At 42.8% G+C, this 114871-nt stretch carries 119 protein-coding genes, 6 pseudogenes and 1 riboswitch (1 of these 126 cut by a window edge); of the genes and pseudogenes, 80 read left to right on the plus strand and 45 right to left on the minus strand.

Features of this window, described 5'->3' with window-relative positions; genetic code table 11:
- Positions 1–27: 27 nt before the first annotated feature.
- The gene (locus tag EAE90_RS00330) at positions 28–423 is read right to left on the minus strand and encodes a VOC family protein (RefSeq protein ID WP_214051771.1); all 396 of its coding nucleotides are present in this window, start codon (positions 421–423) and stop codon (positions 28–30) included.
- A 670-nt stretch (positions 424–1093) separates the two neighbouring features.
- Between EAE90_RS00330 and EAE90_RS00335 the strand changes: the two genes are divergently transcribed.
- From EAE90_RS00335 to tehB, 4 genes are all read left to right on the plus strand, one after another.
- Positions 1094–2239: a polysaccharide export protein gene (locus EAE90_RS00335; protein ID WP_214051772.1), complete on the plus strand. Its 1146-nt coding sequence runs from the start codon at positions 1094–1096 to the stop codon at positions 2237–2239.
- A complete protein-coding gene (locus EAE90_RS00340; protein ID WP_214052019.1) occupies positions 2239–2667 on the plus strand; it encodes an arsenate reductase/protein-tyrosine-phosphatase family protein in 429 nt (142 codons plus the stop codon). The genes EAE90_RS00335 and EAE90_RS00340 overlap by 1 nt, the downstream gene beginning before the upstream one ends.
- Before the next feature lie 71 nt (positions 2668–2738).
- Complete coding sequence (locus EAE90_RS00345; RefSeq protein WP_214051773.1) at positions 2739–4886, plus strand: polysaccharide biosynthesis tyrosine autokinase; 2148 nt, start codon at positions 2739–2741, stop codon at positions 4884–4886.
- Positions 4887–5135: 249 nt separating this feature from the next.
- Positions 5136–5990: an SAM-dependent methyltransferase TehB gene (tehB, locus tag EAE90_RS00350; RefSeq protein ID WP_214051774.1), complete on the plus strand. Its 855-nt coding sequence runs from the start codon at positions 5136–5138 to the stop codon at positions 5988–5990.
- A 247-nt stretch (positions 5991–6237) separates the two neighbouring features.
- Here tehB and EAE90_RS00355 read toward each other — a convergent pair whose 3' ends face one another.
- Positions 6238–7827: an FGGY-family carbohydrate kinase gene (locus tag EAE90_RS00355; RefSeq protein WP_214052020.1), complete on the minus strand. Its 1590-nt coding sequence runs from the start codon at positions 7825–7827 to the stop codon at positions 6238–6240.
- 626 nt (positions 7828–8453) lie between these two features.
- Between EAE90_RS00355 and EAE90_RS00360 the strand changes: the two are divergent.
- Together EAE90_RS00360 and EAE90_RS00365 are read left to right on the plus strand one after the other, a co-directional pair.
- Positions 8454–8897: pseudogene (locus EAE90_RS00360) on the plus strand (alanine:cation symporter family protein); the annotation flags it as partial.
- 196 nt (positions 8898–9093) lie between these two features.
- Positions 9094–10347: a tyrosine-type recombinase/integrase gene (locus tag EAE90_RS00365; protein ID WP_214051775.1), complete on the plus strand. Its 1254-nt coding sequence runs from the start codon at positions 9094–9096 to the stop codon at positions 10345–10347.
- Here the strand turns inward: EAE90_RS00365 and EAE90_RS00370 are convergent.
- The 19 genes from EAE90_RS00370 to EAE90_RS00455 all read right to left on the minus strand — a co-directional run bounded on the left by EAE90_RS00370 (position 10304) and on the right by EAE90_RS00455 (position 21657).
- Positions 10304–10501: a helix-turn-helix transcriptional regulator gene (locus EAE90_RS00370; protein ID WP_214051776.1), complete on the minus strand. Its 198-nt coding sequence runs from the start codon at positions 10499–10501 to the stop codon at positions 10304–10306. The genes EAE90_RS00365 and EAE90_RS00370 overlap by 44 nt on opposite strands.
- Complete coding sequence (locus EAE90_RS00375) at positions 10498–11892, minus strand: DEAD/DEAH box helicase (protein WP_214051777.1); 1395 nt, start codon at positions 11890–11892, stop codon at positions 10498–10500. The genes EAE90_RS00370 and EAE90_RS00375 overlap by 4 nt, the downstream gene beginning before the upstream one ends.
- Positions 11893–12145: 253 nt before the next feature.
- Positions 12146–12340, minus strand: coding sequence for a hypothetical protein (locus EAE90_RS00380; RefSeq protein ID WP_214051778.1), 195 nt, complete (start codon positions 12338–12340; stop codon positions 12146–12148).
- Positions 12337–12735 carry a dATP/dGTP diphosphohydrolase domain-containing protein gene (locus tag EAE90_RS00385; protein ID WP_214051779.1) on the minus strand — a complete coding sequence of 133 codons (399 nt, stop codon included), beginning with the start codon at positions 12733–12735 and terminating at the stop codon, positions 12337–12339. The genes EAE90_RS00380 and EAE90_RS00385 overlap by 4 nt, the downstream gene beginning before the upstream one ends.
- On the minus strand, positions 12732–13280 hold the full coding sequence (locus tag EAE90_RS00390; protein ID WP_246550164.1) for a 3'-5' exonuclease: 549 nt from the start codon (positions 13278–13280) through the stop codon (positions 12732–12734). Before EAE90_RS00390 ends, EAE90_RS00385 begins: the two co-directional genes overlap by 4 nt.
- Complete coding sequence (locus EAE90_RS00395) at positions 13280–13549, minus strand: PDDEXK family nuclease (RefSeq protein ID WP_214051780.1); 270 nt, start codon at positions 13547–13549, stop codon at positions 13280–13282. Before EAE90_RS00395 ends, EAE90_RS00390 begins: the two co-directional genes overlap by 1 nt.
- A 4-nt stretch (positions 13550–13553) precedes the next feature.
- Positions 13554–13769: an ANR family transcriptional regulator gene (locus EAE90_RS00400; RefSeq protein WP_214051781.1), complete on the minus strand. Its 216-nt coding sequence runs from the start codon at positions 13767–13769 to the stop codon at positions 13554–13556.
- A gap of 149 nt (positions 13770–13918) precedes the next feature.
- Positions 13919–14158 carry a hypothetical protein gene (locus EAE90_RS00405; protein ID WP_214051782.1) on the minus strand — a complete coding sequence of 80 codons (240 nt, stop codon included), beginning with the start codon at positions 14156–14158 and terminating at the stop codon, positions 13919–13921.
- A 5-nt stretch (positions 14159–14163) separates the two neighbouring features.
- Positions 14164–16224: a DNA polymerase gene (locus tag EAE90_RS00410; protein WP_246550166.1), complete on the minus strand. Its 2061-nt coding sequence runs from the start codon at positions 16222–16224 to the stop codon at positions 14164–14166.
- A gap of 44 nt (positions 16225–16268) precedes the next feature.
- Positions 16269–16820: a DUF2815 family protein gene (locus EAE90_RS00415; RefSeq protein WP_214051783.1), complete on the minus strand. Its 552-nt coding sequence runs from the start codon at positions 16818–16820 to the stop codon at positions 16269–16271.
- A gap of 20 nt (positions 16821–16840) precedes the next feature.
- The gene (locus EAE90_RS00420; protein ID WP_214051784.1) at positions 16841–18115 is read right to left on the minus strand and encodes a DUF2800 domain-containing protein; all 1275 of its coding nucleotides are present in this window, start codon (positions 18113–18115) and stop codon (positions 16841–16843) included.
- A 2-nt stretch (positions 18116–18117) separates the two neighbouring features.
- Entirely contained in the window at positions 18118–18840 is a 723-nt protein-coding gene (locus tag EAE90_RS00425) for a hypothetical protein (RefSeq protein ID WP_214051785.1), read from the minus strand.
- Positions 18841–18854: 14 nt separating this feature from the next.
- A complete protein-coding gene (locus tag EAE90_RS24190) occupies positions 18855–18989 on the minus strand; it encodes a hypothetical protein (RefSeq protein WP_262499983.1) in 135 nt (44 codons plus the stop codon).
- Positions 18990–19036: 47 nt separating this feature from the next.
- Complete coding sequence (locus tag EAE90_RS00430) at positions 19037–19429, minus strand: hypothetical protein (protein ID WP_214051786.1); 393 nt, start codon at positions 19427–19429, stop codon at positions 19037–19039.
- A gap of 1 nt (position 19430) precedes the next feature.
- Positions 19431–19661, minus strand: coding sequence for a hypothetical protein (locus EAE90_RS00435; RefSeq protein WP_214051787.1), 231 nt, complete (start codon positions 19659–19661; stop codon positions 19431–19433).
- 1 nt (position 19662) lies between these two features.
- Entirely contained in the window at positions 19663–19869 is a 207-nt protein-coding gene (locus EAE90_RS00440) for a hypothetical protein (RefSeq protein WP_214051788.1), read from the minus strand.
- 108 nt (positions 19870–19977) lie between these two features.
- Positions 19978–20211, minus strand: coding sequence for a DUF551 domain-containing protein (locus tag EAE90_RS00445; protein WP_214051789.1), 234 nt, complete (start codon positions 20209–20211; stop codon positions 19978–19980).
- A 37-nt stretch (positions 20212–20248) separates the two neighbouring features.
- Positions 20249–20485 (minus strand): hypothetical protein, encoded by a 237-nt coding sequence (locus tag EAE90_RS00450; RefSeq protein WP_214051790.1) that lies wholly within the window; start codon positions 20483–20485, stop codon positions 20249–20251.
- Positions 20486–20952: 467 nt separating this feature from the next.
- Positions 20953–21657 (minus strand): XRE family transcriptional regulator, encoded by a 705-nt coding sequence (locus tag EAE90_RS00455; protein WP_214051791.1) that lies wholly within the window; start codon positions 21655–21657, stop codon positions 20953–20955.
- A gap of 115 nt (positions 21658–21772) precedes the next feature.
- Between EAE90_RS00455 and EAE90_RS00460 the strand changes: the two genes are divergently transcribed.
- From EAE90_RS00460 to EAE90_RS00495, 8 genes are all read left to right on the plus strand, one after another.
- Positions 21773–21949, plus strand: a complete 177-nt coding sequence (locus EAE90_RS00460) for a Cro/CI family transcriptional regulator (RefSeq protein WP_149617097.1) — start codon at positions 21773–21775, stop codon at positions 21947–21949.
- A 4-nt stretch (positions 21950–21953) separates the two neighbouring features.
- Positions 21954–24212 (plus strand): virulence-associated E family protein, encoded by a 2259-nt coding sequence (locus EAE90_RS00465; protein ID WP_214051792.1) that lies wholly within the window; start codon positions 21954–21956, stop codon positions 24210–24212.
- Between the two features lie 361 nt (positions 24213–24573).
- Entirely contained in the window at positions 24574–24993 is a 420-nt protein-coding gene (locus EAE90_RS00470; protein ID WP_214051793.1) for an antiterminator Q family protein, read from the plus strand.
- 384 nt (positions 24994–25377) lie between these two features.
- On the plus strand, positions 25378–25896 hold the full coding sequence (locus EAE90_RS00475) for a hypothetical protein (RefSeq protein ID WP_214051794.1): 519 nt from the start codon (positions 25378–25380) through the stop codon (positions 25894–25896).
- 160 nt (positions 25897–26056) lie between these two features.
- Positions 26057–26383: a phage holin, lambda family gene (locus EAE90_RS00480; RefSeq protein ID WP_214051795.1), complete on the plus strand. Its 327-nt coding sequence runs from the start codon at positions 26057–26059 to the stop codon at positions 26381–26383.
- The gene (locus tag EAE90_RS00485; protein ID WP_214051796.1) at positions 26380–26781 is read left to right on the plus strand and encodes a structural protein; all 402 of its coding nucleotides are present in this window, start codon (positions 26380–26382) and stop codon (positions 26779–26781) included. The genes EAE90_RS00480 and EAE90_RS00485 overlap by 4 nt, the downstream gene beginning before the upstream one ends.
- Positions 26782–26790: 9 nt before the next feature.
- On the plus strand, positions 26791–27240 hold the full coding sequence (locus EAE90_RS00490) for a lysis protein (protein ID WP_214051797.1): 450 nt from the start codon (positions 26791–26793) through the stop codon (positions 27238–27240).
- A gap of 172 nt (positions 27241–27412) precedes the next feature.
- Positions 27413–27607, plus strand: coding sequence for a hypothetical protein (locus tag EAE90_RS00495; protein ID WP_214051798.1), 195 nt, complete (start codon positions 27413–27415; stop codon positions 27605–27607).
- On the opposite strand, the gene ghoS is transcribed toward EAE90_RS00495, so the two are convergent.
- Positions 27599–27889, minus strand: a complete 291-nt coding sequence (gene ghoS / locus EAE90_RS00500) for a type V toxin-antitoxin system endoribonuclease antitoxin GhoS (RefSeq protein ID WP_214051799.1) — start codon at positions 27887–27889, stop codon at positions 27599–27601. The genes EAE90_RS00495 and ghoS overlap by 9 nt on opposite strands.
- Before the next feature lie 328 nt (positions 27890–28217).
- Between ghoS and EAE90_RS00505 the strand changes: the two genes are divergently transcribed.
- The 21 genes from EAE90_RS00505 to EAE90_RS00605 all read left to right on the plus strand — a co-directional run bounded on the left by EAE90_RS00505 (position 28218) and on the right by EAE90_RS00605 (position 44146).
- Positions 28218–28937, plus strand: coding sequence for a terminase small subunit (locus EAE90_RS00505; protein ID WP_214051800.1), 720 nt, complete (start codon positions 28218–28220; stop codon positions 28935–28937).
- Positions 28938–28945: 8 nt separating this feature from the next.
- Complete coding sequence (locus EAE90_RS00510) at positions 28946–30178, plus strand: PBSX family phage terminase large subunit (protein ID WP_214052023.1); 1233 nt, start codon at positions 28946–28948, stop codon at positions 30176–30178.
- Positions 30179–30388: 210 nt separating this feature from the next.
- Positions 30389–31858 carry a DUF1073 domain-containing protein gene (locus EAE90_RS00515; RefSeq protein WP_214051801.1) on the plus strand — a complete coding sequence of 490 codons (1470 nt, stop codon included), beginning with the start codon at positions 30389–30391 and terminating at the stop codon, positions 31856–31858.
- A gap of 76 nt (positions 31859–31934) precedes the next feature.
- Positions 31935–32468, plus strand: coding sequence for a phage head morphogenesis protein (locus EAE90_RS00520; protein ID WP_214051802.1), 534 nt, complete (start codon positions 31935–31937; stop codon positions 32466–32468).
- A 49-nt stretch (positions 32469–32517) separates the two neighbouring features.
- Entirely contained in the window at positions 32518–33777 is a 1260-nt protein-coding gene (locus EAE90_RS00525) for a DUF2213 domain-containing protein (protein ID WP_214051803.1), read from the plus strand.
- A 10-nt stretch (positions 33778–33787) separates the two neighbouring features.
- Positions 33788–34288 (plus strand): structural cement protein Gp24, encoded by a 501-nt coding sequence (locus EAE90_RS00530; protein ID WP_214051804.1) that lies wholly within the window; start codon positions 33788–33790, stop codon positions 34286–34288.
- Positions 34289–34298: 10 nt separating this feature from the next.
- Positions 34299–35246 carry a DUF2184 domain-containing protein gene (locus EAE90_RS00535; protein ID WP_214051805.1) on the plus strand — a complete coding sequence of 316 codons (948 nt, stop codon included), beginning with the start codon at positions 34299–34301 and terminating at the stop codon, positions 35244–35246.
- 15 nt (positions 35247–35261) lie between these two features.
- On the plus strand, positions 35262–35480 hold the full coding sequence (locus EAE90_RS00540; protein WP_214051806.1) for an STY1053 family phage-associated protein: 219 nt from the start codon (positions 35262–35264) through the stop codon (positions 35478–35480).
- Entirely contained in the window at positions 35449–35859 is a 411-nt protein-coding gene (locus tag EAE90_RS00545) for a DUF4054 domain-containing protein (protein ID WP_214051807.1), read from the plus strand. The genes EAE90_RS00540 and EAE90_RS00545 overlap by 32 nt, the downstream gene beginning before the upstream one ends.
- Positions 35856–36374 carry a hypothetical protein gene (locus EAE90_RS00550; protein WP_214051808.1) on the plus strand — a complete coding sequence of 173 codons (519 nt, stop codon included), beginning with the start codon at positions 35856–35858 and terminating at the stop codon, positions 36372–36374. The genes EAE90_RS00545 and EAE90_RS00550 overlap by 4 nt, the downstream gene beginning before the upstream one ends.
- On the plus strand, positions 36361–36747 hold the full coding sequence (locus tag EAE90_RS00555) for a head-tail adaptor (RefSeq protein ID WP_214051809.1): 387 nt from the start codon (positions 36361–36363) through the stop codon (positions 36745–36747). Before EAE90_RS00550 ends, EAE90_RS00555 begins: the two co-directional genes overlap by 14 nt.
- Positions 36725–37285 carry a phage neck terminator protein gene (locus tag EAE90_RS00560; protein ID WP_214052024.1) on the plus strand — a complete coding sequence of 187 codons (561 nt, stop codon included), beginning with the start codon at positions 36725–36727 and terminating at the stop codon, positions 37283–37285. The genes EAE90_RS00555 and EAE90_RS00560 overlap by 23 nt, the downstream gene beginning before the upstream one ends.
- 3 nt (positions 37286–37288) lie before the next feature.
- On the plus strand, positions 37289–38752 hold the full coding sequence (locus EAE90_RS00565) for a DUF3383 domain-containing protein (protein ID WP_214051810.1): 1464 nt from the start codon (positions 37289–37291) through the stop codon (positions 38750–38752).
- A gap of 9 nt (positions 38753–38761) precedes the next feature.
- On the plus strand, positions 38762–39202 hold the full coding sequence (locus EAE90_RS00570) for a DUF3277 family protein (RefSeq protein ID WP_214051811.1): 441 nt from the start codon (positions 38762–38764) through the stop codon (positions 39200–39202).
- A gap of 2 nt (positions 39203–39204) precedes the next feature.
- Complete coding sequence (locus tag EAE90_RS00575; RefSeq protein ID WP_214051812.1) at positions 39205–39630, plus strand: phage tail assembly chaperone; 426 nt, start codon at positions 39205–39207, stop codon at positions 39628–39630.
- Between the two features lie 35 nt (positions 39631–39665).
- On the plus strand, positions 39666–39818 hold the full coding sequence (locus EAE90_RS00580; protein WP_214051813.1) for a DUF6889 family protein: 153 nt from the start codon (positions 39666–39668) through the stop codon (positions 39816–39818).
- Positions 39808–41820 (plus strand): lytic transglycosylase catalytic, encoded by a 2013-nt coding sequence (locus EAE90_RS00585; RefSeq protein ID WP_214051814.1) that lies wholly within the window; start codon positions 39808–39810, stop codon positions 41818–41820. The genes EAE90_RS00580 and EAE90_RS00585 overlap by 11 nt, the downstream gene beginning before the upstream one ends.
- Positions 41820–42431 (plus strand): phage baseplate protein, encoded by a 612-nt coding sequence (locus EAE90_RS00590; RefSeq protein WP_214051815.1) that lies wholly within the window; start codon positions 41820–41822, stop codon positions 42429–42431. The genes EAE90_RS00585 and EAE90_RS00590 overlap by 1 nt, the downstream gene beginning before the upstream one ends.
- Complete coding sequence (locus EAE90_RS00595) at positions 42431–42736, plus strand: phage baseplate plug family protein (protein WP_214051816.1); 306 nt, start codon at positions 42431–42433, stop codon at positions 42734–42736. Before EAE90_RS00590 ends, EAE90_RS00595 begins: the two co-directional genes overlap by 1 nt.
- 4 nt (positions 42737–42740) lie before the next feature.
- On the plus strand, positions 42741–43802 hold the full coding sequence (locus tag EAE90_RS00600; RefSeq protein ID WP_214051817.1) for a baseplate hub protein: 1062 nt from the start codon (positions 42741–42743) through the stop codon (positions 43800–43802).
- Positions 43803–43804: 2 nt separating this feature from the next.
- A complete protein-coding gene (locus tag EAE90_RS00605; protein ID WP_246550169.1) occupies positions 43805–44146 on the plus strand; it encodes a hypothetical protein in 342 nt (113 codons plus the stop codon).
- Between the two features lie 29 nt (positions 44147–44175).
- On the opposite strand, the gene EAE90_RS00610 is transcribed toward EAE90_RS00605, so the two are convergent.
- On the minus strand, positions 44176–44559 hold the full coding sequence (locus tag EAE90_RS00610) for a hypothetical protein (protein WP_214051818.1): 384 nt from the start codon (positions 44557–44559) through the stop codon (positions 44176–44178).
- On the opposite strand from EAE90_RS00610, the gene EAE90_RS00615 reads away from it, so the two are divergent.
- The 11 genes and pseudogenes from EAE90_RS00615 to EAE90_RS00665 all read left to right on the plus strand — a co-directional run.
- Entirely contained in the window at positions 44540–44725 is a 186-nt protein-coding gene (locus EAE90_RS00615) for a hypothetical protein (RefSeq protein WP_214051819.1), read from the plus strand. The two genes, EAE90_RS00610 and EAE90_RS00615, sit on opposite strands and share 20 nt — an antisense overlap.
- Before the next feature lie 143 nt (positions 44726–44868).
- Entirely contained in the window at positions 44869–45129 is a 261-nt protein-coding gene (locus EAE90_RS00620) for a hypothetical protein (RefSeq protein ID WP_214051820.1), read from the plus strand.
- Positions 45126–45557, plus strand: a complete 432-nt coding sequence (locus EAE90_RS00625) for a hypothetical protein (RefSeq protein ID WP_214051821.1) — start codon at positions 45126–45128, stop codon at positions 45555–45557. The genes EAE90_RS00620 and EAE90_RS00625 overlap by 4 nt, the downstream gene beginning before the upstream one ends.
- A complete protein-coding gene (locus EAE90_RS23550) occupies positions 45550–45915 on the plus strand; it encodes a hypothetical protein (protein WP_246550171.1) in 366 nt (121 codons plus the stop codon). The genes EAE90_RS00625 and EAE90_RS23550 overlap by 8 nt, the downstream gene beginning before the upstream one ends.
- Before the next feature lie 59 nt (positions 45916–45974).
- Complete coding sequence (locus EAE90_RS00635) at positions 45975–46733, plus strand: phage baseplate assembly protein V (RefSeq protein ID WP_214051822.1); 759 nt, start codon at positions 45975–45977, stop codon at positions 46731–46733.
- A complete protein-coding gene (locus EAE90_RS00640; RefSeq protein ID WP_214051823.1) occupies positions 46730–47083 on the plus strand; it encodes a contractile injection system sheath initiator in 354 nt (117 codons plus the stop codon). The genes EAE90_RS00635 and EAE90_RS00640 overlap by 4 nt, the downstream gene beginning before the upstream one ends.
- Positions 47080–48267, plus strand: coding sequence for a baseplate J/gp47 family protein (locus tag EAE90_RS00645; RefSeq protein WP_214052027.1), 1188 nt, complete (start codon positions 47080–47082; stop codon positions 48265–48267). The genes EAE90_RS00640 and EAE90_RS00645 overlap by 4 nt, the downstream gene beginning before the upstream one ends.
- A gap of 2 nt (positions 48268–48269) precedes the next feature.
- Entirely contained in the window at positions 48270–48926 is a 657-nt protein-coding gene (locus EAE90_RS00650) for a baseplate wedge 1 family protein (RefSeq protein WP_214051824.1), read from the plus strand.
- A gap of 10 nt (positions 48927–48936) precedes the next feature.
- The gene (locus tag EAE90_RS00655) at positions 48937–50217 is read left to right on the plus strand and encodes a phage tail protein (RefSeq protein WP_214051825.1); all 1281 of its coding nucleotides are present in this window, start codon (positions 48937–48939) and stop codon (positions 50215–50217) included.
- Positions 50217–50843, plus strand: coding sequence for a tail fiber assembly protein (locus EAE90_RS00660; RefSeq protein WP_214051826.1), 627 nt, complete (start codon positions 50217–50219; stop codon positions 50841–50843). Before EAE90_RS00655 ends, EAE90_RS00660 begins: the two co-directional genes overlap by 1 nt.
- 269 nt (positions 50844–51112) lie before the next feature.
- Positions 51113–52060: pseudogene (locus tag EAE90_RS00665) on the plus strand (alanine/glycine:cation symporter family protein); the annotation flags it as partial.
- Between the two features lie 45 nt (positions 52061–52105).
- Here the strand turns inward: EAE90_RS00665 and EAE90_RS00670 are convergent.
- Both EAE90_RS00670 and EAE90_RS00675 read right to left on the minus strand, forming a co-directional pair.
- Positions 52106–53590, minus strand: coding sequence for an aldehyde dehydrogenase family protein (locus EAE90_RS00670; protein WP_036775346.1), 1485 nt, complete (start codon positions 53588–53590; stop codon positions 52106–52108).
- Between the two features lie 568 nt (positions 53591–54158).
- Positions 54159–55295: an ABC transporter substrate-binding protein gene (locus EAE90_RS00675; protein ID WP_214051827.1), complete on the minus strand. Its 1137-nt coding sequence runs from the start codon at positions 55293–55295 to the stop codon at positions 54159–54161.
- A gap of 198 nt (positions 55296–55493) precedes the next feature.
- On the opposite strand from EAE90_RS00675, the gene EAE90_RS00680 reads away from it, so the two are divergent.
- The 3 genes from EAE90_RS00680 to EAE90_RS00690 all read left to right on the plus strand — a co-directional run bounded on the left by EAE90_RS00680 (position 55494) and on the right by EAE90_RS00690 (position 57705).
- Positions 55494–55679, plus strand: a complete 186-nt coding sequence (locus EAE90_RS00680) for a hypothetical protein (RefSeq protein WP_214051828.1) — start codon at positions 55494–55496, stop codon at positions 55677–55679.
- Between the two features lie 222 nt (positions 55680–55901).
- Positions 55902–56234, plus strand: coding sequence for a DUF6694 family lipoprotein (locus tag EAE90_RS00685; RefSeq protein ID WP_036775377.1), 333 nt, complete (start codon positions 55902–55904; stop codon positions 56232–56234).
- 154 nt (positions 56235–56388) lie between these two features.
- Positions 56389–56560: riboswitch (M-box (ykoK) riboswitch) on the plus strand.
- Positions 56561–56634: 74 nt separating this feature from the next.
- Complete coding sequence (locus EAE90_RS00690; protein WP_214051829.1) at positions 56635–57705, plus strand: magnesium transporter; 1071 nt, start codon at positions 56635–56637, stop codon at positions 57703–57705.
- A 519-nt stretch (positions 57706–58224) separates the two neighbouring features.
- Here EAE90_RS00690 and EAE90_RS00695 read toward each other — a convergent pair.
- The 4 genes and pseudogenes from EAE90_RS00695 to EAE90_RS00710 form a co-directional block, all read right to left on the minus strand.
- On the minus strand, positions 58225–58890 hold the full coding sequence (locus EAE90_RS00695; RefSeq protein WP_214051830.1) for a PAS domain-containing protein: 666 nt from the start codon (positions 58888–58890) through the stop codon (positions 58225–58227).
- 389 nt (positions 58891–59279) lie between these two features.
- Positions 59280–59782, minus strand: a pseudogene (locus tag EAE90_RS00700) (Na+/H+ antiporter NhaC family protein); the annotation flags it as partial.
- Positions 59783–59922: 140 nt separating this feature from the next.
- The gene (locus EAE90_RS00705; RefSeq protein ID WP_214051831.1) at positions 59923–60924 is read right to left on the minus strand and encodes a LacI family DNA-binding transcriptional regulator; all 1002 of its coding nucleotides are present in this window, start codon (positions 60922–60924) and stop codon (positions 59923–59925) included.
- 342 nt (positions 60925–61266) lie between these two features.
- Positions 61267–61503, minus strand: a complete 237-nt coding sequence (locus tag EAE90_RS00710) for a helix-turn-helix transcriptional regulator (protein ID WP_281422285.1) — start codon at positions 61501–61503, stop codon at positions 61267–61269.
- A gap of 33 nt (positions 61504–61536) precedes the next feature.
- Here EAE90_RS00710 and EAE90_RS00715 point away from each other — a divergent pair.
- The 3 genes and pseudogenes from EAE90_RS00715 to EAE90_RS00725 all read left to right on the plus strand — a co-directional run.
- Positions 61537–62219: pseudogene (locus EAE90_RS00715) on the plus strand (Na+/H+ antiporter NhaC family protein); the annotation flags it as partial.
- Positions 62220–62449: 230 nt separating this feature from the next.
- Positions 62450–63904 carry a Na+/H+ antiporter NhaC gene (nhaC, locus tag EAE90_RS00720; RefSeq protein WP_214051833.1) on the plus strand — a complete coding sequence of 485 codons (1455 nt, stop codon included), beginning with the start codon at positions 62450–62452 and terminating at the stop codon, positions 63902–63904.
- Between the two features lie 165 nt (positions 63905–64069).
- Complete coding sequence (locus tag EAE90_RS00725) at positions 64070–64414, plus strand: aminotransferase class I/II-fold pyridoxal phosphate-dependent enzyme (RefSeq protein WP_246550175.1); 345 nt, start codon at positions 64070–64072, stop codon at positions 64412–64414.
- A 231-nt stretch (positions 64415–64645) separates the two neighbouring features.
- Here the strand turns inward: EAE90_RS00725 and EAE90_RS00730 are convergent, their stop codons facing one another.
- A complete protein-coding gene (locus EAE90_RS00730) occupies positions 64646–64858 on the minus strand; it encodes a helix-turn-helix domain-containing protein (protein ID WP_072164746.1) in 213 nt (70 codons plus the stop codon).
- Between the two features lie 687 nt (positions 64859–65545).
- Here EAE90_RS00730 and EAE90_RS00735 point away from each other — a divergent pair.
- Together EAE90_RS00735 and EAE90_RS23555 are read left to right on the plus strand one after the other, a co-directional pair.
- The gene (locus tag EAE90_RS00735; protein WP_214051834.1) at positions 65546–66226 is read left to right on the plus strand and encodes a helix-turn-helix transcriptional regulator; all 681 of its coding nucleotides are present in this window, start codon (positions 65546–65548) and stop codon (positions 66224–66226) included.
- Positions 66227–66363: 137 nt separating this feature from the next.
- A pseudogene (locus EAE90_RS23555) lies at positions 66364–66450 on the plus strand (hypothetical protein); the annotation flags it as partial.
- A 121-nt stretch (positions 66451–66571) separates the two neighbouring features.
- Here the strand turns inward: EAE90_RS23555 and EAE90_RS00740 are convergent.
- A complete protein-coding gene (locus EAE90_RS00740) occupies positions 66572–67471 on the minus strand; it encodes a LysR family transcriptional regulator (RefSeq protein WP_214051835.1) in 900 nt (299 codons plus the stop codon).
- Positions 67472–67740: 269 nt separating this feature from the next.
- On the opposite strand from EAE90_RS00740, the gene EAE90_RS00745 reads away from it, so the two are divergent.
- The 5 genes from EAE90_RS00745 to EAE90_RS00765 all read left to right on the plus strand — a co-directional run bounded on the left by EAE90_RS00745 (position 67741) and on the right by EAE90_RS00765 (position 73536).
- On the plus strand, positions 67741–69066 hold the full coding sequence (locus EAE90_RS00745; protein WP_214051836.1) for an amidohydrolase: 1326 nt from the start codon (positions 67741–67743) through the stop codon (positions 69064–69066).
- Positions 69059–70507 carry a M20 family metallopeptidase gene (locus EAE90_RS00750; RefSeq protein ID WP_214051837.1) on the plus strand — a complete coding sequence of 483 codons (1449 nt, stop codon included), beginning with the start codon at positions 69059–69061 and terminating at the stop codon, positions 70505–70507. Before EAE90_RS00745 ends, EAE90_RS00750 begins: the two co-directional genes overlap by 8 nt.
- A 100-nt stretch (positions 70508–70607) precedes the next feature.
- Complete coding sequence (abgT, locus tag EAE90_RS00755; RefSeq protein ID WP_214051838.1) at positions 70608–72134, plus strand: p-aminobenzoyl-glutamate transporter; 1527 nt, start codon at positions 70608–70610, stop codon at positions 72132–72134.
- Positions 72135–72406: 272 nt separating this feature from the next.
- Complete coding sequence (locus EAE90_RS00760; protein WP_214051839.1) at positions 72407–73084, plus strand: helix-turn-helix transcriptional regulator; 678 nt, start codon at positions 72407–72409, stop codon at positions 73082–73084.
- Positions 73085–73398: 314 nt separating this feature from the next.
- Positions 73399–73536: a PAS domain-containing protein gene (locus EAE90_RS00765; RefSeq protein WP_339920566.1), complete on the plus strand. Its 138-nt coding sequence runs from the start codon at positions 73399–73401 to the stop codon at positions 73534–73536.
- On the opposite strand, the pseudogene EAE90_RS00770 reads toward EAE90_RS00765, so the two are convergent.
- From EAE90_RS00770 to metK, 3 genes and pseudogenes are all read right to left on the minus strand, one after another.
- Positions 73534–73623: pseudogene (locus EAE90_RS00770) on the minus strand (IS1595 family transposase); the annotation flags it as partial. The gene EAE90_RS00765 and the pseudogene EAE90_RS00770 overlap by 3 nt on opposite strands.
- Positions 73624–73762: 139 nt before the next feature.
- Positions 73763–74287 carry a SprT family zinc-dependent metalloprotease gene (locus tag EAE90_RS00775; protein ID WP_214051840.1) on the minus strand — a complete coding sequence of 175 codons (525 nt, stop codon included), beginning with the start codon at positions 74285–74287 and terminating at the stop codon, positions 73763–73765.
- A gap of 143 nt (positions 74288–74430) precedes the next feature.
- Positions 74431–75603 carry a methionine adenosyltransferase gene (metK, locus tag EAE90_RS00780; protein ID WP_011147846.1) on the minus strand — a complete coding sequence of 391 codons (1173 nt, stop codon included), beginning with the start codon at positions 75601–75603 and terminating at the stop codon, positions 74431–74433.
- Positions 75604–76235: 632 nt separating this feature from the next.
- Here metK and speA point away from each other — a divergent pair.
- Positions 76236–78140: a biosynthetic arginine decarboxylase gene (speA, locus tag EAE90_RS00785; RefSeq protein ID WP_214051841.1), complete on the plus strand. Its 1905-nt coding sequence runs from the start codon at positions 76236–76238 to the stop codon at positions 78138–78140.
- 168 nt (positions 78141–78308) lie between these two features.
- Positions 78309–79232: an agmatinase gene (gene speB, locus EAE90_RS00790; protein WP_214051842.1), complete on the plus strand. Its 924-nt coding sequence runs from the start codon at positions 78309–78311 to the stop codon at positions 79230–79232.
- Between the two features lie 139 nt (positions 79233–79371).
- Here the strand turns inward: speB and EAE90_RS00795 are convergent, their stop codons facing one another.
- From EAE90_RS00795 to leuA, 8 genes are all read right to left on the minus strand, one after another.
- A complete protein-coding gene (locus EAE90_RS00795) occupies positions 79372–79563 on the minus strand; it encodes a prevent-host-death protein (protein ID WP_246550177.1) in 192 nt (63 codons plus the stop codon).
- A gap of 170 nt (positions 79564–79733) precedes the next feature.
- Positions 79734–80447, minus strand: a complete 714-nt coding sequence (locus EAE90_RS00800; RefSeq protein WP_110090843.1) for a TerC family protein — start codon at positions 80445–80447, stop codon at positions 79734–79736.
- Between the two features lie 92 nt (positions 80448–80539).
- Positions 80540–81226 (minus strand): DNA mismatch repair endonuclease MutH, encoded by a 687-nt coding sequence (gene mutH / locus EAE90_RS00805; protein ID WP_214051843.1) that lies wholly within the window; start codon positions 81224–81226, stop codon positions 80540–80542.
- A 584-nt stretch (positions 81227–81810) separates the two neighbouring features.
- Positions 81811–83472 carry an HTH-type transcriptional regulator SgrR gene (gene sgrR, locus EAE90_RS00810; RefSeq protein ID WP_214051844.1) on the minus strand — a complete coding sequence of 554 codons (1662 nt, stop codon included), beginning with the start codon at positions 83470–83472 and terminating at the stop codon, positions 81811–81813.
- 460 nt (positions 83473–83932) lie between these two features.
- The gene (leuD, locus tag EAE90_RS00815) at positions 83933–84538 is read right to left on the minus strand and encodes a 3-isopropylmalate dehydratase small subunit (RefSeq protein ID WP_072164775.1); all 606 of its coding nucleotides are present in this window, start codon (positions 84536–84538) and stop codon (positions 83933–83935) included.
- A gap of 8 nt (positions 84539–84546) precedes the next feature.
- Positions 84547–85956, minus strand: a complete 1410-nt coding sequence (leuC, locus tag EAE90_RS00820; RefSeq protein WP_214051845.1) for a 3-isopropylmalate dehydratase large subunit — start codon at positions 85954–85956, stop codon at positions 84547–84549.
- 1 nt (position 85957) lies between these two features.
- Complete coding sequence (gene leuB / locus EAE90_RS00825; protein WP_214051846.1) at positions 85958–87049, minus strand: 3-isopropylmalate dehydrogenase; 1092 nt, start codon at positions 87047–87049, stop codon at positions 85958–85960.
- A gap of 2 nt (positions 87050–87051) precedes the next feature.
- The gene (gene leuA, locus EAE90_RS00830; RefSeq protein WP_214051847.1) at positions 87052–88614 is read right to left on the minus strand and encodes a 2-isopropylmalate synthase; all 1563 of its coding nucleotides are present in this window, start codon (positions 88612–88614) and stop codon (positions 87052–87054) included.
- A gap of 956 nt (positions 88615–89570) precedes the next feature.
- Between leuA and leuO the strand changes: the two genes are divergently transcribed.
- From leuO to EAE90_RS00850, 3 genes are all read left to right on the plus strand, one after another.
- Positions 89571–90515 (plus strand): transcriptional regulator LeuO, encoded by a 945-nt coding sequence (gene leuO / locus EAE90_RS00840; protein WP_214051848.1) that lies wholly within the window; start codon positions 89571–89573, stop codon positions 90513–90515.
- Positions 90516–90751: 236 nt separating this feature from the next.
- On the plus strand, positions 90752–92551 hold the full coding sequence (locus EAE90_RS00845; protein WP_214052029.1) for an AMP-dependent synthetase/ligase: 1800 nt from the start codon (positions 90752–90754) through the stop codon (positions 92549–92551).
- A gap of 345 nt (positions 92552–92896) precedes the next feature.
- A complete protein-coding gene (locus tag EAE90_RS00850; protein WP_214051849.1) occupies positions 92897–93463 on the plus strand; it encodes an RBBP9/YdeN family alpha/beta hydrolase in 567 nt (188 codons plus the stop codon).
- Between the two features lie 154 nt (positions 93464–93617).
- On the opposite strand, the gene EAE90_RS00855 is transcribed toward EAE90_RS00850, so the two are convergent.
- The 3 genes from EAE90_RS00855 to EAE90_RS00865 all read right to left on the minus strand — a co-directional run bounded on the left by EAE90_RS00855 (position 93618) and on the right by EAE90_RS00865 (position 96009).
- Positions 93618–94244: a tetratricopeptide repeat protein gene (locus tag EAE90_RS00855; RefSeq protein ID WP_214051850.1), complete on the minus strand. Its 627-nt coding sequence runs from the start codon at positions 94242–94244 to the stop codon at positions 93618–93620.
- A gap of 9 nt (positions 94245–94253) precedes the next feature.
- Positions 94254–95519 (minus strand): hypothetical protein, encoded by a 1266-nt coding sequence (locus EAE90_RS00860; RefSeq protein ID WP_214051851.1) that lies wholly within the window; start codon positions 95517–95519, stop codon positions 94254–94256.
- A 310-nt stretch (positions 95520–95829) separates the two neighbouring features.
- A complete protein-coding gene (locus EAE90_RS00865; protein ID WP_214051852.1) occupies positions 95830–96009 on the minus strand; it encodes a cysteine peptidase family C39 domain-containing protein in 180 nt (59 codons plus the stop codon).
- A gap of 750 nt (positions 96010–96759) precedes the next feature.
- On the opposite strand from EAE90_RS00865, the gene ilvI reads away from it, so the two are divergent.
- From ilvI to ftsQ, 16 genes are all read left to right on the plus strand, one after another.
- Entirely contained in the window at positions 96760–98487 is a 1728-nt protein-coding gene (gene ilvI, locus EAE90_RS00870) for an acetolactate synthase 3 large subunit (RefSeq protein ID WP_214051853.1), read from the plus strand.
- Between the two features lie 2 nt (positions 98488–98489).
- Positions 98490–98981 (plus strand): acetolactate synthase small subunit, encoded by a 492-nt coding sequence (ilvN, locus tag EAE90_RS00875; protein ID WP_181147808.1) that lies wholly within the window; start codon positions 98490–98492, stop codon positions 98979–98981.
- Between the two features lie 86 nt (positions 98982–99067).
- A complete protein-coding gene (gene cra / locus EAE90_RS00880; protein WP_214051854.1) occupies positions 99068–100075 on the plus strand; it encodes a catabolite repressor/activator in 1008 nt (335 codons plus the stop codon).
- A gap of 596 nt (positions 100076–100671) precedes the next feature.
- A complete protein-coding gene (mraZ, locus tag EAE90_RS00885; RefSeq protein WP_118984968.1) occupies positions 100672–101130 on the plus strand; it encodes a division/cell wall cluster transcriptional repressor MraZ in 459 nt (152 codons plus the stop codon).
- Between the two features lie 2 nt (positions 101131–101132).
- Complete coding sequence (rsmH, locus tag EAE90_RS00890) at positions 101133–102077, plus strand: 16S rRNA (cytosine(1402)-N(4))-methyltransferase RsmH (RefSeq protein WP_214051855.1); 945 nt, start codon at positions 101133–101135, stop codon at positions 102075–102077.
- Positions 102074–102394, plus strand: coding sequence for a cell division protein FtsL (gene ftsL, locus EAE90_RS00895; RefSeq protein WP_036777482.1), 321 nt, complete (start codon positions 102074–102076; stop codon positions 102392–102394). The genes rsmH and ftsL overlap by 4 nt, the downstream gene beginning before the upstream one ends.
- A 27-nt stretch (positions 102395–102421) precedes the next feature.
- Entirely contained in the window at positions 102422–104188 is a 1767-nt protein-coding gene (locus EAE90_RS00900) for a peptidoglycan glycosyltransferase FtsI (protein WP_214051856.1), read from the plus strand.
- Positions 104175–105662 carry a UDP-N-acetylmuramoyl-L-alanyl-D-glutamate--2,6-diaminopimelate ligase gene (murE, locus tag EAE90_RS00905; RefSeq protein WP_214051857.1) on the plus strand — a complete coding sequence of 496 codons (1488 nt, stop codon included), beginning with the start codon at positions 104175–104177 and terminating at the stop codon, positions 105660–105662. Before EAE90_RS00900 ends, murE begins: the two co-directional genes overlap by 14 nt.
- Entirely contained in the window at positions 105659–107038 is a 1380-nt protein-coding gene (murF, locus tag EAE90_RS00910; RefSeq protein WP_214051858.1) for a UDP-N-acetylmuramoyl-tripeptide--D-alanyl-D-alanine ligase, read from the plus strand. Before murE ends, murF begins: the two co-directional genes overlap by 4 nt.
- Complete coding sequence (mraY, locus tag EAE90_RS00915) at positions 107032–108114, plus strand: phospho-N-acetylmuramoyl-pentapeptide-transferase (protein ID WP_036777487.1); 1083 nt, start codon at positions 107032–107034, stop codon at positions 108112–108114. Before murF ends, mraY begins: the two co-directional genes overlap by 7 nt.
- A gap of 2 nt (positions 108115–108116) precedes the next feature.
- The gene (murD, locus tag EAE90_RS00920) at positions 108117–109427 is read left to right on the plus strand and encodes a UDP-N-acetylmuramoyl-L-alanine--D-glutamate ligase (protein ID WP_214051859.1); all 1311 of its coding nucleotides are present in this window, start codon (positions 108117–108119) and stop codon (positions 109425–109427) included.
- Complete coding sequence (gene ftsW, locus EAE90_RS00925; protein ID WP_214051860.1) at positions 109427–110620, plus strand: cell division protein FtsW; 1194 nt, start codon at positions 109427–109429, stop codon at positions 110618–110620. The genes murD and ftsW overlap by 1 nt, the downstream gene beginning before the upstream one ends.
- The gene (gene murG, locus EAE90_RS00930) at positions 110617–111684 is read left to right on the plus strand and encodes an undecaprenyldiphospho-muramoylpentapeptide beta-N-acetylglucosaminyltransferase (RefSeq protein ID WP_214051861.1); all 1068 of its coding nucleotides are present in this window, start codon (positions 110617–110619) and stop codon (positions 111682–111684) included. The genes ftsW and murG overlap by 4 nt, the downstream gene beginning before the upstream one ends.
- A 55-nt stretch (positions 111685–111739) precedes the next feature.
- Positions 111740–113215, plus strand: a complete 1476-nt coding sequence (gene murC / locus EAE90_RS00935) for a UDP-N-acetylmuramate--L-alanine ligase (protein ID WP_214052030.1) — start codon at positions 111740–111742, stop codon at positions 113213–113215.
- A complete protein-coding gene (locus EAE90_RS00940; RefSeq protein ID WP_214051862.1) occupies positions 113208–114128 on the plus strand; it encodes a D-alanine--D-alanine ligase in 921 nt (306 codons plus the stop codon). Before murC ends, EAE90_RS00940 begins: the two co-directional genes overlap by 8 nt.
- Position 114129: 1 nt before the next feature.
- A protein-coding gene (gene ftsQ, locus EAE90_RS00945; RefSeq protein WP_214051863.1) for a cell division protein FtsQ crosses the window boundary here: on the plus strand, positions 114130–114871 show its 5' portion. 65 nt of this gene lie beyond the right edge of the window; 742 of the gene's 807 nt are visible here — the first part of the coding sequence; its start codon is at positions 114130–114132; the stop codon falls past the right edge of the window.

The raw sequence follows: 114871 nt of genomic DNA on the forward strand, positions 1-114871 counted from the left end.
GCAAGTATGCTTAAAGTCGATTAATAATCAAACAAGGAATACTGTGTTTTGTAACACAACCCGATAACCATCAATATCTTCGAATGTTTTACCATCAATATCCCAATATGGGTTGTAAGATGGGACTGCAATAAAGCCAGCGTTTTTCATTAATGATATCTGTTCTAACCATTCTGAGCGGTCTGATATATAGAAGGCCAATAAATTGTCCTGCGTGGGGGATCTTCCTACTGTTGTGCCGCGATGATGGGTAAATTCGAGATGCCAGAGATGGTTTGGATGCCCTAGAATAATACCATCAAAGTTTTCATGATCTTCGAATTGCTCTAGGATAATAAATCCTAAACCTTGGCAGTACATTTCAGCTACTTGAGTTAAGTTGTCAGTTGGTCTGGCGATTCTTAGTATGGTTGATTTTTTCATGGTAATCCCAGTTGATAAAGTTTTTGTGGAATATGCCCAATTCTCAGATCTTCTATTGCTATATAAAACAATCGATAATGGTAGTTGATAAACGAGAAAAGTACAAAGTGGTGATCTCCAAAATTAAAACAATCTAAAAATATACGATATTGCCGAGCTATTATTTATAATGTAACAAAATTTAGGTTTTTATAATTGAAGTTGTTTGATAGGTTGCTTGGCTATTTTTATTTTTTATCATCATTTCAATCACCGAAGTCGCTTATATAAAAACTGGGTTGATGTAAGCAAATTTGTGTTTTTTTCACAATGCCATCGAGAGTATGTATTCAATTTTGATAAATTCTGATAAATATCCTTGTTGTTATTTTGGAGGAAAATCTTGCTTTCTGTTTGTAATAATATCTTATAAGATATATTAAATAATAAAATAATTAATAAATTTACTACCTATTATTTAATGGTCTGAATTTTTTAAAGCTATTTAGTTGATTTCTATTGCTTTTATCAAGTGATATGACCAGTAGCCTAGTGCCTTGTGTCCTTTAAGCAAAATCTTTATATTATATTATATTTTATTATATTATAATCTAGTTTTGTTAGGGAGATTATAATTAATACTATTTTCTGTATTCTTTTTTGTTTATTGTTTTTTAAGGATAAGTTTCTGATGAATATTAAGGAATTAATTATAGTTCTGGCGTTATCCTGTTCTACGCTATTAGGTGGTTGTACTGTTGTGCCTGGGAGTGGCCTTACTGTTTATAATAAAGAAATAATCAATGATGATGATAGTAACTATGATATTAATAATTTGGTAAACGTTTATCCAGTAACACCACTGTTAATTGAAAAGTTACGAGTGAATTCTGCTATTGCACGTCCTAATCCTGAATTAGATAAAGAGTTACAACAGTATGAATACCGTATTGGTGTGGGGGATGTCATTATGGTTACTGTTTGGGATCATCCTGAATTGACGATACCAGCCGGGCAATACCGTAGTGCCAGTGATACGGGCAACTGGGTGCATTCTGATGGAACGATTTTTTATCCCTATGTTGGTAAGCTTCATGTAAAAGGGAAAACGGTCACTCAGGTGCGTACAATGATTACTGATAAGTTATCGAAGTACATCGAATCACCTCAAGTTGATGTTAATATTGCTGCTTTCCGTTCACAAAAAGCCTATATAACAGGTGAAGTTGTCAGGTCTGCTCAACAACCTATCACTAACGTTCCTTTAACCATTATTGATGCGATCAACCATGCTGGCGGCTTAACCGAAAATGCTGACTGGCGGAGGATCATTTTGACTCATAAGGGAGAAGAAACGATTATTTCTCTTCAAGATTTGATGCAGAATGGTGATCTGAAACAAAATCGTCTGCTCTATTCTGGCGATATCTTATATATCCCTCGTAATGATGATTTAAAAGTGTTTGTTATGGGGGAAGTCAAAAAACAGACGACTCTGCGTATGGATCGTAGTGGAATGACGTTGACTGAAGCATTGGGTAATGCTGAAGGTATAGATCAATTATCAAGTGATGCTAATGGCATTTTTGTCATCCGTTCATTGCGCAATGTAACTGATAATAAAGGGAAAATAGCCAATATCTATCAGCTCAATGCTAAAGATGCAACGGCGTTGGTGTTAGGAACTGAGTTTAATTTGCAGCCTTACGATATTGTCTATGTTACCAGTGCGCCAGTCGTTCGCTGGAACCGGGTTATCAATCAGTTGGTGCCAACGATATCAAGCATCAATAGCCTGACTGAAACAACTAAGTGGATTCGTAAGTGGCCGAATTAATGTTTAATTCTATTCTGGTTGTTTGTGTGGGTAATATCTGTCGATCCCCGACAGGAGAGCGTTTATTGCGGCAGATATTTCCTCAGAAAGAGATTTATTCTGCTGGAATATCTGCTTTGGCTGGTAATCCTGCAAATGAACTCTCAAGTAGGGTTGCGGCTAAGTATGGATTGTCCTTGGATGGACATACAGCACGTCAACTCACTAGTGAATTATGTCGGCATTCAAGCTTGATTTTAGTTATGGAAAAAAGACATATTGAGGCTGTAAATAGGATAAATCTAGGAGTCAGAGGGAAAACAATGCTTTTTGGCCATTGGTTAAATAAAATGGCAATACCCGATCCATATAAGTCTGATATCGAGGTTTATGAATATGTGTATCAGTTATTATTTGAGAGTGCTAATAGTTGGCTGGGGAAATTATAACTTATAAGTATTTTTGAATTCTGGGTTTTCAATTCTTCATTACTTATCAATAAAGTAATTATAGGCTTTTTATGACTACATCAGATAAATCAAGTCACACTCATACGGATAGTGATGAAATTGATTTAGGCCGTCTTCTTAGTGCCTTATTCGATTATCGCTGGGTGATTGGTGGAATCACTCTATTGTTCACCGTTATTGGCCTTTGTTATTCCTTGATTGCGACTCCGATATACAAGGCAAATGCTTTATTGCAGGTTGAAAAGAGAAGTAGTGCATTGCCTTTAATCGGCGACATGGCGGATATGCTTTCTGGAAGACCGTCAGATACATCGGCAGAATTGGAGTTATTAACTTCCCGAATGATATTGGGAAAGACAGTAAAGGATCTAAATTTGGATGTTCAGGTTACAGCGGATTATTTTCCTGTGATAGGTAAGGGCATTGCCCGTCTCCGTGGTATGCCAAAGCCAGATATTGTTATTAAACATTTTACAGTATCACCTGAATATATGAATAAAGAGATAAAAATATCTGTTGACGATTCAGAAAATTATCGGTTGCTGTTTGATGATCAGATTTTCCGCGGGCAAGTGAACAAAGTATTTGATACTGATGGCATAAATTTGCTTATCTCAAATATTTCAGCTTCGCCAGGACAAAGTTTCACGTTGGTTAAACGGGGACAATTGGGGGTTATTCGCGGGTTGCAACAAGCTTTGCGGGTAAAAGAAAAAGGTAATAGTACTGGTATTATTTCGCTTGAAATGGAAGGTGATGATCGTGCAAGAATAAAGTCAATACTGGATAGTGTTGGTAAAAATTACTTGCAACAAAATGTGACAAGAAAGACGGAAGAGGCTGAAAGTAGTCTTAATTTCTTAAAAAATCATTTACCTAAAGTTAAAATTGAGCTCAATCGTTCTGAGGAGTTGCTTAACCAATATCGTCAAGCGAATGAATCTATCGATTTATCACTTGAAGCAAAATCGGCTCTGGAGACATTGGTCCAAATTGAGAAACAGATTAATGAGTTGACTTTCAAAGAAGCTGAATTACAGCAATTGTATACCAAACAACATCCTGCTTATGTTGCGTTGCTTGATAAACGTAAGACTTTGGTTGATACCAAAAAGGAGCTGAATCAGTCAATTAAACGATTACCTAAAACACAGCAGGAAATTTTACGTTTGACCAGAGATGTTCAAGTTGGTCAAGAAATTTATGTACAGTTACTCAATAAACAGCAAGAGTTGAATATCTTGAAAGCAGGGACAGTGGGTAATGTACGTATTATTGATGAAGCTATTGTAGAAAATTCAGCGGTAAAACCGAAGAAGTCACTGATTGTTGGATCTATGATGGTATTGGGGTTTATATTATCTGCTGGATTGATTTGCATACGAGTCATGTTTCGTAAAGGAATCGAAAGCCCCGAACAATTGGAAGAAATAGGGGTTTCCGTTTATGCCACTATTCCGCTATCTGGGACTCAGATCAAACTTGAGCAACAACAGAAAAAGCGAACTCATCGTCATAAATTGCGGTTATTAGCGATTCAAGATCCCACTGATTTAGCGATTGAAGCATTACGTAGCCTTAGAACAACTCTGCATTTTTCAATGATGGAATCTGCAAACAAAATTATTCTTCTTTCAGGTTCTGCGTCTGAGCTAGGAAAATCTTTTATTTCAGTAAACCTTGCTGCTGTATTGGCATTAAGTAATAAACGTGTGCTTTTAATCGATGCAGATATGAGAAGAGGCCGTTTACATAAGGTGTTGGAAAGTCCTCAATCTCAGGGGCTTTCTGAATATTTGGCTGGTCAGCATCAGATAAAACAGATCATTACCAGAACTTATCTTACTGAGCTTGATTTTGTTAATCGAGGTGTTATTCCGCCTAATCCGTCGGAATTGCTTATGCATAACAGGCTTAAAGAATTATTGTCTTGGGCAGAAGAGCATTATGATTATGTCTTGGTAGATACTCCTCCTATTTTGGCTGTAACTGATGCCGCGATTATTGGGAGATATGCAGGAACTTCATTGTTGATTGCTCGTTATCATAAAACAAGGGTTAAAGAAGTTAATGTTGCTATTCGCCGGTTTAGACAAAATGGCATTCATATTAAAGGCGTATTGTTAAACGCGGTAGAGAAGAAATCTGGTCTCTATTATGATTATGGCGGATGTCATCAATACAGTTACAAGGAGTGATCACCTTATTCTCCGGCTTGTGGGGCCGGAGAAATTTTATCAATGAGCTCTTATTTCCTTTCATATGTTTCTTAATAGTCAGTCAATCCGTTCAATTTAAGGGAAAATGGCCCATTTTTCCTTTCATTTTGCAAGCGTAGTTATGGTGAAACCCAGAGACTTTTATTCTGGTGACTTTAATAGCTTTACAGTTGTAGAATGTCATTATAAGATGCATATGAAATGCAGTTTATGATCAGAGAACCTTCTATGAGCGACCTCATTTGTTACAAACGAATACCAATCTGGCAGAAAAATACTATTCCTGAAATGTTCACTGAAAGACATAATACTAAAGAGGGGACTTACGCTTGTCTTGAGATTTTTGAAGGTGAAATGGAATTTGTGATTTTCGATGGTGATCAGGAAGAAACCTCATATTTTAATGTGCAAAGGCAACCTCCCATTATTCAGCCACAAGTCTGGCATAAAATTAAATGGGTAAGTGATGATATTAAATGCCAGCTCTCTTTTTTATGTGAACCACAATATTTGTTTTATAAACAAAATAATTTGTCATTACCTCATTCTGAAATTAGATATCTGGCAGATATTATTTCTCCTTGTAAGACATTAGATCTGGGGGCCGGTTCTGGCCGGAATACTTTCTATCTGGCAGAAAGAGGTTATGACGTTACGGCCGTGGATATTAATCCACAATATATTAACGCAATTAATGCCATTAAAGAAAAACAGCGGATTAAAAATATTTGTACGGCTGTTTATGATATCAATTCTCACAATATCACCGAAAAATATGATTTAATTATTTCAACTGTGGTACTGATGTTTCTGCAACGGGAAAAGATCGCCGATATTATCTATAATATGCAAAAACAGACGAATAAAGGTGGTATTAATCTGATTGTTTGTCCGGTTGAAACAGATTATGCACCATATTCATTATTGCCATTCAAAAGTTTTCTCATACCAGGTGAATTAGAGAATTATTATTCTGACTGGGAAATTATTAAGTATAATGAAAACCCCGGTCATCTTCATAAAACAGATGAAAATGGTAATAGAATAAAATTAAATTTCGCTACGCTTATTGCCAGAAAATGATAAAGCACTTATACCCGTCATCTTTCAAGTTGCTTCTTTGTTGGCTGCACTCACTCACCCCAGTCACATAGTTATCTATGCTCCCGGGGATTCGCTCCCTTGCCGCCGCGATGCATCTTGAAATCCATAGGGTATAGATGGATTTTTAACGTTAGGTTAATAGTAACAGCCGGTTCAACCGGTTGTTGATTTATTTTCTAAGTTAATATCTACAATGTGTATGCCATCCTGCCATTATTATTAAAGGTTAACAGTGGGTTTGCATGATTTCGTTATATCGTTGCTGGTCCCGGTACATTTGTAGATAGACCTGATATTTGGCCTGATGAAATGAAAATGTCTCTTTTTCCGGTTTGATAATGCTGCCATCACGTACCATCGATTTCGCCGCTTGAGCGAAGTCTGCAAAGGAACCACAAGCAACGGCGCTAAGCAAAGCAGAGCCAAGATTGACAGCATCCTCTTCCTGAGTGAGATGGATTTCGCGCCCGGTAGCATTGGCATATTCACGTAACCATAGTGGGTTTTTAGTTGCGCCGCCACACATAACTAGCCTGTTTATCTTATGCCCTGCTTCTATTAGTGCATCAATAATATGGCGGGTGCCATAAGCGATAGATTGCAGCGTTGCCAAGTAATGGCGGGCCAGAGCATCACGACTATCTGCCAGCGTCATCCCGCTTACCATTCCCTTAGCATTAGGGTTTGCCCTTGGTGAACGGTTGCCGTGATGGTCACTTAAAATATGAAGTTGTGCGGTCGGGTATTTTTCTTGCTTTTCTAACTGTGCGACAGCTTCATTCAGTAGTTGGTAGTAATGATGACCAGATCCCTCGGCTTCGGCTTCTAGATCTGGCCAACTATTATGTTGACGAATTGACCACTCAACTAATGCACCAGCGGCGCTTTGCCCACCTTCGTTGAGCCAGTAACCGGGTAGCATTGCACCGAAATAGGGTCCCCAAACTCCTGGAACCATGACAGGATGAGGGCTGACAATCATATGGCAGTTTGAGGTGCCGCTAATAATGACCAGGCTGCCCTCTGGATAGGCGCCAGCCAGTGCCAATCCGCCGGCATGAGCGTCAATAATACCACCGGCGACGATAACTCCGGTGTGCAGCCCAAAATCTTTAGCCACTTCAGCGGTCAGGTAGCCTGCTTTTTCGCCAAGTCCAATGATGGTAGACGGAACTTTATTGGTTAAATCTTCTAACCCCACATCAAAAAGTAGTTTGTCGCTGAACTGTTTTTGATGAGCCAGATAGTTCCATTTACAAGTGATCGTGCAGATGCTGGCTACATCAGCGGCAGTTGCTTTCCATACCAGAAAATCAGCTAAATCAAAGAAACGCCATGTATCTTGATAACGTTGAGGAAAGTGGTTTTTTAGCCATAAGATTTTCGGAAGTTCCATTTCAGGACTGATTTCACCACCTACATAGCAGAGTGCTGGGTCATTGGTTTGATTTATCGTGCTGGCTTCCTTGATTGCACGATGATCCATCCACATGATGATATCGTGTTCAGGATTGCCATTTTCAGCAACAGAAAGAGGACATCCTTCTGTTGCTACCGCGACTAATGAACAGGTGGCATCAAAGCCGATTGATTTAACATCAATAGGATTAATATTTGCCAATGCAATAGTTTCTCTTACTGTTGCACATACTTGCGCCCAGATATCAGTAGAAGATTGTTCAACAAAATCAGCTTTTGGATGAAATTGTTGGATAGGGCGAGCAGAGAATGCGTGTCGTTTGCCGCGTTGGTCAAAAACCGCAGTACGGACACTGGCGGAGCCAACATCAACACCAATGAAAAATTGTTGTTCCACCATGAGGTTCTTCCCTTATTCATTAATCTAAGTTGATAAAATGAGTTGAGTGGAACAATAACACAATGAGGTTATTCAATTATTGTGAAGCTGCTCGAAAAAGATTTGCTGATTTTATGATGATAAAAAAATATCACCTATATTTTCTATTGCCCTTTTGATTGACGCAATAAATCCATTCCAGAATAGTGGTTTGTTTAAAACGAAAAACATGAGAGGTAGAGTGAGCAAGATATTTTCAGAAAAATCGCTGACAATTTCTACGTGATAATTTTTTCTTAAAAAAATCGATTTTAAAAATAATAGTAATTAGTTCATTAATTAACCAAAGACGGGGTGTAAAGGGTAATATTTTGTTGTTTTACTTTAATTAATTGAAAGAATCAAATGTTCAAGTAAATTATTTAGATTAAGGAAGTGATTTATATGTAAATATCTTTTAATGTATTTGGCGTGATAAATTTTTGAACATTCTAATCTTAAAATTCTATCGAGTGATATCACTCACAAGTATTAAATCTTTTTCCATTTTTACGAAATTTTTTCTCGCATATTTTCTGTAAATATTCTTTATTAAGTTGCTGCGCATATGTTGTTATTTTGTTATGAGATATCCGAGGGAATATATGGGATTAATCACAGAATGGCTGAGTGCTATTAACGGGATAGTATTGGGAGTACCGATGATGGTCGGTCTTCTGGGGGTTGGGTTGTTCATGCAGCTCCGTCTCTCTTTTCTGCCTATACGTAAATTGGGAACGGGTTTTAAATTACTATTTGAGCGTAATCATCAGCGGGGAGAAGGGCAGATATCGCCATTTAATGCATTGATGACTGCGCTTTCTGCCACTATTGGGACAGGTAATATCGCGGGTGTAGCTACCGCGGTTGTCTTGGGAGGACCAGGCGCACTGTTTTGGATGTGGATAACCGCATTAGTGGGTATGGCAACCAAATACTCAGAGGCGGTGCTGGCAGTCCGTTTCCGTGAGGTTGACAAAAACGGTCACTATGTTGGCGGCCCCATGTATTACATAAAAAACGGTTTAGGTAAAAAATGGGCTTATGTAATCATATTTAAACATTAACGGTCATTGTTAGTCATGAAAATAAATTTAATTAATTGATATTAAATAATTATTTATTTTTGCTGAGGCTGCCTTAATCAGTGATAATCATAAATGTCCATATTGTGTCATGAAAATTATGTACATGCTGGTGTACATAAATTACATTAAGGGCTGTATTATTTTTGAGGAAATTAATATGGCAATTACTGATTCATGGCTGCGTTCAGTCAGCGGCAAACCCCAAGAAAAAATGATCACTAAGTCCGATAGAGACGGTCTGTCTGTTCGCGTCACTCCCAAAGGGAAGGTTATATTTCAGTTTAGATATCGGTGGGATGGCAAAGGGGACCGAATAGATATCGGTACTTATCCAGCAACGAGCTTAAAAGATGCTCGTGACTCGGTGATTTCTTATCGCGGAGAACTGGAGCAACATCGTAATCCCAAAATAGTTAAGAGAGTTCGAAAAGAATCTGCATTGAGCGCCGTAACAGTGGAAAAGCTTATCCGGGAATGGTGGAAAACGACAATGCAAGGTTCAAAAATTAACGCTGACCAGATATTGCGTTCTTTCGAAATTCATGTTTTCCCCAAAATTGGTAAGCTACCTCATGACGAGGTAACACTGCATGTCTGGCTTACTTTAATCGAAGAAGTCGCAAAGCGGACTCCATCAATAGGAGAGCGGATATTGACATATTCTAAAACTGCGCATAGATGGGCGGTTCGGCGAGGAATGACCCACGCAACTCCTTTGTCTGATGTTATATCCAGTGATTTAGGTGGAAGAGGCACGGATACTGATGTAGCTGATATCGATACCGATATGGGAGAGAGAACGTTAAGCGAAGAGGAATTGGTAGTTTTATTTAGTATTATTGATGCCCCTAAATATAATCCACGCAACGCGTTAATAATAAAATTATGTCTGTTATTTGGGTGTCGTATTGGTGAATTACTGAAAGCTAAAGTTAATGATTTTGACTATGAGAAAAATATTTGGACTGTTCCCCCTGCAAACCATAAAACAGGAAGAAGATCCAAAAAACCGCTTATTAGACCAGTTATCTCAGAAGCCAAGAAATTAATAGAGCAGGCAAAAAAATTAAATCACGGTAGTGAATACTTATTTACTGTATTTGATGGCAAACCCTTTGCTCTGGGGTCATATCGGAATATCATTGAGAGACTTAACAAAAAGATGGCCCCCTATTTTAATCCCTATATACGTTGGTCAATTCACGATTTGCGCAGAACAATGCGCACAGGGGTTTCTGAATTAACGCCGCCTCACGTTGCTGAAACGATGATTGGTCATAAATTACCGGGGATATGGCAGGTGTACGATAAGCACACCTACCTGAATGAACAAAAGGAGGCATATGAACGCTGGTGGGCGAAGTTGACTAAAATTGTTTCCCGTTCTCCCAGTCCTCAATGTCTTTCCTAGAGAAGCTGTTTTCTTTCCCGCGAAATCTGGGTTTTGGGAAACCTTCTTTTTTCTGTTTCCCATCCCCACACCACGTTCTGATGGTGTGGGGTGTAACCCGTAACTTTTTAGCTAGCTCGCGTGTAGTAATGTATTCAGACTCTTCAACACTCATTTCTCACCTCTTTTCTTCATTGCTTCTAATAAGATATCCTGTACTTCCCGTTTTGAATTGCGCCGTTCCATGACAATTTCATCCATCGTGCCGCTTGCAATAATATGATGTATCCAAACGGGACGGTTGTAACCGGCTTGTGCCTGGCGGGTTGGCCCGATGCGCTCGATGATTTGCTGGTATTGCTCCAGATCCCACCAGTGCGAAAAGAACACTAGAATGTTGCCGCCATCCTGTAAATTGAGTCCGTGCCCTGCGCTGGCCGGATGAGCAAACAAAACTGGGATCTTTCCAGCGTTCCAGTCTCTTAAAGTTTTAGGATCGTCATCAAGATGGCGCCCACGCGGAAATGCTTTGAGTAACCGGGTTAAATCGTGCTTAAAGTGATACGCCACTAAAACAGGCGTTCCACAGGATTCATTGATAACGCTGTCAAGTGCCTGTAATTTAGCGTCGTGCAGTTCTGACCAATTACCGGTGTCGTCGGTATAGATAGCGCCACTCGCGATTTGTAAACATTTCATGGTCTTGGCGGCGACATTCGGCGCTTCTACGTCGGTACCTCCAATCTCTAAAAACATTTCCTTTTCCATTGCTTTATATTGCTTGAAGGCTTTATCAGGCATTGCCACACGAATTACGTTATGTATCGGCTCTTTGATATCGAACCAATCAGAGGCGTCTAGTGAGATTGTCAGGTCGCATAACGCGGCTTGCATTTGTTCTTGCGCATAGGGCCGGGCTTCAATTCTGTTGATACCCGTACTACCGATTGGAATACTGTTAAACCATCGGCTTGTAAACGCACCGAACGTGCGACCTAAGCGCTCGCCCTGATCGAGAAACCAGGCTTGTCCCCATAAATCGACGAGGCCGTTAGGGGATGGCGTGCCTGTCAGATTCACCCAACGGCTTACAAATTTGTGAGCGACCTTTGCCAGCGCTGCCGCACGTTTACCCCCATTGCGTAAACGGAAGGACTTAAGCCGTGTGCTCTCATCAGCAATGACGGTGCCAAACGGCCACTTGTTTCCTAGGGTCTGTACCAGCCAGACGAGGTTGTCATAGTTTGTTGTGAAGACACTGGCATTCGTGTTTTGCAAAGCAAGTGCGCGTAATTTAGCCGTGCCTGTGATTGTTTGTACTTCGATATTCCTAAAGTGGTCCCACTTATCGACTTCATCCGGCCATGTCGATTGCGCCACACGAAGTGGCGCTAAGACTAACGACGGGCGGGTTTCTGAACCCGCCATGTACAGATTTTCTAGTGCCGTTAACGTTGCTACGGTTTTTCCTGTACCCATCCCGGCCCACACATTTGAGCGCGGGATGTCGATCTCATGATTAATTATGAGGTCCTGATACTGTCGAGGAGTGAATGTTTGTTGCATATATGTAAGCCTCACAAATAAATGTGGCGGGTAAATAAAGGTAATAAAGAGAAGGGATGAGGTTTTTATTACTTTAAGAATGGGGACCGCAATGTTCGATTAATTAACAATCTTGTCAGGAATCTAAGCTTACGCCAAAAACGATAAAGAACGTTGCATTCTGTGCCTATCAAGTCATAGTCCTTTTCACACTGCGGACAAAAGAATAGATCGTGCGTTAATGACGCTTTGCAGCGACAACATTCTTCCCCGATCATTTCCTGAACGCCTTTATATCTGCGGGTATTTCCATTTCATTCAGTGGAATGACCGGAACATTGCCAACCGTTGAAAGTAACGTTAACATCATTTTGCAAAATAAATTTTTTTGATCCGATGTTAATTTAATTTGTGCTGTTTTTCCGTTAATGCGAACGAGCACAACAAAGTTTTCGATAGTACCTGTCATTTTTGCTTCTCCGTTATAAGGTTGTCTAATTCCATCAAAAACAGAAGGCAACAAGCCGCGTGTGCAAGATGAGAAAGATTGCTTTCGGGATCGTATTTTTCACCAGAGCGATAGGCGAAAATGTGCCGCATTAACGCGTCGAAATATCTAGTCAACCCATCGGGAACATATTTCCAACCATTGGACGAATATTTATTGGCGCCAAATTCCAAAACGCGCAGGGTTTCTATTACTGGTTGTAAAGGCAATAAACTAAATCGGTATTTACCGGCGTCATGTTTATCGTATGGCTTAAAAATTCGAGTGCTGCAAAAGTTACAAACTTTAATATGAGAGATTGTCTGGATTTGACTATGTTCACGTTTTTTACAAATCGGACATATTGCGTTAATCATTGTGCCAACTCCCTGTAAATGACTGAAACATATTTTGCCTGGTGAATCGCGTCATCTATAGCGTTATGCCGTTCTCCCTCAAATTGCATGTCGTTTTTCGGGTCGATACCGATTTTATGCCCCAGTTCAACTATCGTTCTGACATCTCTGTCGTTCCAAAAATGCCAGAAAATGGGAATACCGCAATTTTCATAAGCCGAGCGCAGAATAATGTTGTCGAATGTGGCACCGTTACCCCACACTTTTATGTCTGCATCCGTCTGAGTAAATTCACTGAGTTCATATAAAGCTGAGAAGAGAGTAGGCAGTTCACAACCATAAATTTCGCCTCTGGCTTCATCGCTTCGTTGTAACCACCACCTCACAGTATCCCCGTCTACAGTTCCGCCATAACTGATCGAACTCGCTAAATCAACGGGACTGTAAAATGTATCGCCAGTATCGCCAGTATTGGGATTAAAAAATACCGCTCCAATAGAGACGATAGCGGCGTTATGCCCTGTTCCCATTGTTTCTAAATCCAGCATTAAGTGTTCAAATTTCATCAGAGAATTCCTTCCAAATTTTTAGAATCGAGTACGAAGACCTCACAACCCAGTGCCCGTAGTTTGTCGTGCACGCGTAATTGGTCTGGTCGGGGTTGTTGACCGGGGGCTTTGCACTCAACAAATATGATGCGGCCTCCGGGGAGTATAACGAGTCTGTCAGGCACGGAACGCCGACCGGGTGATGCGAATTTGTAAGCGATGCCTCCGATTTGTTGCACGGCTTTGACGAGATGCTTTTCAATACGGTCTTCACGAATGTATGCCATAACATCACCTCTTTTTCTTTTTGAGTTTTTCCCTTTCAATTTGCATCAGACAAAAGTCAGCGCGGTGTTCACTCCATGTTTGATTTAATGGGTTGCGAGAAAAGCGGTTGGCTTTAGACCAGGCTTGAGCAGCCTGTCTATACTCGCCCTCTCGCTCAAGCTGAGCCGCTTCATGCGCAGCCCGTAAATAAAGCGGGCTGTCACGATATTTGAATGCCATAAAATTATCACTCGCTGATATTTAATTATTTGTATTAGTCTTTTCTGTAACGATGGGCTTTAAACCCACCGGCATTAAGCGGCAGATTTAAATCCCATTTTTGATTTGATTTTAAACCCAATAAAATAATTGGGTTTTTAGATAGAGTGCTAGCTCATTGCAGCGAGGAATATACATTCGTGGCGTGCAATTGCCTCTTCTGCATCTTCCTCGCTGCCGAATTGATTTGAGAGGTCACTCACCGCGGCATCGTGTGCTTTTTCGAGCTTGCGGATGCAACCAATCAATTTTTGAATGTTCGCCGGGGTGCAAAGCGCAGTAAATTCTGTATCTGGCTTTTCTTTAGCCAAAGCAATGTTGAACTTTTCAATGAGTTTATCGACATTCATTTATATTAATCCTTACGATAGTGATAAGCTTCGAATCCCCCCGCATTAAGTGGTAAATCCTCCGCCCAATCTGGGTTAGTTGAAAGCAGGCTACTTAAATGCTCATGGGTAAAATCTGGGGTATCTTGTGCTTCTGTTAATACTTCATCATGTACAGTCAACACTATATTGTACCCGGCTTCTTCAATGTGCGGCATGTTAGATGCAAGGACATCACGAGCCGTAGCTTGCGTCACATTCTCTACTAATTTACCGCCGTAAGTGTGGAGTCGTTGCCATTTACGAGAATAAGTGTTTACCCCCATATAACTGATCTTGCCGTCATTGTTGGGGGATGGGTAACAGACAGCACGTCCAGACGGTAGCTGAATACGTAACCAATTACCGTCACGCCTGATTTTTAGCATGCGGCACTGCAACGTAACTTTAGGCATTGCGATAGCACGCTTTACAGTTTCTTCCAGTTCATACCAAAAAGACGCTGTAGCCGGGTGCGCGTTGCGCCACATTCGCTTAAGCGAATCGCATGTAATAAAAACACGCTCAGTTAAACCGTATGTTTTGTTCTGCTCTACCGACTTCTGATACCAGCTCAACGACTCTCGTTGGACGTTAACAGGGATGTTAGCTAAAGCTGCATCTGCAAGGGCTTCTAAGTCTAAGCTATACACGGCGGCAAACGTCAGAAACGCGCCGACACCGCCACCGTAACCTAAACCCAGTTCCATGACTTTCCCGATCTGGCGTTGGTCTTTTGTAACGTCATCCGGCTGGATATTGAAGGCCCGTGCGTAGGCCAGCTTGTAAAGGTCGTGACCGCTACCTTGGTCAAAATCCCGAAACGCCTGAATTTTCCAGTCTTCACCCGCCAACCATGCCAATACGCGACCTTCGATATTAGACAAATCGCTTACAACCAGTTTTTTATTCTTGGGCGCGATAATACAACCGCGCAATGCGGAACTGGTCAGCTCCATAACGTTATCGAATAACAAATCTGCGGCACCGGCTTTTAGTGCGTCGATACCAAAATCAATAACGTCTTGCTTTAGCACAGGTCGCGGGAGGTTCTGCGGCTGGAACAATCGCCCGGCCCAACGACCTGTACGCGACGCGCCACAAAATTGCAACGTACCGCGCAAGTGTCCATCCCGGTTTACTCCATTTACCAACGTCTTATATTTACTTGTACTCGTTGTACTTGCTTGTAAACGAATTGCGAGCAGTTCGCGGAGTTCAAACGGTAAATCCGGATCGTTTACCCGACGTTGCAATGTACTGGCTTGCAGGTCGGGCAGTTCAACGCCATAACCCGTAATGATATGTCGCAACATGACATCACGCTGCGTTGCTGCTTGCACAGCATCCTCAGTTAATACTTGGGTACGTTTTGCAAGCTGCTTTTGCTCTTGATTGACGGCCGTTATCGCAGCGTTGGCAAGTGTGATATCCATCCCAACACCACGATCGTTAATGAGTTGATCAAGATGCCACAATGCCAGCTCGGTGCCTTGGTAATTCCAGACGGGTAACTTTTTATGGATTTCGCGCATGGCTTCGATGTCAAGGCCCGCGTATTCAATAAAACGTTGCCATTCGTCAGGGTGGGTTTCGCGGGTAGCGCGGCGCACTTTAGAATTCTTCGGACGCGGCTTGCAGAATAGCTGTATAAATGCTTTGCCTTCTTTATCTTTGGCTTTATCAAGCGGAACATTCAACACTTCACATAAAGCGCCTAACGCGCCGGGTAAACCGTGCGCCAGCGCTTGGGCCATCGTGTCCCGCCACCTCGAAATTTTTGGTACGATATCGGGTGGCATGGTATGTCGTAAGATAGTTCTGTCGAAGTGCGAATTGTGAGCAAAAATCAGTACGCTTTCATCTATTAACGCCGCTTGAAGAGCATCAGGCATTTGCATATCACGGGTTATATCCCACACTTGCACGGGGCTATCATTAATCGCCCAGGCAAACAACATGATCTCAGCCTGTTCAGCGTAGGCATGAACGCCGCTTTTAATGGGGGTTTCGCTGTATGTTTCCAAATCCAGCCAGAGGGTTGTCATAGTGATCCCCAAAAACCCCCGGCCCTATGCCGGGGTACGTTGGTTTAAATCAGGGCTTCGGCGTCCGCTCCGGCGCTGATATCCTCAAAATCCTCGACTGATGCGACACCGCCACCGGCGAATGCGTCCCCGTCCTTTCTGAACTGAATGCCGCCGAGTGATGCTGAAATGCCCTTGCCTTGATTGTCGTATGCGAAAATTTCAATCGAAGCGTCAACATAACAGCCTGAGTAGGGGCGTCCGTCTTGCGCTGTCAGTGGGGCGCGGTCTCTGTCAATAACAAGCGGACGTGCTTTGTTGTTGGCACTGATATACATACTGCCCTCGTACCCGTCATAGTCGGGTTTTTCATCGCCGTCGCGGAAGTTAAAACGCATTGAGTTTCCGCGAATGCTCTTGAGAACGGTATCGGCTTTCGCGCCCCATTTATTTTCAGCCACTTTTTTGATCGCGGCTTCGATGCTAGCGATTAGCACTTTGTCCGCTTTCGGGATTAAAAACGTGGCGCGGAATTTAAAATCGCCCTGGCCGTTTACTTGGGTTGCTTCAAATAAATCGGGGAATGCTAAACGAACGTTAGTTAATTTCACTTTCATGTTGAAATACCTTTTTTTATTTAGATGAGAGATTCAGCGGCTTCGATATCTTCAAAGTCGTTGAGAGGATTCACGAAAAAAGATTCTCTAGGGTCAGATTCAGGTGCTATTGTGGGTTTACCGTCCGGGCGTACAATCAACCCTTCAAGTTTTTCCCATTTTTCCGGGTTTGATTTTTTAATGATTTTTTCGGCCTGCGGTGGAGTCAGCAGCTTACGTTGATACATCTCATCCTTTTTAATTTTCAGCTTCTTAAAAAGGGCTTCTGCATCTGCTTCACTACTCCATGTCCTGTTACCAGGTTTGCCTACTACAAGTTTAAAACCGGGAATATGCAGGCCGTTCTGTAGCGTTGTAAATGCGGCATCACGTACTCCTTTGCACCAGGCTTCGACCTCATCAACAACGTGCAGCATTTCACCAAGATACTGACTGTCGGCTTTTGCAAGTTGCTGTTGCGCGATTTGTAAAGCATCAGCAACAGGCATGGGGTCATCGATGGCGTCGAAATCGTTTAACAGTGACGCTGAGACATAGGCAGCTTGGGCCGGGCATTTTCCCCGACGTTTACACCAACGGCAGGTTTTTTCACCGGGTTGGAACGCGGTAGTTGGTATACTGTCCGGGCCATCCGTTGCAGCTTGTTCTGCAAGCGCAAGGACATTCGCCGCAAGGCTTTTCACGTTTTGCCCGAACTCATTCAGATTGTCGATACTACATGCGTATTCACTGACATGATTAATTCGCGGCTGGTGAATAAACATCCTGACAGTATTAAGGTCGTACAATAAACTGAACTGATCGAGCGCACCCAGTGAGTACAACATCAGTTGCGGATTTTCAAATGCATCGACTTTTTCATAGCCGTATTTCAAATCGTGAATTTGCAGTTCACCATTTTTAATAATGATGGCATCTGCGGTACCGAATGAATTTTCGATACCTGTTACGCTTGAAAAATCAACACGCTCTTCGATGAAAAGATCGCATTCCGGTGCTAAGTTCCAGATAGTTTCGACATACTCACCGACATAATCAACCATTGTCGGATCGACTTGTGGTGTTCCCGCTTTCAGCAACGGATACGTGCCTAAGTAGTCGGCAGTGTTCAGACCGTAAGTTGCCGCTTGAAGACGGTTTCTAAGTACACATTCCGCTAATGCGTGAGCCGCAGAACCTTCTTGTGCGTTAGATGTTGTTGTATCGGGTTCAAACTGTTCTATCGCCAATGCAGCGGAGCAGTTAAGCCAGCGGTGTGCGCTGGATGGAGAGAGTTTCGCATGAAGTTCAGGCATGGCTACCCCTCCAGTGCTGCTTTTGCCAATGCTACGACTTCCGAGATATTTTTTTCCGCAACCTGGCTTAATTTTTTAGCATCAAATTTTGCTAAGATATCAACGGCTTCACTACGATACCCGTTTTTAACGAGCTGTAAAATTAGTGTTTCAGCCTCTTTAAGAAGCGTTTTGGGGTCAATTACAGGTTCTGGTTCCGGCACCTCGTCGTCCGCTTCTGGCGTGGGTTCTTCATCGTTGCCAACATCCATGTGGGCTTTTCCTTCGCTTAGCAGCTCTAAGGCGAATTCGCGGCGTTCAGTGATACCCGGGATATCATCCCAGTTAGCCAGAATTTCAATGCACAGATCGATTAAGCGGGAATTACTGAGCGCTTTTACTTCTGGTAATCCCTGCAACGCCGCATCGAGCGCGTCAACTTGCACGTTCCTTGCTTTTCCTGTCGCTTCAACAACATCTTGCGCGGTGTGAACTTTATCCGCAGTGATCGGGTGAACGTTATCTTTAAACAATACTGCGAGTGCAACGATTGTTTCGAAGCTGATAGCATCAACGTTAACGGGTGTTGCTTCCGCTATAACGGAATTTTCGCTTTTCTTTGTACGTGTCGGCTTAGTATCCGGTGTGAGTGTATTATTGCTTAGCGCGGCCAATAATTGTGTTAACAACACGTTCTGTTGTTCAAGTAACGTATTATTTTGCTGCAATGATGTTTCTAAACTCATTGTTTTTATCCTTATCAGATATAAAGAATAATGGGAAATTGAGTATTCGGATTACGAGCTAATTCCGCGCGCTTACGTAACCAGCGTAAACGGCGAACAGCATTGTTCGCCGGGAATTTTTCAATGGGAACAGGCTTGGCTTTTAGCATAGCTAAATCCTCTGTATTTTTTGTGAAAGCGGAATGAATAAAAAGAACTAAAACTCACCCTTATTTATTTTAACAAGCGCGTCAAAATGTTGGTGAGCAGCTTCTTTGGTTAAATGAAGAACACCGATTTTAAGGTAATACTCGTCAACACTATCATTATTCCATCTGTACTTTCTCACCGCGCTTAAATCAAATATGAAATACTCATCATTATGTTTTAATTCATAATCAACAGGCTTCGGAAAACTTACTTTACCGATTTTTATCATTTCTGGTTTGCGGCGATAAATAACATCTTCATACCAGCTTGGATGACTTGCTAGCGTACTAAATTTTTTACAACCTTCACCCTTAAATTCCCACAGCAGCCACGGTTCATTTGTTTTCAAAGCGTCTTGTGCATATAAAGCCATATTTTTAGCATGTATATGTGCAGTCATGTTATTTACCTTTTACTTTAATTACACTGTAACCATTGGTTTCTAAATAATTAACAATATCTTTCTCGCCAATTATTTTTAGTATATCCTCACAATCAATGTCGTTAATCATTCTTTGCAAATTTTCTTCATTTACGCGCGATACTTCAACTGATATTTCACCAGCAGATGATATAATTCTTACGTCTTTACACAATATTTCAAAACTGTAAGTGTTTCGTATGTTTGTCATATTATTTACCTTTTACTTTAATTTGAATGTTACTATCAATAAACTCGATACCGTATTCTTGAAACAACAATAAAAACCAGTTGGATAAAGCTACTATGTCAATTCTGTAGCATTGTTGCAGTTCTATGAATTGTTCATTTCTATCGCGAACAAGCGTTTTTATGATTTCATTGAATTCAGTTTGAGATAATTTTATTTCAGTTTTCACAGTTTACTCACAATAATTTAAATATTATTTCAATTAAGCCTATGAATGCCAATCCCCATAAAGTTCCTTTAGCAAATTCTTTTGAGAAGGTTTTTAAAAATAAAATCTTCATTCCTCTATCTCAGGCGGCCGTGGTATCATCCAATGTGTCACTTCTGTACCATGCTTTTCTATTATATCATTGAAATATGAAGCGCCATCACATTCTATATAATCGTGGTGTTGACGCCATTTGGATATATTTGAATCATAAAATCCATAAACCATTTCGTCGTAGTTGGTATACATCAATACGTCTTGTTCCCTTAACGGTAAGCTATCATCAACGCTAATCCATCTCATAAATATACCTTTATTAAATAGCATCCGTGCTGGTTAACTATAAATTTTTCCACTCAACAAAATTGCGGTAATCATAATCTTGCCCGAAGCATACTGAAACACACTGACAGATTGTTTCTTCTTGTCCGTTGATTACTATTAAGCCTTTGCCGATGAATTTCCCAAATAACGCTCTTTGGTCTTTCGCTAACATTTTTCCTTCCCATGTTGAAAAAATTGAACCAGTTTTTTCTAATAAGAATAGTGCTAAATTAGCGGAGTAATCTGTTTTCATAATTTAACCTTCTCATTTAATAAGGGGCTTCCTTGCCAATGCTTCCTGTTGTATTCCCCGGTTTGGCAAAATGGACTTAATAAAGCGCCTTATTTGAGACGCTTTATAAATGCACTTCGCTTTGTGATTACATGATACGTTTCTCCTGTGGTTGAATTTTTGCACGACTTATCAGCTATACCGGTGCTTCATCTGTACGAGCTTTGATCGCCACGCGAACCCGTTTGCTTTCGTTCCCATTCCAGCGCTTTTCAGCTATGAAGCTTTCCGACTTGCCTGTCGTGCGGTCCAAATTGTTAAAGAGCGGTGTTGCTTGTTAGGGGGTTAAGATAAGTATTCTTAACTTTGTCATTAAAGTTAAGCAATCTAAACATGAATTGTCAAGAAGAAAGTTAAGATAAATGAATTTATTTTTTTGAGATGAAGAAAAACCCGCTATGTAAACGGGCTTATTTAGTTGGAAAGAATTAGAGAGTAACAGTGTACCAAAACACTCTACCTATGATACGAATTTCGTTTGCTTTTTCACCTATGCACTCATCATCTGCATAGTCGCAACGATTATACGAACGAATGCGTATCCCGCCAGGAACACGATATAAAATTTTCACACGGAGCATACCGCTATGCTCTATAGCATACATGTTACCGTCTTTGATAGTTGTGTTCGTAGTGTCAATACCTACAATTGCGCCGTCTGGTAATACGGGTTCCATGCTATCACCAGTGATATAGGCACATGCTGCATGCTCTGGATCAATGCCTGCTTTGAGAAGCGCAGAGCGAGCAAATCGTAATTTATTTCCTCGGTGATCAAGTTCAACAGTACTTCCTTTTCCCGTTGATAACGATATCTCTTTGAAAAATGGCATTTCTATTTCATCCTCATTGAGTTGTGTTTCCTCGTCACTCCCACAATCAAATGCCGCGATTACACTTGCATTTGCAACGATTTCAGGGGGATTATTTACATCGGTATCCACTCCCTCAAGTAACCAATCCACTGTTACACTTAACTCTCTAGCGAGGTTAACTAGATTTTTGCCATTTGGTGCAGTTACACCGGATTCCCATTGTGAGATTGTCGCTTTTGTTACGCCTATTCGCTTTCCTAGGGCTTCTTGCGTAATTTTTTGCTTCAGTCTTGACTGACGTATTCGTTCGTTTTTCATGTCATTGCCTCATAATTAGTTTAGATAGCTTAACTTAAATGTTGTAACGTTGTCTTGACTTGTTCGTTTAGTTTTCTTAACCTTACATTTGACTAAACATTCCAAGGAAGCCGTGATGAAGAAAATAGACGCTATAGCGCTGGCGGGTAGTAAAGCCAAATTGGCGCGATTGCTAAAAGTCTCAAAAGGAGCTGTTTCACAGTGGGGAGAGGATATCCCCGAGTTAAGAGCATTACAGATCGAGAAATTACTAAAGAATAAAAAGCATTTGTTAAATCATAAAGAGGCGTAACGGCATGCAGATACGCTACTCACGGGGCATGAATGCGGTTGATGTACAGCCTCTTCCACTATCTGTACCCGATTTTGATACGTTTGAACATACCGTTCTAACGGATAAAACCGCTATTGGTGTTAACGATAGCGACGACAAAGCCATACTGATTAAGAAAAAGAAACGCTTACCGTATATCTGGCGTTATCCCATTGATAGCGCGGTCGGCAGAGTGGCAACTAACGTCGCTGAATGTTGTTACCTTTCTCTTGACTTAGATGGTACGACAACAGAAGGGTGGGAGGCAGTAAAAGCCTTTCTTATCGATTTCAGAGGCTTTGCTTACACGACTGCCAGTCATTTACATCACGCGGCGGAGGGTAAACAGCGCTGGCGGATTGTGCTAGCCGCATCTCGCGCCGTTTTACCCGATGAGCTGCTACGCGTTGGTAGTGCATTTGAAGCGCTATTGATGGACAGCTACGATTTGATTTGTGATGCACCGATTATTTGGGACCGTCGCGTTTACCAGCCTTCACAAATATTGTTTTTGCCCGATGAACGTGCAGAAAACGTAACGTTTCGGGGCGTGCCCGTTGATGTCGATACTTTACTGGCGTCAGTACCGCATGACAAAAATCATGTTATTCAACCCACTGGAGATAGCTTTGACAGGGAGGTCAAGTTACATCAGCTTAACGACCATGTTTTTGACGATTTGCGCAGCGCATTGTGGCATCCATCGGTACTTACCCATGCCGAAACTTATCCTAGCTGGGTAGACATGGGTAATCGATTAGCCTGGTTCAAATTTACAGAATACGAAGACCAGGCACGGGGTTTGTGGCTTGAATGGTCCGCTACGGCAACGAATTCAGATCCAGATTCCGCCGCGGCTAAATGGGATTCTGACGCATTACGCGCGGAGCGTACCGAGTTCACATCAATCTTTGCACTGGCGCAAAAAGCCGGCTGGAAAAACCCGGCGACAGAACGCGGGATGCCGGTTGCCGTTGGTGAGCAGGATTTCGACGTTATCGAAGCGGATGACGACGAACCCGCGCCCTTGCCCGCGCTAAAGCGTGATAAGTACGGACAGATTGAATCAACGATTGATAATGTCGCCAAAGCCGTAGCACGGCCCGATTTTTGCGGCTTACAAATTCGTTTTGACCAGTTTCGTGATGAGATCATGTTTACGCCAAGAGGGGTTGAGCAATGGCAAACTTTTAGTGATGCAGATTACTCACGATTACGCATTACCTTAGAACAGCGAAGTTTTAAGCCAGTCGGCCGGGAGTTAATCAGGGATGTCGTGCTGTTAACCGCCGATGAGCATCCTTTTGATTCCGCGATTACATGGCTGAATACATTGAAATGGGATGGTACACCCCGCGTTGAGCATTTTTACCATACCCATTTCGGCGCCGAGAATTCGCAATATACCCGGGCGGTTTCAATGTATATGTGGACCGCGCTAGCCGGGCGTGTGATGTGCGCAGGTTGCAAAGCCGACATGGTACCGATCCTTGTCGGTGCGCAGGGTTGCGGTAAATCAACTGGCGTTGCGGCGTTGTCACCCGATCCTGAATTTTTCACCGAAATAGCTTTAGGCGAAAAAGAAGATGACCTTGCGCGAAAAATGCGTGGCCGACTGGTGGGTGAAATCGGTGAATTACGCGGACTTCATACAAAAGAACTTGAAGCCATCAAAGCGTTTATTTCTCGCACGCACGAAAACTGGATACCTAAATACCGGGAGTTTGCCACCCAGTTCCCTCGCCGTATCGTGTTTATCGGTACCACGAATCAGGATGAATTTCTAGCTGACGATACGGGTAACAGGCGTTGGCTCCCCGTCAGGGTGAAGAAAGTCAATGTCGATGCAATACGCGAAGACCGATTGCAGTTGTGGGCTGAAGCGAGAGAACTGTTCAACCAGTCGGGGGTTGCTTTTCAAACCGCGGAATGCCTCGCTACCGAAGTCCACGAGCAGTACATGATTAAGGACGTATGGCTGGAAACCGTCATCCGTTGGCTGGATGAACCTGACGTAATGACAGGGGAAAAGCCTCGTGACCGGGAGTTTCTACGCGCAAGTGACGTTTTGCGAGAAGCACTGAACTTTGACACTTCGCGTATCGGTAAGCGCGAAGAGATGCGGATAAGTGGCGTTTTACAAAATTGTGGTTACAAACGTATACAACGTCGGGTTGATGGAAAAAAATGTAAGGTTTGGGAAAATATGGAACCCGCTGGAACCACCGGAACCACCTTTTAATAAAGATTTTTGTTATAGGGACGATTTTTGCGAAGAATGCTGGGGTTTATGGAACCACTTGGAACCACCTACATTTTTGAGGTGGTTCCACTATAAGGCGCATACAGTATGGATTGGAACCACCGGAACCACCGGAACCACCTTTTAGTAAAGAACCCCATTATATATATAAGTAGCTTAAAGGATAACAATAGGAAAATAGCGGGTCCGGTGGTTCCAAAGAGATAATTGCATTTAAAATCAATAAATTAAGGTGGTTCCAGGTTATTAAAGAGGTGGTTCCAATTCTGTATGCACGAACGCGAGACGATGTAAACCGCAGCAAATCGAGAAAACTACATAAAAATACAGGTGAAAAGCAATGCGAGATATTCAACAAGTACTTGAAAGATGGGGATGCTGGGCGAATAACTTCACCGGCGTGGGCTGGTCGCCTGTTGCCGCTGGCTTTAGCTGTCTGCCACGTGTTGTGCATTCACAACGAGAGCCGTCGTGCTCTGACGCAGACGGTTTAATCATTGACATGTGCATCGCCCGCCTGCGCGTGATTGACTGCGCAGACGAGCTTGACTGCATCGAGCGGTACTACATGTATGGCTGGTCAAAGCGTTCCATTGCGCGTCATTTGGATTGCAACGAACGTGAAGTCAGGCGCATGATGCAAGTCGCTGAAAGCTTTATTGCCGGGTGCATTGAGATGCTTGATATTGAACTTGACATGGACCATGAAGTTAATACGGAAAAGCCTTGTGCGGCCCGCAAAAACTGTGTTAATATGTAAAAAATGGTTTCTTGCACCCTGAATAAAGCCTCGCTCTTCCCGCGAGGCTTTTTGCATTTTGCGCTTTACTAAACGCTTAGCTGAGTGAGCGCTGCTTAAAAGTTTCATAACCACATTTAGCACATTGGTACACATCCCTTTGAACACCTAAATCTGCGAACATATGATCGGGTTCCGTCCGGTCAAGCCTGTAATTTAGTTCACCACACTTGGGGCATTTATCGCCTGGGTTAGCTTTAACATAAGCTTCAAGTTCAGCAACACGTTGCTTCAACTGTTCCATTTCGGCGGGCGTGAAATACCCGGCAACACTTCAAGGGCTGCGATCTGACGCGGCCTTTTTTGTATGTATGTCATAGTAATTTTTCATTAAAGGTGGTAATCATGCTGGTTCGTAATCAGGAATTTATGGAGAAAGGCATGTCAATTACTTATTCTGATATTCGCGCTCAACACAAACTGTTACAAGAGAAATACAAAGCCAGAAAAGAACGTCTTCAAAGCGATGCTCAGGATTTAATGAAAGAATATTATGAATCCTTAGATCTCCCTGCATCATCATGGAAAGGTAAAGAGGGTGTAGAGCAGCCATATGTACGTTCTTGCATCATAAATCAGCAAGGAGATCTTGAATATCGTCCTGCGCATGTAGTTCACTTGGATAAGGATTACAGGCTTAATTTTCAAATTGGAACGATGGTGAATGATACGCTGCGTGTAGGTGATTGGTATTATGTTTCAATATCGTTATGGTATGAAAATTCACTTTTGCATGTCAGTGTGGCAAATGATGCTCATGAGTTCACTATTCCAAAAGGCACTGTGACAGACAGGTTTTTTGAAGTGACTTCGGCAATTAAGGCAGTCATTCATATAGGATTAGATGATCCCAAGCTGGATTAATAATTTTCAGAATTATCAAGGTCGTATAAGCGGCCTTTTTCATTTCGCCGCCGCAACGTCTCAACACTCCAATCTTTGTTGCGGTTGGCGTCTTTAATTAACTACAACTCACAGGGGTAACATAGTTCACCCCACGGACGCCCATTTTATGGGGGTGGATATGAAACTCATGGACAAGCAGCCTGACATTTGGATGCAGCTATGGTTATGGCTGCTGTCAGTCAAAGAACAAGGTATAGGGGCGGCACTGGCCGGTTTAATGGCTTACCTCAGGGGTCGATATAACGGTGGTAAGTTCTGGAAGACGATTATTGACGCGATGATGTGCGCGATGATTGCATGGTTCATTCGTGACTTGCTCGTCTTTTTAAATCTGAGCACAGACCTGGCTTACATCGGCAGTGTCATTATTGGTTATCTGGGAACTGATTTTTTCGGCCAATTGATGCGTGGGACCTTGAATAACAAAGCAGGAATAAAAGAATGACTAGAGGCATTCGAAATAATAACCCTGGCAACATTCGTTGGGGTGATGACTGGCAAGGTTTAGTGCCGGAATCACAACGTACTGACAAATCTTTCTGTCAGTTTGTCAGCCCTGAATATGGTATTCGGGCAATGATTAAAATTTTGCATAATTACAATCGGAAATATGGCCTTAAGACCATAAAAGGTATCATTTCACGATGGGCCCCCCATAATGAAAATAATACTGGTGCTTATATTAACCACGTATGCAAAGACACGGAAGTGACGGGTGATCAGGTTGTTGATGTATTTAATAAAGAATTTATGACAAAGCTTATTAAGTCCGTTATTACCATGGAAAATGGTAGTCAGCCTTATAGCAATGCGGTCATTGATAAAGCTTTTTCACTTTTGTAGAGCGCTATTATGAAGTTTAACTCTCATGGTTATACTGTTATTGCACTAGCGCTTGTCTCGCTGGTGGCTTACCACTATTACGGTAAGTATACCAAACAGCTTGATACGACAGTTAAGCTACAGAGTGAGTTGCTGGAGCAGCAGAATGAAATCGTTAATCAGCAGGAGAGGATAAGGCTCCTGTCTGAACTGGATAATCAGCATACAAAGGAGCTTGCTCATGCGAAATCTGAAATTGATGTGCTTCGCAACGATGTTACTGCCGGTCGTCGCCGGTTGCGTGTCGCGGCCACCTGTCCAAAGAGTGAAGCCGGTTCCTCCTCCCGCTTGGATGATGCAGCCCCCCCACGACTTAACCCAGCAGCTGAACAAGATTATTTCGATCTCCGAAGAATGATTGTTGAGAACGAACAGCAAACGAAGTACTTGCAAGACTACATCAAGACTCAGTGTCAATAATGTTCGATATTAGTCATTTTATAAAATTCTACAAAAGGTGCTCATGAAGTGCCTTTGACAGAGTTTTATGCAGGTTTTAGATGCTGGTGGTCTCAAAATAGTGCGGGATTATATTTCAGCATGTAGCACAAAGTTCTGATTACAACTGTTTCCGGTTTAGCGAGGGTTTAAAATGAAATTTGAAGACTTAACAATTGAGTCACAAATAGCAGCACGTGAAGTATTAGCAGATATGCTGAGAATGAAATATCAACATGAACTTGGTTTAGATCCTAATGTGATTAGATTTCTAGGCCACAATGTAAGAAAAGCATTTGTGGCCTTGGAGAGTGAAGAGCCTAGAGCTGAATGTAACGAATCATTCTGAAGCGTAAAGTAAAGACGACCACTCACTGGCTTGGAATTTACAAACGAATAAAGAGGGATCTTTACTAGATAGCGGACTTGCTACTGATTTCACCTTATCTCTTATCTGACTTGGTGATAATGAAGATTTACCAAAATATGTGCCACTAGGTAAATCGTGAGACTTGCCGTCCGAATATTTAATGTACTTGTAAAAACCAATTGCCAACATTTTCTTATGTAATGTCTCATAGTCACTATAATCGGCATCATATATTTCTACTCTAACTAAGTAATTAGCCATTTTGGTTACTCCGCGTTTGACTGTGGGCCGATCAACATATCAATTTTTCTTGACTGTGGAAAGTGAGAAACCCGCGCCGCCTGAGCGGGTTAACAAAACAGGCATATCGTTAATGGTGAAGCAGTAATACCGGAAAATTAAAACATGAACGATTTTGAATTCTATTGCTGGATAACCCCGATAATCGGGGGCTTCTTGCTCATGCTGCACGGCACATGGGGTAGTTTTCTGTACGGCCTAATGTGCTGGGGTATTTCTACTGCGTGGGCATGGTGGAGAACCAGATAACAGGTCGCTTAGGCGGCCTTTTTTACTTTGAGGGAATGAAATGGCAAAAAATACTGACTGGGAGGGAATAGAGCGTGATTACCGTTCTGGCTTTCTCTCAATCAGGGAGATTGCCAAACAACACGGTATTAGTGATGCAGCGATTCGGAAGAGAGCGAAAACTGAGGGATGGGTTCGCACTATTGTTGAAAGTACGCAGTGCGAACCTGATGCGAACCAAGCGGAAAGTCAGGTAGCAAGTAACACCAGTGATATCTTGGAGTCTGAAAAGTTCGCAGAGAGTTCGCAAGGAACCGCAGGGATTCTAAAGCCGCAATACGAACAGTTTGCTCAAAACATAGCGGCGGGTATGCCGATGAAAGAGGCGGCAATTTGTGCGGGTTACTCTCCAGCCCGTGCTGATTCTCAATCATCCATATTGATACGCAGACCGGAAATAAAAGCCCGCATTCGAGAACTGAGAAACGAAGCGGCGTTGCTTGTTTCATTCAATGCTGGACACCTGGCTGAATTGTCGTTTCGTGCTGGGAAGGAAGCGTTAGCAGATAAGAAGTTCGGACAGGTTGCGCCGAACATTAAGAACGCTGCGCAACTTACCGGTATCGACATGAGCAGCAATAAAACTGAGGTCAATGTTGATCTCGCTGGCCTGAGTTATGGCAAAGTCTGTATTGTCACTCCCGCCAATTGTCCTGCTGATGTCTGGGCTTCTCACATGGAGAAATTGCGCGAGGGAAAACAGGTAGCCCAGTCATCATAGATGGTGTTCTGTACGCCTTTAGTAGTGACTGGGCGACAGAAGTTTTATATGACCGAGCATTAGGTTCTGTTCGCTGGCGTTGGACGTATGGCGGGCGTGGTGGTGGCAAATCGGTAGAGATCGCTCGTGCACTGGTATTGTTGGGTGCTATAGAACCAATGACGATTCTCTGTGCCCGTGAATTCCAGAACTCAATCAATGATTCTGTTCTTGCCCTGCTTGAGGCACAAATCATTGATCTTGGACTGTCCCACTTCTATAAGGTCAAAAACAACGAGATTGAAGGTCGGAATAGCACTCGTTTCACGTTTAAAGGTCTTCGAAACAACATTCAAAGCATCAAGTCGATGCATGGCATTAAGATCTGTTGGGTTGAAGAGGCCCAGACTGTTTCACAAGATAGTTGGGATATTCTTGGGCCAACTGTACGTGCTAATAAATCCGAAGTCTGGGTTTCTTTCAACCCTCGCGAGGAAGAGGACCCGACATACAAACTGATGACCCGGCATCATGAAGATCCCCCTGACGGCGGCGTTATTATTCGAAAAGTTAACTATTGTGATAATGCCTTTTTTCCTGACGTACTCCGGCAGGAAATGGAATATTGCAAACGCATCGACTATGAAGCGTATGAGCATATTTGGCTTGGATTACCAAAAGCACTCAGTGAAGCGGTTATTTTCTCTGGAAAATACCGGGTTGAAGCATTTTCTGATGAGCTATGGCTAGAAGCCGACCGGCTTTTCTATGGAGCTGACTTTGGTTTCGCTAATGACCCGTCCACACTGGTTCGCTGCTTCATTATTGGTACCAAACTATATATCGAATATGAAGCCTATGGGGTAGGCGTTGAATTAGATGAAATGCCCCAGTTCTATGATTCGGTGCCGCTTTCTCGTAAATGGCCCATTCATGGGGACAGTAGCCGACCGGAAACTATCAGTTACTTATCACGCCAGGGGTTCGTTATCGATGGTGCCACAAAATGGCCGGGGAGCGTTGAGGATGGGATCACTTACCTAAAAGGGTTTGAAGAAATCATTATTCATGAACGCTGTAAGCACATGATTGATGAGGCAAGACTCTATTCATACAAGACTGACCGACTGACCGGTGAAGTCCTGCCGGTGGTGCTCGACAAACATAACCATTTATGGGATGCGGTACGTTATTCGCTGGATGGTTATATCACCAGCGAGGGTGATTTGGGCGTCTGGGCGGCATTGGGAAAGCAACAATAGAAAACTGTCAAAAATAGCCGTTTGGAGCCCAAAAACGGCTATGCATTTTTACCCCTGTTTTATGCACGATTTATGCAATTAATTTTCGTCATTTTTGAATCGAAGACCCTGATAAATAAACATCTTGTTGCTATTGGGTGATGAGTGCTGATCGCGCAGTGCGCTTAAGAGCCATTATGTTGAATTTTAACAAATTTCAGTGAGGAAGCTATGACCCGTAAAAACCGCCGAAGCGGTGCAAAAAAGCCCGTTAGGAGGACTGCTGACGGGTACAATAACTTTACTGCAAAACTCGGTGGGTATACATCGAACATTCAAACCGGGGGTACATACATTCCCGGTTACATCTCGCGCAACAGAGTGCAGATCGAGTTTGGCTATCGCAGCTCCTTCTTAATCGGCGCGGGCGTTGATGCGATGGCTGATGATATGACTCGCAAAGGCATATCAATCAGCTCACGAATGAAACCGGATGCGAAAGGAAGGCTTGAGACGTTTTGGGAAGATATCGGGATTTGGGACGAACTCAATAACACGTTGAAATGGTCGCGGCTCTACGGCGGGGCTCTGCTGGTGGTACTGATTGACGGACAAGACCCGTCAACGCCTCTCAACCTTGAGACGATTGGTGAGGGGCAGTTCAAGGGCACGCTGTGTCTCGATCGGTGGATGGTTAAACCAACAGATAGTGACTTAGTAAAAGAGTACGGCCCGCACTTCGGAAAACCCCAATTCTATAACGTGGTAATTAATCAACAGGGTATTCCGCCTTGGAAGATTCACCATTCCCGCGTTATCAGAATGGAAGGCGACACGCTGCCATTTCAGCAAGCACAGACAGAAAACGGCTGGGGGATGTCAGTTGTAGAGCGCATTTTCGAGCGCGTTCAGGCTTTCGACACAGCAACTGTAGGTACGACTCAACTCATTCACAAAGCGCATTTGCGGACGTATAGCATTGACGGGCTTAGGAAAATTCTCGCAATGGGGGAGTGCTCTTTGAAAGATGGTCTCATGAAGCACTTGGACATGATCCGCGAATTCCAGACAATCGAAGGTATGACGCTCATGGACGCGTCGGACACATTTCAGACGCACAGCTACACGTTTGCCGGTATTGCAGATGTGATCCTACGGTTTGCCGAGCAAGTATCTGGCGCGACGGGTATCCCATTAGTTCGCTTATTTGGTCAATCGCCGTCTGGTTTCAGTACCGGCGACGGTGACTTAGAGAACTATTACAGTCGTGTTAATACATTGCAAGAAAGACGCCTCCGCCGCCCATTGAGATGGTTGCTGGATATCTCGCATCGGTCACTATTTTGCGAGCCGCTTCCCAATGATTTTACGTTTGAGTTCAACAAACTTTGGGAAATGTCAGACACAGACCGGGCAACAATGGCGAACAACGTAGCGTCCGCAATAGGAACGCTTGTTGACCGGCAGATTTTACCGATACATGCCGCTATGACGGATTTACGTAACATGGCGGATGTGATCGGCATCGGGGGTTCAATCACAGATGAAGACATTGAAAGCGCAAAAACGCTCTGGGAGGAGTCTGAATCTGAAACCGGCCCTCCGCCGTCGTTCGGAAATTCAATACAACAAAAGCTTACAGGCGATAGTCAGCCAAATAAATCAGATCGTCACTGGTTATTACGATGGTTCTCAAGCTAGCGCGGATACAGTATCGGGTCATCTCATCGATTACTCGCAAATCATTGATGATTGGATTACTTCTGTCGCGCATAAAATGTTCATGCAAGTAGAGGGTGAAGAATGGCACCAGTGGCGTTCTGTGTCTCAGCAAATATCAGAAGGGTTACGTGATGTTGTTGGAAATACTCCGATTGGGCAGGTCACTCAAGACATTGTTTATCGGCAAATCCAACTGATGAAGTCGTTACCGCTTGAAGCCGCTGAACGTGTTAAAGAGATTCAGGATAGAGCAATACAGGCCGTTATCAATGGCGAACGGCCAGATGAGCTTTATCAAATGATCATGGAGTCTGGGAACGTCGCGGCGGGCCGGGCGAGGATGATAGCGCGGACGGAGATTGGCAGAGCGACAACGGCGCTTACGCAGGCTCGCGCGTTATCAGTTGGCTCAGAAGGTTATTGGTGGCGTATCGAAGGGGCAGGCACTCGACCATCACATAAGAAGATGAAAGATAAATTTGTACGATGGGAAGATCCGCCCACATTGGACGGAATGACCGGCCATGCGGGGTGTCTACCCAATTGTAAATGCTGGCCGGAAGTTCACATACCCCCGCCGAGAGAATAACAGGCCGTAAATAGCGGCTTTTTTATTGCCTGAAATTAGCAGGTAACTCATGAAATATTTTTTTACAACAAAGCTTGGAGAGACACGCTATCTACAGGCCGATGGCTCTTTGCTGTGTAAAGACGTACCCATTGCCCGCACGGGCACGCAGACATACTTACCTGAAGAGATTGACTTACAACCTGACGCCAGCGGCTTAGTTACCGTCTATCGCACCGAAGATGAAGTGTTTTCACCGGAGACAATGGCGTCATTCGAGGGGGTGGTCGTCACACTAGATCATCCCGAAGATGATGAAGGGAACATTGTTTTTGTCAATCCCTCAAACTTCTCAGAACTGGCTCACGGACATATCCAAAACGTCCGGCGTGGTACAGGCGATAAGTCGGATTTGCTGGTGGCTGATGTGCTGGTTAAGCGACAAGAGGCCATCGATGCAATAAATGCAGGTATGACCGATGTCAGTTGTGGTTACGACGCGCAATACAAGCAGATAGCGCCGGGTAAGGGCAAACAATATCAGATTACAGGAAACCACCTCGCCATTGTTAAAAAAGGCAGAGCGGGTGGTCGCTGTGCAATCGGGGACTCATCCCCATTCAAATCTAAGAAGGAGAAGCCTGTTATGGCATGGCTTAAAAGATTCGCTACGGCAATCAAAACAAAAGACGACGACGCGCTAGATAAACTCATTGATGAAGCGCCGGAACTTCCCTCTGACGGCATGAATGCTATTCCCGGAGTCACTATTAATATGAATACCCCGGCTCAAGCAACATCGTTACCGCCTGCGGAGCGAACTACGACGGACACCGATCCTGACGACAAAGATAAGCAAACTAGTGATAACGATGTACCGGAATGGGCTCAAAAGTTTATGGACTCAATATCGAGTCGTCTGGATACGCTGGAAGGGAAAACGGCGGACAGTAACCCCGAAGATGACGAAGAAGATGCGAAAGTCACTGGTGATGCTGCATACCGTCGCAACATCATTGCTGACGCGGAAATTATTTGTCCCGGCTTTAAACCTGCGGGCGATAAAGGACTAAAACGCCAGGTGCTGAACCATGCAATGCGTACAGGTGACAGCTTGAAATCATTTGGCATCAGTGATTTTTCCAAGACCCCAAAGGCAACTGTCGATGCGGTATTTAACGCCGCTGTAGAAATTAACCGGCAAAAGAACCGACTCAATCCCACGGCTTTTCAAACTGTTGATGCTGCTCACTCGACATCTGGATCAAAGCACTCTACACCGGCGCAACTGAATGAGTTGTACGCCAACGTCTGGAAGCGTAACAAATAAGGTAAATACAATGGGTGGAATTTCTTATCTTGACCGGATGCCGCTAGGCATTCCGGGTTCTGTAACTCGTCCTCGTGACTTGACTATTCAGCCGGAAACCTTCGATCCCAATAAATTGTTCAGCGGATACGGGCTGGTGGGTAAATATTCAAACGGAAAATTTGTCCCGCTTGAGGAAGGCGATACGGTGGACAAAGTGAAAGGTATTCTCGTTCGCCCCTATCCTATCCAGTCACAGGCAGATCTGGCTTATCTCGGTATTAAAGTAGGGTCCGCTGCCGACAATCTGAAACGGGGTTATATCTGTGTGTCAGTGGGGGCATCGGCTGCAACAGCCGGTAAAGGTAATCCGGTTTATGTGCGCGTCGCCGGGGCGACAGCCGATAGTCCGCTAGGGTCATTTGTGCTGACACCGGATGCCACAGCGAAAAATACACCGGCATTGCCGGGTGCCGAAGTGATGGGGCCGGGCGACGCTAACGGCAACATTGAAATTGCATACAACATTTAAGGAATAATGAATGTTTACTATCGACAGAGCGACAGTTGATTCAACCGGCGCGTATCTTATTGGTGAGCTTGAGCGCAGGGACCAGACACTGAACATGCCTCTTGTGTCAGTCAAGTGGTCACGTGATATGCCGCTTCGTACCGACGTTTCTATTGCGGATGAAGTGTCTTCATACACAAATACATCGCTTGCGGCTTCTGGTGGTTCAAATCCCAACGGCAAGAACTGGATCAGCAAAACGTCAACAGCTAATGCGGGCCCAAGCCTGAATATTGAGCGTACAGCTCAAGCGCTGGAATTATGGGGAATGGAAGTTGGTTATACCGTGCCCGAATTGGCTTCAGCTATGCAGGTGGGGCGCCCCATTGACAGTCAGAAGTATGACGCAATGAAGCTAAAATACAACATGGACGTTGACGAGCAGGTATACATCGGCGATGAGGAAAAAGGCATGTGCGGATTACTGAACCTCCCTCAGGTTATCCCGCGTGCCGCCGCCGCCGCGTGGACGGCTACGACAGACCCGGACGTTATTGTTCAGGACTTTAATATCGTTCTTACGGACGCCTGGGTGTCTTCCGGTTACGCGATTTGTCCGGGTAAAGTGGGCTTAGCGCCGGAATTGTTTGGGTTATTGTCGAGCAAAAAAGTGTCGGCGGCAGGAAATATCTCCGTACTGGAATACGTGAAAATCAACTGCATTGCATTCCAGGAGAACGGCGAACCCTTAGAAATTGTCTCAATGAAATGGGCCTCTAAGCGCGGTGCGCGGGGTGCGCACAGAATGGTCGCTTACACACAAGAAGAGCAATATATCCGCTTCCCATTGGTACCCCTGTTGAACACCCCGCTGGAGTATCGCGGACTATGGCAACTGACAACTTACTACGGACGTTTGGGGCAGGTTGAAACGCCGTACGCGAATACCATTGCATATTTGGATGTTCCTGCTCAGTGATAAAGGGTGATGAAAATGAAATATCTCGTTTCAGGTAAAGCCATCTTATGTTTTGAGGATGGACGCGCCGTCACGCTTGATACCGGTATTCACGAATATACGGATGATGTTACAGGACATTGGGCTTTCCCTTCCTATGCGCAGGCATTAGACAATCCTGTGGAGCAACCGGAGCAGGACGACAAAAAGGGGAGGGCTGGCAATGGCAAAAAACAGTCTTCTTCCGACAGTTGATCAATTCCGCACCGACTTTCCCGAATTTTCCGACGAAACTTTCTACCCCAACGCAGCAATCAATTTCTATCTCAGCCAGGCAGATAAGCTACTCGACCAAGACCGACACGGTGATCAGTTCGTCTATCTGGCTGAACTCTTCACCGCGCATTATGTTGAGTTGAGGGGAAAAACTATTGCGGGTGCTTCTATCAGCGGCGGCGTGAATACGGCAGCGGGTGGCGTGGCGACATCAAAATCAGTCGATAAAGTCAGCGTCAGCTATGACGTGTCAGGCATCATTAACCCCGATGCGGGATTCTGGAATAACACGGCATATGGCCGGGAGTTCTTCTGGTGGTGGTCTATGTTCGGCGCGGGTGGGAGACAACTGTTATGAAAAGCGGTCTGACTGTCAAGGCGGACAATGCGGCGGCAATACTGGAATCCCTCAAAAAGCTATCAAATATGGACGTGCTGGTGGGTATCCCGGCCGAAAATGCTACGCGGGAAGACGGGGAAACCCTGAACAATGCTGAAATTGGCTATCTGCAATCTACGGGCGCAACAGTGAAACTGGGTGGAAAAACTATCACGCTCCATCCCCGCCCGTTTCTTGAGCTTGGTATTGATGACACTAAAGACCGCACAGCCTCGCATTTGAAAGCGGCGGCAAAGCTTGCGCTTGAAGGCAAGCAGGACGCCGCTTTCAGTGAGCTGGGGGAAGCGGGGCAAATTGCCCGTGATGGCGCAAAGAAGGTAATCGGTGACGGTGATCGACTGACCCCAATTGCTGACGCGACAAAAGAGGCGCGGCGCAGGCAGGGGATACCCGGTGATAAACCGCTGTATGCTCACGGCTACTTGCTGCGCTCAATTAATTATGTAGTGAGGAATAAAAATGCCACTTCTTGATGTCACTGATGTTTTATTTGATCCCGATTTCTGCGATACGTCGCTGAAATATACACGGCGAGTGGTCATTGTCGATGATGATGGGTTTGCGACTTCTGAAAAAACTACAAAAGGTTTTGCCGGGGTAGTGACCGTTGACAGCTCTCTTGAGGCACAGATGAGAATATCCGGGCAAGTCGTCAGCGGTAATATTCTGATTATCACAACAGCACGACTGATAGCAGGCGAAACAGATAAAACAGGCGATGTAGTTACATATCAAAACCGGGATTATTTAGTCAAATCCGTTGATCCGTATACAGCTTACGGGGCCGGGTTCGTTCAGGCGCATTGTGAGCTATTGCCATTTGATGGAGGGATACCCATTGAATGACAGCACCCAACAGGGCTGGCTTACCCCGGTGTCAGCCCCGGACTATGATCGCGAAGTGGAACGAAAGCTATCACGCTGGATAAGCGCTGTCAGTGGCTTGTCGGGGAAAATGATGTTCCCGAAATGGCAACCCAACGACGAAACGCGTGTCTTTCCTGCCAATAATACTAACTGGTGCGCATTCGGGATTTCATCGATAGTTTCAGATGATAATCCCGCTTTCGTTAATCAAACTGATGAAAGTACCGAATTGTGGCGCCATGAAAAAATCGAGTGTCTGGTTTCCTTTTACGGTCCATCAGGGCAGCACCATTGCACACAATTCCGCGACGGGATCACAGTCAGTCAGAACAACGCAGAGTTAAACCAAGTCGGTTTGTCACTCAGCAACTACAGCCGTATCTTTTCTTTACCGGAACTCATCAACAATCAGTGGGTGCGTCGTTATGACATGACGATCACCTTACGGCGAAAAGTGGTGCGTGAATACGGTGTTAAATCGTTAGTGGACGCGCCGGTTAAATTCTTTGGAGATTAAATCATGCAGGGATTACCTGTTTCAAATATCGTCAATGTCACGATAAACATGGCCCCGCGTGCCGCACAATCCCGAAACTTCGGCTCACTGTTGGTTGTGGGGGCTAGCCAGGTGATTGATACCCATGAGCGGTTACGTTTGTATTCCGATATCGATGGCGTCGGGGCCGATTTTGGACTGAGTTCACCAGAATATCAGGCCGCAGCGCTTTATTATTCCCAGTCACCTCGTCCGGTTGATTTATATATTGGTCGATGGGTAAAAGATCAAGCGTTCGCAGCCTTACGGGGCGCGATACTGACAAAGCAACAGCAAGTCATCAGCAATTTCACTGCCGTTACGGATGGTTCGTTTAAATTAGCGATTAACGGTAAGGAAGCGGTATATAGCGGCATTGATTTCAGCAAAGAGACCAATCTTAACGGCGTGGCCCAACGGGTAGCGGAAAAGCTGAAAGAGTGCACGGTGACGTGGGATACCTCCCGTTTTGTGATTTCGTTGCAAGCATCGGGCGCTATTGGCTATGTCTCATCAGCAACGACAGGGACTTATATTGGTGATTTGTTAAAACTGAATCAGGGATCGGGCGCTACCGCTATCGAACCCGCCAAAGTAGAAACCATTGCCGAGGCAGTGGCGACACTGGGTGCTACGTCAAGTGGCTGGTATGGGCTGGTTATCGCTGATGACTCGCTGACGGACGATGATGTTCTCTCTGTTGCTGATTACATCGAGTCTGCATCTGTTTCCCGCATCTATGGACATACCGTGCAGAAAACAGAGGCATTAGATGCTGACGTTGATACCGATATCGGCTCAAGATTGAAAGCGGGCAACTATCAGCGCACGCTCTGGCAATATTCATCCGGTAAATCCTGTACCGTGGCTTCTCTGTTCGGACGGATGTTTACTGTTAACTTCAACGGCAATAACACCACCATTACCCTGAAATTTAAACAGGAACCGGCCGTAACCGCCGAAAGCCTCACCGCAACCCAGGCCAATGCCTTGAAGCGGAAAAACGGCAACGTGTTTGTTCAATACAACAACGACACGGCCATTATTCAGGAAGGCGTCATGGCGAATGGGGATTTCATTGATGAGCGCCACGGTCTGGATTGGTTGCAGAACTACGTTCAGAACAATCTTTATAACCTGCTTTACACCAGTACCGGCAAAATTCCACAGACTGACGCGGGCGTTACGCGCTTACTGACCAACGTTGAGCAGTCACTTGATCAAGCCGTCACTAATGGGCTGGTGGCACCGGGTATCTGGAATAGTGGGAACATTGGACAGATTCAATCCGGCGATACATTAACGAAGGGTTATTACGTCTATGCACCGGCAATTGCGACACAGGCACAGGCTGACAGGGAAGCCCGCAAAGCGCCGGTTATTCAGTGCGCTATCAAACTGGCCGGTGCTGTCCACTATGCTGACGTCATTATTAATGTAAATAGGTAAAGGTTGAAAATGGCTACATATTCATTTATGGATGTTTCGGCATCCCTGACCGGCCCAACCGGGGTTATTGATATGGGTTACGGTTCAGCCACTTCGGAAGAAGGACTCACCATCACGATGACCGAAGCCAAGAACACCATGACTATCGGGGCTGATGGTGAAGGGATGCACTCGTTACATGCGGGTAAATCCGGCTCTATCACTGTGAACTTGCTCAAAACCTCACCCGCAAATAAAAAATTGTCACTGGCTTACAACGCGCAATCACTGTCATCCAGTACGTGGGGTAATAACGTGATTGTTATTCGAAATCATGTGTCGGGGGAAATCACGACTGCGCGAGGCTGCGCATTTCAGAAACAGCCTGATTACACGAACGCAAAAGACGGCGGCACCGTCGCATGGGTGTTTGACTGCATCAAAATCGATCAGGTATTAGGGGAGTTTTAACGATGGAATTTGAAATTAACGGTATTCAGTATCGTACAGCAAAGCTGAGCGTGTTCGATCAACTCAAAGTATCCCGTAAGTTGCTGCCCGTTCTTGCCGGGTTGGTATCAGATATTCGCGCCGTGCAGGCGATGGCCCAAGATAGAAATATGGAGGGCGCTTTAGAGAAGGCGTTGCCTAAAATTGCGCAAGCCGTTTCTGACTTAAGCGACGAAGATTGCAATGCCATTCTTTACCCCTGCCTGTCTGTTGTTTCACGCCAGCACGGTAAAGGGTGGGCTGCTGTATTCTCTCAGGGGGTATTGCATTTTGACGATATCGATTTACCAACATTGTTGCAGCTTGTCGCGAGAGTGATCGGGGATTCACTGGGAAATTTTTTGCACGCACTCCCCGACAACGAGACGCTAACCCCGCCAGCGGCTTAGTACTCGATTGCCTGCCGGACGGGGAGGATTATCTGATGCGCCCCGTTGACGCCGGCTATATCCAATACCCCGATCTCTTAAGCGGCGCGGTTGACCTTGCCGATATCGCACGTATGAATGACTGGTTAGATTTAAAAGCCGATAACGAGGCCCGCATAGCACGCTGGAGAGACACCCATGAGCGGTAATGTTGACACAATTAAAGAATTCCTTATCAGTCTGGGTTTTGATGTAGACGAAAAAGGTCGGGGTAAATTTGACTCAGTTTTGAAAGGTGTCACTGCTAACGTGCTGAAAGTGGGGGCAGCCGTTGAAGGGGCCGCACTCACCATCGTCGGGTTTACCACCAAAATTGCAGCAGGTTTGGATAAGCTCTATTGGCAGTCACAGCGTACCGGGGCCACCGTTGCAGGTATCAAAGCGCTTGGTTACGCCGTTTCACAGATGGGGGGCAGCGCAGAAGCCGCGCAGGGTGCATTGGAAAACATGGCGCGTTTCATGCGTAACAATCCCGGTGCGGAGGGCTGGCTTAATCGGCTCGGTGTGCAAACTCGCGATTCATCGGGTCAGATGCGGGATGCTGCGAGCATACTCGCGAGTGTCGGCCAGAAACTGAGTAGTATGCCATATTATCGGGCTAATCAGTACGCCCAGATGTTGGGTATTGATGAAAATACACTGATGGCGATGCGTCGTGGCTTAGCGGGTTTCACTGCTGATTATCAGATGATGTTGCAGAAAACTGGGTTCAATGCCGACAAAGCCGCACGACAAGCGAATAAATTCACTACAGCACTACGCGGCTTTAACGAACTACTGGGTATCTTACGCGATAAAATTGGCGCAAATTTGGCTGGTGGTTTAGCGAGTTCCTTCGACTCGTTACGTCAGAAAATACTGGATAATTTCCCGAAAATTGAAGCGACACTGACAAAAATTATCAAAGGCATTCTATGGTTTGCTGACGTCTTTAGCAGGATTGTTTATCGAGTCGTTCAGGGTATTGGAGATGTTATAGATTGGTGGAAGCGACTGGATGAAAGCAGCAAAATGCTGATTGCCATGTTCGGGGCTATTGTTGTTGCATGGCGTCTTCTGAACAGTGCGTTCCTGATGTCACCCATCGGCATGATCACGGTATTAATCGGGGCGCTTCTTCTGCTCTATGATGACTATAAGACCTGGAAAGAAGGTGGCAAAAGCCTGATTGACTGGAGCAAGTGGGAAAAAGATATCGACCGCGCTGTTAGTGCGTTTAAAACCATCGGAAAGTGGATTAAAAAGGGTGTTGATGCGGTCGGCGGCTGGAAAAATGCCTTTCTGATACTTGGGGGGATTGTTGCTACGACATGGGCCGTAAAGATGCTGGCGGGATTCGCGAAAGTGTCCGCTGCATTAACCCCCTTACTAGCTCGCCTCGCTCCGCTATTAGGACTAGTAGCCTATGGTGGATATTTATACAGTGACTGGGACAATATCAAACAAAGTGCTGCGTCTTCGTGGGACTATAACACCCGGCAAATTAAAAGAGGGATTGGCGATTTTGGTCAATGGCTGGGTATAAATAACGATTGGGCTAGCAAGCACCAAGGCGGCTTACCCAATCCCGTTACAGCGGATATCCCCGGCATGCCCGGTGCGCCTATGCCACCGCCATCACCCGAATATGATGAAAGGGGACTGCGTAACAACAACCCCGGTAACTTGAATTTTGCCGGGCAGCGGGGAGCGACAAGAGAAAACGGAGAAGGACGTTTTGCGAGGTTCGAGACTGCGTTTGACGGCTTGCGGGCGCTCTCACGACAGTTAACGTTGTACGCAAAGCGGGGGCTCATCACAGTCCGTGACATTATCACGAAATATGCGCCACCCGAAGAAAATGATACCGAAGGCTACATCGCTTTCCTGGCAAAGTGGCTCGGTGTTGATCCGAACGCCCGGTTAAATTTACAGGACCCGCAAATGCTGACAGCGATGATGAACGGCATCATCCATCGCGAAAATGGCCGCAACCCTTATTCTAGTGAACTTATCAATAAAGCTGCATTTGCAGGCAGTGGCAGCGTTCAGCAAACCACGAATATTACTGTGCATGGGGCCACTGATGCGAAAGCCACGGCTGATGAGATTGTCAATAAGCAAAACGGCGTAAATGCACGCTTAATACAACTTCAAAAGCAGGTGAGCTAATGGATATCCTATCAGCGATTTTTCAGCAACAAACCCGGTCGTTTGGCACTGAAAGTATGTTGCTTGTGCCGAGTGTCGTTATCGCTGAAAAGCATACTGACGCACTTGAAATTACCGAACATCCTGTAGAAATCGGGGCGGCAGTGAGTGACCATGCATACAAAAAACCCGCTGAAATCGCAATGGAGTTAGGTTTTGCTGGTGGCGGCTCGCTTCTCGATTTTGTTGATACCTCTAAAATTGGGCTGAGTATGGGCTTAAGTCCGAAAGAGACCTATCAGAAAATCCTTGATCTCCAGGAGTTGCGAGAACCCTTTAAAGTTATTACAGGTAAGCGCACTTACGAGAACATGCTAATCAAAGCGATTGAGGTCACGACAGACCAGCATAGTGAGAACGTGCTGTTATGTACGCTGACATTACGTGAAGTGATTATTTCATCTACACAGGTTGTACAAGTGGCAGAAAAGGAATCAATGAAAACTGGTGTAAGCACATCGGCTGTTGAGAATTCAGGTACAAAAGCACCGAAACCTGTCAATGAATCTGTTTTGTCAGAAATAAAAGAAGGTGCCGTTAATGCCTTTAGAAGTTATATAGGAGGCGGTTAATGCAAGTATCAGAAATCCCGCTGACGGCAAGCAATCAAATGTTTGCAATAAAGTTGGGTAATCAGAATGTGAAAATGCGTCTGATTTACCGGGATGCAGCTGGCTGGGTGATGGATATTCAAAATAATGCGGGTGTGCCCTTGCTGGTGGGTGCGCCACTCATACCCGGTATTAATCTGTTGGAACAATACCCATACCTAGGAATCAACGGAATGTTAGTCATTGTTAATGATGCAGACAGTGCTGAATACCCGACAGACACAAATCTTGGTCTCTCCAGTCATCTTTATTTTGTACAGAGGTAAAAATATGAGTCAGAATTGGTTACGTCACTTTGAATTAATGCTATTGGATGATCACGGAAAAGGGATCGTTTTATCGGATTTTAGAGTCATATTTAATATTGAGTGGTTCACGATTAGTTTCCCGCGAGTCGCGACGTTAAAGATTTACAATCTGTCAAAAGATACCAGTAATCGCATTCTTGGCAGTGAATTCTCGAAGATAAAAATTATCGTGGGCTATGACGGCATCACGCCTACCGTTCCTGAGAGTGAAGTCGGTAAAGCCCGCCCCGTGGAGCCCGGTACAACGAGACAGCGTGACGGCCAAAACTACGGTGAGATTTTCAGCGGAGATATCCGGTTTACGCTGACCGGCCGTGATAACCCCACTGATACCTATACCCAAATTCAAGCCTGCGACGGTCAAGAGGCGTTTGCTTACGCGACTATCAATCAGACTGTTGCAGCGGGCTATACCGTTGCAGATATCAACGAATTAACGATGCGCACGTTCGCCCCTTATGGGATTACTGAGGGGCATACGCCGGAGATGCCGACTACCGTATTCCCTCGCGGAAAAGTACTTTTTGGTATGTCACGGGATGTGATGGATAATATCGCCGGGCAATGTAAAGCAAGATGGCAATTCGTGGACGGCAAACGCGAGATGGTTTCAGATGAGATGTATGTGCACGACGCTATTGTCTTAAATAGTCGAACCGGACTTATTGGCATGCCGCAGCAGACAATTGGGGCTGGTGTTAACGTTAAGTGTCTGATCAATCCTAACATCAAAGTCAACGGTCTGATTAAACTTGATGAAGGCTCGGTATATAGAACGTCCCTGCCTAATTCCGACATCCAGATGTCTGGTGGCAGGCTGACGGATGAAAATGATAACGGGAACCTTTACGTCAGCGGCGTGTCTAAACCACCAGCGAGTATAGCGACGGACGGTGTATATATCGTCAGAGGCATTATGTATACTGGTGACACAAGGGGCAATGCGTGGTACCAAGAAATGATGTGTGAGGCACGCGGGGCTGCGGACTTGCTATCAAGTTCAGCTATTCAGAGAGGTGCGTGATAATGAAATGGTCGTTTATGTTGTTGATTGCTTCTACTTCGTTAGCTTGCAATGCTTCAACAGTATCTATGCAGTGTGGGAATTTCAAGTTAGATCTAATACCTGATTCCATGTTTCAAATTAATGGCGAGACTGTCACATCCCAAAAAGTAAAAATGCTTGGTGAAAACGGGATGAAAGTTGATATGGGCCTCATGCCAGCACGGAACGGCAACATGTACGGCTTTCAGTATGTTCATCCTAACGGCAGCCCTAAGAGATGGTTGAATGTTCAACTATTACAGAACGCGATGGATGCTCCTAAAATTATTGGCTCGTTTCCTTGTAAGAAAGTGGCGGATTAAACTATAAAGCCCGTAAAGGGCTTTGCGTCTTACTTTTCTGTAGGGGGCTGATGTTCCTTGTTTTCTTCCACAGCCAGCTCAATCCCCGGTTCTTGCTCTAATATTTTAGCAAGATCGGCGGATGTTAGGTTTTTGAACTCCATAGTTACACCGTTTTTCTTAATTTTGACCTTTTTCCCATGCTTGGCTTTAATCCATGCGCACAGTATCGAAGCAATCATAAGGCATGCGGGTTTTGAATGAATGATCTCGACAATAACCGCTTGCACAACTGATACGACATTAACAGAGTCACCTGTTCTGACGATAGTTGATATTCTTCTTTCTTCTTCGGGAATAAGGTTTTTTAAATCAGTAAGAATCTCATCACTAACCGCTTTGGAGAGTTTTATTGTGAATACCGGTTTAGACATAACGTTTAATGGCTCCTATGCCAGTAAATTAAGAGTGATCATTTCTTTGCTGAGAGTTATCAGCATTCTTATTTTCAATGAAAAAGCTACGCTGACTATCGAAGGGACTTTGGTAAAGCATAATGAATATACGTCAGTCAATTCTTTTGAAAATCCTGATATTTGATCAGCTATGTTGCTATGTGCGGTTTTCTTTATTGTAAGGTCACTCAGGTCAAGGATGGTGAGCCTGAAACACTTTGGTTGTTAAACGCGTTGAACTAGAGGTTCAATCGAACTATTATCACTATAGCGAGTTAGGAGGGAGCTATGATTAAATTAGCAAGAGTGATGCGTTACTTTATTGCGCCTCCTGATGAAATTCTAATGCGGATCACAAAAACCTCTGCTCACGAAACCACGGCAGATGATGGAAAGATAATTGTTGATGAGAACGGAAACTTATCATTAAACCTAAATAATAAAGAAGTTCAAGAAGCCTTTCTTGCAAATGTAAAAGCAATAAGTGGCGGATTGATCCGATGTATCAGATGTGAAACAGCAGCAAGAACACACAAGAGGTCTGAATGAGTTCAGAGAAAATAGCTTTCATTTTTCCTGCAACAAAAGATGCCAGAGATAGGGAAGAACCGATCCTTAGTTTTCGATGTCCTGCATTGCCTGTTGAGACGAAAATCCTTATTGCTGCCGCTTTTGTTGGGCTTCACCAATCTAAAGACTATCTGATTTCTATCGATATTACTGACAGCAACGGCACAACAATTCTACACGGTCGGACAGAAGATATACCCGCAAAGGTATCAGTAACCGCTGATGATCCTGAGGCAGAACCAACAGAAGTGCCGGGTTTTTTGAGTGCTTCGTTTTCGATTAGGGTAATAAATGCTGGGACTTATGTAATAAAATGTTCTATAGCCCGTGCTGATACGCCTGACGAGATTATTCATAAATCAGAAGCCCACTTTAGAATGATTTTATCGGAGGCGCATAATGGGTAGTGACAATTCTGTCATTGATGGTATGCAATTTTCTGATGGCCGGTGGTCGTCTACCGATACGCCACCAAGTAGACATTCACATGATAATGGTTCATCATTCAAACAGGGTGGTTCTGGCGGTGGAGGTGATGAGATGTTAGAAGCTCGTGTGGCGCGGCTTGAGTCAGATGTTGAACACATCAAAAAATCTATTGATGAAGTAAAAACTGATGTACGAGAAATGAAAAAAGATACACGCACAGATTTTAAGGAAATGAAAAGTGATGCGCGTACAGACTTCCGCCTGTTATTTGGTGCGATAATTGCCGTGGCGCTTGGATTAGCTGGTTTAATGGCTAAAGGATTTCACTGGATTTAATTTAACAACCCTATTATTTACTAAGCCGCTTAAGTGCGGTTTTTTTATGGAGTTTTCCCATGCCCGTATCAACAGAATCCAGAACCGGCGATTTATCCGAAACACTGAAAGCCATAAACCATTCGCTTTCTTCTCAACTTAGGGTAGCGATACCCGGCATTATTCAATCGTTTAATGCGGATGCGGTCACGTGTGTTGTTCAGCCCGCCATTAAAAGCAGCATTGTTGATTCTGAGTGGAAAACTACCTCGGTATCCTTGCCACTGTTAGTTGATGTGCCGGTTATATTCCCAAGGGGCGGTGGCGTGACGTTAACCTTCCCGGTAAAAGCCGGTGATGAATGCTTAGTCGTGTTCGCCGACCGTTGCATTGATTTCTGGTGGCAATCTGGCGGAGTACAAGAACCGGCAGATGACCGACAGCACAGCTTGTCTGATGCCTTTGCTATTATCGGCCCGCAGTCTCAGCAACAAAAAATATCGAACATCAGCACTCACACCGCGCAACTGAGAACAGATGATGGCGCGGCATATATCGAACTTAATCCCAATAGTCATAATGTCACGGTTATCACACCGGCAAAACTTATCGCCACTGCTAATGGTGGTACAGAAATCACCTCACCTGACATCATCCTGAATGGTAACGTCACCATTAACGGCAACTTATCACAGGGCATGGGCGCTGGTGGCGGAACGGCAACGATGCAAGGTCCTGTCACCGTGAGTAACGATGTGACAGCAGGTGGCATAAGCCTTAAAAACCATGTGCATAGTGGCGTGCAATCGGGCGGTAGCAAGACAGGAGGTCCCCAGTGAGATATCGACGTGATGATCCCGATGACGATTACAGTTTCGGCCAGGGAGATAATACTTTCCTGACGAACTCCCCCGAAGCTGTTGCGCTGGCAGTCAAAACCCGGCTGGCGCTATGGCGCGGTGACTGGTTTCTGGATATGAAAGAGGGGACTCCCTATGTCCAGTCAGTGCTTGGAAAACAGCGATCCGATGTTTATATCCTGGCTGTTCGTGACCGAATATTAAAGACTAAAGGCGTTAAATCCATCATTTCTTTTGATACCCGCAATGACGGTACGACGCGCCGCCTCACCTTCACCGCCACTATTGATACGCTTTACGGACAAATTACGGTAACAAGCGAGGCATAATGTTAAATCTTGACACTTTAGGGCTTGCGGCCTCAGTGACTGCGAGCGGCATCAGTGCGCCTGATTACCAGACCATTTTGAATAAAATCACTGAGTTTGCCCGTCAGATATACGGTGCTGATGCTTATTTAGAGCCCGATAGTAAAGACGGCCAGATGCTTGCGATTTATGCGCTGGCTATTCACGATGCGAATAATGCTGTGATTGCTGCTTATAACTCGTTTAGCCCGGCGTCAGCTACAGGCGCGGCGTTATCTAACAATGTCAGGATTAACGGGATAACCCGGCACAAATCCACTTATTCAACAGTTGACGTTAAGTTAGTCGGTACTGTTGGTACCGTTGTGAAAAACGGTATCGTGAGAGATATCAACGGTTATAGCTGGAGTTTGCCGGGTACCGTGTCGATTGGCATACACGGCTTTGTTATCGCTACTGCTACGTGTCAAACGAAAGGCAACGTTACCGCGTTAGTCGGGGATGTTTCGATTATCGGCACCCCCACTCAGGGTTGGCAAAGTGTCACAAATCCTTCAGCGGCAACTCCCGGTCAGCCTATTGAGTCTGATACAGCATTGAGAGACCGACAGCGGAAATCTGTTGCTCTGCCATCAAGAACCGTGCTCGATGGGATACAAGGCGCAATCAGTTTAATTCCGGGTGTCGTTCGTCGGCGTGGGTTTGAGAATGATACAAACGTGACGGACAACAACGGCATTCCTCCTCACTCTATAGCAATGATTGTTGATGGGGGGGACGCAAAGCTAATCGCTCAAGCTATCGAAACGAAAAAGGGGCCGGGCGCAGGAACTTTTGGTGATACTGAAATTAAAGTAGCCGATAACTATGGCATTCTGCATCCGATCCATTTCTCACGCCCGAAAGACGTACCTGTGTTTGTTGAGATAACCCTGACGGCATTTGAAGGTTATACAACGCTGGCGGGTGACAGAATTCGAACCGCAATTGCCAGTTATATCGATGCTCAGTTAATCGGTGATAACGTTTATTTAAGTCGTTTATTTTCTCCCGCAAACTTGCGTGATGAAGAAGGTTTAACTTATGATATTTTTGAAATACAAATCGGCAGATCCGAAGATGATGTATCGCCGAGTAATTTAATTGTGACATTTGATGAAGCGGTTACATGTAAGCCAGAGCATATTAAATTAATAGCGAGGTGAAGATGAGAGATTATTTATCCCTTATTACCACTCAGCACAGAACTGCAAATAAATTTGTTACTCACATTGATTTCATTACCCGGCCACTCTCTGACATTATTAATGCAGCACAGCTCCTGAATAGTCAGTTTTCAATTGATGAAGCCGTAGGAGTTCAATTAGATGCGGTTGGGGAATGGATTGGTCTTTCACGTTATGTCAAAACGCCTATCGTTGGCGTGTATTTTGCATTTGATACTGAGGGTGTGGGATTAGATGAAGGGAGCTGGAAACGGCAGTATGATTCCGACTCCGGCTTTACTGAATTAGACGATGAAACTTACCGAACAATATTACGTTCTAAAATTCGTGCAAATCACTGGGACGGTACAAATGAAATGCTTGCGGAAATTTATCAGGGTGTTATTCCAGATGAATCTGTATTAATATTCTTCGTTGATAACCAAGATATGAGCATGGATGTTTATGTCACCGGGGGAGTCGTGCCGGAAGTTGTTAAAGCGGTTATTCAGCAAGGATATTTAAATATTAAACCCGGAGCAGTCAGAGTTAATAATTATACCAACTCGGAAAATCGGGGGGTTATTTTTGGTTTCGATTCAGACAGTAAATATATCGCCGGATTCGATGTAGGCGGTTGGCCCATTCTATTAAATTAAGAGTAAAATAATGGCGAAGAATGAATTTCTAACCTTCGGTATAGCAGAGGGTGCTAACGTATTATCAAACGAAGAGTACGCAGCATTAGCTGCAAGAGTTAACGGATTTAGCGCCGGTGTTGCAAAGTCACGTGAATTAAATAAAGCGTGGCGTCAGTCATCTATTATTACACATATTTTGGCGGATTTTATCGCAAAAGAATCGGGTAAAGATGTTCTGGATAATGGAGATATTAACGCGCTGAAAAGTAATCTGGCATTAGCAATTAAAAATGCTTTGCCGGAAGTGCGAGATGCCACGCTCTCAGAAAAAGGCATTATTCAACTCACAGACAAAACAGGTAACAGTAATACCCTTGCAGCAACACAGAAGTTAGTTACTGATGTAAACAACAACGCCAACACTAAGCTGGCAAAAAATCAAAACGGCGCAGACATCCCCGACAAAAACGCGTTTGTGAAAAACCTCGGTTTGGTGGAGACGGTGAATTTGGCAAAAAGTGCTGTGCCAAATAGTCGGAAAATTAATGGCAAGGCGTTGACTGGGGATGTCAGTCTGAGTGCCGGGGATGTGGGGGCGATAAGTACTTATGAGCTGGGATGGGTGGGCGATGGCGGAAAATTTCAGAATTTCTTAGCAACGGGCTTTTATCGAGTTACTGTGTCAAATTTGTCAACTGTTTCAGATTTTCCTCTGAATTTGTACACATATGGATTTCTTGAAGTGCGGAATTCGTTCTCAGCTATTTCACAGCAATACACATCCCATCATGGCGAAGTCGCAATCCGCCAATCGTGGGATTCGGGTAAAACGTGGCTCGGTTGGGACATTGTCTATTCAAGTACAACATTACCGGAACAGCATCCAGTTGGTGCTCCAATTCCATGGCCGTTACCGAATGTGCCTGCTGGTTATCTCGCATGCAACGGTCAATCATTTAATAAATCGCTATATCCGAAGCTAGCAGAAGCTTATCCCAACGGCAGATTGCCCGATCTAAGGGGAGAGTTTATCCGGGGATGGGATGATAGTCGGGGCGTGGACCCGGGCCGAGTGTGCGGCTCGTGGCAGGGAGACGCAATACAAAATATAACGGGCAGCATTATTGGCGGGAGTTTGGAGCCGTCTGGGGCGTTTTATAAAGCTTCAACAGTAAAATCTTACGTTAATTACGCATCAAATTATATAGATTTAAGCTGGATTTATTTTGACGCATCACGTGTCGCAAGAACAGCAAACGAAACCCGCCCCCGCAATATCGCATTTAACTACATAGTGAGAGCAGCATAATGACAGAACAGAAATACTCTTTAGAACATGAAAAAGCCGTATTAGGTAAAGATGGTTTGGCTATTCAAGCAGGCTGGATAAAGGTTTATCACTCGAATCAAATCACGCGAGAATTCATAGCATCGGATATTGAGTACGTCATGCTCGGTGTCAGTTTGTCAGCTGGAGCCTATCCCGACGCGCCGGAACTTCCGAAGTCTCCTGACGAAGCCGTTTGTCGTAGTGTAGACGGCAAGTGTTGGGAAATCCTCCCGGACTACCGGGGAAAGACAGCTTACGACACGTTAACGCGAGAACCGACTGAAGTTACTGAAATCGGTGAGCTGCCTGACACGCTGACATTCAAGAAACCGCCCACCGACTTTGACAAATGGGATGGCAAAGAGTGGGTAGTCGATAAAGACTTACTCAAGTCACATCAAATCAATGAGGCAAAGCAGCAACAAGCAGCACTGTTACAGCAAGCAAATGAAACAATCGCATTGCTGCAAGACTCTGTTGATTTAGAAGTCGCTACAGACTCAGAGAAAGCTGCTCTGTTGGAATGGAAAAAATACAGAGTACTGCTCACACGTGTAGATGTGAACCAAGCGCCTGATGTGAAGTGGCCGGAAGTGCCGAAGTAAACATTGACTTATTGTTTCAAATATGTTTAGCATTAGCTTACTACTGTACAAGTAGCTTAGAAATATATCTTTTTAAGTGAAACTGCCGCACAGGCAGGACGAAGCCGGTTAGTCCGGCTTCACAATCGCCCTCTCACTCTATCGTAAACACCACACTTCATATTGAGCGCCCTTTCTGTTTGTACATTTTTATGTACATGCTTTATTTTTATGTGACTTATATTTTATTAATTTATTGTTTTTTATGTATTTTTTTAAATAAATATTATTTAGGTAAAAAATGGGCTTGGTTGGGGACGCTGTTTGCGGTATTTGGCAGTATTGCTTGTTTCGGTATCGGTAATACCGTACAGGCGAATTCTGTTGCTGATGTACTGCAAAGTAACTTCGGCGTTTCGACCACGGTAACGGCCGTAGTATTGGCGATTCTGGTTGGTGCAGTGCTTATCGGGGGTATTAAACGTATTGCTGATGTCGCCGGCAAATTAGTGCCATTCATGACGGTTGCCTATCTTGCCGCCGGGATTATTGTTCTGGGGGTGAATTTTAGTGAGATTCCTGCTGCATTTGTTTTGATTGTTAAATCTGCATTTACACCTGTTGCAGCGCAAGGTGGCTTTGCGGGTGCAGCAGTATGGGCGGCAATTCGTTTTGGTGTAGCTCGCGGCATTTTCTCTAATGAAGCAGGATTGGGAAGTGCGCCGATTGCTCATGCAACAGCCAAAACCCAAAACCCGATTCGCCAGGGATTGATCGCTATGCTAGGTACTTTCATCGATACCATTATTGTTTGTTCTATCACTGGCTTAACTATCGTCATTACCGGCGGTTGGTTGAATGGTCAAACTGGTGCGACGCTGACAGCGACTTCTTTCGCTATGGCGATTCCCGGCGGCAACTATATTGTCGCGGGTGCGCTGGTAATATTTGCCTTTACCACAATTCTTGGCTGGAGTTTTTACGGTGAAAAATGTACCCAGTATCTATTTGGGCAAAAAGCTATCACGCCTTTTCGTGTGGTATGGATTATTGCTTTAATGGTAGGTGCTACTCAGTCATTGGATTTTGTCTGGTTATTGGCAGATACATTGAATGCGATGATGGCAATACCGAACCTGATTGCATTAGCATTGTTGAGTCCAGTTGTTTATCGGCTGACAAAAGAACATATTAAAGATGTAAATGCGGATAGTGTTGATATTAAAGCAAACATTTGAATAAAAGCCTTCCGTTTGGAAGGCTTTTCACATTACTGATTGAGATTATTCTTCACCGGTTTTGATATAGATGTTTTTGACCTGGGTGTAAGCATCCAACATCATTTTGTGTGTTTCTCTGCCAATGCCTGATTTTTTGTAACCACCGAATGGGGCGTGAGCTGGCAGTTCATGGTAAGTATTAATCCACATACGGCCGGTTCTGACAGCTTTAGCGACGCGTAGCGCACGGTCGATATCCTGTGTCCAGACAGCACCAGCCAGGCCATAATCAGAATCATTTGCCATTCCAATGACTTCTTCTTCTTCGCTAAATGGTATGACGGCTAATACAGGACCAAAAATCTCTTCGCGCGCGACTCGCATATCATTAGTGACGTTAGTAATAATGGTTGGTTGGATAAAGAAACCATCATCATGACCTTCTCCGGTCATGCGTTTACCGCCAGTTAGAATGGTTGCACCCTCTTGCTTCGCAATATCGACATATCCAAGAATTTTTTCCATTTGTTCCTGGCTGACTTGGCTTCCCATCTGAGTTTCTTTTGCTAGTGGATCGCCAACTTGGATAGATTCGAATTCTATTTTTAGGGACTTGAGGAATTCATCATGAATATCTTTATGCAGGAATAGCCGGGAACCTGATTCACACGCTTGACCCTGATTCAGCAAAATAGCTCTGGCCGCATATTTTACTGCCTTTTTCATATTGGCATCAGGGAAGATAATATTGGCTGATTTACCACCAAGTTCCAGTGTTGCAGGGATCAGCTTTTTGGCTGCGGCTTCGGCTACGGTATAACCTACTCTAGTGGAACCAGTGAATGCCACTTTTTCGACATCTTTATGATCCAAAATGGCTTGACCAACGACTGAACCACGACCTGTAACAATATTAACCACCCCGGCTGGCAGGACTTTATCCAATATTCGACCCAGTTCAAGCAGGGTGATAGGTGTCAGTGTTGCTGGATTGATAACAATGGTATTGCCTGCTGCCAGAGCAGGAGCCAGTTTCCATGCCGCCATCAGTAGTGGGAAATTCCAGGGAATTACCTGCCCGACAACACCAATGGGTTCACGGATCACCAAGCTGAGTGTATTGGTATCCAGAACTGAAGCTTCATCGGTATGGGAACGGATTACACCCGCAAAATAGCGGAACTGGTCAATGGACGCGGGTAGATCCATATACAGGGATTCATTTAATGGTTTGCCAGTATCCAGTGATTCAAGGATGGCAAAACGTTCTTGTTCTGCTTCTAGTAAGTCAGCAATTTTCAGCAAAGCTGATTGCCTTTCGATGGCGGAGGTTTGACTCCAGGCGTGGAAAGCTTTTTTTGCGGCGCTGACAGCAAGATCGACATCTTCCGCATTACCAGATGCATATTCAGCCAGTAGTTCTCCTGTCGCCGGGTTATAACTTTTGGTTGTTGCCTTGGATACACTATCTACCCATTGCCCGCCAATAAGCATTTTGTAGGATTCAACGGGCAACATCTCTTTCTCAATATCGTGTAATCGTTTCATTAATATACTCCGAGTACTTTGGTTTAAGAATAGTTACATCGAGAATCTGTCTCATTAGGTTATTTTATTTTCCATTCTTGTTGGTAAAGAGCGAATGATTCCCTACATATCATGTATATAGACTGATTTCTGTACTTTGCCTGTGCGTATGATTTATTGATAATAATAGTCCTGCATTGATTATTCCTGCTGGGATAGATGCTTCATTAGCAGGTTTTATATATACCCGTCATCTTTCAAGTTGCCTCTTTGTTGGCTGCACTCACTCACCCCGGTCACATAGTTTGCTATGCTCCCGGGGATTCGCTCCTTTGCCGTCGCGATGCATCTTGAAATCTATAAGGTATAGTTTCATTATGTGAATATATTTGTGCTTTATATTTATTACTTAACCGAATTTATTTTGTCATGTTTTATATTTCTTTAGCATCAACTATAGTAGAGCACAAAATAATAGATGTCTATTAGCGCGTTATATAAAATGTTAGGTATATTAACGAACGGAAATTATAAATAAATGGTAAAGCTAACTATCCGTTGGTCTATTCCAACGGATTGAAAAGAAATATTATTTTGCTGTAACCCAGAATATCCCGTTACCATCAAGAGCTGTAAAGGTTTTGTGCAGATATAAGCTATCAGCTTGTGGATCGATATCTTCAAATAACTTTGGATGCAGGAATTTAGCAATGATTTCAACAGCAATGATGTTAAACGGCGTATCGTAATATTGGTGGTACAGTGCTATTACTTGCTTTTCGCGGAATGCTCTTAATACGCTTAATTTGGGGCGTGTCATTAATTTTCTTAGTTGTTCCTGTGACTGCTTTAGATTGCCGGTGTAGCCTAATGGCACAGAAAAACTTCCGGGTCGGACTTTACCCCAATCTGCGGCAGTCATCAGATAAAACTCAGGATTACTGACGATTAATTGTTCTTCGTTTACCTCACCATCCGTACCTGAGAACCAGCGAGCACCGAGGTTATCACCTCCTGCGGCAGTAATAAATTCACCAAAATTGCCATTTCCGAAAGTCTTACAGCAATGTTCAGCACCTAACATACCGGCATGGCGTTCGATAAACACCGGAGGACGCTGTTCTTTACCTAGCGTACCAACACGTTGATTAATAACTTTCATTCTCTCTTGATAAAACTCAATAAATTTTTGTGCATTTTCTTCTTCACTAAATACTTTCCCAAGTAAAACCATACTTGGAATCGTATTTGTTAGCGGATATTGACGGAAATCGATAAAAATAACCGGGATGCCCGCTTTTTCCAGTAAAGTTATGGTTCCACTATTATTAAGTTTAGTTTGAAGACCAATATCAAAAATAACCAGATCGGGTTTATAAGTCAGCGCTTTTTCGACGTTAAAATCGCTTTGATGAGGATTGGGGAATACCGGAATATCCCGCAATTGCGGGAAGTCTTTTTCATAAGCAGTTGCCAAATCTGGAGATTTAATTTCCAGTGCATTATCCCAGGCAACAATACCTTTAAGCGGATTATCAGGATGAAGAATATTCAATGCAATCAATACTCGGCTGTCAGCCAGCATAACCCGATTGACCGGCGCGTTAACTTTAACCTTCCGGCCAGCAACGTCTTTGACTGTAATTTCTTTTGCTTGTGCAAAAACAGACAGTAACATCAATATGGCAGTCAGAAAATATTTTGCAGTGCAGTGGATGATTGCCATTATTTCTCCTTTGAATAAAGAACGTTCTTAGTTGAACCGCGTAATTTGACAAATTGGGTCCACATCTATTTATGCTAATCTTAAAATGATAATGATAACAATTTACATTAATCAAATGGTTTTAGTGACTTTGGTAAATAATATTTTGATTTTTTGCTATTTTTAAATAATAACAATGAGTTGAGTGGTGTTCGTGAGTTGAAAATAACTCTCATTTGGTGGAAGGTTATGGTGGTGGTTGGCAAAAACAGCAGACTAAATTTGCCAAATTTTCTGGCAGATTGTGAGGATTCCAACTACATTATTGATCTGAATATCGGCAATTACTGTGGTCGTATCTGGGCCTGTCGTGTTGTCGGTTGGTCGGGTATTTTAGTCATCTGATTAGATTTAGCAGGCAAAAAGTCGTCTTTTATGCTGTTGAAGAAATAACAAGTGATGATATTTTGGTATTGTTGTTGCCAATCACAAGGATAATCATGCTGGAATAGCATGATGAGAAATTTCATCTTATTGCTATTCTTGATCAATTTGGCTAATTATAAACGGCTTATTGTTTCTGCTTCTGTTATTATTCCCTTGTTCAATATTCTGTGGGGGATGAATATGAAAAAATTGTTAGTAATTTGTTTGTTAGGATTTGTATTCGCTGGTTGTGATAGCCAACCTAAGATTGATGCTTCTAATGAAATTTCGTTGAAAGCATCCATTGAGAAAGTAAGAGATACGCTACCTGATGATAAAAAAGCGAAGTTTGATGAATCAATTCAATCGGCTATGTTTAATAGTATCGATTTTAATGACTTGGTTAAATCAGGTGCTCATGGTGACATGAAGGAATCGAAACAAAAGTTTTATAAGTTACTGGATGGTAAAACCGCTGACCAATTGATAGCTGAAATTGAAAAAATTGAAGCTAAGAGATCAGAAAATGAATGATTCCTTCATAGGATTATCCGCATTAAACGGCAGTGAGGTGGAAATCTATGCCGTTTTTTTATGATCATCAATAACTTAAATGGAACTTAAACAAACCAATTTTCAATTTTGAATTATTACAACTATTGCTTATAATATGCGCCGCATTCTAAGTGCAGTATCTCGTTAGGCGAGGCTCCTATACAAACACAGGTTGCTGATCTCACGACGTCGAGAGACGCCCAAGATTAGGACAGGATATATCGAACCAAGGTATATCCCCATGTAACTTTCTGATAATTCAGGATACGTTGTATAGTGCTAAAACTGAGACGTAGAGATAGCTGTTGTATTCTCTCATCTGGTTTCGCCCCTATGTGAGTGCTGTTTGAAGTTCACAACAGTAATAGGGACCAACATCATGAAAACCACATCCCATGAAAAAATGGATGCATTAGCGATTGCTAGTCATTCTATTAATGAAATAAATGCTGATCAGCAGCGGAAACACCAACTGAAAAATGAAGAGATAACTGTCAGCTCGTATATGAGCCAATGTTTCATATCTGTATCTGTTGCTGATTCTGTGTTGTCGGTAAAGAGTAATTTGATTGATCAGCTTGAAGGTGAACAGATCCCAACTTATTTATATGTTATTGATGATGAAGGCTATCTTAATGGCATATTACCGGTGAAGGTATTATTAACTGTAGCCGATGATTTATTTGTGTCAGATATTATGAGGCAAAGCTATTTTTCCGTGTCACCGGAGCAGTCGCGTCATGATGTTTATAGTTTGATAAATCACAGTGGTATGGATAGTGTGCCGGTCGTTCATTTTGGAAAATTAGTTGGGGTGCTACGACCGCAAGATATTGCTGAGTTGATCGAAGATGAAAATACGTTGGATGCTCATTTGCAGGGAGCGACTTTACCTCTGGAGCAGCCTTATCTGAGTACCAGCCCAATAACATTATGGCGTAAGCGTGTCGGGTGGTTATTATTGCTATTTGTTGCAGAGGCTTATACCGGTGCTGTGCTTAAAGCATTTGAAGATCAATTGGAAGCGGTAATTTCTTTAGCGTTTTTTATCCCGTTATTAATAGGAACGGGGGGCAACAGTGGAACACAAATTACCTCAACCTTGGTCAGAGCAATGGCATTGGGGGAAGTGAGTTTGCGTAATTTAGGGGCAGTGTTACGCAAAGAGATTTCCGCTTCATTTTTAGTTGCAGTAACGATAGGTTTTGCTGCGCTGATCCGTGCCTGGATATTAGGTGTCGGTATTGAAGTGACGATTGCTGTTAGTTTAGCCATCATTGCCATCACCCTCTGGAGCGCTATTGTTTCTTCCATTATTCCGATGGTATTGAAAAGGCTTTCTATTGATCCGGCTGTTGTATCAGCGCCTTTTATTGCCACGTTTATTGATGGTACCGGCCTGATTATCTATTTCGAAATAGCGAAATTAGTGATGACAGAACTCGTTTAAAATCACCAATAAGATGCCCATATTTATTGGGTATCTTATTGATTAATAATGATTTATTATGAATTTTTATCTCTAATAGTAATTAAGGGTTTTGGGTTTGCTATTAATGGCATGGGATCAAAGAATGTTTTTTAATATCTTTTTATTAGGGGTGAAAATAGGATTTTTATTTAAGTTAACTTCATGTTTTATATATTTAATATTGGATTTTATTATCGGTAAATATGAATAAAATGAACGGATTTAATATAGTAAAAAAATATATATAATAATTAAAGAAAATAAATTATTTTCTGTTCTAATGAATTGATTTATTGCATTTGTAATTAATTGATATTATTTCGGTAGGATTTTAAGTGATTTATTTTTTAATTTAAAATTTATTTGTAGCGATAAAAGAGACGTTTTTTTGTTATATTGAATATGCCTGAGGTTTTAACAAAATAAAATTCTGCTTGTACCTCAGGCATGATCAATAACGCACGTCATAAGGTCAACTGCATCCGCAGCAGAAGCCTTTTAAGTTAATAAAAATTTCTCAGGTATATAGTGATAAAGATTATTGACTCGACAATATTCTTCTAATTGAAGAGTGGAGTTAATATTTATTTTGTGATATATCTTGTTTATATGGTTTTCAATTACACTGGAACCAAGATTCAATATTGTTTCAATCTGTTTTCTTGTGTATTTCTGTAAGAAAAGGAAAATAATATCCCATTCACGCTCAGTAAAAAGATCTGTCGGTGGTTGGAGTAAAATAGATGAAGGAAGTTTATTATGATATTGATACAGACTCGTTAATGAATAGTCTTTCGCTTTCCAACAATGATATATTATACCTATACAACTTCCATCATCATGATAAAAAGGCATCTTTTCACAAAAATAAGATGATAGAATTTGTTCTTTACCAAATACATGTGTTTCAAGTGAGCATATTCTTTTCCCTTGTTTCATTACTTTTTGATCATGATGAATATATTCCTTTGCAAATTCAGCGCCATTCCAGGGGAGTTCATGATCATAAAGCCCACTGTAATCAAATGATGGTGAGAAGTTTTTGATAGAACTTAACGCCTTATTACCATAAATAAAACATGAAGAACTATCTTTTATTCCCCAAGGTTCATTACTTATTTCCATTGTATTGATAATCTGAGGTGATATCGTACAGTTCTTCATAAAAACTCCTTGATAATTTGAAGATTAAATAAACATTCTACTATGGGATTCTCTGGTGTTTTCTGGGATATAGCAATAAAATTGACTTTTTTCATAAGAATTTTCTAGTTTTATGTATTATGGCCTACTGAAGTGTTTTTTATCATATTTAAAATAACGGGTTATATAGTAATACCTGGCAATCTGTTAGTTCAAAAGTACATTTATTGGTTAATTGATTATCTTACACGTTCAGATTCATTCCAGGGAATTTCATGATTATAAGGCTTTCTGTAATCAAATAATTTCTCAATATTATGAGTAAATTCTTTTGTTGCTGAATTACCGTAAATAAAGTATGGAGAACTACTTTTTACTCCCCACGGTTCATGATTTTTTTTCCATATGTTAATGAATTGTGGGGTGATATTTGACATAAAATGCTGAACATGACTGTAAAGATCAGTATCGGTGACAATGGCGGCGAAGTTAGTTGAGTCAGATAACGGTGAAATTTTATCACCGAAATACGTGCCTGAAACAACCGCACACACCGTTGTCGCCAAAGACACATCAAGGCCAACGGCGACTCCCATCAGAGCGACACCAATTGTTCCGGCTGACCCCCATGACGTACCGGTACAAACTGAGATAACACTCGTGATAAAGAAAGCAGCAATCAGTATCATGATTACTGGCATCGCTTTAGCTAGCTCTTTGCCACAATAGCATCGATAATGTCATTCCAGCGATAACCCTGCCAATATGCCAAGGCTGCTGTTATTCCTGCTGATATCAGCAATAGGGATTCGATGCGTAAATTCAGTTGACCATATCCAATAATTAACAGTAAGAGCATTGCTGCGATTGGCAACATAGTAAGTCCCAAATTAAGTTTTTTCTTATCATCCATATTAAAACTCCATTTTCAGGTGGTTGTTGAAACAGAATAATGAATTTATTTCGAACGAGATGTGACAGAGATTACTTATTTATGTAATTGGTTTCATGAGTTGTGAAATGTGATCTGTATATCGCTTTTACGCTTATTACTTACTCAATTAAAAAAACAGAATCTCTGATAACGAGTTCGGCTGAGAACATATTCATCTGTGGAGTTATTTCTTTTTTGGCACTGAGTTTCAATGCCAGATTAGCCGCCCGTTGAGCCATTTTTTCTATTGGGTTGTGTACAGTAGTTAAGGGGGGATAAAGATATCGGGCTGGCACAATATCATCAAACCCAACAATCGACAGTTGTTCCGGTAATTTAATTTTCCGTTGATGTAAGGAGCGCATCATACCGGCAGCCATGACATCATTAAATGTTACTGCTGCGGTAAAGCCGATACCGCTCTCTAAGAGCTTTTCTGCTGCCAATTCCCCACCTTTTTCGTTGAATGGCACGCTAATAACCCAATTGCCGGGTACTGTGATACCTACATTAGCCATTGCAGCCTGATATCCTTCTAGGCGAAGCCTTCTGTCATCGATCGGTAGATCTGTCGTCACACAAGCAATTTTTCGATGGCCGTTTTGAAGAAGATAGTTGGTAGCAGTCTGAGAAGCGCTGACATTATCTAACCAGATACACCGATTGGCGATAGCAGGAAAATACCGATTGATAATCACTAATCCTGGTGTATGAGCTGCATAACGTAATACATCTATATCACTCATTCTACTGACATGCGCTACTATTGCTTCGCATCCTTGGTTGATTAAAAAATCTAAGGAGGATTTCTCGAGTTCAGCTTGATGTCCTCCACTACAAACCATCAATTTTACTTCTTTCTTCCGGGCGATTGTTTCAACCCCGCGAGCCAAAAGCGAAAAAAAAGGATCAGCCAAATTACCGGTAAGTAAGCCCAACATATTCCCGCACCTTTTCGCTAATGCAAGCGCGGCAGAATTACGATGGTAGTTGAATTCGCGCATAGCTTTCTCTACACGCTCACGAGTGCCCGGTTCAACGTAAGCGGTATTATTAATAACACGGCTTACAGTGGCCACGGATACTCCAGCTTTATGGGCTACGTCTTTCATTGTGGCCATAATCTTTCCTTAGCAGTTATGCAAAATAAATATGAAGAATAATCATATCTCAATTTATTCAAATTATCATGAAAGGATTTGTATACCTTATTTCAAGTGAATAATGTGAGTTGGGCTTCTCTTAATAATATTGAGTGAGCGGTTTAACAATAGAATAAGAGTGGTTGGGAGTATGAACATGATAGGATTTTCAATATACCGACAAATATACCAACGATAAAATCCTTAGATCTGGCTACGAAGGTGATCCATGTCACTAATCTACTGAAAGTTATGTCTCTCTGTCACTTAAATCATCCCCCTTGATTAAGTGACAGAAAAGCTAGAATAGAAGTATCCCCTTCAATATAGCAGGAAATAGTTCATAGATTTAAGGTATTTGGGTGGAATATAAAGATCGTAATCATTTTTTTCGCAAGAAAGCTTCAATTCAATAATTTCTCCAATTGATAATTTCTCATGGATACTTTTGAAATATCTTTCGAAGGTACGACATGAAATGTTCATTTCATTAGCAATATCTTCATTGCTAATACCTTGGAAAAATAAAAAAATCACCATCCACTCTTTCTCTGTCAATATATTGTTAGGTGGTCTTAACCTAGCAGATATATACCCGTCATGCTTGCTGCCTGTGCATTAGCTATTGTACTTGGCATAGGTCTTCAAGGATTCACGCTTAAACAGGGCCTTAATGCGTTGATAGATGGTTTCAATCTCTCGATGTTCTCTGAGCAGGGACATAACATTACCGGAGTCGTTAGCGATGTTTCCCGTCTGCTCAATCGTGGTGGTATGTTCATCAATGATGAGCACTATCCTGCTTGTATTTTGTGCATTTGCGTTCGCCGGTGCTTTAGCACTCACTGGTGCTTTGACCATCATCATTAACCGGCTGCTACAAGTTGTTCACACAACCGGGCAACTTATCGTTGCAATCTTGGTGACAACTATTCTGGTAACGAGCGCAACCTGCAACGGAACGTTGGCTCTTCTCATCCCAGCGGAGCTGTTTAAAGGAGCTTATTGTCGCATGGGACTGGATAATAAAAATCTGTCACGAACAATAAGAAGATGGCTGTACTGTCATAGAACCGTTGCTCCCTTGGACTACTGCCGGTATTTACATGGCGACTACATTGGGTGTTAGTACGCTTTAGCTACCGCCCTGGGCTATCCAGTGTTATGCTGCCGTCTTCTTTGCTCTCATTTATGGCTTTACTGGTTTCGGTATCGCAAAAATCACGCCGGAAAACTCCTTAAATAAAAAGGAAATCCAAAGTGAAATTGCCTGATTTCAACCAGATAATTGATCGTTACAATACAAGCTCTGTTAAGTGGGATTTTTTAAATCGTCACTTGCACTTAAATAGGACTGACCTGCTGCCAATGTGGGTGTCTGATTTCGATTTTCAATACCCAAAAGAAGTCCTGCAATCACTACTACCAGTCAGTAATAGACTGGTTTTCAAGACGTCATAAATTGACCTTATACCGTGATTGGTTCTTAAATTGGAGTTTTTATATGGATGATAAAAAAAAGCTTAATCTGGGACTCGCTATACTGCCAATTGCAGCAATGCTCTTATTGTTAGTTATTGGATATGGTCAACTGAATTTACGCATCGAATCCCTATTACAGATATCAGCAGGAATAGCAGCTACTTTAGCGTATTGGCAAGGCTATCGCTGGAATGACATTATCGATGCTATTGTGGCAAAGCTGGCTAAAGCGATGCCGGTGATGATGATACTGATTTGCGTCGGCGGGTTAATTGGGGCCTGGATGTTCAGCGGAACTATACCTTACATGATGTACTGGGGGTTAAAACTGATTAGCCCTCAATACATACTTATTACCGCTTTCTTTATCACGAGCGTTATCTCAGTTTGCACCGGTACGTCATGGGGAGCGGCCGGAACAGCGGGGGTTGCCCTGATGGGAGTCGCCGCTGGCCTTGATGTATCTTTGGCCGCGGCAGCCGGAGCGGTTGTTTCAGGCGCGTATTTCGGCGATAAAATTTCACCGTTATCTGACTCAACTAATTTCGCCGCTATCGTTGCCGATACTGATCTTTACAGCCATGTTCAACATTTGATGTATACCACTATTCCCGGCTTTGTTTTAGCCGCTATTGTTTATTTTATTGCTGGTCATACAAGCTTAACAGGTAACGTGGCAACACCGGAAAAAGTCACAGAAATCATTCAATCTCTTGAAAGCCTGTATCACTTCAATTTATTGCTGATTTTGCCGCCAATATTGGTTTTGTGGGGAGCAATAACAAAACGTCCGGTGATACCCGTCATGCTTGCTGCCTGTGCATTAGCTATTGTACTTGGCATAGGTTTCCAAGGACTCACCCTTAAACAGGGCCTTAATGCGTTGATAGATGGTTTCAATCTCTCGATGTTCTCTGATCAGGGACACAACATCAGCGGAGTCGTTAGCGATGTCTCCCGTCTGCTCAATCGGGGGGGGATGTCATCAATGATGAAGACTATCCTGCTTGCATTTTGTGCATTCGCGTTCGCCGGTGCTTTAGCACTTACTGGTGCTTTGACTATCATTATTGACCGGCTGCTACAAGTTGTTCACACAACCGGACAACTTATTGCTGCAACCTTGGTGACAACTATTCTGGTAACGGGCGCAACCTGCAACGGAAAATTGGCTCTCCTCATCCCGGCGGAGCTGTTTAAAGGGGCTTATCGACGCATGGGACTGGATAATAAAAATCTGTCACGAACAATAGAAGATGGCTGTACTGTCATAGAACCGTTGCTCCCCTGGACTGCTGCCGGCATTTATATGGCGACTACATTGGGTGTCAGTACGCTTGAACTGCTACCTTGGGCTATCCAGTGCTATGCTGCCATTTTCTTTGCTCTCATCTATGGATTTACTGGTTTCGGTATCGCAAAAATCACGCCGGAAAACTCCCTGAATACAAAGGAAATCCAAAGTGAAATTGCCTGATTTCAACCAGATAATCGATCGTCATAATACAAGTTCTGTTAAGTGGGATTTTTTAAATCGTCACTTGCCCTTAAATAAGACTGACCTGTTGCCAATGTGGGTGTCTGATTTCGATTTTCAATGCCCGGAAGAAGTCTTGCAAACACTCTATTCAATGTTCTATCTATGACTGCGGCTACAGCAGCATATCAACATGGGGACGTATGGCTTGATGAACTACAGCATTATCTGGCAGAAAACCGTTGCTGGTTCGAGCAGGCTTTAACGTCTGCCGTTCCTTGGTGCCGAATGACCAAAGCGGAAGGGACATATCTGGCTTGGTTGGACTGCCGTGATTTAGGTCTGGATGATGACACTTTGCAACGGGCCTTATTACAAAAAGCAAAAATAGTCGTTTCAATGGGATCGAGTTTTGGTAATCATGGGAAAGGATTTATCCGAATAAACTTGGGATGTCCCCGTCAATATCTTAAAAAAGCAATCACTGGTTTAGTTCAGATAACATCATAAGCTAAAAAGGGATCTACCAACTATTAATGCAGAAAAAGAACTCACTATGGCAAATATCTTAAATTGGTCTGATTATATATCTTAACTGGAGTTTGATAACAAAGCAGGGCGTTAATAGCCCTGTTTTAATTCTATGATCATACCTGATTTTCCATGAGGAAAGTTTCAGGTAATGAGCTCTCTCTCATTGGTTTTATATGAGAAGTTCATGTTAATTTTGAAAATGACAACTCATTTAAAATATCTGCTCGGCCATATTTCGCAAGGTTCACAATTTAAAGCGGTAGCAATTATCCGTTCGCCTTTGGGCCACGGACGGTGTAGCGCATTACTTAAGGTAGATGATGCAAGCCCCGCTTCTCTTGAAATAGTAGAAAGATTTGTTCCTTGTTTTTTTAATGCTGCAATAATATCAGCCGGGTGCCAGTCGTCTTTTATAATCATTCCTTATTTTCCTCTCAATTTGGTTATTCAAGGTGCTATGTTCATGCTCTCTTTTCAATTTGATATTTTTATATTTCTACAGCTTTTTCCCTGAGTCCGCACAGGAGCGGAATGTTAAAAAATAGCTGTACTAAGATATTAAACCCCGCCAAGTACAGCCAAATATTCTCTGAATAGAAAATTGTCTAACGATAAAAAGGTCATAAACGAACTCTGATTGTTCAAAATTAAACTTTAAATGTGCAGAAATGTTCTTTTTAGATCGTTAAGGTATTTAAAAAGTTTAGTTATTTTTGGAAATGTTGGAAGCGGATGAAATACTTTAATGAATGTCTTAAGCTCTTCAGTTACAGGGAATGACACCAACTTAGTTAGCTCAGAGAATTAATAAGACCATTAATCTTAATGAGTTGCGAAGTTATATACGTTTAGTTTTTTAAAAATTGCTTAACTGATAAAATAAACCATATAAATTATTATTGTATATAACAATAGCCTTGTTTATATTTTATAGTATTTATGATGTTGTCGTATAATTAATAAAAATACATTTTTTGGCTGGATGATTGTTGTGCTGTATTATATAGTTAAGCTGTTTCAATTATAACTCCGGCAACAATTCATTCAGATAATGCCTTAATAATAATTCAGTGGTCACTATGTCAAATATAATAAAGGAACGATGACATGAATAATAAGTTAATCATTTCACCTCAAGTCATTAACACAATGCAGCAAAGTAATGAACCTTGGGGAATCAAAGATAAAAATTCATGCTTTATTTATGGCAATTTGGCACTCAAACATCTTGAAAATCTTCCAGACTCATTTGATTATGAAGGGTGGTATGATTATGAACTTCCTTGGAGTGGTGCTGAGTTTGCAAAAGAATTCGTTCTTCATGATCAAAGTGTAATGAAGAGCGAAACAACAGTATGTTCGCTTGAAACACATATGTATGGGAACGATAAATTCTTATCATCTCATTTTTGTGAAAAATACCCACTATATAATAATGAAAACGAATGTGTCGGAGTTATTTTCCACGGATGGGAAGCCCAGGATTTTTCATTAATCCGTTTATTTTATGGAAAACTCCCCGCTTCCATTATATTTCAACCACCGACCCATTTATTTACCCAACGGGAATGGGATGTTATTTTTCTCTCTTTACATAAATATACCAGTAAACAAATTGGTAGAATATTAAATATTTCCTACCGTACTGTTGAACACTATACAGCACAAATATATAGAAAGGTTGGTGTTAGGTCTGCTCGGCAATTGGAGGAATACTGTCGCTTTAATAATTATGATCTTTATGTACCAGAAAGATTTTTACGCCCTGAAAGCAGTATTTTTGTTTGAATCTCAAGCCCTGGCAATGCTCACAAGAGGAAATTGACGCATTATGTATTGCATTGATCGGAAAAAGCGAACATGACTAGCACACGATGAGCTTCTTCACTACCCGTTTAAGGAAGAACGGGGCAATCAATACCTAGCTAAACAAGATTGAACGCTTGTGGCAATCATTACATGAAACGGTAACACGAAATCATTGTTGTCAGTATATGTGGCAGAGTTCATGAAGGCGAACAACAATCTGGAATGAAAAAAATAAGTGTACCCCATATGAAAGCTTATTTAGTCTATGCTGTCGGACCTGCGGGTCTATTCAGCTTCCCCTAATCCCCGCTTCAGGTGCAAAAATTAGTCACGACAATACATCCGAAAAAGTCTAGCCAAATGTTCTCCTGCGGGAGTTAACTTTGTATCTCTTCGTTGAACAAGGCAAAAAGTTGCAAACGGAAGCTCCTCTTTAAGGTTTAACGCCACAAATTGCTGGTTGAACAGAGTCTCATCAACCACATCCACAGCTACAATAGTTACAAAGTCACTTTTAGAAACTAAACTCATGCAAGCCATTAATGTTTCACACGTGACACTAAAGACAGGTGGATTATCCAACGATGAGAACATCTCAAATAACCTGCGATAGTAGGTGCCTTTCGGTGTTGGCATGGTCCAGTCACAATCAACTAATTCGCCTAAAGAGGTTGCATGCACTTTTGGATGTCCTTTTCGTACAATCACTTTGTACTCTTTTTTCATCAGTTTTTCGAAGCTCAATTCTGCATCTAAGCTGCCTGGATAATAGGTGTTCACGGTAAAATTCAGTTCACCTTGTCTGAGCTGAGGTAGCATAGTCAATAACTGTCCCTCAACAACTCTTAATTTTACTGTAGGATAATCACGGTGAAACTGTGTAATCACCTTTGGCATAATCGTACGTGCAATACTGCCAGCTACGCCAATATTGACTACACCACCAATCAAGCCAACTCGTTGCTGAATATCTTCCTGTGCAATTCGAAGCTCCTCAAGTATCAAACTGGCGCGTTGTAAAAAACTTTTTCCACACTCTGTCAAATGAATACCCTGGTTACTGCGTATAAATAATTTTGCACCAAGTGAATCTTCTAGTTCGCGAATCGATTTAGTTAAAGCAGGTTGTGAGAGTGACAGAAACCGACTAGCCGCTCTGATACTGCCATGACGGTAAATTTCAACAAAAGCGCGCAGTTGATTGAGTTTTATTGGTGTCGTCATTTTTCTCTCTTGCGATAACTTTTAATTATATAGATAAAGATAATTGTATCTTACTTGAACAAAATTTATTGTGTACATTAAAAATCAGTAATGAAAAATCGGACTGTATTTAAAATTCGGCAAAAAAATTTTTTAATTATTAAGACAATAAAATTTTAAAAAATAAACTAATTCAATTAAAATTAAATAAATATTTTTAATAAAATCAATCTTGGTGAAATAAACCAAATATATTCTATTCTCCGCGATAACTAAAAGAGATAATTATTATGGGCACTTCATTAAGCGAATCTATTCAGCAAATTGTTGGACAATTACGAAACTGGCGTCGTGATTTCCACCATTTTGCTGAATCAGGTTGGTTCGAATTCAGAACAGCAACGATTGTGGCGGATGAACTACACCGTTTGGGTTATAGCCTGAAAATGGGAAAAGACGTTATCAAGGCTGACGCACGAATGGGCTTACCTTCAGAACAGGCATTACAAGCGCAAGAACAGCGTGCTATTAAACAGGGCGCTCTGACGGAATGGCTACCCCATTTTTCAGGCGGGTTTACCGGCATTGTCGCGACACTCGATACAGGAAAGCCTGGACCAACATTGGCTTTTCGGGTGGATATGGATGCGCTTGACCTGAATGAGGAACAAACTCACGTACACCGTCCTTACGCTGAAGGCTTTTCCTCTTGCAATACACAGATGATGCATGCTTGTGGTCATGATGGTCATACAGCGATCGGATTAGGACTCGCTTGTATATTGAAAAAATATGAAAGCCAACTAGCCGGAAAAATCAAACTGATTTTTCAACCTGCGGAAGAAGGAACTCGTGGTGCAAAATCAATGGTTGAAGCGGGAGTTGTCGATGATGTTGATTTCTTTATCGCTATCCATATTGGCACTGGTGTACCTCAAGGCGAATTGGTCTGTGGGAGTAATAATTTTCTTGCTACTACCAAAATCGATGTTACTTATCGTGGTGTTGCCTCCCATTCTGGTGCAAAACCAGAAGCGGGAAAAAATGCACTGTTAGCCGCAGCTCAAGCAACCTTAGGACTATACGCTATTTCTCACCATAGCGAAGGCAGCTCACGCATTAATGTCGGAGTGCTACAGGCAGGCATTGGCCGTAACGTTATTCCTGACTATGCATTAATGAAAGTGGAAACTCGTGGTGAAACTAATGAGATCAATGCATTTGTTTACCGTCAAGCTCTCAATATCATTGAAGGCGCGGCAAAAATGCAGGGGGTTGAATATGGAATACAGTTAATGGGAGCCGCTCAAAGTAGCCAGCCTAGCCCAGTATGGGTCGATTTCATTTATCAACAGGCTCAACAATATATCCCAGAGCTTTCATCTGTTGTCAAAAGCCGTCAGCAAGCTGCCGGATCAGAGGACGCGACCTATTTTATGGAACACGTCAAATCGAATGGTGGTCAAGCCACTTACCTTATTTTCGGTACAGCACTCAGCGCAGGTCATCATAATGAACGGTTTGACTTTGATGAAAACGTGATGACCACCGTAGTGAAAACATTAGCCACTATCGCCCTTAACCTGCCTGATTTCGGAGTTCATCACCATGAATAATTCGTTAACTGAATTCATCCATGAATACATTGAGCAACGCCAAAGTGATTTTATTCACCTTAGCGATAAGATTTGGGAACACCCTGAGACTCGTTTTGAAGAAACCTTTTCTGCGGAGCTGCTTGCAAGTGCGTTAGAAAATGAAGGGTTTGTTGTTCAGCGAGGGGTAGGCAATATTGAGACCGCGTTTATTGCCAGTTATGGCAGTGGATGCCCTGTGATTGCTTTACTTGGCGAGTATGATGCACTGGCTGGTTTAAGCCAAAAAGCGGGCTGTTGTGAACCTAATCCTGTGGTTAAAGATGGTCACGGTCACGGGTGTGGGCATAATTTACTGGGGACAGCCGCACTTGCTGCTGCATTTACAGTGAAAGCCTGGCTGCAAAAAAATCAACAACCTGGAACTGTACGGTTTTACGGTTGTCCGGCGGAAGAAGGGGGTTCCGGTAAAACATTTATGGTCCGGGAGGGCCTTTTTGATGATGTTGATGCAGCAATTACATGGCATCCAGAATCATTCAGTGGTGTATTTAATGTCCAGTCTCTGGCAAATATCCAAACAGCATTTCATTTCAAAGGGATTGCATCACACGCCGCCAATTCCCCTCACCTAGGCAGAAGTGCTTTAGATGCTGTTAGTCTGATGAATGTGGGGGTTCAATTTCTTCGTGAACATATCATTCAGGAAGCACGAATTCATTATGCAGTGACTAATACGGGCGGTATGTCACCTAACGTTGTACAGGCTGATGCCGAAGTTTTATACCTTGTTCGCGCTCCACAACTGGATCAGACTCAAGATATTTATCAAAGAGTCATTGATATCGCTAAAGGTGCCGCCTTAATGACTGGCACGCGATTGAATATTCGTCTTGATAAGGCGTGTTCAAACTATATTCCTAACCGCACAATGGAAAGAGTGATGTATCAGTATATTCAAGCCTTTGGTATTCCTGAATATACTGATGAAGAACGCCAATTCGCCGAAAAAATTAATCAAACACTGACAAAAGACGATTTACGCAATGCCAAACTCAATGCAGCGCGAACAGCAGGCGAAGAGGGTAAACGTTGGAGTGAGCGACAAGGGGAAAAAGCACTGACAGATGAAGTCTTACCCTATGTAGAATCACAAGAGTTAATGTATGGATCTACCGATGTCGGTGATGTTAGTTGGGTAACACCCACAGCGCAATGCTTCAGCCCCTGCTTCGCCTTTGGCACACCACTGCATACTTGGCAATTAGTCGCACAAGGGCGTTCATCCATTGCTCACAAAGGGATGTGTCTTGCCGGGAAAATTATGGCCGCTACCGCGCTTGAATTATTAACAGATCCTGCTCTGTTAGCAGAGGTTCAAGCGGAGTTTAAACACCAACGGGATGAGCATCCCTATCAGTGTCCTATTCCGCCCGATATTAAACCATCACCTTTGAAATAACTTTGCTCCGATAAATACTGACTTGCCTACAGCGGCAAGCTAGCACTCAGTCATTTACATAGTTAAAAAATAATAATGAAGCAAACACAAAGGAAAAACCATGAGTGAAACAACTATCCCTGTAAATAAGAGCCCGGGACGTATTCTTGGTTGGATCGAAAGAGTTGGGAATAAAATTCCAAATCCTTTTATTTTATTTATCTATTTAATAGCTGTTTTAATGATAGCGACTGCTATTTTGTCTTGGTTTGATTTGGCCGTAAAAAACCCTGCAAATGGAGAGCTCATTAGAGTTAAAAACTTACTTAGCGCTGAAGGATTACAGTGGATCCTGCCTAATATTGTTAAAAATTTCAGTAACTTCACACCACTTGGAGCAATATTAGCACTGGTCATTGGTGCAGGGCTTGCAGAAAAAGTCGGCCTGTTACAAACCCTGATGTATAAAATGGCTTCTGGTATTAATAAACGTTACGCCAGCTATATGGTGCTATTTATTGCCTTTTTTAGCCATATCTCTTCGGATGCCGCACTCGTTGTTATGCCTCCATTAGGCGCGCTAATTTTTATTGCGGTTGGTCGCCACCCTGTTGCTGGCCTACTGGCCGCTATTGCTGGTGTTGCCTCAGGATTTACGGCGAACTTATTGATTGTTACTACCGATGTTCTGTTATCTGGTATCAGTACTGAAGCGGCTAAAATGCTTGATCCCAACTTACACGTCAGTGTCATCGATAACTGGTATTTTATGGCAACATCAGTGATTGTACTGACGATTGCAGGCGCTATCTTAACGGATAAGTTTGTTGAGCCACGCCTTCCAGTATGGGAAGGAAGTCACAATGAGAAGTTAGTAAAGCTCACGCCACAGCAAAATCGTGGGCTGCTAATGAGTAGTCTATCTGCACTAATTTTCATCGGTATTGTTGCGTTGCTAGTTGTTCCTGAAAATGCACTACTGCGTGATCCACAGACTGGCTCAATCATTCCATCGCCATTCATAAAAGGGATCGTGCCGGTCATTATTTTGTTTTTCTTCGTGGTTTCGATTACATATGGCGTTTCAACAAAACAGATAAAAAAATCTAATGATATTCCTGACTTGCTCGTTGACCCCATGAAAAACATGGCAGGCTTCATCATAATGGTTTTTCCTCTGGCTCAATTTGTTGCCTTCTTTAACTGGAGTAACATGGGCAAATTTATGGCGATAGGGCTAACCGATTTGCTAGAAGCCTTGGGTATGACAGGTGTTCCTGCCTTCGTCGGATTAATGTTTTTATCTGCCTTTTTATGTATGTTCATCGCAAGTGGTTCTGCCATTTGGTCGATTTTGGCGCCTATTTTTGTCCCCATGTTTGTCCTGCTTGGCTTTCACCCAGCCTTTGCACAGATCATCTTCCGTATTTCTGATTCCGTAGTATTACCGTTGGCGCCGATGTCACCTTTTCTGCCGCTTTTTTTGGGGTTTCTTCAGCGGTACTATAAGGGTGCTCAGTTAGGTACTTATTACACGCTGTTATTACCTTATCCGCTGGTGTTTTTTGCTGTTTGGATATTGCTGCTTATAGGTTGGTATTTTGCTGGATTGCCCATTGGGCCAGGTATTTACCCTACATTGCTGTAACCCCCATAAAGGAGGCAGGCTGGTGGTCGAATGAAAGCGTCATTAAATGCGTTTTTTATAACTGAATCCAACAGGGCGGCAAAATGGAATTTGAAATGTATGATTAAGAATAATCTTAATTCGAGGCTACTCATATTGCGGAAACCATAGCAATACTATATGGCAATACTATAGCTTCTGATTATGAGAGAGTTCCCTATGGAACGAATCGCTTTTTTTGCCGATTGTTGAAATATTTTTCTATTTATATTCAACTTTATCGAAGGTCATATATGAGTCAAATCACCCCTCAGTTAACAAATATGTGGGATAAAAGTCATGAATCATGGTTTGTAAAAGATAAGAAGCTTCGTTTTATATATGCCAATAAAGAATTTATTAAATTAAGTAAGTTACCTGAAGGCTTTAATATCATGGGATATACTATTAAAGAATTACCTACTCCATTTAATTATCTTGCTCACCTTTTTGAAGAGCATGATCGTAAAGTCTTACAGTCTATGCAACGAATATCGTCTATTATTGGGGTTCATATTAAAAGCAATTGCCAACAACTTAATCCTTGTCTCTGTGAAAAATACCCATTAATGGATGAAAAGAATCAATGTATTGGAATAATTTGTCACATTAAAGGAGTAAGTAACTTTTCAGTACATCATTATATTAAAAACGATACAACTATATCTGTTAAGCTTAGGCCACCTAATAATATGTTGACAGAAAAAGAATGGATAGTAATCTTTTTATTTTGCCGTGGAGTTAGTAATCAATGTATCGCTAATGAAATGAAAATTTCGTGTCGTACTTTGGAAAAGTATTTCCAAAGTATCTATGAGAAATTATCAATCGGATCAATTATTGAATTGAAACTGTTTTGCGAAGAAAATCATTATGATCTCTATATTCCACCAAAATACTTTAAATCTATCAGTCATTTTTTTCTTGATTAAGAGTGAACACTGAGAGCCTTAATAGATTGCTATATTATGGGCGTGCAATTTTTAACTGGAAAAATAAGCCAATTTAATAATTATCACAGTCTTTGGCTGTATGATTGTTATATTACATTATATGGTTAGGTTGTGTTATATATGACTAGAAAGCTATTTATTTAGATAATGATTTAATAGTAGTTAAGGAGTTACTATGTCAAATATAAAAAATAAGCTGAATAATATCATTCCACAATTAAATAAGATTCTAAAATAGCGCTACATCTTATGCTACCACTAATTCTATGTATAACAATGGGTTGAAGGAGGTCATGTGTAGCGGAATTATGAAACGCTATTTAATTTATATGTGGGAAAAAAGTATTGATCCTTGGGGAATAAAAGATCTCCAATCAAGATTTATCTATGCTAATCCCACTTTTTATCAACTGATTGACGTACCAGAATAACTCTGCCGCAGTGCGAGCTGTAGCCTCTGCTACAAAGAGCGCCTGAAGACGTTTTTGCTTGTATTGGCTAATTCGACTTTTTCTCATTTGGATATCCTAGATCAAATTACTTATCTAGGACCGCTCCTTAAAATAGTAACTAGGATGTTGGTTTATATATTATTGTTAATGTGATTTATATTCATAGAGTGGAATAATTAAATCACATTTTTATTGTTATAAATATTTATAAATTAGGATTGAGAGAATCTATTGATTTAGCAATAAGCTTTTTCCCACATTTTTGGCAGATATAATGACTCTCTCCTCGCAGAATTTTATTATGGCGTCGCAGGGTTAGTTCATGTTGCTGGCAACTACAGTAATAAGTAAAAGTTTGACTGCGTACTGAGTCGATTTTAAATTTGTGTGTACGGTTAGCTGGAATGTTTAGTACTTCTTCCATCATCCAACGCCACTGTTTCCCATGTGGAGGTACTTTCCCAAAGTAGCGATAAACCAATAGATGAGCTAATTCGTGAGGCACAACTTCATCAATAAAAGCTTGTTGGTTTTCAATCAGTAACACGGGATTCAGGCGGATTTCCCAATTTTTTATATAGGCACTGCCTGCGGTAGTTCCCCGCTGGCGGTAGTTTATTGTAGGTTCAGGAAAGTCACGGTTGAGATATAAGTTTGCCTGTAGAAGTTTTTGCCGCAAAGTATTCATAACGGCTTGTTGTAGAGAAATTGGAACGCTAGCTGATTTCATGTGTTGAAAATAAATAAATGAGGATTAGTGAATTTTATTAGAAATCCTTGAACAACCGATAATAATATTTTTAAGGATTATTCTATCGTCAGCTAATGCTAAAAAAAGCCTGGTTTAGTTATCTAAACCGGGCTTTTATATTTTTACATATTCATCGCTGATAGTTTCAGACCCGCAGCATCACGCAGTGCTTCTGCTTTATCAGTGGCTTCCCACGGGAACTGTGGACGACCAAAATGACCATAAGCGGCAGTGTCACGATAGATTGGGTGTAGTAGATCCAGCATCTGAATCAAACCGTGAGGGCGTAAGTCAAAGAATTCACGTACCAGCAGCGTTAGAGTTGCTGTTGAAACTTTTTCAGTACCGAATGTTTCCACCATGATGGACGTGGGTTCTGCAACGCCGATAGCGTAAGAAACTTGAATTTCACAACGATCAGCCAGGCCAGCAGCAACAATATTTTTTGCTACATAGCGTGCCGCATAAGCCGCTGAACGGTCGACCTTGGATGGATCTTTACCGGAGAATGCTCCACCACCATGACGTGCCATACCACCGTAAGTATCTACGATAATTTTACGGCCAGTCAGACCACAGTCCCCCATTGGGCCACCAATAACAAAACGACCTGTTGGGTTAATGAAATATTTGGTTGTTGGATTTAACCATTCAGCAGGCAGAACCGGCTTGATGATCTCTTCCATGACGGCTTCTTGCAGATCTTTCTGACTAATATTTTCAGCATGCTGTGTGGAAAGTACAACCGCGTCAACGCCGACAATTTTGTCGTTATTGTATTGGAAAGTGACTTGGCTTTTTGCATCGGGGCGTAACCACGGTAGTACACCATTTTTCCGAACTTCAGCTTGACGCTGAACCAAACGGTGCGCATAGGTGATAGGCGCAGGCATGAGTACGTCAGTTTCGTTGGTTGCATAACCAAACATTAGCCCTTGGTCGCCAGCGCCTTGTTGCAGGGGATCTTCACGGTCAACACCTTGGTTAATATCCGGTGACTGTTTACCAATGGCACTTAATACTGCACATGAGTTTGCATCAAAACCCATTTCAGAATTAACATAACCAATCTCTCGAACTGTTTGTCGCGTAATTTCTTCAATATCAACCCAAGCGCTGGTAGTAATTTCACCACCAACCATAACCATGCCAGTTTTAACGTAGGTTTCACAGGCAACTCGTGCTTTTGGATCTTGTTCCAGAATAGCATCAAGAACGGCATCAGATATTTGGTCTGCAATTTTATCAGGATGCCCTTCGGAAACAGATTCGGAAGTGAAAAGGTATGTGGTCATTATATAACGTTACCTTAAAATATAATTTCAGTTTGGAAATGGATGGATTAACATCTAGATGGCTATTTTAGGATAATTCTTATCCGGGTGCTAGATTTTTTTAGTTCAGCGAGTAATTTTCATCTGGTGAATGAATAATTTCTTGGTTTATATGCCAGTTTTGTGCAATTTCATTTTGCAATTTTGTGTGATTGCGAGTATAAACAGCGGCCGTAGTTGAATGATTTGTGCTACAGTCTCGCAGAAAGCTAAATAGCTTCTGTTTCTCAATCGAGAAAATGGCTCCTTAAATATGAGTCATGTGTGGGGGTGAATGGGGTAATGAACCATTATCTGCTGATTGCTAATGGCCAACAGCCACACTTGTCGTCGGATATATCCGCGTCTTTTTCCTTTCTTTTCAATATGTCTTTAATTCGATGTTATCTGTTGTCTGCAAACAGGCCGGATATGTCGGACAGACGTATTGTCACTCGGTAATTTTGTCATTGTTTAGTAGTAACTAAACGCTTTTTACAACCTGAGAGCATGCTGTTCCCTGATATTTCTCAACGCGCGAGATTATAGCGTTTTGGGTTATTTATTAATTACAGGCGAAGGCGAAAAACTCTAACTCCCTTAAGGAGACTGCCATGAATGATAATATCGCTCGTAAAATGCAACAGACTTACAATATTGCATATTGGGGAGGGAGTTACTACTACGTCAATGATCTTGGCAATGTTAGTGTGTGTCCAAATCCTGATTTGCCGGGGGCAAGAATTGATCTTGCGGAATTGGTGAAAAGAGTTCAGCAGGAGCAAAAAAATTTGCGTTTACCGGCGCTGTTTTGTTTCCCTCAAATCCTGCAACATCGTTTGCGTTCAATTAATGCGGCATTTAAACGTGCTAGAGAGTCATATGGCTATAAAGGCGATTACTTTTTAGTTTATCCCATTAAAGTTAACCAACAACGCCGCGTTATTGAATCACTGGCCTGTTCCGGCGAACCTTTAGGGCTTGAGGCTGGTTCCAAAGCAGAGCTAATGGCGGTGTTAGCGCATGCGGGTATGACTCGTACCGTTATCGTGTGTAATGGATATAAAGATCGTGAATATATTCGTTTGGCGCTAATAGGTGAAAAGTTAGGTCACAAGGTTTATTTGGTGATCGAAAAAATGTCTGAGATTGCCCAGGTATTGGAAGAAGCTGAACGATTAAATGTGATCCCTCGTTTGGGAGTCCGTGCACGTTTGGCATCTCAGGGATCAGGTAAATGGCAGGCCAGTGGTGGTGAAAAATCGAAGTTTGGGCTGGCGGCAACTCAGGTATTGCAATTGGTTGAGACTTTGCGCGCAGTGGATCGACTTGATAGTCTGCAATTGTTGCATTTTCATCTTGGCTCACAGTTGGCGAATATCCGTGATATCGCAACAGGTGTCCGTGAGTCAGCGCGTTTTTATGTCGAGTTACATAAACTCGGGGTAAATATTCAATGTTTTGATGTTGGTGGTGGACTGGGTGTCGATTATGAAGGGACACGCTCTCAATCTGATTGTTCTGTGAACTATGGGTTGAATGAATATGCCAACAATGTCATTTGGGGCATTGGCGATGCTTGTGATGAACATGGTTTACCTCATCCGACTGTTATCACAGAATCCGGTCGTGCCCTGACGGCTCATCATACTGTCTTGGTCTCCAATGTTATCGGGGTTGAGCGTAATGAATTTACGCAAACGACGCCACCGGCAGAGGATGCTTCTCGTCCGCTCACCAGTTTGTGGGAAACATGGCAGGAGATGCATTCAGAAGGAAATAGACGCTCTTTACGCGAATCGCTGCATGATGGTCAGCTCGATCTACATGATGTTCATACACAATATGCTCATGGTATGCTGGATTTGACAGAACGAGCGTGGGCGGAAGAGTTATATCTAAATATCTGTCGCCGTATTCAACAGGATCTTGATCCAAGCAACCGTGCTCACCGGCCAATTATTGATGAGCTGCAAGAGCGTATGGCAGACAAATTCTATGTGAATTTCTCACTGTTTCAGTCTATGCCTGATGCATGGGGTATCGACCAGTTGTTTCCTGTGTTACCTATTGAGGGACTGGATAAACCGTTGGATCGCCGTGCGGTATTGTTAGATATCACCTGTGACTCCGATGGTATTATTGATCATTATGTGGATGGTGATGGTGTAGCCGCGACAATGCCGATGCCCGCTTATGATCCTGATTGTCCGCCAATGATTGGTTTCTTTATGGTGGGAGCATATCAGGAAATTCTTGGCAATATGCATAACCTGTTTGGCGATACAGCGGCCATTGATGTTTATGTATTCGATAATGGCGAAGTGACCTATAACCAAAGTGAAGAGGGGGATTCAGTCGCCGATATGCTGCAATATGTGAAACTGGACCCTAACGTACTGATGGCTCGCTTCCGTGATCAAGTAAAAGGCACGGATTTGGATACAGGTTTGCAAGAGCAATTTTTACTGGAATTTGAAAGTGGTCTTTATGGCTACACATATCTGGAAGATGAATAATCTTCTGGTGTTAATTAAGCCTCCTGTATACAGATAATGTTATTTATATAAACCAGATACGGAATGCAGAAAATGGGGTTATCTCAGAAATACCCCATTTCGTCGTGACATGAGTATTCTGGTATTAAATGACTTTGTTCTGTCAGGAAACTTTTGAGGATATATCTCATGACAATAAGTACCTTGGGCAACCAACAAGATGACTCTTTGGTTTCTAATGCCTTCGGTTTCCTGCGCTTTCCGTTGAATTTTCAGCCATATTCTAGCGATGCAGAGTGGGTAATTACCGGGGTGCCATTTGATATGGCAACATCAGGCCGTGCAGGTAGCCGCCACGGGCCTGCGGCTATTCGTCAGGTTTCTACTAACTTGGCATGGGAAAGCCGCCGTTGGCCGTGGGATTTTAAATTACGCAATTGTCTTAACGTTGTGGATTGTGGTGATTTAGTCTTCAACTTTGGTGATGCTCAGGATATGAGTGATAAGTTACAAGCTCATGCTGAAAAAGTGCTGGCTTCCGGTAAGCGTATGCTCTCTTTTGGTGGGGACCACTTTATTACTTTGCCTTTGCTGCGCGCTCATGCCAAACATTTCGGCAAAATGGCTCTGGTTCATTTTGATGCTCATGCTGATACTTATCCAAATGGCAGTCAATTTGATCACGGTACCATGTTCTATCATGCGCCAAATGAAGGGTTGATTGACCCGCATCATTCAGTACAAATTGGTATTCGTACTGAACATGGACGGGATAATGGTTTTACGGTGCTGGATGCTGATCAGGTTAATGATCGTAGTGTGGATGATGTGCTTGCTCAGATAAAAGAGACGGTTGGTGATATGCCGGTTTACCTGACTTTCGATATCGATTGTCTTGATCCGGCTTTTGCGCCAGGTACGGGGACACCCGTCATTGGTGGTTTGACAACCGATCGGGCACTGAAATTACTGCGTGGTTTGCAACCGCTAAATATTGTCGGTATGGATGTGGTGGAAGTTGCTCCAGCTTATGATCAGTCTGAAATTACGGCTCTGGCAGGTGCGACTATTGCGCTGGAGATGCTTTATTTACAGGCGGCTAAGAAGCGCTAAGTAGTACATAGTTTTAATATAGTCTTAGGGGATAGTGAAATAAATTCGTACTGAGTTGTGGCGCTATCCCCTTGAAACTCGGCAATTATTTGGATTGGTGTAACCTTTAATATGCTTTTCTGGTACCTTTTATTATGCTTCACTTGCTACCTTCAAACATGAACTGAACTTCCCTATCTGTATTAAAAAAATCCTCTCCTATGGTAATAAGATCTTCGAATCCTCCAGGAATTCTATCTGGTTGGGTTATTGGTACAAGTTGGACATAAAGTTTGTCAGCTAGTTGGCCTAAGTTACTTTTAGCTTCATGCATATTTGCTTGGATAGTCATAATAAAGCCTTCATACTTGGCTAGGTTAGTTGAGTACAATAAAAAATGCTGAAATAACCGGCAATTTTTTTGCTGCATAGAATTGAGATGCCGCAGTTCTGAACTGGGCATCTATGGCGTACTTTTTGAATCAAAGAATGATATTTTTTAGCGTTATTGTCGTGCTACTTCTAATTTCTTTTCTTTTTCCCACGCATGAGATTCAGCGTTTCTACTGCCATTGAGAAGAACATAGCAAAATAGATGTAACCTTTAGGTATATGCACTTGTACGCTTTCTAGAATAAGGGTAAAGCCTACGAGGATTAAGAACGACAGAGCCAGCATTTTGACGGAAGGGTGACGGTCAACGAATTCGCCGATAGGACGAGCGGCGAGCATCATGACACCGACGGCTATGATAACGGCTGCCATCATAATGAATAGATGATCGGACAGGCCAACAGCGGTGATGACTGAATCCAGGCTGAAAATAATGTCCAGCAACATAATCTGGATGATTGCCCCCAGGAAGGAGTGAACAGGACGTTTTAGCTCTCCTTCATTGTCACCTTCGATTGCTTCGTGGATTTCTTTGCTGGCTTTCCATATCAGGAATAGACCGCCGAAGAATAGGATTAAATCACGGGCAGAAATGTCATGTTCAAAAACTGTCAATATTGGGTAGGTTAGCCGAATAACCCAGGCAATAGATGCTAACAGCGCTAGGCGCATTAGCATTGCCCCCATTAGCCCGATCTTACGTGCTCTATTTTGTTGATGGTTAGGGAGTTTTGCCACAACAAGTGACAAAAAGATAATGTTATCAATCCCTAAAACGATTTCTAGAATTGTTAGGGTGGCAAGTGCCATCCAGGCGTGGGGATCAACAATCCATTCTAACATTGCTTATTAAGACCTTAAGGTAAAAATCTAATTATACGCGTGATTAGGTACAAGGTAAGTATGCCAATGTAAAAATCAATCGGAGCTCAACGTTAAATCAAGAAATGACGGGCCAGTAGAGGAGCGGTGAAATTTTTCCTCAGATAGAACCCGCGAGGCAAAGTCATAATGGGCTGGCCGTGTACTCCAATTGCTTCGGTTAATGCTTTGCTGTTAGCCGCTTTTGGGCGTAACTGTAATACTTCGCCATGACGGGCGGTAACGCTCTCTACTTTGCCAAGCACGATGAAATCCATCAATTCTTCCCAGTCGCGACGTAGTAACTCTTCCTCTTGTTGATTGGGACTCCACAATAAAGGGGAACCAACTCGGCGTTTGGCTAAAGGAATTTCCCGTTCGCCTTCAACAGGTATCCATAGCACTCGCGATAATTTGCGTCTGACATGACAACTTTCCCAGGTAATGCCACTGTTCCCCGTTAATGGCGCAACGCAGACAAATGTTGTCTCCAGTGGATAACCTCTTCTGTCTACAGGGATGGTTTTGAGCTCAATACCGATATGTTCGAAATCTTGCTCTGGCTTACTGCCGGCGCTCGCACCGAGATAATATTCTAGCAACATGCCTACCCAGCCTTTATCTCGTTTCAGATTGGGCGGGATAGGTAAATTTGCTTTTGCCGCGAGTTCTCCCATTGATAAGCCGGCCAGAAGTTGGGCGCATTCAAACAATTGTTGCTCGTTGTCTGGTGGCGGTGGCGGGGAAAAAAGAGTGTTCATTTGGGATATCCGTTTTTTAGGTCAAAAAACAGCCTTAGTTTCTGTGAATGATAAATCTGAGGTTCATACGATAGCTAAAAAGTGATAATAGCATGATATACAAACATTTTTTATTGCTGTTTCAAATATTGTAAAATTGATTGCCGTTCTTGTTCACCTATTGCCGGTAATAATGAACAGGATCTTACACCATGTTATCCACAGTTTTATGGGATAAGTAGACGAAAATGAGATCACTGGTTTGATTTACAGGTTTGACTCACACTTTTTTCTACAAAAACCACTGTTTTTGGCTTAACTAAAAGGCATAACCTGTGGATAACATGATATTTGGTTGTTTTTTGTCCTTATCAACTAACGTTGTCCATTATAGTCGTGATTGATGATAGAAATAACGAGATAAATAGCTGCTATTTCAATGAAAAATAAATACTATTTCATTTTTTGTCTATAGATTAATAATTCATAATATAAAGCTATACCTGAATTACCCCTGCCTTTTTCACATAGATATCCACAGAAAAAGTGAATAAAAGCGAGTTTACGCACCTGTATATGTTCATAACTCTGGCCTTTTCTGTGAATTACCCTTCATATGGGTTGAACCAAGCAGATTTGAAATCAAACCAACCAAAGGTGTTCATTTTGACTCCTCGCATACTTCTCTGTCCCTGTAACTCAAGCCAATGGTGGAACAGTGGATGCAGCCAATGTTCATCAACTATTTTTTCGCACCACTCTTCAAGCGGTAATTCTTGTTGTCGCCATTGTGATACCTCTTTACTTAAGTTATCACCAAGGCACTTTTTCAATAATGGCATCTCGTATAGCGTAGCGAACAGTGAAAACTCCAGAGGATTATAAAAGTTGGCGGTAGCAAGCCAGAGGTCACTTTCAGTGTTACCGTTGAACCATGTATCATAATCCACAATGTTGATTTTCAATTCGACGCCGCATTTGGCCAGTATGGCTTGCAGGATCTGGCTGATTGTGTGGTATTCATGATGTTGATGACAAAGCGTGACGGTCAGATGGGTAATGTCCTCTGGTTTGTTCAATTCGGATATGAGCTTACTGTGATGCCAGCGTAGTAATAAACCATAAGCGGGGGACCAATGGCGTTGATAAAAGGGGTCACAGTGCGCTAGCAGATTGATCGGTGTTAGCAGGCTGCATAGCCATTGGCGAACGTCTTCTCTCTTACATTGAATTGAACGGTGGTCATGTAGTAGGAAATAACAGCCTTCTTCTATCCTGCTATCTAACGAGTTATTATCCGTGCTGTCACTTTCCAGATGCAGAGTTGTACAAACCAGTTTCTCGGCTAATTCTGGTAGAAACCATATATTCACCTGATCAATCAGCGCCCGAAAGCCAAAGTAATTATCAAAGGCACGAATTTGTAGTTTCTGAGCGCTGTTTTTTATTACCTGGTAAGGGCCGGTTCCCACTGGCATACGAGAGAAGTTCGGTAACTTTTGCCACTCTTGAGGCAAGATCATGGCATGTGGGCTGCCGATTAATAAAGGGAGCCAGAGATCGGGTTCTGAAAGAAAAATATCAATCACATAGGGTGTGGGCGTGGTGACTTTTTCAAGATGAGAAAAAAGAGGAAGGTTGCGTAATCTTTGTAGCGAAGCGATGACATCCGCCATCTGTAATTCTCTGCCGTGGTGAAAATGGATAGCCGGGCGTAGATAAAAGCGCCAATGATTTGAGGATAATTGTTGCCAATGATGAGCTAAGTCAGCTTCTGGTTCCCCATTTTCCTCATTTATACGGGTTAGGCTATTAAATATCTGCCTGACCAGATGAATTTCAGAACGGCGTAACGGTGAACCGGGTAGAAGATTAGGAAAGGGGCGATAATAGAGTATCCGCAGTAAGTTTTTTCCCTGACGAAAACGGCGTTCAATCTGGGATAGTACCATGTGACGGACCGTATCTTTATCACCAACCAGTTGGACTAGCTTCTCAACGTTATGTTGTTCAAGCAACTCTTCAGCCCGTTGTTGCTGGAGTTCCCATCCATCACGCAAGAAATTCAGTTGAGAACGTTTCCCCCGACCGGATTCTGCCTGCCACTGTAACCAGCCTGCTTTCTGCATATTGTTGAGCAGTGAACGGATATGACGTTTTGAACAATGCAGTACATTTGCCAGCTCTTGTAACGTTGTTTCAGCCTCTTTTCCTTGATGGTGTTGCCATAATCGAATGAATTGTTGTTGTAAGCGTGAACTGGGCATAAAAGAGGAACTCCAGAGTATTTTTCATCAATTTTTATTTCCTTATATTGAGACGATAATTATCCATATTGAAAGTAGCTCAATAGGCCAGACGAAATCTGGCTTCTCCCCCAATTTTCTTGAGTAATGGTGATTTGCCAGCCAGTAAGGAAACTTACTGGCTTTTTTTCTTATTGTGCATTATGTACTCCCCGCATCTTTTTTACATGTTAGTTTTACATATCAGTTTAAAGCGAGTAATCATCTGGCATTGGTGGCGATTTGTCCAGCTATTATCACTATTTTATCTGTTAATTTCTTTTAAATGTGATATGGAGTGATTAAATATTAGTTAAAGCGCTGCATATGGCTGAAAGATGACTGTTTGCATGAGTATTGAGTGGTGGGGTTGTTCTTACCTTTGACAACGATAGAAAAATCCCGTAGCAGAAAACTACGGGATAGGTCAATAAAGGAAAAATTAACGTAGAAAAACCGGTTGTTCCTGCTCGTAGGTTGTTATGGCGTCCAGATGTTGTAATGTCAGGCCGATACTGTCCAGACCATTCATCATACAGTGACGCCGGAAGCTATCGATTTCAAAAGCATAACTTTTATTGCCAGCGTGAACTTTCTGTTGTTCTAGATCGACAGTAAAACGGCAAGCTTTGTTTTGCTGAATCAACTCAAATAGTTCGTTGACATCTTTATCGTTCAGCTTAACTGGCAGTAATTGGTTGTTGAAAGCGTTACCGTAGAAAATATCCGCAAAACTTGGGGCGATAACCACTTTAAAACCATAATCCGTCAGTGCCCAAGGTGCATGTTCACGGGAGGAGCCGCAACCAAAGTTTTCACGAGCCAGAAGGATACTGGCACCCTGATAACAAGGCTGATTTAATACGAATTCAGGGTTAGGTTTTTGCCCTTCATCATCAAGAAAACGCCAGTCATGAAACAGATGTTGACCAAATCCTGTACGAGTGACTTTCTGCAAGAATTGTTTGGGAATAATGGCATCAGTATCGACGTTTGCTGCATCTAAAGGAGCAACCAAGCCAGTATGTTGAATAAACTTTTCCATCATTCTCTCCTTTATGACTTCTGTGCTGGATGGCGTATATCGATAAAATGACCATTAATCGCTGCTGCTGCTGCCATCGCTGGGCTAACCAAATGGGTGCGCCCACCACGTCCTTGGCGCCCTTCAAAGTTGCGGTTACTGGTAGAAGCGCAGCGTTCACCGGGTTGCAGGCGGTCGTTATTCATTGCCAGACACATAGAACATCCGGGTAAGCGCCATTCAAAACCAGCCTCTATGAAAATTTTATCCAAACCCTCTGCTTCTGCTTGTGCTTGAACAGGGCCTGATCCGGGAACAACGATTGCCTGAACGCCAGGGGCAACTTTATGGCCTTGTGCGATGGCTGCGGCAGCCCGTAAATCTTCAATTCGGGAGTTGGTGCAAGAGCCGATAAAGACTTTATCGATCTTTACATCTGTTAGCTTAATACCGGGTTTCAAGTCCATATAAGCCAGTGCTTTTTCAGCAGAGGCACGTTCGACAGGATCACTAAAAGATTCCGGCGCAGGAATGGCTTGATCAATGGCGATCACTTGTCCGGGGTTTGTTCCCCATGTTACCTGCGGAGAGATCTCTTCTGCATTAATCGTAATAACGGTGTCGTATTGTGCATCAGGATCGGATTTCAATGTCTTCCAGTAAGCAACAGCTTGTTCCCACAGCTCTCCTTTTGGTGAGAACTGGCGGCCTTTCATATAAGCAAAAGTCGTTTCATCCGGTGCAACCAAACCAGCTTTAGCACCCATTTCAATTGCCATATTACATAAAGTCATACGGCCTTCCATGCTAAGTGCTTCAATCGCCTTACCACAGAATTCCACCACATACCCTGTACCACCTGCGCTACCTGTTTTGCCGATGATCGCCAGAACGATATCTTTGGCGGTGATAGCATTAGCGGCATCACCCATCACTTCGATTTTCATAGTTTTAGCGCGGGCTTGTTTCAGCGTTTGGGTGGCGAGTACATGTTCAACTTCAGAAGTGCCAATGCCGAAAGCCAACGCGCCGAATGCTCCATGCGTTGCGGTGTGGGAATCACCACAAACAATAGTCATGCCTGGCAGGGTTATACCCTGTTCAGGCCCGATGACATGAACAATCCCCTGATAAGGGTGGTTGAGGTCATATAATGTGATACCGAATTCGGCGCAGTTTTTCATTAACTCCTGCATTTGGATACGGGCCATGTCACCACAGGCGTTAATGTCTTTTGTTTGCGTGGATACGTTATGATCCATTGTTGCGAATGTTTTACCTGGCTGATGCACTGGGCGGCCTTTGGTGCGCAAACCATCAAAAGCTTGCGGCGAGGTCACTTCATGAACCAGATGACGATCAATATAGAGTAACGGGGTTTCATTCGGTACTTCCCGGACAATATGAGCGTCATATAATTTTTGATATAAAGTTTTAGCCATGTTAGATACCCTCGGCTATATAACGGGCGATAGCGCCGCCCATTTCATCAGTACTAATTGCTTTACCGTTTCCGGCTAAATCTATTGTGCGATAACCCTGTTCCAGCGCGTAGTTAACCGCCTGTTCAATCGCATTTGCGGCGTCATTGTTACCTAAGCTGTAACGCAATAGTAAGGCGGCAGACAGGATTTGGGCTATCGGGTTAGCAATACCTTTTCCGGCAATATCTGGCGCAGAACCGCCTGCGGGTTCATACAGGCCAAAACCTTTTTCATTCAGGCTGGCGGAAGGTAACATGCCCATTGAACCGGTAATCATGGCGCATTCATCAGATAAGATATCGCCAAAAATATTGGAGCACAGCATCACATCAAACTGAGATGGATCTTTAATTAACTGCATGGTGGCGTTATCAATGTACATGTGATTGATTTCTACATCTGGATACTCTTTTGCAATCTCAGTAACCACTTCTCGCCACAATACAGAACTCTGCAACACATTTGCTTTATCAATAGATGTCACTTTATTACTGCGTTTGCGAGCGGATTCGAAAGCGATACGGGCAATGCGCTCGATTTCAAAACGGTGATAAATCTCAGTATCAAATGCTCGTTCATATTTACCTTGGCCTTCACGTCCTTTGGGTTGACCAAAATAGATACCGCCGGTTAATTCACGGACACATAAAATATCAAAGCCTTTGGCGGCAATATCACTGCGTAAAGGACAAAATACCTCTAATCCGGCATATAAGCGGGCAGGGCGTAAGTTGCTGAATAATTTGAAATGTTTGCGTAATGGCAACAGTGCGCCACGCTCAGGTTGTTCTGCTGGTGGTAAATGTTCCCATTTAGGCCCTCCCACGGAGCCGAACAATATGGCATCAGCCTGTTCACAACCTGCTATGGTTTTTGCCGGTAGTGAACAGCCGTGGCGATCAATAGCAATCCCCCCCACATCATATTCGCTGGTGGTGATACGGATATTGAAACGCTTACGGATTGCGTCCAATATCTTATAGGCTTGTGCCATAACTTCGGGGCCAATACCATCACCGGGTAAAACTGCAATATGATAATTGTTCGACATGTTTACACCATTTCCTTTGTATTTTGCTGTATACGTTGTTTCTCTTTCTTAACTTGCTCTGTACGCCAAACGCAGTTTAGAGCATGAATCATTGCCTTGGCAGAAGATTCAACAATATCGGTTTCCAATCCCATGCCGTGGAAGCGACGTCCAAAGCATTCGACAACGATATTTACCTGACCCAGAGCATTTTTCCCGTGGCCTTTACCTGATAACTGATAAGAAACCAGTTCAATTGGGTATTCAGTTATTCGGCTGATTGCCTGATAGATAGCATCTACCGGGCCATTACCTGTGGCAGCTTCTGATTTCACCTCTTTGCCACACACTAAACGTACAGCGGCGGTTGCCATCACGTTAGAACCAGATTGGATATTAAAGTGATCCAAATGGAAAAATTCGGGTTCTTGCTGTTGCAGGTTCATGAAGGCTAAGGCTTCCAAATCATAGTCAAATACCTGACCTTTTTTATCTGCCAGACGTAAAAAGGCTTCGTATAAGCTATCCAGATCGTAATCTTTGTCCTGATATCCCATCTCTTCCATACGGTGTTTCACTGCGGCACGACCGGATCGGGAAGTCAGATTCAATTGAATTTCTTTCAGGCCGATGGACTCTGGTGTCATAATTTCGTAAGTTTCACGATTTTTCAGTACCCCGTCCTGATGAATCCCGGATGAGTGGGAAAATGCATTGCTACCAACAACTGCTTTATTCGCGGGGATCGGCATATTGCATAATTGGCTGACCAACTGACTGGTGCGGTAAATTTCTTGATGGTTGATATTGGTATAAACGCCTAACGTTTGCTGACGGACTTTAATCGCCATAATGACTTCTTCCAGTGAGCAATTGCCGGCACGTTCACCCAGGCCGTTTATCGTCCCTTCTATCTGACGGGCGCCGGATTGTACTGCTGTGATCGAGTTGGCGACAGACATCCCCAAATCATCGTGGCAATGGACGGATAATATCGCTTTATCGATATTAGGAACACGTTCGATCAAGTTAGTAATGATGCCGCCAAATTGATATGGCACGGTGTAACCGACAGTATCTGGGATATTGATAGTCGTTGCGCCGGCTTTGATAGCGTTTTCAACGATCCGACACAAATTATCAATAGGTGTACGGCCCGCATCTTCACAGGAGAATTCGACATCATCAGTGTAACGGCGTGCTCGTTTGATTGATTGAGTCGCCATTTCCATAACATTTTCGAATGTTTTTTTCAGCTTGGATTCAATATGTAAATTGGAAGTGGCCAAGAAAACGTGGATTCGAAAGGCTTCCGCAACTTTTAATGCTTCTGCCGCTACATCGATGTCTTTTTCTACACAACGCGCTAAGGCACAAACACGGCTGTTTTTTATCTGTTTAGCGATCGTTTGTACGGATTCAAAATCACCAGGAGAGGAAACTGGAAAACCGACTTCCATGATATCAACACCCATTCTTTCCAAGGCCAAGGCAATTTGGAGTTTTTCGTTCACAGATAAGCTGGCTTGTAATGCTTGTTCTCCATCACGTAACGTGGTGTCGAAGATAATAACTTGCTGGTTCATATGTACGTTCCTCTCGTGGTTATTTTTTGCGCCCAGCAGGTAAAAAAAACCCGCGCATGGCGCGGGTTCTTGTTAATGTCTGGTTGGGACCAACTCTGTTTTGAATCAACTCTGTTTTCTGTCCACCAGCATACCGCGCATATCAGATACGATAAGTAGTAGGTTTAATAGACAAATTGAGTGAATCATATCGATCCAACCTTTCAGTAGTATTAATGAGTGTTCGTGATTCGTATGCTTTTATTGATACGTTATCTTAAAAGTGATGTCAAGAATTCATTTAGGTATATGATTCTTGGTTTTACTTTTCTTATAGCGGTAAATTGAAGTGTTGATCTGTTTATATTTAAAAAGATTTTATTTTATTCTTTTTTGTTTGGGTTTGCCTTTCGTGATGAGCTAAGATTTATATAAAAATAGTGCATTATACTGATTAATTAAAATTAAGTATTTTTTGTTTGATGAGCTGGAAGTGGATTTGTATTTTTCCGAAAAACATCATTTGTCATTGGAAAAATAGATACAAATAGAAAGTTATGTTATATATCTTTGAAAAAATAATTCTATAACATAATAACTCTGATAAAATTGTTTAATAATAATAAGTCAGTAATTTTATTATGAATTGTGTCATTCTTTGATTTATCATCATATACAGAATAGCAGGGTGAATAAATTGTTAACGTAATTGTACTTTTTTGTGAATGAATAATGAGCACTACATTGTCTACTAATTGAAATTATATATTTTTAACACTAATAGGGGGATGCGCTGGTTAGCTATGCGTATTCAGATTTGTACAAGGACGAGTCTTAATTATTTGTTATCTAAATGATTAAGACAATTGATCTCGTTAATAGTTATAGTCATCGTAATATCTGAGTAATGAATGAAGGTATTTCTGATGTTTTGTTATTAGCCGGGATCATCTGCATGAGTTTAGTGGAGTTAAACAATGGCTGAATACACCTCAGTAACTGCAACCAAAAAAGATCCAAATGAAATTCATTTACGTAATGTGGATCTCAATCTGTTGACTGTTTTTGATGCAGTTATGCAAATGCAGAATGTGACACGTGCGGCACAGATATTAGGAATGTCACAACCTGCGGTCAGCAATGCGGTTTCTCGTTTGAAGCTAATGTTCAATGATGAATTATTTGTGCGTTATGGGCGTGGAATACAACCGACGGCAAGGGCCCATCAATTATTTGGTCCAGTTCGTCAGGCATTGCAACTGGTATATAATGAGTTACCTGGGGTTGGTTTTGAACCTGATAATAGTGATAGGGTTTTTAGTCTTTCAATTTGTAGCCCTCTGGATATTAGGCTGGCTGCAAAAATAGTTGAACAGGTAAAACAAAATACACCTAATCTGGGTGTGACGATTAGATCATATTTACATGATAATATTGAGCATCAGCTCAGATACCAGGAAACTGAGTTTGTCATTAGCTATACACAGCTAGAACGCATGGATTTTCATCATTACCCGTTATTCAATGATGAGTTGGTTTTGGCTGTTTCTAATCATCATCCAAGAATTGAAAATAGTATTAGTGAGCAGCAATTGTATGAGGAACATCATGCAGTTGTATCATTGGATAATATATGTTCATTCAGCGTTCCCTATTATGATGGAGGGGAACGTTTGCGTTCGGTTGTTTATCAGGGTACCGACTTGAATAGTGTGTTGCATATTGTCTCTCAAACCTATTTGGTTGCAATTGCGCCAAGATGGTTGGTTGAGCACTATAGCGAACAATTAGCAATAAGGGCGGTTTCATTACCGTGGGATCAAGTAAGTCGTCCGTGTTATTTGATTTGGCATGAATCCACAACGAAAGATAAAGGGCATCAGTGGATGAAATCGTTGTTGAGTCAACTTAGTGACAGATAATTAATTTGAAACTCACTACTGCATAAGGGTGGTGAGTTTTTTTATTTTATCACAAATTTTTCAACTTTTGATAAATAGGCTTTTCCTGTTGTTCAGGAATCGGTAGACTGCAAGGAAATAGCTAACACCTGTAAGCTGAAAAGCGAATAAGTGATGCGAAAAGGTATTATCAGAGAATAAAATTGCTGTTTTTTCTCCGATAAGAAAAAAATTTTTCGAGCAGGAAAAAAATTGTGATAACTAAAAATTTACATCCTTATCACTTGATAAACCGGTTGCAACAACAAATCAAACAACATCCAGAGAAAATTGCTTTTCGCCAATGGTCTCCGGCTGAACAACTCGAACTAAATTGGAATGATATTGGCAAAAAAACCAATGCTATTAGCCGGGCTTTGTTGGAGATTGGTGTCGATGTGCAAGAAAAAATTGGTCTTTTTGCACATAACAGCATGGTGTGGTCATTGACAGATATTGCTGTATTACAACTTCGGGCGGTTACTGTTCCTCTATATGCAACTAGTAGTCAAGAACAAGCGAGTTTCATACTAAATGATGCTAATGTGCGTATTCTGTTTGTTGGTGGGCAGCCGCAGTACGATGTTGCTATTACTTTGACAGAACGTTGTCCCCAGTTGAGTCACATTATTGTCTTAGATGAATCAGTCGATTTGCGGGATTGTTCATTAGCTCAGCATTTATCTGATTTCATAGCCGATAATAAATTACAATATCAGTCGGAGTTGGAAACCCGTATTGCTAATCACGATCTTGATGATCTTTTTACGCTTATTTATACATCTGGTACAACTGGTGAGCCTAAAGGCGTCATGCTTGATTACCGTAATTTAGCCTATCAGTTGTATTCACATGATCATATCCTGACGTTAACTGATCAGGATGTTTCTTTGAGTTTTCTGCCGTTATCCCATGTCTTCGAACGCGCATGGAGTTTTTATGTCATGCATGTAGGGGCACAAAATGTTTATCTGACCGACACTAACTTTGTTCGTCAAGCTATGGCGGATGTTTGCCCGACAGTGATGTGCGCAGTGCCGAGATTTTATGAAAAAATTTACAGTGCGATTTTTGAAAAGGTTTCTCAGGCACCTTGGCATCGAAAAAAACTCTTTAATTGGGCAATTAAATGTGGTGAGCGTCAATTTTTACGTAAATTGCAAGATAAAAAAAGCTGTCCTTGGTCAACGGCAATGCATCGACTGGCTGATAAATTAGTGTTGAGCAAATTACGGAATGTGTTGGGGGGCAAAGTTCGATTTTTACCTGCTGCTGGTGCACGATTGGACGAAACGATTATTCTGTTCTTTCTCGCTGTTGGGATAAATATCAAATATGGCTATGGCATGACAGAGACTTGCGCCACAGTTTCCTGTTGGGAAGAGCAAGGTTATGTGCTTGGTTCTATTGGCAAACCATTGCCTGGCATCGACGTCCGTATCGGTGAAGAAGATGAAATACAAGTGCGTGGCCCAATTGTGATGAAAGGCTATTTCAATAATCAGCAAGAAACCATCAAAGCATTTACTCAAGACGGTTGGTTGCGTACCGGTGACGCCGGTAAACTGGATGAAAATGGTCATTTGTTCATTACTGAACGTCTGAAAGACTTGATGAAAACATCGAATGGTAAATATATTGCTCCTCAAATGATAGAAAGCATTTTGGGGCAAGATCGTTTTATTGAACATGTTGCTGTTATTGCTGATGCTCGTAAATTTGTATCCGCCCTTATCGTGCCTTGTTATGATGTATTGGAAGAGTATGCAAAATCAATTAATCTCAAATATCATGACCGGGTTGAATTACTGCGTCATAGTCAGATTATCAATATGTTTGAGCAACGTTTGAAAGAGATGCAGAAAAACTTTGCTCACTTCGATCAAGTAAAACGATTTACGTTACTGCCAAAGCCATTTTCAATGGAAACGGGTGAATTAACTCCAACACTGAAATTGAGGAGGAAAATTATTATGCAGCGTTACCATAACGAAATTGAATCTATGTATCAAGATTGATTTCTGAAATTTTATATAGCGCAACCGGCTATTCAAGGGAAATTTAATGTGGTATTGCAGTAATATTCTACTTTAAATTTATCTCAGGAGTATCCGGTTTTAAAAATTTCAATATTAGCTGAGTAATCGGTAGTCCAATCGTAAAAATCGTAGATAAATTATATTCTCTAATATCATTCTATGCTTAGAATAGAGCATTTGTTATTTAATAGGTTAGAGAAAGGTATAATTATCTGACTTTAAACGATATGATGAAAAAGATGGTTATAAAAAAGAAATGATAGTATTTTATACTTATGCCTATGCATAGTAAATAAGACACGTTTTGTATAATGAGGTGAATTGATGAATTTTGATAATGTAGTTATTGTTCATGGTCTTATGGCGACTCCTGATCATCATTGGTTTCCTTGGCTTAAAGGTCAATATGAAAGGTTAAATGTCCGGGTAATAGTGCCGGAAATGCCTGAATCTCACGCTCCTTCACCTCATTTATGGCAAGAAAAGTTGCAGGAGAGTGTACCTAATCCTAATGAAAAAACGCTTTTTATTGGGCATAGTTTAGGCTGTATTGCCACACTCCGTTATATTTCATCTTTACCTGATAATGTAAATATTGGGGGGATTGTATTAATTGCAGGATTTTATGAAAAATTATCGACTTTACCCGAATTAAGTATATTTACTGAGGAGTATTTGGATTTTCGTCCCCTTATACACAAAATAAACCAACGAATAGTAATATTATCGCTTAATGATGAGATTGTACCTCCACAGTTTACATTAAATTTAAGTCAGCAGCTCCGGGCTGAATTATATGGTTTCCCTGATGGCGGACATTTTTTAGATCGCGACGGTTTTACTGTTTTTCCTAGCTTAGATAAGGTATTAAAAGATAATTCAATGTTGTGAACCGGAATTTTATTATATAAATGAATATGGCAGGTTTTTTCATGTTTTATTTAATTATGATAGATTTTGTGTGTTTTAAATAAGTTGTTAAAATATCATTTGCTTACTGTAAAATAACCCGCTCTGAATATAGAGCGGGATTATAAGTGTATTTTTAGTTGCTTTTTTCTACTGATGGGATGGGTTTATATCTCATTAGAATTAAAAATTCATCCCAATGGTTTATTATTTCTTGAGATATTTCTTTTTCCACGGTGCCCTTTTCAGCATTTATTTTAATATAATGAAATGCTTTTTCTAAATCTTGTGGGCTATTCCCTAAACCATGTAAATAATTTACTCCTATTATCTGATACCCATTTATTATTCCAGAATCTCCAGCTCTTTGAAGTAGATCATTGGCTTTTATTTGATCTTCTTGTACTCCATAACCAAAACTATAAATTATACCGAGATTATATAAAGATTCCGCATGGTTTTTATCTAACTTTAATGCCTTGCTGTAATATTCGATGGCTTTTTGGTAATCCCTTTCTGATTCCTTTAATGAATTGTCAGTATAAAGTTTTCCTAATAAAAAATAGGCATCAACGCTACCATTCTGAGCTTGTTTTTCCAGTTCCCGAAACTCTTCAACTGTTCTCGGTACTTTCAGTGGAAGTTCATTAACCATACCTGTATATTTAATTCCATCAAATACAGTTCTAGGAATATTTGTTTTCGTCGGTTCTGCACATGCATTGGTAAATAATACGATTATCAGCAAAAGTATATATTTCATTCTACTAGTTTATCCTATCGGGTTGACGGTAAGAAGTTGAATTGGTGTTATCCCGACAGAGATAGTGTTGTTAATTTCTTCTGTTTGCTGGCTGACAAAGCAGGCCATCGCATTAATTAGATTATGTAATTCGTTACTTAGTTCAGCTTCGTGTATAGATATTGACTCCTGTTTAAACCAGACATCCGTGATCTCTGTCTGATATCCATTTGACCAGTTGACGGTAGATGTCAGTCCGTGGTAATTACCTTGTAGGTCAAAATAATCGCTCTCCTGATAGTTTAGTTGAATAGATTTAATATCGGTTTCTTCAAGGCTGTTAAGTTCATCTGGGGTACTGAGTCCGTCTAAATTCCTATCCTGCCAGATTTTTAATGTGTTCCAAGTTACATCTTGGTTATCAATAATACCGTCCTGATTGCTGTCTATATCAGCTAAAGCCATAAAACCATGTTGTGCTTTTACTCCAGATGACAGTTGGGAATTTTCCCCAAACAATTCGGTGCCATTATTGATTAATCTGTCATTGTTTTTATCCCAGCCTAATAGGCTATCATTTGCATCGATCCAACCTGTATTGACTTTCTGCCCTTGACCGTCAAAATCAAATATTACTCCTAATTCACTGGTTACTGTTTGAACGCCATCACCATTTAAATCAATTACTAATGGTGTTATGTAAGTTTTCGTAACTTTTTTCGGGTTTGGGAAAATTTGATTGAGTACTTGATTAGGAGTCTTCTCTAAGTTTAGAGTAATGCCAGAGTAACCAGCATGTCCTCCCTTTCTGTGAAACGTCTCTTTTACAAAATCAATACAGTTATTTGTTAATAAATTATAGGATGGTGGTTGCGTTTTTCCATCCCGGTAATCAATAGTTTTCTGAAAAACCATATCAAGGTCCATCAAGAATTGAAGGTTTTGGGATACCATTGTTAGTGATGAGGCCGTAGGGTAGCGTATATGGTCATTAAACGACAAATTGTCTTTAACGGTACCCCAATCTTCCCCCGGACTTAATCCTGCGGTAATGGACTCAAAATTACCAGTTTTGGGGTTGTTATTTCTGATGGTATAGAAAACATGACCCGTAAGTGATTTACCTATATTGATTCCATTTTCTCCTGCTATAGGAGCACCTTGGGGGGCTACATGCAAGGTTATAGACGGTGTGTTTTCAAAGTATGAAAGTTTATCGTCGGGCATAATTTCTTGATAGTTTTCAAATATTCCTATTGTTTTATGTTTAGGGTGTTGTAGCGTTTCATCAGGCATATGTGGTTTCTTCCTCATTGATTTAAAAAATAGTTCTTATCTTTCAGATAAAGTGTCACTAAATTGGTTCTTTTTGTTTTAAAAAATGAATTGAGAAGTCATTATCATTCCTAAAGGCTTTCTTCGGTTTTGGTTTTTAACGGGCTGAGCACATAGTCAATAATTTTCAGTCGGTCAGTTTTTGTTTCTACCTTTATGTTCATATTGGCAACTAGCATCATTTGTTCATCATTAACAGTCAGATGATTTTTATCTAACTAAATGATAGTCGAATAAATTAGGTTGTATCCGTTTATATTTCTTAGGACGATTATTGAATTGAGGGACACAACTTGGTTTCCTTGGCACGAAATGAAATGTTGTTTATCTGTATTCCAGATAGCCCTACATAAGGCAGGCGGAAAAAATCTTTTTTGATACTTTTTGTCTTTAAACCCAATTTATTAGCAGCAAGTAACCACTGGGTTTTATCTAATCCTACAAGAGCCAAATCAGATCCTATCAAACATTAGAAGTTAAAATTGAACTATCTATATCATAACTTATTATTACCTTTTATAAATAATTTTAATGATATAGTTTGATTGTATTGTAACCAAATAGTCTGATTAATTTAAATTACCATTTAATTGTCACCCTTAAATCATCTTCTTGGGAGATGATCTTTTTGTTTATTATTTAATTTGCGTATATGAGTATAAAAATCATACATAAAATCTCTGGGAAAATATTGAATAGTTGAGACTGGGACGGCAGGAAAAATAATAGCTTCTATCGTATTATCTAATTAAAATGAGGTAAATTGATTTTACCCTAATCAATTATTTGCAGTGGCTATTCAAAAATGAGGAAATGACGATCAAATTATCTGAGACGTTTGTCTGCATTTCCTTTATCAGCTTCATACCTCGGAGACTTAAACGATTTTGAAAACTGTTTTTTAGTCTTTTATCGTATATATACTGGATAATGCCTATACGTTGTCGTTCTTTTTAGGTATAGCCAATCATATTCTACTTACCTTTAGCTTCTTGATAGTAAGATAACGCTTGCAAGAGACATATTGAATTGTCAGAAAGTTGCTCTTCTGCCTTGTACTCACATTGCTAACACCCGTTTCTAGCGTTATGTTAATTAACTCAGCATCAATATATCGCTGAGAGGCCATTCGTCTTACCAAAATAAAAGTGGAAGGAACTTCCGATTTATTAACTTGCAAACAGAGCCTGGAGGAAAACCTATGGAGATGTTATCAGGAGCTGAAATGGTCGTCCGATCGTTAATTGATCAGGGCGTTAAGCATATATTCGGTTATCCGGGGGGGGCAGTACTGGATATTTATGATGCCCTGCATACGGTTGGGGGCATCGAGCATATCCTGGTACGTCATGAGCAGGGGGCAGTTCATATGGCTGATGGTTATGCTCGTTCTACCGGGAAGGTGGGTGTGGTATTGATCACTTCCGGCCCGGGAGCAACCAATGCCATTACGGGTATTGCCACAGCTTATATGGATTCAATTCCAATGGTTGTATTGTCCGGTCAAGTCGCCAGTTCGTTGATTGGTAATGATGCATTCCAGGAATGTGACATGGTGGGGATATCCCGCCCGATCGTAAAACACAGTTTTTTAGTGAAAAAAGCCGAGGATATTCCGAAGGTACTGAAAAAAGCCTTCTATCTAGCTTCCAGCGGTCGTCCGGGACCCGTCGTTATTGATTTACCGAAAGACACGGTAAATCCGGCAGTAAAATTACCCTATATTTATCCTGATCAGATAAGTATGCGCTCTTATAATCCAACGATTCAAGGACACAAAGGGCAGATTAAGCGGGCATTAAGAAAACTATTAAATGCGAAAAAACCGGTTATATATGTGGGTGGGGGGGCGATTAACGCAGATTGCTCAGCAGAATTACTGATATTGGCAGAAAAATTCAATATCCCTGTTGTGAGCTCCCTGATGGGATTGGGCTGTTTTCCTTCAACTCATCCACAAAGCCTGGGCATGCTCGGTATGCATGGTACATTCGAAGCTAACAAAGCAATCCATAATTCAGATGTCATTTTTGCTGTCGGTGTACGTTTTGATGATCGTACTACCAATAATCTGGAAAAGTATTGCCCGGGAGCAACGGTATTACATATTGATATTGATCCGACATCAATTTCGAAGACGGTTTCCGCAGATGTACCTATTGTTGGTGATGCTAAACAGGTGCTTGGACAAATGTTGGCATTGCTGGAGACCGTAGAGGATACACAAGATCCCGATGCGCTGAAAGATTGGTGGTTATCTATTCAGCAATGGCGTAGCCGTAAATGTCTCAATTTTGATCGCGGTGGCGAAAAAATTAAACCACAAGCGGCTATCGAGGTTCTCTATCGTCTGACGAAGGGGGAAGCTTATGTCACTTCCGATGTTGGACAGCATCAGATGTTTGTTGCATTGCATTACCCATTTGATAAACCAAGGCGTTGGATCAGTTCCGGTGGTTTAGGAACGATGGGATTTGGTTTACCGGCGGCTTTGGGCGTTAAACTGGTGAAACCGGAAGCGACGGTTGTCTGTGTTACCGGGGATGGCAGTATTCAGATGAATATTCAGGAGCTGTCTACCGCGTTGCAATATGGGTTGCCGATACTGGTTCTGAATTTGAATAACCGTTTCCTGGGGATGATAAGACAGTGGCAAGACATGATTTATGCTGGCCGTCATTCTCAGTCCTATATGGAGTCCTTGCCTGATTTTGTCAAACTGGCTGAGGCTTATGGTCATGTTGGCATTTCTATCCAACGTTATGATGAATTGGAAAGTAAATTGGCGGAGGCCCTGAAAGAGGTGACTGAAAATCAACGGCTGGTATTTGTTGATGTCACAGTGGATGAAACTGAACATGTATATCCTATGCAGATCCGAGGAGGAGCAATGGATGAGATGTGGTTAAGCAAAACGGAGAGAACCTGATTATGCGCCGGATTTTATCTGTATTACTTGAAAACGAATCAGGGGCTTTGTCCCGGGTTGTTGGTCTGTTTTCCCAACGTGGCTACAACATTGAAAGTTTAACTGTCGCCCCAACTGATGATCCGACATTATCGCGGATGACAATTCAGACTAAGGGCGATGCAAGGGTACTTGAACAGATAGAAAAACAGTTGCACAAGCTGGTGGATGTGTTACGAGTCAGCGAGTTGGCATCAGGTTCTCACGTAGAGCGTGAGATCATGTTAGTCAAATTACAGGCCAGCGGATATGGGCGTGAGGAGATCAAACGCAGTACTGACATCTTCCGTGGGCAGATCATCGATGTGACTTCGACCTTATATACGGTGCAATTGGTAGGAACCAGCGATAAATTGGATGCATTTCTTGATGCTGTTCGAGATGTTGCTGAAATTGTTGAAGTTGCTCGTTCAGGTATTGTCGGCGTATCTCGCGGGGATAAAATTATGCGATAAAAAATCGCAAACTGCGGGGCAATATGCATACATTTATCAGGCTCTGCGATAAAGTAGGGCCTTTTTGGGGTCTATAAGGAGTTAATGTGAAACTGGATGAAATCGCCCGCCTTGCAGGTGTTTCACGCACAACGGCCAGTTATGTAATTAATGGTAAAGCCAAGCAATACCGTGTCAGTGATAAAACGGTAGAAAAAGTGATGGCAGTGGTTAGAGAGCATAATTACCATCCTAATGCTGTGGCTGCCGGTCTCCGTGCAGGACGTACCCGTTCTATTGGTTTGGTTATCCCAGATTTAGAAAATACCAGCTATACCCGTATTGCGAATTATTTGGAACGTCAGGCTCGTCAGCGCGGCTATCAGTTATTGATAGCCTGTTCGGAAGACCAACCTGATAATGAAATGCGCTGTGTTGAGCACCTGTTGCAACGTCAGGTGGATGCAATTATTGTTTCTACCGCATTACCGCCGGAGCATCCTTTTTATCAACGCTGGGCAAATCGTTCTTTGCCGATTATTGCTCTCGATCGGGCACTCGAAAATGACCACTTTATTAGCGTAGTGGGTGATGATTTTGAAGATGCAAAGATGTTGGCGCAAGAATTTCGTCAATTCCCGGCTGAATCTGTGCTTTATCTTGGCGCATTACCTGAACTATCAGTCAGCTTTCTGCGTGAACAGGGATTCCGTGAGGCATGGAAAGATGACCCTCGTAAAGTGATGTATCTTTACTCAAACAGCTATGAACGTGATGCGGCGGCTGAAGTATTCACCAAATGGTTAGAAACTCATCCAATGCCGCAAGCGTTGTTCACCACCTCTTTTGCCCTGTTGCAAGGGGTCATGGATGTTACCCTTAAACACAGTGGCCGTTTACCAAATCAATTGGTTATTGCGACTTTTGGTGATCATGAATTGTTGGATTTCCTTGAATGTCCAGTACTCTCTGTAGCGCAGCGTCATCGTGAAATTGCTGAACGGGTATTGGAACTGGTGTTAGCAAGTCTGGATGAAAAGCAGAAGCCAGGACCTGGTATCACACGGATACATCGTGACTTATGTCGTCGAGGAAGTCTGAGTCGAAAAATATGATAAAAACCCCTCATTAATTTTTTGATGAGGGGTTTTGGCTGTCAGATCTGCCTTAAAAGAAGCGTTTTTGCGCGATCAAATAGCAATTTCCTTCATACATAAATTATTCAGTAGGAAGAAGAGCATGGAACAGCGCTTAATGTGAATTTGAGATTTGTCTATTTACCTTGTCTTTTTACCGTATTGTATATATTAAATTGATTTTAATAATATTTATTTTGAGGTTTTTTCTTGCTAGCTAGTTTTAATGTTAAATGCATCAAATTGAATGGTAAATATTTCTGTACAATGGTTGAATAGTAATGAAATGTAAATTATGTAAATAAATTAATCACACAACTATTTTTTTATTATTTTATCGTAAACATTTATTCTCCTTGTGCTTGTAAAATTATTCAGAATTATCATGGTGTTAATTATTATTGATATTGCTAAATTTAATAATTATGCCTCCTAACAGCCAAAATCCTGCCATCAAATATAGCTAAAGCGCATCGGCTCTGGCTTGACAAGGTTTTCGTCCCATCCGTAAACTCCTTATTGTGGGGATTAGTGGGATAAAGTGGTAATTTTTGATCACCAGGGGCGACCTGAGGATGTTTCGTGGAGCAACACAGATTAATCTCGATAGCAAGGGGCGGCTCACCGTACCTACCCGATACCGGGCTATGCTAAATGAGGAATCGCAAGGGCAAATGGTTTGTACCATTGACCTTCATCAGCCGTGCCTGTTGCTCTATACATTATCTGAATGGGAAATTATTGAAGAAAAACTTTCTCGCTTATCCAGCATGAATCCGGCGGAGCGTCGGGTACAACGTTTGCTTTTAGGTCATGCCAGTGAATGTCAGATGGATAGTGCAGGACGTCTTTTGTTAGCTAATACATTGCGCCAGCATGCAGGGCTAGTGAAAGAGGTTATGCTGGTTGGTCAATTCAACAAATTTGAACTGTGGGATGAGCAGACTTGGTATCAACAGGTTAAGGATGACATTGCGGCTGAGCAATCCACACAGGAACCTTTATCAGTACGGCTACAGGAATTATCACTATAAATATGGCAAATAGTCATTTTAAACATACCAGCGTATTGCTGGATGAAGCAGTCAACGGGCTGAATATTCGTGAAAATGGAATCTATATTGACGGCACATTTGGTCGTGGTGGGCATTCACGTCTGATTTTGTCGCAATTGGGGGCGGCAGGTCGTTTAATTGCAATTGATCGAGATCCGCAGGCGATTGAAGTGGCAAAAGCGATCACAGATCCCCGTTTTTCAATTGTACATGGGCCGTTTTCTAAATTGGCTCACTATATAGAAAATGCCGGGTTGACTGGCAAAATTGATGGTGTATTGCTGGATTTAGGTGTTTCTTCGCCTCAGCTGGATGATCCAGAACGCGGTTTTTCTTTTATGCGTGATGGGCCGCTAGATATGCGGATGGACCCGACTCGCGGGCAATCAGCAGCAGAATGGCTGATGCAGGCAACAGCAGATGATATTGCCTGGGTATTGAAGACATTTGGTGAAGAGCGTTTCGCCAAACGTATTGCCAGAGCAATTGTGGCACGCAATCAGGAAGATCCAATTACCCGAACAAAAGCGCTAGCCGATTTAATTGCTCAGGCTAGCCCAGTAAAAGAAAAACATAAGCATCCAGCAACCAGGAGCTTCCAGGCTATTAGGATTTATATCAACAGTGAGCTGGAAGAAATTGAGCAAGCGCTGGAGGGGGCATTACAAGTGCTTGCACCACAGGGGAGGCTTTCAGTTATCAGTTTCCATTCGCTGGAAGATCGTATTGTTAAACGATTTATTCGTCAGAATAGTCGAGGGCCACAGGTGCCAGCAGGATTGCCATTAACAGAAGAGCAATTGAAAGCACAAGGTGGGCGCAGCTTGAAATCGATTGGCAAGATGAAACCTTCAGAGGAAGAAGTGGCTGATAACCCACGGGCTCGCAGTTCTGTTTTGCGTTTTGCTGAGAAAGTTAGTGAATAATGGCAGGTGAACGTCACGGATTAACCAGTATTATCGGCAACGATTTACTCAAGAATGCCAAAATACCGTTAATTCTTCTAGTCGCTGTACTGGTTTCGGCCATAGTCGTTGTAACCATTGCACATGAAACCCGCTTGTTGACGGCTGAAAGAGAACATCTGGTCGTGGAACGAGATGCATTAGATATCGAGTGGCGCAATCTCATCCTCGAAGAAAATGCCTTAGGCGATCACAGTCGAGTTGAGCGGATAGCTGTTGAAAAAATGCATATGCAGCATGTTAATCCTGCTCAGGAAAATATTGTTGTTTCACAGTGAGTTAATTTAAATATTAAAAGGTAAGCGATGAAAGCAGCACGCTCCGTGAAATTAAAACGGCAAGAAGATAAAGCCAGTTTTGTTAGCTGGCGTTTTGCTTTGTTGTGCGGGGGGATTGCCGCGGCTTTAATTGGCTTATTGCTGAGGGTGACTTATTTGCAGGTCATCAACCCGGATCAACTGGTTAAAGAAGGTGATTTACGTTCCCTGCGCGTGCAATCAATCCCTACCGCCCGCGGTATGATCAGTGACCGTATGGGGCGACCTCTGGCTGTCAGCGTTCCAGTCAATGCTGTTTGGGCAGATCCGAAAGAGGTATTTGAAAAAGGGGGTATTACGGATGATACCCGCTGGAAAGCTTTATCTGATGCCATTAATTTGCCTCTTGAGCAATTGACCGACAAAGTTAGTGCTAATCCGAAAGGTCGTTTTGTTTATTTAGCGCGTCAGGTTAACCCATCGGTTGGTGATTACATTCATAAATTGAAATTGCCGGGGATTTATTTGCGTCAGGAATCCCGGCGTTATTATCCGGCAGGTCAAGTAACGGCACATATTATTGGCGTGACCAACGTTGATGGTCAGGGTATTGAAGGCGTAGAAAAAAGTTTTGATCGTTGGCTGACGGGTCAACCGGGTGAACGAACTGTACGCAAGGACCGCTTTGGGCGTGTCATCGAAGATATTTCATCTGTTGATAGTCTGGCGGCGCATAATCTGGTATTGAGTATTGATGAACGTTTACAGGCGCTAGTTTACCGCGAATTAACCAATGCGGTGGCCTTTAACAAAGCAGAATCCGGTACAGCGGTATTAGTCGATGTTAATACTGGAGAAGTGCTGGCAATGGCAAACAGCCCATCTTATAACCCAAATAATCTTGTCAATACACCAAAAGACGCGATGCGCAACCGTGCTATCACCGATATTTTCGAGCCAGGTTCCACTGTTAAGCCGATGGTGGTAATGGCTGCGTTGAATGATGGTATCATCAAAGAAAATACGGTTATTAATACAGTACCTTATAGGATAAGCGGTAAGGAAATTAGAGATGTATCCCGTTATCCGGAATTATCTATCACTGGTATTTTACAAAAATCGAGTAACGTCGGTGTTTCTAAGCTCGCGTTAGCCATGCCCGCGACAGAATTGGTGGATGTTTATTCACGTTTTGGATTAGGAAAGGCGACCAATCTGGGGTTGGTTGGAGAAAGCAGTGGCTTATATCCAACAGAAAAACAACGGTGGTCAGATCTTGAGAGAGCGACCTTTTCTTACGGTTATGGGCTGATGGTTACACCATTACAGTTAGCGCGGGTCTATGCAACGATTGGTAGCTTGGGTATTTATCGCCCGCTGTCAATTACCAGGGTTGATCCACCTGTGCCAGGTACAAGAGTATTTCCTGAGCCTATCATGCGAACAGTCGTTCATATGATGGAGAGTGTGGCTTTGCCTGGCGGCGGTGGAGTGCGGGCTGCGATAAAAGGTTATCGGATTGCAATCAAGACGGGTACTGCCAAGAAAGTCGGACCGGATGGCAAATATGCTAATCGATATATCTCTTACGCCGCCGGTGTTGCCCCGGCAAGTAACCCAAGATTTGCACTGGTTGTGGTCATTAATGATCCACTGACAGGTAAGTATTACGGTGGTGTGGTTTCTGCGCCGGTATTTGGTGCCATTATGGGGGGTGTTTTACGCATCATGAATGTGGAGCCAGATGCTTTGGCAGCAGGTGATAAAAACGAATTTGTGATTAATAAGAAAGAGGATACAGGTGGCAGATCGTAATCTACGCGATTTACTTGCGCCGTTGGGTATTGATGCCCCAATGCGTGAGTTACGCGAAATGACATTGGACAGCCGTAAATCGTCTGCCGGAGATCTGTTTGTTGCTATTAAAGGGCACCAGACAGATGGTCGACACTACATTCCTCAAGCCATCGCACAAGGGGTTGCGGCGGTTATTGCAGAAGCCCAGGGCGAGGCTGATAACGGAACCGTACAAATTATGCATGGTATTCCGGTTGTTTATGTGAACGATTTGAATAATAAGTTGTCTCAATTAGCTGGTGAGTTTTACTGTCACCCTGGTGATAAATTGCACTTGATTGGTGTAACTGGAACCAATGGTAAAACAACCACGACTCAATTACTTGCGCAGTGGAGCCACGGATTAGGTGAAACCAGTGCCGTGATGGGAACTGTTGGCAATGGTTTACTGGGGCGTGTGGCGCCAAGTGAAAATACCACAGGCTCTGCTGTTGATATCCAACTGGATTTGCAACAACTTGTTCGGCAAGGGGCGACTTTTGCGGCAATGGAAGTCTCTTCTCATGGACTGGTTCAGGGGCGTGTGGCTGCGTTGCCGTTTGAGGCGGCAGTGTTTACCAATTTGAGTCGTGACCATCTTGATTATCACGGTGATATGGAACACTACGAAGCAGCTAAATGGTTGTTATTTTCCACTCATAACGTGAAGCAACAAATCATTAATGCTGATGATGAGATTGGATTGAAATGGTTATCCCGTTTACCACAAGCGGTTGCTGTAACGATGGAAAACCGTCTGCCGGAAAATTGGCAGGGTCGTTGGTTGGCGGCGCATGAAGTAAAGTATCACGATAAAGGGGTATCTATCACCTTCGAGTCCAGTTGGGGTGGCGGTACAATTGATAGCTCTTTAATGGGGGCATTTAATGTCAGCAACCTGTTGTTGGCGCTTTCCACTCTATTAGCGCTGGATTATCCGTTGGAAAAACTGCTTGAAACAGCTTCCTGCCTGGAACCTGTCTGTGGACGAATGGAGGTATTCACTGCGCCGGGCAAACCCGTTGTCGTTGTTGATTATGCTCACACGCCTGATGCGCTGGAAAAAGCTTTGATGGCTGCACGTTTGCATTGTCAAGGTAAGCTTTGGTGCGTTTTTGGTTGTGGCGGTGATCGTGATAAAGGTAAACGCCCATTGATGGGGGGCGTTGCAGAACAGTGGGCTGATTATGTGATTGTTACTGATGATAATCCGCGCAATGAAGAACCACAGGCAATTGTTGCTGACATTCTGACGGGTTTTCTTGATCCGGGAAGGGCGATAGCGATTCATGGCCGTGTTGAAGCGGTAACTAACGCTATTATGCAGGCAAAAGCAGATGATGTTGTATTGATAGCGGGTAAAGGCCATGAAGATTATCAATTGGTCGGCCATCGTCGGCTGGATTACTCAGATCGGTTAACTGTTGCTCGGTTATTGGGGGTGATTGCATGATTTCCCTCACTTTGCAACAACTGGCACAAGTCACGAATGGCGTATTGAATCAGGTGACTGAACAGCAGGCAGCAAATATTTGTATCAGTGATGTGACTACTGACAGTCGTAGGGTTGGAAATGGCTGTTTGTTTATTGCCTTGAAAGGTGAGCGTTTTGATGCTCATGATTTTTTTGCTGATGCAGTAAAAGCCGGCGCCAGTGCTTTGCTTGTTAGTCGTGTGCTGGATGTTAACTTTCCACAGGTCGTGGTTAAAGATACTCGTTTAGCAATGGGTAAATTAGCGGGTTGGGTTCGCCAACAGAGTCATGCGCGTGTCGTTGCGTTAACGGGTTCGTCTGGCAAAACATCGGTGAAAGAGATGACCGCGGCGATTTTGCGCCAGTGTGGAAACACGCTCTATACCGCGGGTAACTTGAATAATGATATCGGCGTACCGCTGACATTGTTCAGACTGACAGAACAACATGAGTTTGCTGTGGTTGAATTAGGCGCAAGCCATGTTGGTGAAATTGCTTATACCGTAGAAATGGTTCGTCCAGAAACAGCATTAGTCAATAACTTGTTTGCTGCGCACTTAGCGGATTTTGGTTCTCTTGCGAGTATTGCAAAAGCTAAGGGCGAGATTTTTACCGGCCTTCCAGAAAAAGGTACGGCCATTATCAATATGGAAAGTAATGATTGGTCTCACTGGCAACAGGTTATTGGTGACAAAACAGTACAGCGTTTTTCTATGCAACAAGCATCAGGTGCTGATTTTTATGCTACGGATATTCAGGTTAAACAAATGACCACGGATTTTTGTCTGCACACGCCTATTGGCAGCACAGAAGTCAACTTGCCGTTGCCTGGGAAACATAATGTCGCCAATGCGTTAGCGGCCAGTGCGTTGGCAATCTCTGTTGGTGCAACCTTACGAGATATCCGTCTGGGTTTGTCAGAGCTGAAAGCGGTACCAGGGCGGTTGTTTCCAATTAATCTGGCAGAAGGAAAATTGCTGCTTGATGACACGTATAACGCCAATGTTGGTTCAATGACCGTTGCGGTTCAGGTGTTATCACAGATGCCGGGGTACCGAGTGCTGGTAGTCGGCGATATAGGGGCATTGGGTGAACAGTCAGAAGATTACCATCGTCAGATTGGTGAAACCGCAGCTTCTTGCGGTATTGATAGTGTGTTCAGTGTCGGCAAATTAAGTATTCATGTTAGTGAGGCAAGCGGTTGTGGTCAGCATTTTGCGGATAAAGCCGCATTGATCGCAACATTGGTTCCACTATTACAACAACACAAAGTTATTTCAGTGTTAGTTAAAGGTTCACGCAATACCACGATGGAAGATGTTGTCCACGCATTACAGGAGAGCTTCACATGTTAGTTTGGCTGGCCGAATATTTGGTCAAATATCACACCGGCTTTAACGTCTTTTCTTACTTGACGTTTAGGGCTATCGTCAGCCTGCTGACTGCTTTGGCTATCGCATTGTGGATGGGGCCGCGCATGATAGCCTTCCTGCAAAAATTACAAATTGGGCAGGTTGTTCGCAACGATGGGCCGGAATCTCACTTTAGCAAACGTGGTACGCCGACGATGGGCGGTTTGCTGATCTTACTTTCAATTACGATTTCTACACTGTTGTGGGTGCGTTTGAATAACCCCTATGTTTGGTGCGTGCTGATTGTGCTGATTGGTTACGGCATTGTTGGTTTTGTGGATGATTACCGCAAAGTCGTGCGCAAAGATACTAAAGGGTTAATTGCTCGCTGGAAGTATTTCTGGCAGTCCGTCCTGGCATTAGGGGTGGCGTTTGCAATGTACAGTGTCGGTAAAGATACTCCTGCAACGCAATTGGTTGTGCCATTCTTTAAAGATGTGATGCCGCAACTGGGCGTGCTTTATATTTTGTTGACCTATTTTGTGATTGTCGGAACCAGTAATGCGGTGAATCTGACGGACGGATTGGATGGTTTGGCAATTATGCCAACCGTTTTTGTCGCGGCGGGTTTTGCTTTGGTGGCATGGGCAACAGGTAACGTCAACTTTGCTAACTATCTGCATATCCCTTATCTGAGCCATGCTGGCGAGCTGGTTATCGTCTGTACTGCGATTGTTGGCGCGGGGTTAGGTTTCCTGTGGTTTAACACTTACCCGGCTCAGGTTTTCATGGGGGATGTCGGTTCTTTGGCATTAGGTGGCGCACTGGGGACGATTGCTGTGTTGCTACGCCAGGAGTTTCTACTGGTGATTATGGGCGGTGTGTTTGTGGTAGAAACCCTGTCAGTTATTTTACAGGTGGGTTCTTTTAAACTGCGCGGGCAGCGTATTTTCCGTATGGCGCCTATTCACCATCACTATGAATTGAAAGGCTGGCCAGAACCGCGTGTTATTGTGCGTTTTTGGATTATTTCTCTGATGCTAGTGCTGATTGGCCTGGCAACATTGAAGGTACGTTAATCATGGCGGATTATTTGGGTAAAAAAGTCGTCATTATCGGGTTGGGGCTGACAGGCCTCTCCTGTGTTGACTTTTTTATGGCACGAGGCGTGATCCCTCGTGTGATGGATACTCGTGCGGTGCCACCCGGCAGGGATAAACTGCCCGATGGTGTTGAGTGCCACAGTGGAAGCCTGAATACGGGTTGGTTGATGGATGCTGACTTGATTGTTGTAAGCCCAGGCGTTGCTTTGGCAACGGCGGAATTGCAGGCTGCGGCTAATGCAGGTATCGAAATTGTTGGTGATATCGAGTTGTTTTGCCGTGAAGCAACAGTCCCAATCGTCGCCATTACGGGCTCTAATGGTAAAAGTACCGTTACCAGTCTTGTTGGTGAAATGGCGAAAGCGGCTAATTGGCAGGTGGGTGTTGGCGGTAATATTGGCCTGCCTGCATTAGAATTGTTGAAGAAATCTTGTCAGCTTTATGTCTTAGAGCTCTCCAGTTTCCAGTTGGAAACCACATATAGCCTGAACGCAACAGCCGCCGCTGTGCTTAATGTGACTGAGGACCATATGGATCGCTACCCTCAGGGAGTATCTCAGTACCGGGCGGCTAAATTGAGGATTTATCATCAGGCGAAAAGATGCATTGTGAATGCTCAAGATCCCCTGACATTGCCTGAAACGGGGATGGACAATCGTTGTGTCAGCTTTGGTGTCGATTGTGGCGACTACCAGCTTGATAGTGAAAATGCCTGTTTGAAAGTTCACAACCAATCATTGTTGGCGACAAATGAAATTAAGCTGACTGGACGACATAACTACGTCAATGGATTGGTTGCATTGGCTTTAGCTGATGTGGTTGGTATTCCTCGTGAAGCCAGTTTGGCAACATTGACGGTTTATCCGGGGCTTAACCATCGTTTCCAACTTGTTCATCTGAACAACGGGGTACGTTGGATTAACGACTCTAAGGCGACCAATGTTGGTAGTACGGTAGCGGCGCTCGATGGTCTGAATCTAGAGGGCACGCTTTATTTACTGTTAGGTGGTGATGGTAAGTCGGCAGACTTTTCTCCGCTCAAACCTCTCCTTTGTGGGGATAAAATTCGGCTTTACTGCTTTGGTCGGGATGGGAAACGACTGACGCAGCTACGCCCGGAAATAGCGACTTTAACTGAAACTATGGAACAGGCGATACGTGATATTGCTCCGCGGCTGGTGGCGGGTGACATGGTGCTATTATCTCCTGCTTGTGCAAGCCTTGACCAGTTCCGTAATTTTGAACAGCGTGGTCATGAGTTTACTCGTTTGGCAGAGGAGTTGGGCTGATGTCTATTCCGGGATTCAGTAGATTAAAAGACTGGGTTGTTGGTGGACGTGAAACTGATGTCACCAATATGGTGCTGTATGATCGCACACTGGTTTGGCTGACGCTCGGATTGGGAATTATCGGCTTTGTTATGGTGACATCAGCATCGATGCCGGTTGGGCAGCGTCTTGCAGAAGATCCATTTCTGTTTGCTAAGCGCGATGCGATTTATCTCTTGCTGGCTTTCGGGTTGTCATTGATCACACTGCGTATCCCGATGGCTTTCTGGCAACGCTATAGCAATTTGATGCTGCTTATTTCCGTTATTTTGTTGTTGGTTGTCTTGGTGGTGGGAAATTCAGTAAATGGCGCGTCGCGTTGGATTGCCATTGGGCCTTTGAGAATTCAACCTGCTGAGTTATCGAAACTTTCTCTATTTTGCTATCTCGCCAGTTATTTGGTGCGCAAAGTAGAAGAAGTACGGAATAACTTTTGGGGTTTCTGTAAGCCAATGGGCGTGATGGTCGTGTTAGCGGTGTTACTTCTGGCTCAACCTGACTTGGGAACGGTGGTTGTACTGTTTGTAACAACGTTGGCGATGCTATTTCTTGCCGGGGCAAAGTTATGGCAGTTTCTCGCGATTATTGGTTCAGGGATATTCGCTGTGGTTTTGTTAATCATTGCTGAACCTTACCGTATACGCCGTGTAACTTCTTTTCTGGACCCTTGGGAAGATCCATATGGCAAAGGTTATCAATTAACGCAATCTTTGATGGCTTTTGGTCGTGGGGAATTTTTAGGACAAGGGCTAGGAAATTCAGTACAGAAACTGGAATACCTGCCGGAAGCGCATACTGACTTTATTTTCTCTGTTTTGGCAGAAGAATTAGGTTACGTAGGTGTGGTTTTGGTGTTGTTAATGATATTCTTCGTCGCTTTTCGCGCAATGACGATAGGTCGTCGCGCATTACAGATGGATCAGCGTTTTTCGGGTTTTCTGGCTTGTTCGGTAGGTATCTGGTTCAGTTTCCAGGCTCTGGTTAACGTTGGGGCCGCCGCAGGTATGTTACCGACTAAAGGTTTGACTTTACCTTTGATTAGTTACGGTGGTTCAAGTTTGCTGATTATGTCGACAGCTATCGTATTGCTATTAAGAATTGATTTTGAAACACGCTTGGCAAGAGCTCAGGCGTTTGTAAGGAGTCCCCGATGAGTGGCAAAACCCGGCGTTTGATGGTGATGGCAGGTGGAACCGGAGGACATGTCTTCCCAGGGCTAGCTGTAGCTCATCATTTGAAAGAACAGGGCTGGGACGTTCTCTGGTTGGGAACAGCGGATCGTATGGAAGCCGATTTAGTACCGAAACATGGCATTGACATTGAATTTATTCAGATTTCTGGTCTGCGAGGTAAAGGGATCAAAGCATTGTTAGCTGCCCCGGTCCGAATTTTCAAGGCGATCCGTCAGGCAAAGGCGATTATACGTCGCTATCAGCCAGATGTTGTGCTTGGCATGGGGGGATATGTTTCTGGTCCTGGCGGTATTGCTGCATGGATGTGCGGTATTCCGGTTGTGTTGCATGAACAGAATGGTATTGCCGGGCTGACAAACCGGTGGCTGGCTAAAATTGCTACGACTGTTTTACAAGCATTTCCCGGTGCATTTCCGAAAGCGCCCGTTGTTGGCAACCCTGTCCGCGAAGATGTGTTGGCGTTGCCTATACCTCAACAACGTTTGACAGGGCGTGAAGGTCCGATTCGGGTTCTGGTTGTTGGCGGTAGTCAGGGGGCGAGAATTCTTAACCAGACAATGCCTGAAATTGCTGCCCGTATGGGTGATAAAATTACTCTTTGGCATCAGACAGGCAAAGGGGCGAAAGAAAGTGTGCAGAATGCCTACAATAACTCAGTCAAATGCGAACATAAGATTACTGAATTTATTGACGATATGGCACAAGCTTATGCCTGGGCTGATGTGGTGATTTGTCGTTCTGGCGCGTTGACGGTTAGTGAAGTGTCTGCGGCGGGATTACCTGGGATTTTTGTGCCATTTCAGCATAAAGATCGTCAGCAATACTGGAATGCGTTACCTCTAGAAAAGGTTGGCGCAGCAAAAATACTGGAGCAACCACAATTTACGGTTGATGCAGTAATCGAATTATTAACTCAGTGGCAGCGGCCGCAATTGTTGGAAATGGCGGAAAAAGCCCGTTCAGCAGCAATTGTTGATGCAACTGAGCGAGTATCGGCGGCATTAATTGATGCGGCGAAAAAATGATTTAGACCGCCTTAAAAGGGGCGGTGAAGCAAACATACATAGTGAAGAAGAAAACGTGAATACACAGCAACTGGCGAAATTAAGAGCTTTCGTGCCTGAGATGAGAAAAGTTAGGCACATCCACTTTGTTGGCATTGGTGGTGCTGGCATGGGGGGGATCGCCGAAGTGTTGGCTAATGAAGGTTATCAGATTAGTGGATCTGATTTAGCGCCAAACCCGGTAACTCGGCAACTGACTAAGTTGGGCGCTCAGATTTATTTTAACCATCGTCCTGAAAATATATTGGATGCCAGTGTTGTTGTGGCTTCAAGCGCAATCCTGGCGGATAACCCGGAAATTGTTGCAGCTCGTGAGGCCCGAATTCCGGTTATTCGCAGAGCGGAGATGTTGGCAGAACTCATGCGCTACCGTCATGGTATTGCTATTGCCGGGACTCACGGTAAAACAACTACAACGGCGATGATTTCTAGCATCTATGCACAGGCTGGCTTAGATCCCACGTTTGTTAATGGGGGTTTAGTTAAAGCCGCAGGAACACATGCCCGTCTTGGCAGTAGCCGTTATTTAATTGCCGAGGCTGACGAAAGTGATGCTTCTTTCTTACATTTGCAGCCGATGGTGGCGGTCATTACGAATATCGAAGCAGACCATATGGATACCTATCATGGTGACTTTGAAAACCTGAAACAGACCTTTATTAACTTTTTGCACAACTTACCTTTTTATGGGCGTGCAGTTATGTGCATTGATGATCCGGTTGTCAAAGAGTTAATCCCTCGTGTGGGGCGCTATATCACAACGTATGGTTTTAGTGAAGAAGCCGATGTCCGTATTACCCATTATGAGCAAAAAGGCGCTCAGGGATATTTCACTGTCAGTCGTCAAGATATGGCGGATCTGAAAGTCGTATTGAATGCGCCAGGTCGCCATAATGCACTGAATGCGGCAGCGGCAGTGGCTGTTGCGACTGAAGAGGGAATTTCTGGCAGTGATATTTTGGCTGCGTTGGCAGGTTTTCAGGGAACTGGCCGCCGTTTTGATTTTTTGGGCAATTTTTCTCTAGAACATGTTAACGGCAAAGGTGGCAGTGCAATGTTGGTTGATGATTATGGTCATCATCCAACGGAAGTGGATGCAACGATTAAAGCCGCCCGTGCTGGCTGGACGGATAAACGTATTGTGATGATATTCCAACCTCATCGTTATACCCGAACCCGTGATTTGTACGATGACTTTGCCAATGTATTGAATCAGGTAGATGTATTGCTGATGTTGGACGTTTACTCTGCCGGTGAAGCGGTTATTCCAGGGGCGGATAGTCGTTCGTTGTGCCGTACTATCCGTAGCCGCGGTAAGTTAGATCCGATTTTGGTATCTGATCCGGCAAAGGTGAGCGCTGCATTGGCTCAGGTGCTGGATAGCAATGATTTAATTCTGGTTCAAGGGGCCGGCAATATAGGCAAAATAGCGCGTAATCTGGCTGAAACAAAATTACAGCCATCTTTGAATGAGGAAAAACACAATGGCTGAGAAAGTCGCGGTACTGTTGGGGGGAACTTCCGCTGAACGTGAAGTTTCGCTGTTATCGGGACATGCCGTGTTGGCTGGCTTGAGAGAAGCAGGTATTGATGCTCATCCAGTTGATACAAAAGATTTTCCTGTGACTCAACTTAAAGAGGCCGGATTTGAGAAAGTCTTTATCGCGCTTCATGGGCGCGGTGGGGAAGACGGTACTTTGCAAGGTGTATTGGAATTTTTGCAGCTACCCTATACCGGCAGTGGCGTGATGGCTTCTGCATTGTCAATGGACAAATTGCGCACAAAACAGTTATGGCAAGGGATTGGATTGACTGTTTCGCCATATGTTTCAATAAACTCTCAGCAATTTGAACGATTGACGGATTTTCAACTCCAAGAATATGTAGCAGATTTAGGTCTGCCATTAATTGTTAAACCAAGTCTGGAAGGTTCCAGTGTTGGTATGACTAAGGTTAATGAGATTTCAGAGTTGCGTGGCGCATTAGAGACAGCGTTTCGTTATGACGTTGATTTGCTGATAGAAAAATGGTTGTACGGCCCGGAATACACGGTAGCCATCCTTGGTGATACGGCTTTACCTTCTATTCGTATTCAACCCGCTGCTATTTTTTATGACTATGATGCAAAATATCTGTCTGAAGAAACACAGTATTTTTGTCCAAGTGGTTTAAGTGATGAAAAAGAGCGGCAATTGGTGGAACTGGCGCTTAAAGCTTATCAATCAGTAGGATGCAGTGGTTGGGGACGGGTAGATATCATGATGGATACTGATGGTGGTTTTTATTTGCTGGAAGTGAATACATCGCCAGGGATGACCAGCCACAGCTTGGTGCCGATGGCTGCGCGTCAGGCTGGATTAAGTTTTTCACAGTTGGTGGCAAAGATTTTGGAGTTGGCTGATTGATATGTCTCAAGCGGCCCTGAAAGTAAGGGGACGGGATAATGAAAATAGCAGTTCCCGTCCTAGTAACGGCTCTTACCTGGCAGGGCTTATCTTCTTCCTGATGGTAATTGGGACCATTATTTGGGGAGGTTGGGCCGTCCTTAATTGGATGAAAGATGCGAACAGATTGCCTATTTCAAAATTGGTAGTAACGGGGGAGCGTCACTACACTACCAACGATGATATCCGGCAGGCAATTTTGTCATTAGGGCAACCGGGAACTTTCATGACGCAGGATGTGAATATCATTCAGCAACAAATTGAACGGATGCCGTGGATAAGACAAGTCACTGTCCGTAAACAGTGGCCTGATGAACTGAGAATTCATCTGGTAGAATATGTCCCTTATGTGCGCTGGAATGATACGCAGATGCTGGACGCCGAAGGTCAGGTATTCAGCATTCCGGCTGAATGGGGAACTAAAGGGTATTTCCCGATGCTTTATGGTCCACAAGGCAGTGAAAAAGAAGTACTTGATGGTTACAGAGCTATGGCTAAACTTCTCGCTGCCAATAAATTGAAATTAAAAGTGGCGGCAATGACTGCGCGTCGTTCCTGGCAACTGACGCTGGATAATGGTATCCAGCTCAAGCTGGGAAGAATGGATACAACAGGCCGTATTAAACGTTTTATCGAGCTTTATCCGCTGTTACAGCAGAACACAGAGAAAAGGGTAGATTACGTGGATTTGCGTTATGACAGTG

This window comes from Photorhabdus caribbeanensis, from assembly GCF_018448885.1.
Taxonomy (GTDB): Bacteria; Pseudomonadota; Gammaproteobacteria; order Enterobacterales; family Enterobacteriaceae; genus Photorhabdus; species Photorhabdus caribbeanensis.

What these genes read in the sequence shown, in the direction of transcription:
- EAE90_RS00425 (WP_214051785.1), bottom strand. Translation starts at nt 18,840, where the DNA reads ATGAGTTTAGAAACATCATTGCAGCAAAATAATACGTTACTTGAACAA.
- leuA (WP_214051847.1), bottom strand. Translation starts at nt 88,614, where the DNA reads ATGAACCAGCAAGTTATTATCTTCGACACCACGTTACGTGATGGAGAA.
- EAE90_RS00385 (WP_214051779.1), bottom strand. Translation starts at nt 12,735, where the DNA reads ATGATTAACGCAATATGTCCGATTTGTAAAAAACGTGAACATAGTCAA.
- EAE90_RS00515 (WP_214051801.1), top strand. Translation starts at nt 30,389, where the DNA reads ATGACCCGTAAAAACCGCCGAAGCGGTGCAAAAAAGCCCGTTAGGAGG.
- EAE90_RS00445 (WP_214051789.1), bottom strand. Translation starts at nt 20,211, where the DNA reads ATGAGATGGATTAGCGTTGATGATAGCTTACCGTTAAGGGAACAAGAC.
- EAE90_RS00690 (WP_214051829.1), top strand. Translation starts at nt 56,635, where the DNA reads ATGAAAACCACATCCCATGAAAAAATGGATGCATTAGCGATTGCTAGT.
- EAE90_RS00625 (WP_214051821.1), top strand. Translation starts at nt 45,126, where the DNA reads ATGAGTTCAGAGAAAATAGCTTTCATTTTTCCTGCAACAAAAGATGCC.
- nhaC (WP_214051833.1), top strand. Translation starts at nt 62,450, where the DNA reads ATGGATGATAAAAAAAAGCTTAATCTGGGACTCGCTATACTGCCAATT.
- EAE90_RS00460 (WP_149617097.1), top strand. Translation starts at nt 21,773, where the DNA reads ATGAAGAAAATAGACGCTATAGCGCTGGCGGGTAGTAAAGCCAAATTG.
- EAE90_RS00800 (WP_110090843.1), bottom strand. Translation starts at nt 80,447, where the DNA reads ATGTTAGAATGGATTGTTGATCCCCACGCCTGGATGGCACTTGCCACC.
- EAE90_RS00610 (WP_214051818.1), bottom strand. Translation starts at nt 44,559, where the DNA reads ATGTCTAAACCGGTATTCACAATAAAACTCTCCAAAGCGGTTAGTGAT.
- EAE90_RS00560 (WP_214052024.1), top strand. Translation starts at nt 36,725, where the DNA reads ATGGAGGGATACCCATTGAATGACAGCACCCAACAGGGCTGGCTTACC.
- EAE90_RS00555 (WP_214051809.1), top strand. Translation starts at nt 36,361, where the DNA reads ATGCCACTTCTTGATGTCACTGATGTTTTATTTGATCCCGATTTCTGC.
- EAE90_RS00485 (WP_214051796.1), top strand. Translation starts at nt 26,380, where the DNA reads ATGACTAGAGGCATTCGAAATAATAACCCTGGCAACATTCGTTGGGGT.
- EAE90_RS00335 (WP_214051772.1), top strand. Translation starts at nt 1,094, where the DNA reads ATGAATATTAAGGAATTAATTATAGTTCTGGCGTTATCCTGTTCTACG.
- speA (WP_214051841.1), top strand. Translation starts at nt 76,236, where the DNA reads ATGAATGATAATATCGCTCGTAAAATGCAACAGACTTACAATATTGCA.
- sgrR (WP_214051844.1), bottom strand. Translation starts at nt 83,472, where the DNA reads ATGCCCAGTTCACGCTTACAACAACAATTCATTCGATTATGGCAACAC.
- ghoS (WP_214051799.1), bottom strand. Translation starts at nt 27,889, where the DNA reads ATGGCTAATTACTTAGTTAGAGTAGAAATATATGATGCCGATTATAGT.
- EAE90_RS00520 (WP_214051802.1), top strand. Translation starts at nt 31,935, where the DNA reads ATGTTCATGCAAGTAGAGGGTGAAGAATGGCACCAGTGGCGTTCTGTG.
- EAE90_RS00540 (WP_214051806.1), top strand. Translation starts at nt 35,262, where the DNA reads ATGAAATATCTCGTTTCAGGTAAAGCCATCTTATGTTTTGAGGATGGA.
- EAE90_RS00435 (WP_214051787.1), bottom strand. Translation starts at nt 19,661, where the DNA reads ATGACAAACATACGAAACACTTACAGTTTTGAAATATTGTGTAAAGAC.
- speB (WP_214051842.1), top strand. Translation starts at nt 78,309, where the DNA reads ATGACAATAAGTACCTTGGGCAACCAACAAGATGACTCTTTGGTTTCT.
- leuC (WP_214051845.1), bottom strand. Translation starts at nt 85,956, where the DNA reads ATGGCTAAAACTTTATATCAAAAATTATATGACGCTCATATTGTCCGG.
- EAE90_RS00735 (WP_214051834.1), top strand. Translation starts at nt 65,546, where the DNA reads ATGAATAATAAGTTAATCATTTCACCTCAAGTCATTAACACAATGCAG.
- EAE90_RS00620 (WP_214051820.1), top strand. Translation starts at nt 44,869, where the DNA reads ATGATTAAATTAGCAAGAGTGATGCGTTACTTTATTGCGCCTCCTGAT.
- murG (WP_214051861.1), top strand. Translation starts at nt 110,617, where the DNA reads ATGAGTGGCAAAACCCGGCGTTTGATGGTGATGGCAGGTGGAACCGGA.
- EAE90_RS00760 (WP_214051839.1), top strand. Translation starts at nt 72,407, where the DNA reads ATGAGTCAAATCACCCCTCAGTTAACAAATATGTGGGATAAAAGTCAT.
- EAE90_RS00420 (WP_214051784.1), bottom strand. Translation starts at nt 18,115, where the DNA reads ATGCCTGAACTTCATGCGAAACTCTCTCCATCCAGCGCACACCGCTGG.
- EAE90_RS00430 (WP_214051786.1), bottom strand. Translation starts at nt 19,429, where the DNA reads ATGACTGCACATATACATGCTAAAAATATGGCTTTATATGCACAAGAC.
- ilvI (WP_214051853.1), top strand. Translation starts at nt 96,760, where the DNA reads ATGGAGATGTTATCAGGAGCTGAAATGGTCGTCCGATCGTTAATTGAT.
- tehB (WP_214051774.1), top strand. Translation starts at nt 5,136, where the DNA reads ATGAGCGACCTCATTTGTTACAAACGAATACCAATCTGGCAGAAAAAT.
- EAE90_RS00525 (WP_214051803.1), top strand. Translation starts at nt 32,518, where the DNA reads ATGAAATATTTTTTTACAACAAAGCTTGGAGAGACACGCTATCTACAG.
- EAE90_RS00395 (WP_214051780.1), bottom strand. Translation starts at nt 13,549, where the DNA reads ATGGCATACATTCGTGAAGACCGTATTGAAAAGCATCTCGTCAAAGCC.
- EAE90_RS00575 (WP_214051812.1), top strand. Translation starts at nt 39,205, where the DNA reads ATGGAATTTGAAATTAACGGTATTCAGTATCGTACAGCAAAGCTGAGC.
- EAE90_RS00600 (WP_214051817.1), top strand. Translation starts at nt 42,741, where the DNA reads ATGAGTCAGAATTGGTTACGTCACTTTGAATTAATGCTATTGGATGAT.
- EAE90_RS00405 (WP_214051782.1), bottom strand. Translation starts at nt 14,158, where the DNA reads ATGAATGTCGATAAACTCATTGAAAAGTTCAACATTGCTTTGGCTAAA.
- leuD (WP_072164775.1), bottom strand. Translation starts at nt 84,538, where the DNA reads ATGATGGAAAAGTTTATTCAACATACTGGCTTGGTTGCTCCTTTAGAT.
- EAE90_RS00635 (WP_214051822.1), top strand. Translation starts at nt 45,975, where the DNA reads ATGCCCGTATCAACAGAATCCAGAACCGGCGATTTATCCGAAACACTG.
- EAE90_RS00380 (WP_214051778.1), bottom strand. Translation starts at nt 12,340, where the DNA reads ATGACAGGTACTATCGAAAACTTTGTTGTGCTCGTTCGCATTAACGGA.
- EAE90_RS00655 (WP_214051825.1), top strand. Translation starts at nt 48,937, where the DNA reads ATGGCGAAGAATGAATTTCTAACCTTCGGTATAGCAGAGGGTGCTAAC.
- EAE90_RS00650 (WP_214051824.1), top strand. Translation starts at nt 48,270, where the DNA reads ATGAGAGATTATTTATCCCTTATTACCACTCAGCACAGAACTGCAAAT.
- EAE90_RS00450 (WP_214051790.1), bottom strand. Translation starts at nt 20,485, where the DNA reads ATGAAAACAGATTACTCCGCTAATTTAGCACTATTCTTATTAGAAAAA.
- EAE90_RS00465 (WP_214051792.1), top strand. Translation starts at nt 21,954, where the DNA reads ATGCAGATACGCTACTCACGGGGCATGAATGCGGTTGATGTACAGCCT.
- EAE90_RS00340 (WP_214052019.1), top strand. Translation starts at nt 2,239, where the DNA reads ATGTTTAATTCTATTCTGGTTGTTTGTGTGGGTAATATCTGTCGATCC.
- EAE90_RS00455 (WP_214051791.1), bottom strand. Translation starts at nt 21,657, where the DNA reads ATGAAAAACGAACGAATACGTCAGTCAAGACTGAAGCAAAAAATTACG.
- EAE90_RS00570 (WP_214051811.1), top strand. Translation starts at nt 38,762, where the DNA reads ATGGCTACATATTCATTTATGGATGTTTCGGCATCCCTGACCGGCCCA.
- EAE90_RS23550 (WP_246550171.1), top strand. Translation starts at nt 45,550, where the DNA reads ATGGGTAGTGACAATTCTGTCATTGATGGTATGCAATTTTCTGATGGC.
- EAE90_RS00370 (WP_214051776.1), bottom strand. Translation starts at nt 10,501, where the DNA reads ATGAGTGTTGAAGAGTCTGAATACATTACTACACGCGAGCTAGCTAAA.
- EAE90_RS00670 (WP_036775346.1), bottom strand. Translation starts at nt 53,590, where the DNA reads ATGAAACGATTACACGATATTGAGAAAGAGATGTTGCCCGTTGAATCC.
- murF (WP_214051858.1), top strand. Translation starts at nt 105,659, where the DNA reads ATGATTTCCCTCACTTTGCAACAACTGGCACAAGTCACGAATGGCGTA.
- murD (WP_214051859.1), top strand. Translation starts at nt 108,117, where the DNA reads ATGGCGGATTATTTGGGTAAAAAAGTCGTCATTATCGGGTTGGGGCTG.
- EAE90_RS00580 (WP_214051813.1), top strand. Translation starts at nt 39,666, where the DNA reads ATGCGCCCCGTTGACGCCGGCTATATCCAATACCCCGATCTCTTAAGC.
- EAE90_RS00415 (WP_214051783.1), bottom strand. Translation starts at nt 16,820, where the DNA reads ATGAAAGTGAAATTAACTAACGTTCGTTTAGCATTCCCCGATTTATTT.
- EAE90_RS00850 (WP_214051849.1), top strand. Translation starts at nt 92,897, where the DNA reads ATGAATTTTGATAATGTAGTTATTGTTCATGGTCTTATGGCGACTCCT.
- EAE90_RS00390 (WP_246550164.1), bottom strand. Translation starts at nt 13,280, where the DNA reads ATGAAATTTGAACACTTAATGCTGGATTTAGAAACAATGGGAACAGGG.
- mraZ (WP_118984968.1), top strand. Translation starts at nt 100,672, where the DNA reads ATGTTTCGTGGAGCAACACAGATTAATCTCGATAGCAAGGGGCGGCTC.
- EAE90_RS00855 (WP_214051850.1), bottom strand. Translation starts at nt 94,244, where the DNA reads ATGAAATATATACTTTTGCTGATAATCGTATTATTTACCAATGCATGT.
- EAE90_RS00685 (WP_036775377.1), top strand. Translation starts at nt 55,902, where the DNA reads ATGAAAAAATTGTTAGTAATTTGTTTGTTAGGATTTGTATTCGCTGGT.
- EAE90_RS00730 (WP_072164746.1), bottom strand. Translation starts at nt 64,858, where the DNA reads ATGATTATAAAAGACGACTGGCACCCGGCTGATATTATTGCAGCATTA.
- EAE90_RS00765 (WP_339920566.1), top strand. Translation starts at nt 73,399, where the DNA reads ATGTGTAGCGGAATTATGAAACGCTATTTAATTTATATGTGGGAAAAA.
- leuB (WP_214051846.1), bottom strand. Translation starts at nt 87,049, where the DNA reads ATGTCGAACAATTATCATATTGCAGTTTTACCCGGTGATGGTATTGGC.
- EAE90_RS00550 (WP_214051808.1), top strand. Translation starts at nt 35,856, where the DNA reads ATGAAAAGCGGTCTGACTGTCAAGGCGGACAATGCGGCGGCAATACTG.
- EAE90_RS24190 (WP_262499983.1), bottom strand. Translation starts at nt 18,989, where the DNA reads ATGCTAAAAGCCAAGCCTGTTCCCATTGAAAAATTCCCGGCGAACAAT.
- EAE90_RS00675 (WP_214051827.1), bottom strand. Translation starts at nt 55,295, where the DNA reads ATGGCAATCATCCACTGCACTGCAAAATATTTTCTGACTGCCATATTG.
- EAE90_RS00585 (WP_214051814.1), top strand. Translation starts at nt 39,808, where the DNA reads ATGAGCGGTAATGTTGACACAATTAAAGAATTCCTTATCAGTCTGGGT.
- EAE90_RS00505 (WP_214051800.1), top strand. Translation starts at nt 28,218, where the DNA reads ATGGCAAAAAATACTGACTGGGAGGGAATAGAGCGTGATTACCGTTCT.
- EAE90_RS00605 (WP_246550169.1), top strand. Translation starts at nt 43,805, where the DNA reads ATGAAATGGTCGTTTATGTTGTTGATTGCTTCTACTTCGTTAGCTTGC.
- EAE90_RS00480 (WP_214051795.1), top strand. Translation starts at nt 26,057, where the DNA reads ATGAAACTCATGGACAAGCAGCCTGACATTTGGATGCAGCTATGGTTA.
- EAE90_RS00495 (WP_214051798.1), top strand. Translation starts at nt 27,413, where the DNA reads ATGAAATTTGAAGACTTAACAATTGAGTCACAAATAGCAGCACGTGAA.
- EAE90_RS00595 (WP_214051816.1), top strand. Translation starts at nt 42,431, where the DNA reads ATGCAAGTATCAGAAATCCCGCTGACGGCAAGCAATCAAATGTTTGCA.
- rsmH (WP_214051855.1), top strand. Translation starts at nt 101,133, where the DNA reads ATGGCAAATAGTCATTTTAAACATACCAGCGTATTGCTGGATGAAGCA.
- EAE90_RS00470 (WP_214051793.1), top strand. Translation starts at nt 24,574, where the DNA reads ATGCGAGATATTCAACAAGTACTTGAAAGATGGGGATGCTGGGCGAAT.
- mutH (WP_214051843.1), bottom strand. Translation starts at nt 81,226, where the DNA reads ATGAACACTCTTTTTTCCCCGCCACCGCCACCAGACAACGAGCAACAA.
- EAE90_RS00365 (WP_214051775.1), top strand. Translation starts at nt 9,094, where the DNA reads ATGGCAATTACTGATTCATGGCTGCGTTCAGTCAGCGGCAAACCCCAA.
- EAE90_RS00795 (WP_246550177.1), bottom strand. Translation starts at nt 79,563, where the DNA reads ATGACTATCCAAGCAAATATGCATGAAGCTAAAAGTAACTTAGGCCAA.
- metK (WP_011147846.1), bottom strand. Translation starts at nt 75,603, where the DNA reads ATGACCACATACCTTTTCACTTCCGAATCTGTTTCCGAAGGGCATCCT.
- ilvN (WP_181147808.1), top strand. Translation starts at nt 98,490, where the DNA reads ATGCGCCGGATTTTATCTGTATTACTTGAAAACGAATCAGGGGCTTTG.
- EAE90_RS00745 (WP_214051836.1), top strand. Translation starts at nt 67,741, where the DNA reads ATGGGCACTTCATTAAGCGAATCTATTCAGCAAATTGTTGGACAATTA.
- mraY (WP_036777487.1), top strand. Translation starts at nt 107,032, where the DNA reads ATGTTAGTTTGGCTGGCCGAATATTTGGTCAAATATCACACCGGCTTT.
- EAE90_RS00900 (WP_214051856.1), top strand. Translation starts at nt 102,422, where the DNA reads ATGAAAGCAGCACGCTCCGTGAAATTAAAACGGCAAGAAGATAAAGCC.
- EAE90_RS00400 (WP_214051781.1), bottom strand. Translation starts at nt 13,769, where the DNA reads ATGGCATTCAAATATCGTGACAGCCCGCTTTATTTACGGGCTGCGCAT.
- EAE90_RS00545 (WP_214051807.1), top strand. Translation starts at nt 35,449, where the DNA reads ATGGCAAAAAACAGTCTTCTTCCGACAGTTGATCAATTCCGCACCGAC.
- leuO (WP_214051848.1), top strand. Translation starts at nt 89,571, where the DNA reads ATGGCTGAATACACCTCAGTAACTGCAACCAAAAAAGATCCAAATGAA.
- EAE90_RS00940 (WP_214051862.1), top strand. Translation starts at nt 113,208, where the DNA reads ATGGCTGAGAAAGTCGCGGTACTGTTGGGGGGAACTTCCGCTGAACGT.
- EAE90_RS00725 (WP_246550175.1), top strand. Translation starts at nt 64,070, where the DNA reads ATGACTGCGGCTACAGCAGCATATCAACATGGGGACGTATGGCTTGAT.
- EAE90_RS00775 (WP_214051840.1), bottom strand. Translation starts at nt 74,287, where the DNA reads ATGAAATCAGCTAGCGTTCCAATTTCTCTACAACAAGCCGTTATGAAT.
- EAE90_RS00740 (WP_214051835.1), bottom strand. Translation starts at nt 67,471, where the DNA reads ATGACGACACCAATAAAACTCAATCAACTGCGCGCTTTTGTTGAAATT.
- EAE90_RS00695 (WP_214051830.1), bottom strand. Translation starts at nt 58,890, where the DNA reads ATGAAGAACTGTACGATATCACCTCAGATTATCAATACAATGGAAATA.
- EAE90_RS00375 (WP_214051777.1), bottom strand. Translation starts at nt 11,892, where the DNA reads ATGCAACAAACATTCACTCCTCGACAGTATCAGGACCTCATAATTAAT.
- EAE90_RS00860 (WP_214051851.1), bottom strand. Translation starts at nt 95,519, where the DNA reads ATGCCTGATGAAACGCTACAACACCCTAAACATAAAACAATAGGAATA.
- EAE90_RS00330 (WP_214051771.1), bottom strand. Translation starts at nt 423, where the DNA reads ATGAAAAAATCAACCATACTAAGAATCGCCAGACCAACTGACAACTTA.
- EAE90_RS00565 (WP_214051810.1), top strand. Translation starts at nt 37,289, where the DNA reads ATGCAGGGATTACCTGTTTCAAATATCGTCAATGTCACGATAAACATG.
- EAE90_RS00475 (WP_214051794.1), top strand. Translation starts at nt 25,378, where the DNA reads ATGCTGGTTCGTAATCAGGAATTTATGGAGAAAGGCATGTCAATTACT.
- EAE90_RS00660 (WP_214051826.1), top strand. Translation starts at nt 50,217, where the DNA reads ATGACAGAACAGAAATACTCTTTAGAACATGAAAAAGCCGTATTAGGT.
- abgT (WP_214051838.1), top strand. Translation starts at nt 70,608, where the DNA reads ATGAGTGAAACAACTATCCCTGTAAATAAGAGCCCGGGACGTATTCTT.
- EAE90_RS00345 (WP_214051773.1), top strand. Translation starts at nt 2,739, where the DNA reads ATGACTACATCAGATAAATCAAGTCACACTCATACGGATAGTGATGAA.
- EAE90_RS00535 (WP_214051805.1), top strand. Translation starts at nt 34,299, where the DNA reads ATGTTTACTATCGACAGAGCGACAGTTGATTCAACCGGCGCGTATCTT.
- EAE90_RS00530 (WP_214051804.1), top strand. Translation starts at nt 33,788, where the DNA reads ATGGGTGGAATTTCTTATCTTGACCGGATGCCGCTAGGCATTCCGGGT.
- EAE90_RS00705 (WP_214051831.1), bottom strand. Translation starts at nt 60,924, where the DNA reads ATGGCCACAATGAAAGACGTAGCCCATAAAGCTGGAGTATCCGTGGCC.
- EAE90_RS00590 (WP_214051815.1), top strand. Translation starts at nt 41,820, where the DNA reads ATGGATATCCTATCAGCGATTTTTCAGCAACAAACCCGGTCGTTTGGC.
- EAE90_RS00410 (WP_246550166.1), bottom strand. Translation starts at nt 16,224, where the DNA reads ATGACAACCCTCTGGCTGGATTTGGAAACATACAGCGAAACCCCCATT.
- ftsW (WP_214051860.1), top strand. Translation starts at nt 109,427, where the DNA reads ATGTCTATTCCGGGATTCAGTAGATTAAAAGACTGGGTTGTTGGTGGA.
- EAE90_RS00750 (WP_214051837.1), top strand. Translation starts at nt 69,059, where the DNA reads ATGAATAATTCGTTAACTGAATTCATCCATGAATACATTGAGCAACGC.
- EAE90_RS00490 (WP_214051797.1), top strand. Translation starts at nt 26,791, where the DNA reads ATGAAGTTTAACTCTCATGGTTATACTGTTATTGCACTAGCGCTTGTC.